Source organism: Streptomyces sp. WMMB 322 (genome assembly GCF_900090145.1).
GTDB lineage: Bacteria > Actinomycetota > Actinomycetes > Streptomycetales > Streptomycetaceae > Streptomyces.
This window is the reverse complement of sequence record NZ_FMHI01000004.1, coordinates 1-110707: the sequence shown is the minus strand read 5'-3', so window position 1 is coordinate 110707 and position 110707 is coordinate 1. Positions and strand designations below refer to the sequence as shown.

Annotated in this window: 106 protein-coding genes, 1 pseudogene and 1 riboswitch (1 of these 108 cut by a window edge); of the genes and pseudogenes, 58 read left to right on the top strand and 49 right to left on the bottom strand. The window is 71.5% G+C overall.

Annotated features, from left to right (window positions below; genetic code table 11):
• The 3 genes from H180DRAFT_RS08520 to H180DRAFT_RS08510 all read right to left on the bottom strand — a co-directional run.
• On the bottom strand, positions 1–832 hold the 5' portion of the coding sequence (locus H180DRAFT_RS08520; protein WP_079099947.1) for a COX15/CtaA family protein. The gene continues 272 nt to the left of window position 1, outside the view; only the first 832 of its 1104 coding nucleotides appear in the window; the start codon lies at positions 830–832; the stop codon falls past the left edge of the window.
• A gap of 111 nt (positions 833–943) precedes the next feature.
• Positions 944–1711, bottom strand: a complete 768-nt coding sequence (locus H180DRAFT_RS08515; RefSeq protein WP_055485389.1) for an ABC transporter permease — start codon at positions 1709–1711, stop codon at positions 944–946.
• On the bottom strand, positions 1708–2634 hold the full coding sequence (locus tag H180DRAFT_RS08510; RefSeq protein ID WP_055485388.1) for an ABC transporter ATP-binding protein: 927 nt from the start codon (positions 2632–2634) through the stop codon (positions 1708–1710). The genes H180DRAFT_RS08515 and H180DRAFT_RS08510 overlap by 4 nt, the downstream gene beginning before the upstream one ends.
• A 256-nt stretch (positions 2635–2890) precedes the next feature.
• On the opposite strand from H180DRAFT_RS08510, the gene H180DRAFT_RS08505 reads away from it, so the two are divergent.
• The 11 genes from H180DRAFT_RS08505 (at position 2891) to dapD (ending at position 12120) form a co-directional block, all read left to right on the top strand.
• On the top strand, positions 2891–3814 hold the full coding sequence (locus H180DRAFT_RS08505) for a helix-turn-helix transcriptional regulator (protein WP_254665949.1): 924 nt from the start codon (positions 2891–2893) through the stop codon (positions 3812–3814).
• A complete protein-coding gene (gene sufB, locus H180DRAFT_RS08500; protein ID WP_055485386.1) occupies positions 3811–5232 on the top strand; it encodes a Fe-S cluster assembly protein SufB in 1422 nt (473 codons plus the stop codon). Before H180DRAFT_RS08505 ends, sufB begins: the two co-directional genes overlap by 4 nt.
• 164 nt (positions 5233–5396) lie before the next feature.
• Entirely contained in the window at positions 5397–6575 is a 1179-nt protein-coding gene (gene sufD, locus H180DRAFT_RS08495) for a Fe-S cluster assembly protein SufD (RefSeq protein WP_055485385.1), read from the top strand.
• Positions 6572–6913, top strand: a complete 342-nt coding sequence (locus tag H180DRAFT_RS08490; protein WP_055485384.1) for a non-heme iron oxygenase ferredoxin subunit — start codon at positions 6572–6574, stop codon at positions 6911–6913. Before sufD ends, H180DRAFT_RS08490 begins: the two co-directional genes overlap by 4 nt.
• A 7-nt stretch (positions 6914–6920) precedes the next feature.
• Positions 6921–7685: a Fe-S cluster assembly ATPase SufC gene (gene sufC / locus H180DRAFT_RS08485; RefSeq protein WP_055485383.1), complete on the top strand. Its 765-nt coding sequence runs from the start codon at positions 6921–6923 to the stop codon at positions 7683–7685.
• Positions 7682–8944 carry a cysteine desulfurase gene (locus H180DRAFT_RS08480; RefSeq protein WP_055485382.1) on the top strand — a complete coding sequence of 421 codons (1263 nt, stop codon included), beginning with the start codon at positions 7682–7684 and terminating at the stop codon, positions 8942–8944. Before sufC ends, H180DRAFT_RS08480 begins: the two co-directional genes overlap by 4 nt.
• A gap of 35 nt (positions 8945–8979) precedes the next feature.
• A complete protein-coding gene (gene sufU, locus H180DRAFT_RS08475; RefSeq protein WP_055485381.1) occupies positions 8980–9447 on the top strand; it encodes a Fe-S cluster assembly sulfur transfer protein SufU in 468 nt (155 codons plus the stop codon).
• The gene (locus tag H180DRAFT_RS08470) at positions 9444–9773 is read left to right on the top strand and encodes a metal-sulfur cluster assembly factor (RefSeq protein ID WP_055485380.1); all 330 of its coding nucleotides are present in this window, start codon (positions 9444–9446) and stop codon (positions 9771–9773) included. Before sufU ends, H180DRAFT_RS08470 begins: the two co-directional genes overlap by 4 nt.
• A gap of 344 nt (positions 9774–10117) precedes the next feature.
• A complete protein-coding gene (locus tag H180DRAFT_RS08465) occupies positions 10118–10438 on the top strand; it encodes a DMT family transporter (RefSeq protein ID WP_055485609.1) in 321 nt (106 codons plus the stop codon).
• A complete protein-coding gene (locus H180DRAFT_RS08460; protein ID WP_175437740.1) occupies positions 10438–11037 on the top strand; it encodes a TetR/AcrR family transcriptional regulator in 600 nt (199 codons plus the stop codon). The genes H180DRAFT_RS08465 and H180DRAFT_RS08460 overlap by 1 nt, the downstream gene beginning before the upstream one ends.
• 75 nt (positions 11038–11112) lie before the next feature.
• Positions 11113–12120, top strand: coding sequence for a 2,3,4,5-tetrahydropyridine-2,6-dicarboxylate N-succinyltransferase (gene dapD / locus H180DRAFT_RS08455; RefSeq protein WP_055485607.1), 1008 nt, complete (start codon positions 11113–11115; stop codon positions 12118–12120).
• Positions 12121–12296: 176 nt separating this feature from the next.
• On the opposite strand, the gene H180DRAFT_RS08450 is transcribed toward dapD, so the two are convergent.
• Positions 12297–13499, bottom strand: coding sequence for a PP2C family protein-serine/threonine phosphatase (locus tag H180DRAFT_RS08450; RefSeq protein ID WP_254665934.1), 1203 nt, complete (start codon positions 13497–13499; stop codon positions 12297–12299).
• A 358-nt stretch (positions 13500–13857) separates the two neighbouring features.
• Here H180DRAFT_RS08450 and H180DRAFT_RS08445 point away from each other — a divergent pair, with 358 nt between their 5' ends.
• Positions 13858–14718, top strand: coding sequence for a GNAT family N-acetyltransferase (locus tag H180DRAFT_RS08445; protein WP_055485379.1), 861 nt, complete (start codon positions 13858–13860; stop codon positions 14716–14718).
• Between the two features lie 56 nt (positions 14719–14774).
• On the opposite strand, the gene H180DRAFT_RS08440 is transcribed toward H180DRAFT_RS08445, so the two are convergent.
• Positions 14775–16004, bottom strand: a complete 1230-nt coding sequence (locus H180DRAFT_RS08440; protein ID WP_055485378.1) for a CehA/McbA family metallohydrolase — start codon at positions 16002–16004, stop codon at positions 14775–14777.
• Positions 16005–16182: 178 nt separating this feature from the next.
• Here H180DRAFT_RS08440 and H180DRAFT_RS08435 point away from each other — a divergent pair, with 178 nt between their 5' ends.
• Entirely contained in the window at positions 16183–17163 is a 981-nt protein-coding gene (locus H180DRAFT_RS08435) for an EI24 domain-containing protein (protein WP_055485377.1), read from the top strand.
• On the opposite strand, the gene H180DRAFT_RS08430 is transcribed toward H180DRAFT_RS08435, so the two are convergent.
• Together H180DRAFT_RS08430 and H180DRAFT_RS08425 are read right to left on the bottom strand one after the other, a co-directional pair.
• On the bottom strand, positions 17093–17731 hold the full coding sequence (locus H180DRAFT_RS08430) for a Uma2 family endonuclease (protein WP_055485376.1): 639 nt from the start codon (positions 17729–17731) through the stop codon (positions 17093–17095). The two genes, H180DRAFT_RS08435 and H180DRAFT_RS08430, sit on opposite strands and share 71 nt — an antisense overlap.
• A 136-nt stretch (positions 17732–17867) precedes the next feature.
• On the bottom strand, positions 17868–19706 hold the full coding sequence (locus H180DRAFT_RS08425; RefSeq protein WP_055485375.1) for an endonuclease/exonuclease/phosphatase family protein: 1839 nt from the start codon (positions 19704–19706) through the stop codon (positions 17868–17870).
• 309 nt (positions 19707–20015) lie between these two features.
• Between H180DRAFT_RS08425 and H180DRAFT_RS08420 the strand changes: the two genes are divergently transcribed.
• The gene (locus H180DRAFT_RS08420; protein ID WP_055485605.1) at positions 20016–21575 is read left to right on the top strand and encodes a hypothetical protein; all 1560 of its coding nucleotides are present in this window, start codon (positions 20016–20018) and stop codon (positions 21573–21575) included.
• A gap of 112 nt (positions 21576–21687) precedes the next feature.
• Here the strand turns inward: H180DRAFT_RS08420 and H180DRAFT_RS29755 are convergent, their stop codons facing one another.
• The gene (locus H180DRAFT_RS29755; protein ID WP_159033566.1) at positions 21688–21834 is read right to left on the bottom strand and encodes a hypothetical protein; all 147 of its coding nucleotides are present in this window, start codon (positions 21832–21834) and stop codon (positions 21688–21690) included.
• 149 nt (positions 21835–21983) lie between these two features.
• The gene (locus H180DRAFT_RS08415) at positions 21984–22748 is read right to left on the bottom strand and encodes a crotonase/enoyl-CoA hydratase family protein (RefSeq protein ID WP_055485374.1); all 765 of its coding nucleotides are present in this window, start codon (positions 22746–22748) and stop codon (positions 21984–21986) included.
• Positions 22749–23252: 504 nt separating this feature from the next.
• Between H180DRAFT_RS08415 and H180DRAFT_RS08410 the strand changes: the two genes are divergently transcribed.
• Positions 23253–24554, top strand: a complete 1302-nt coding sequence (locus H180DRAFT_RS08410; protein ID WP_055485373.1) for a YeeE/YedE family protein — start codon at positions 23253–23255, stop codon at positions 24552–24554.
• Positions 24555–24766: 212 nt separating this feature from the next.
• Here H180DRAFT_RS08410 and H180DRAFT_RS08405 read toward each other — a convergent pair whose 3' ends face one another.
• From H180DRAFT_RS08405 to H180DRAFT_RS08395, 3 genes are all read right to left on the bottom strand, one after another.
• Complete coding sequence (locus H180DRAFT_RS08405; protein WP_055485372.1) at positions 24767–26164, bottom strand: NADP-dependent succinic semialdehyde dehydrogenase; 1398 nt, start codon at positions 26162–26164, stop codon at positions 24767–24769.
• 146 nt (positions 26165–26310) lie between these two features.
• A complete protein-coding gene (locus tag H180DRAFT_RS08400) occupies positions 26311–27486 on the bottom strand; it encodes a TerD family protein (RefSeq protein ID WP_055485371.1) in 1176 nt (391 codons plus the stop codon).
• On the bottom strand, positions 27437–28573 hold the full coding sequence (locus H180DRAFT_RS08395; RefSeq protein WP_074466697.1) for a DMT family transporter: 1137 nt from the start codon (positions 28571–28573) through the stop codon (positions 27437–27439). Before H180DRAFT_RS08395 ends, H180DRAFT_RS08400 begins: the two co-directional genes overlap by 50 nt.
• 128 nt (positions 28574–28701) lie before the next feature.
• Here H180DRAFT_RS08395 and H180DRAFT_RS08390 point away from each other — a divergent pair, with 128 nt between their 5' ends.
• Positions 28702–29307, top strand: a complete 606-nt coding sequence (locus tag H180DRAFT_RS08390; protein ID WP_055485370.1) for a TetR/AcrR family transcriptional regulator — start codon at positions 28702–28704, stop codon at positions 29305–29307.
• 343 nt (positions 29308–29650) lie between these two features.
• On the top strand, positions 29651–30535 hold the full coding sequence (locus H180DRAFT_RS08385) for a polysaccharide deacetylase family protein (RefSeq protein WP_055485369.1): 885 nt from the start codon (positions 29651–29653) through the stop codon (positions 30533–30535).
• Positions 30536–30629: 94 nt separating this feature from the next.
• On the opposite strand, the gene H180DRAFT_RS08380 is transcribed toward H180DRAFT_RS08385, so the two are convergent.
• On the bottom strand, positions 30630–31838 hold the full coding sequence (locus H180DRAFT_RS08380; RefSeq protein WP_055485368.1) for an MFS transporter: 1209 nt from the start codon (positions 31836–31838) through the stop codon (positions 30630–30632).
• A gap of 59 nt (positions 31839–31897) precedes the next feature.
• Here H180DRAFT_RS08380 and H180DRAFT_RS08375 point away from each other — a divergent pair, with 59 nt between their 5' ends.
• Complete coding sequence (locus H180DRAFT_RS08375; protein WP_055485367.1) at positions 31898–32896, top strand: ArsR/SmtB family transcription factor; 999 nt, start codon at positions 31898–31900, stop codon at positions 32894–32896.
• Positions 32897–33014: 118 nt separating this feature from the next.
• Here the strand turns inward: H180DRAFT_RS08375 and H180DRAFT_RS08370 are convergent, their stop codons facing one another.
• Together H180DRAFT_RS08370 and H180DRAFT_RS08365 are read right to left on the bottom strand one after the other, a co-directional pair.
• On the bottom strand, positions 33015–33344 hold the full coding sequence (locus H180DRAFT_RS08370) for a GlsB/YeaQ/YmgE family stress response membrane protein (protein WP_055485366.1): 330 nt from the start codon (positions 33342–33344) through the stop codon (positions 33015–33017).
• A 66-nt stretch (positions 33345–33410) separates the two neighbouring features.
• Positions 33411–34220, bottom strand: coding sequence for an NAD-dependent epimerase/dehydratase family protein (locus tag H180DRAFT_RS08365; RefSeq protein ID WP_055485365.1), 810 nt, complete (start codon positions 34218–34220; stop codon positions 33411–33413).
• 289 nt (positions 34221–34509) lie between these two features.
• On the opposite strand from H180DRAFT_RS08365, the gene H180DRAFT_RS08360 reads away from it, so the two are divergent.
• From H180DRAFT_RS08360 to H180DRAFT_RS08350, 3 genes are all read left to right on the top strand, one after another.
• Positions 34510–35571: a 5-dehydro-4-deoxyglucarate dehydratase gene (locus tag H180DRAFT_RS08360; RefSeq protein WP_079099946.1), complete on the top strand. Its 1062-nt coding sequence runs from the start codon at positions 34510–34512 to the stop codon at positions 35569–35571.
• The gene (locus tag H180DRAFT_RS08355; protein WP_055485364.1) at positions 35571–36899 is read left to right on the top strand and encodes a hypothetical protein; all 1329 of its coding nucleotides are present in this window, start codon (positions 35571–35573) and stop codon (positions 36897–36899) included. The genes H180DRAFT_RS08360 and H180DRAFT_RS08355 overlap by 1 nt, the downstream gene beginning before the upstream one ends.
• A gap of 120 nt (positions 36900–37019) precedes the next feature.
• Positions 37020–37613 (top strand): carboxymuconolactone decarboxylase family protein, encoded by a 594-nt coding sequence (locus tag H180DRAFT_RS08350; RefSeq protein WP_055485363.1) that lies wholly within the window; start codon positions 37020–37022, stop codon positions 37611–37613.
• A gap of 120 nt (positions 37614–37733) precedes the next feature.
• Here the strand turns inward: H180DRAFT_RS08350 and H180DRAFT_RS08345 are convergent, their stop codons facing one another.
• Both H180DRAFT_RS08345 and H180DRAFT_RS08340 read right to left on the bottom strand, forming a co-directional pair.
• Entirely contained in the window at positions 37734–38123 is a 390-nt protein-coding gene (locus H180DRAFT_RS08345) for a DUF952 domain-containing protein (protein ID WP_055485362.1), read from the bottom strand.
• Between the two features lie 77 nt (positions 38124–38200).
• On the bottom strand, positions 38201–38971 hold the full coding sequence (locus H180DRAFT_RS08340; RefSeq protein WP_055485361.1) for an IclR family transcriptional regulator: 771 nt from the start codon (positions 38969–38971) through the stop codon (positions 38201–38203).
• Positions 38972–39107: 136 nt separating this feature from the next.
• Here H180DRAFT_RS08340 and H180DRAFT_RS08335 point away from each other — a divergent pair, with 136 nt between their 5' ends.
• Positions 39108–40625 carry an aldehyde dehydrogenase (NADP(+)) gene (locus tag H180DRAFT_RS08335; RefSeq protein ID WP_055485603.1) on the top strand — a complete coding sequence of 506 codons (1518 nt, stop codon included), beginning with the start codon at positions 39108–39110 and terminating at the stop codon, positions 40623–40625.
• 136 nt (positions 40626–40761) lie between these two features.
• On the opposite strand, the gene H180DRAFT_RS08330 is transcribed toward H180DRAFT_RS08335, so the two are convergent.
• The 5 genes from H180DRAFT_RS08330 to ectA form a co-directional block, all read right to left on the bottom strand.
• Complete coding sequence (locus H180DRAFT_RS08330) at positions 40762–41601, bottom strand: DUF1989 domain-containing protein (protein ID WP_055485360.1); 840 nt, start codon at positions 41599–41601, stop codon at positions 40762–40764.
• 134 nt (positions 41602–41735) lie between these two features.
• Entirely contained in the window at positions 41736–42635 is a 900-nt protein-coding gene (gene thpD, locus H180DRAFT_RS08325) for an ectoine hydroxylase (RefSeq protein ID WP_055485359.1), read from the bottom strand.
• Positions 42636–42742: 107 nt separating this feature from the next.
• Positions 42743–43144, bottom strand: coding sequence for an ectoine synthase (locus tag H180DRAFT_RS08320; RefSeq protein ID WP_055485358.1), 402 nt, complete (start codon positions 43142–43144; stop codon positions 42743–42745).
• A gap of 78 nt (positions 43145–43222) precedes the next feature.
• The gene (ectB, locus tag H180DRAFT_RS08315) at positions 43223–44491 is read right to left on the bottom strand and encodes a diaminobutyrate--2-oxoglutarate transaminase (RefSeq protein WP_055485357.1); all 1269 of its coding nucleotides are present in this window, start codon (positions 44489–44491) and stop codon (positions 43223–43225) included.
• Between the two features lie 142 nt (positions 44492–44633).
• Positions 44634–45212 (bottom strand): diaminobutyrate acetyltransferase, encoded by a 579-nt coding sequence (gene ectA, locus H180DRAFT_RS08310; protein WP_254665933.1) that lies wholly within the window; start codon positions 45210–45212, stop codon positions 44634–44636.
• Between the two features lie 445 nt (positions 45213–45657).
• Here ectA and H180DRAFT_RS08305 point away from each other — a divergent pair, with 445 nt between their 5' ends.
• Both H180DRAFT_RS08305 and H180DRAFT_RS08300 read left to right on the top strand, forming a co-directional pair.
• A complete protein-coding gene (locus H180DRAFT_RS08305; protein ID WP_055485355.1) occupies positions 45658–46749 on the top strand; it encodes an amidohydrolase family protein in 1092 nt (363 codons plus the stop codon).
• Between the two features lie 77 nt (positions 46750–46826).
• Positions 46827–48272 carry an amidase gene (locus H180DRAFT_RS08300; protein ID WP_055485354.1) on the top strand — a complete coding sequence of 482 codons (1446 nt, stop codon included), beginning with the start codon at positions 46827–46829 and terminating at the stop codon, positions 48270–48272.
• Between the two features lie 109 nt (positions 48273–48381).
• On the opposite strand, the gene H180DRAFT_RS08295 is transcribed toward H180DRAFT_RS08300, so the two are convergent.
• A complete protein-coding gene (locus H180DRAFT_RS08295; protein WP_055485353.1) occupies positions 48382–49110 on the bottom strand; it encodes a FadR/GntR family transcriptional regulator in 729 nt (242 codons plus the stop codon).
• A 216-nt stretch (positions 49111–49326) separates the two neighbouring features.
• On the opposite strand from H180DRAFT_RS08295, the gene H180DRAFT_RS08290 reads away from it, so the two are divergent.
• The 3 genes from H180DRAFT_RS08290 to H180DRAFT_RS28505 all read left to right on the top strand — a co-directional run bounded on the left by H180DRAFT_RS08290 (position 49327) and on the right by H180DRAFT_RS28505 (position 54041).
• Positions 49327–50742 (top strand): SLC13 family permease, encoded by a 1416-nt coding sequence (locus H180DRAFT_RS08290; protein WP_055485352.1) that lies wholly within the window; start codon positions 49327–49329, stop codon positions 50740–50742.
• Between the two features lie 124 nt (positions 50743–50866).
• Positions 50867–52327: an acyl-CoA synthetase gene (locus tag H180DRAFT_RS08285; RefSeq protein WP_055485351.1), complete on the top strand. Its 1461-nt coding sequence runs from the start codon at positions 50867–50869 to the stop codon at positions 52325–52327.
• Positions 52320–54041: a carboxyl transferase domain-containing protein gene (locus H180DRAFT_RS28505; protein ID WP_079099945.1), complete on the top strand. Its 1722-nt coding sequence runs from the start codon at positions 52320–52322 to the stop codon at positions 54039–54041. The genes H180DRAFT_RS08285 and H180DRAFT_RS28505 overlap by 8 nt, the downstream gene beginning before the upstream one ends.
• Positions 54042–54191: 150 nt before the next feature.
• On the opposite strand, the gene cobC is transcribed toward H180DRAFT_RS28505, so the two are convergent.
• From cobC to H180DRAFT_RS08225, 10 genes and pseudogenes are all read right to left on the bottom strand, one after another.
• Positions 54192–55334, bottom strand: coding sequence for an Rv2231c family histidinol phosphate aminotransferase CobC (gene cobC, locus H180DRAFT_RS08270; RefSeq protein ID WP_055485601.1), 1143 nt, complete (start codon positions 55332–55334; stop codon positions 54192–54194).
• Positions 55318–56304: a sirohydrochlorin chelatase gene (locus H180DRAFT_RS08265; protein ID WP_074466696.1), complete on the bottom strand. Its 987-nt coding sequence runs from the start codon at positions 56302–56304 to the stop codon at positions 55318–55320. The genes cobC and H180DRAFT_RS08265 overlap by 17 nt, the downstream gene beginning before the upstream one ends.
• Positions 56305–56483: 179 nt before the next feature.
• Positions 56484–56885: pseudogene (locus H180DRAFT_RS30340) on the bottom strand (cobalamin biosynthesis protein); the annotation flags it as partial.
• A gap of 41 nt (positions 56886–56926) precedes the next feature.
• Positions 56927–58324, bottom strand: a complete 1398-nt coding sequence (locus tag H180DRAFT_RS08255; RefSeq protein WP_175437739.1) for a cobyrinic acid a,c-diamide synthase CobB — start codon at positions 58322–58324, stop codon at positions 56927–56929.
• 4 nt (positions 58325–58328) lie between these two features.
• Positions 58329–58928: a cob(I)yrinic acid a,c-diamide adenosyltransferase gene (cobO, locus tag H180DRAFT_RS08250; protein ID WP_055485350.1), complete on the bottom strand. Its 600-nt coding sequence runs from the start codon at positions 58926–58928 to the stop codon at positions 58329–58331.
• Positions 58928–61114 carry a putative cobaltochelatase gene (locus H180DRAFT_RS08245; protein ID WP_079099943.1) on the bottom strand — a complete coding sequence of 729 codons (2187 nt, stop codon included), beginning with the start codon at positions 61112–61114 and terminating at the stop codon, positions 58928–58930. The genes cobO and H180DRAFT_RS08245 overlap by 1 nt, the downstream gene beginning before the upstream one ends.
• Before the next feature lie 208 nt (positions 61115–61322).
• Complete coding sequence (locus H180DRAFT_RS08240; RefSeq protein WP_079099975.1) at positions 61323–62966, bottom strand: cobyric acid synthase; 1644 nt, start codon at positions 62964–62966, stop codon at positions 61323–61325.
• Positions 62963–63943 carry a cobalamin biosynthesis protein gene (locus tag H180DRAFT_RS08235; protein WP_055485598.1) on the bottom strand — a complete coding sequence of 327 codons (981 nt, stop codon included), beginning with the start codon at positions 63941–63943 and terminating at the stop codon, positions 62963–62965. Before H180DRAFT_RS08235 ends, H180DRAFT_RS08240 begins: the two co-directional genes overlap by 4 nt.
• Positions 63944–64266: 323 nt before the next feature.
• Positions 64267–64399: riboswitch (cobalamin riboswitch) on the bottom strand.
• A 231-nt stretch (positions 64400–64630) separates the two neighbouring features.
• Positions 64631–64861, bottom strand: a complete 231-nt coding sequence (locus tag H180DRAFT_RS08230; RefSeq protein WP_055485348.1) for a hypothetical protein — start codon at positions 64859–64861, stop codon at positions 64631–64633.
• A gap of 146 nt (positions 64862–65007) precedes the next feature.
• Positions 65008–66339 (bottom strand): inorganic phosphate transporter, encoded by a 1332-nt coding sequence (locus tag H180DRAFT_RS08225; RefSeq protein ID WP_055485347.1) that lies wholly within the window; start codon positions 66337–66339, stop codon positions 65008–65010.
• Between the two features lie 217 nt (positions 66340–66556).
• Here H180DRAFT_RS08225 and H180DRAFT_RS08220 point away from each other — a divergent pair, with 217 nt between their 5' ends.
• From H180DRAFT_RS08220 to H180DRAFT_RS08210, 3 genes are all read left to right on the top strand, one after another.
• Positions 66557–67216, top strand: a complete 660-nt coding sequence (locus H180DRAFT_RS08220) for a class II aldolase/adducin family protein (RefSeq protein ID WP_055485346.1) — start codon at positions 66557–66559, stop codon at positions 67214–67216.
• A 117-nt stretch (positions 67217–67333) separates the two neighbouring features.
• Positions 67334–68590 (top strand): alpha/beta hydrolase, encoded by a 1257-nt coding sequence (locus H180DRAFT_RS08215; RefSeq protein WP_055485345.1) that lies wholly within the window; start codon positions 67334–67336, stop codon positions 68588–68590.
• 352 nt (positions 68591–68942) lie between these two features.
• Positions 68943–70382 (top strand): hypothetical protein, encoded by a 1440-nt coding sequence (locus H180DRAFT_RS08210; protein ID WP_254665932.1) that lies wholly within the window; start codon positions 68943–68945, stop codon positions 70380–70382.
• Positions 70383–70426: 44 nt separating this feature from the next.
• Here the strand turns inward: H180DRAFT_RS08210 and H180DRAFT_RS08205 are convergent, their stop codons facing one another.
• A complete protein-coding gene (locus H180DRAFT_RS08205; RefSeq protein WP_055485344.1) occupies positions 70427–70828 on the bottom strand; it encodes a VOC family protein in 402 nt (133 codons plus the stop codon).
• Positions 70829–71067: 239 nt separating this feature from the next.
• Here H180DRAFT_RS08205 and H180DRAFT_RS08200 point away from each other — a divergent pair, with 239 nt between their 5' ends.
• The 3 genes from H180DRAFT_RS08200 (at position 71068) to H180DRAFT_RS08190 (ending at position 74092) form a co-directional block, all read left to right on the top strand.
• Complete coding sequence (locus H180DRAFT_RS08200) at positions 71068–72666, top strand: ABC-F family ATP-binding cassette domain-containing protein (RefSeq protein ID WP_055485343.1); 1599 nt, start codon at positions 71068–71070, stop codon at positions 72664–72666.
• 350 nt (positions 72667–73016) lie between these two features.
• A complete protein-coding gene (locus H180DRAFT_RS08195; RefSeq protein ID WP_028435537.1) occupies positions 73017–73238 on the top strand; it encodes a helix-turn-helix domain-containing protein in 222 nt (73 codons plus the stop codon).
• Positions 73239–73312: 74 nt separating this feature from the next.
• A complete protein-coding gene (locus tag H180DRAFT_RS08190) occupies positions 73313–74092 on the top strand; it encodes an enoyl-CoA hydratase/isomerase family protein (RefSeq protein WP_055485596.1) in 780 nt (259 codons plus the stop codon).
• Between the two features lie 67 nt (positions 74093–74159).
• Here H180DRAFT_RS08190 and H180DRAFT_RS08185 read toward each other — a convergent pair whose 3' ends face one another.
• Positions 74160–75008: a hypothetical protein gene (locus H180DRAFT_RS08185; RefSeq protein ID WP_055485342.1), complete on the bottom strand. Its 849-nt coding sequence runs from the start codon at positions 75006–75008 to the stop codon at positions 74160–74162.
• Positions 75009–75193: 185 nt separating this feature from the next.
• On the opposite strand from H180DRAFT_RS08185, the gene H180DRAFT_RS08180 reads away from it, so the two are divergent.
• Genes H180DRAFT_RS08180 through amaP form a run of 5 tightly spaced genes read left to right on the top strand, consistent with a single transcriptional unit; the run spans position 75194 to position 77587 of the window.
• Positions 75194–75691, top strand: a complete 498-nt coding sequence (locus H180DRAFT_RS08180) for an Asp23/Gls24 family envelope stress response protein (RefSeq protein WP_055485595.1) — start codon at positions 75194–75196, stop codon at positions 75689–75691.
• Positions 75692–75728: 37 nt separating this feature from the next.
• Positions 75729–75917, top strand: a complete 189-nt coding sequence (locus H180DRAFT_RS08175; protein WP_055485341.1) for a hypothetical protein — start codon at positions 75729–75731, stop codon at positions 75915–75917.
• A 13-nt stretch (positions 75918–75930) separates the two neighbouring features.
• Positions 75931–76302 (top strand): Asp23/Gls24 family envelope stress response protein, encoded by a 372-nt coding sequence (locus tag H180DRAFT_RS08170; protein WP_055485340.1) that lies wholly within the window; start codon positions 75931–75933, stop codon positions 76300–76302.
• A 20-nt stretch (positions 76303–76322) separates the two neighbouring features.
• Positions 76323–76976 (top strand): DUF6286 domain-containing protein, encoded by a 654-nt coding sequence (locus H180DRAFT_RS08165; RefSeq protein ID WP_254665948.1) that lies wholly within the window; start codon positions 76323–76325, stop codon positions 76974–76976.
• Positions 76977–76981: 5 nt separating this feature from the next.
• Complete coding sequence (amaP, locus tag H180DRAFT_RS08160; protein WP_055485338.1) at positions 76982–77587, top strand: alkaline shock response membrane anchor protein AmaP; 606 nt, start codon at positions 76982–76984, stop codon at positions 77585–77587.
• Positions 77588–77700: 113 nt separating this feature from the next.
• Here the strand turns inward: amaP and H180DRAFT_RS08155 are convergent, their stop codons facing one another.
• From H180DRAFT_RS08155 to H180DRAFT_RS08145, 3 genes are read right to left on the bottom strand one after another with little or no spacing between them, the layout of a single operon-like run.
• On the bottom strand, positions 77701–78462 hold the full coding sequence (locus H180DRAFT_RS08155) for an SDR family oxidoreductase (RefSeq protein WP_055485337.1): 762 nt from the start codon (positions 78460–78462) through the stop codon (positions 77701–77703).
• A 44-nt stretch (positions 78463–78506) separates the two neighbouring features.
• Positions 78507–79427: an SURF1 family cytochrome oxidase biogenesis protein gene (locus tag H180DRAFT_RS08150; protein WP_074466693.1), complete on the bottom strand. Its 921-nt coding sequence runs from the start codon at positions 79425–79427 to the stop codon at positions 78507–78509.
• A gap of 25 nt (positions 79428–79452) precedes the next feature.
• Complete coding sequence (locus tag H180DRAFT_RS08145; RefSeq protein ID WP_055485336.1) at positions 79453–80526, bottom strand: DEDDh family exonuclease; 1074 nt, start codon at positions 80524–80526, stop codon at positions 79453–79455.
• A gap of 332 nt (positions 80527–80858) precedes the next feature.
• On the opposite strand from H180DRAFT_RS08145, the gene H180DRAFT_RS08140 reads away from it, so the two are divergent.
• Positions 80859–81809, top strand: coding sequence for a sterol desaturase family protein (locus H180DRAFT_RS08140; RefSeq protein ID WP_055485335.1), 951 nt, complete (start codon positions 80859–80861; stop codon positions 81807–81809).
• A gap of 56 nt (positions 81810–81865) precedes the next feature.
• On the opposite strand, the gene H180DRAFT_RS08135 is transcribed toward H180DRAFT_RS08140, so the two are convergent.
• Positions 81866–83365, bottom strand: coding sequence for a S8 family peptidase (locus tag H180DRAFT_RS08135; RefSeq protein ID WP_055485334.1), 1500 nt, complete (start codon positions 83363–83365; stop codon positions 81866–81868).
• 281 nt (positions 83366–83646) lie between these two features.
• On the opposite strand from H180DRAFT_RS08135, the gene H180DRAFT_RS08130 reads away from it, so the two are divergent.
• From H180DRAFT_RS08130 to moaA, 3 genes are all read left to right on the top strand, one after another.
• Entirely contained in the window at positions 83647–83994 is a 348-nt protein-coding gene (locus tag H180DRAFT_RS08130; protein ID WP_074466692.1) for a DUF485 domain-containing protein, read from the top strand.
• Positions 83991–85649: a solute symporter family protein gene (locus tag H180DRAFT_RS08125; protein WP_055485333.1), complete on the top strand. Its 1659-nt coding sequence runs from the start codon at positions 83991–83993 to the stop codon at positions 85647–85649. Before H180DRAFT_RS08130 ends, H180DRAFT_RS08125 begins: the two co-directional genes overlap by 4 nt.
• Positions 85650–85752: 103 nt before the next feature.
• On the top strand, positions 85753–86742 hold the full coding sequence (gene moaA / locus H180DRAFT_RS08120; protein WP_055485332.1) for a GTP 3',8-cyclase MoaA: 990 nt from the start codon (positions 85753–85755) through the stop codon (positions 86740–86742).
• Here the strand turns inward: moaA and H180DRAFT_RS08115 are convergent.
• Positions 86725–86946, bottom strand: coding sequence for a hypothetical protein (locus tag H180DRAFT_RS08115; RefSeq protein ID WP_055485593.1), 222 nt, complete (start codon positions 86944–86946; stop codon positions 86725–86727). The two genes, moaA and H180DRAFT_RS08115, sit on opposite strands and share 18 nt — an antisense overlap.
• Before the next feature lie 275 nt (positions 86947–87221).
• Positions 87222–87578: a DUF3099 domain-containing protein gene (locus H180DRAFT_RS08110; RefSeq protein ID WP_055485331.1), complete on the bottom strand. Its 357-nt coding sequence runs from the start codon at positions 87576–87578 to the stop codon at positions 87222–87224.
• A gap of 270 nt (positions 87579–87848) precedes the next feature.
• Here H180DRAFT_RS08110 and H180DRAFT_RS08105 point away from each other — a divergent pair, with 270 nt between their 5' ends.
• Complete coding sequence (locus H180DRAFT_RS08105) at positions 87849–88136, top strand: GlsB/YeaQ/YmgE family stress response membrane protein (protein WP_055485330.1); 288 nt, start codon at positions 87849–87851, stop codon at positions 88134–88136.
• A 164-nt stretch (positions 88137–88300) separates the two neighbouring features.
• Here the strand turns inward: H180DRAFT_RS08105 and tyrS are convergent, their stop codons facing one another.
• On the bottom strand, positions 88301–89716 hold the full coding sequence (tyrS, locus tag H180DRAFT_RS08100; RefSeq protein ID WP_055485329.1) for a tyrosine--tRNA ligase: 1416 nt from the start codon (positions 89714–89716) through the stop codon (positions 88301–88303).
• Positions 89717–90009: 293 nt separating this feature from the next.
• Here tyrS and fabG point away from each other — a divergent pair, with 293 nt between their 5' ends.
• A complete protein-coding gene (gene fabG, locus H180DRAFT_RS08095; protein ID WP_055485328.1) occupies positions 90010–90729 on the top strand; it encodes a 3-oxoacyl-[acyl-carrier-protein] reductase in 720 nt (239 codons plus the stop codon).
• A 2-nt stretch (positions 90730–90731) separates the two neighbouring features.
• Positions 90732–91502, top strand: coding sequence for an enoyl-ACP reductase FabI (fabI, locus tag H180DRAFT_RS08090; protein WP_055485327.1), 771 nt, complete (start codon positions 90732–90734; stop codon positions 91500–91502).
• A gap of 40 nt (positions 91503–91542) precedes the next feature.
• Here fabI and H180DRAFT_RS08085 read toward each other — a convergent pair whose 3' ends face one another.
• Positions 91543–92298, bottom strand: a complete 756-nt coding sequence (locus H180DRAFT_RS08085; RefSeq protein WP_079099941.1) for a FadR/GntR family transcriptional regulator — start codon at positions 92296–92298, stop codon at positions 91543–91545.
• Between the two features lie 114 nt (positions 92299–92412).
• Between H180DRAFT_RS08085 and H180DRAFT_RS08080 the strand changes: the two genes are divergently transcribed.
• The 4 genes from H180DRAFT_RS08080 (at position 92413) to H180DRAFT_RS08070 (ending at position 94926) form a co-directional block, all read left to right on the top strand.
• Positions 92413–93774, top strand: a complete 1362-nt coding sequence (locus H180DRAFT_RS08080) for a CynX/NimT family MFS transporter (RefSeq protein WP_175437738.1) — start codon at positions 92413–92415, stop codon at positions 93772–93774.
• A gap of 16 nt (positions 93775–93790) precedes the next feature.
• A complete protein-coding gene (locus H180DRAFT_RS30335; protein ID WP_254665931.1) occupies positions 93791–93907 on the top strand; it encodes an SGM_5486 family transporter-associated protein in 117 nt (38 codons plus the stop codon).
• Positions 93908–94065: 158 nt separating this feature from the next.
• A complete protein-coding gene (locus H180DRAFT_RS08075; protein ID WP_254665930.1) occupies positions 94066–94311 on the top strand; it encodes a hypothetical protein in 246 nt (81 codons plus the stop codon).
• 87 nt (positions 94312–94398) lie between these two features.
• Positions 94399–94926, top strand: coding sequence for a SixA phosphatase family protein (locus tag H180DRAFT_RS08070; protein WP_055485326.1), 528 nt, complete (start codon positions 94399–94401; stop codon positions 94924–94926).
• Between the two features lie 149 nt (positions 94927–95075).
• Here the strand turns inward: H180DRAFT_RS08070 and serB are convergent, their stop codons facing one another.
• Complete coding sequence (serB, locus tag H180DRAFT_RS08065) at positions 95076–96395, bottom strand: phosphoserine phosphatase SerB (RefSeq protein ID WP_079099939.1); 1320 nt, start codon at positions 96393–96395, stop codon at positions 95076–95078.
• Positions 96396–96679: 284 nt separating this feature from the next.
• Here serB and H180DRAFT_RS08060 point away from each other — a divergent pair, with 284 nt between their 5' ends.
• On the top strand, positions 96680–99337 hold the full coding sequence (locus H180DRAFT_RS08060) for an ABC transporter ATP-binding protein/permease (protein ID WP_055485325.1): 2658 nt from the start codon (positions 96680–96682) through the stop codon (positions 99335–99337).
• Positions 99338–99475: 138 nt separating this feature from the next.
• On the opposite strand, the gene H180DRAFT_RS08055 is transcribed toward H180DRAFT_RS08060, so the two are convergent.
• Entirely contained in the window at positions 99476–100159 is a 684-nt protein-coding gene (locus tag H180DRAFT_RS08055; protein ID WP_079099938.1) for an aggregation-promoting factor C-terminal-like domain-containing protein, read from the bottom strand.
• 371 nt (positions 100160–100530) lie between these two features.
• Here H180DRAFT_RS08055 and H180DRAFT_RS08050 point away from each other — a divergent pair, with 371 nt between their 5' ends.
• Positions 100531–101748: a GAF domain-containing sensor histidine kinase gene (locus H180DRAFT_RS08050; protein WP_055485324.1), complete on the top strand. Its 1218-nt coding sequence runs from the start codon at positions 100531–100533 to the stop codon at positions 101746–101748.
• Complete coding sequence (locus H180DRAFT_RS08045) at positions 101741–102385, top strand: response regulator (RefSeq protein WP_055485323.1); 645 nt, start codon at positions 101741–101743, stop codon at positions 102383–102385. Before H180DRAFT_RS08050 ends, H180DRAFT_RS08045 begins: the two co-directional genes overlap by 8 nt.
• A gap of 109 nt (positions 102386–102494) precedes the next feature.
• Here H180DRAFT_RS08045 and H180DRAFT_RS08040 read toward each other — a convergent pair whose 3' ends face one another.
• On the bottom strand, positions 102495–103358 hold the full coding sequence (locus H180DRAFT_RS08040) for a hypothetical protein (protein ID WP_055485322.1): 864 nt from the start codon (positions 103356–103358) through the stop codon (positions 102495–102497).
• Between the two features lie 106 nt (positions 103359–103464).
• Between H180DRAFT_RS08040 and H180DRAFT_RS08035 the strand changes: the two genes are divergently transcribed.
• The 4 genes from H180DRAFT_RS08035 (at position 103465) to H180DRAFT_RS08020 (ending at position 106615) form a co-directional block, all read left to right on the top strand.
• Entirely contained in the window at positions 103465–104256 is a 792-nt protein-coding gene (locus tag H180DRAFT_RS08035; protein WP_055485589.1) for an ABC transporter ATP-binding protein, read from the top strand.
• 21 nt (positions 104257–104277) lie between these two features.
• The gene (locus H180DRAFT_RS08030) at positions 104278–104703 is read left to right on the top strand and encodes an NfeD family protein (RefSeq protein ID WP_055485321.1); all 426 of its coding nucleotides are present in this window, start codon (positions 104278–104280) and stop codon (positions 104701–104703) included.
• A 108-nt stretch (positions 104704–104811) separates the two neighbouring features.
• Positions 104812–105774 carry an SPFH domain-containing protein gene (locus H180DRAFT_RS08025; protein WP_055485320.1) on the top strand — a complete coding sequence of 321 codons (963 nt, stop codon included), beginning with the start codon at positions 104812–104814 and terminating at the stop codon, positions 105772–105774.
• A gap of 73 nt (positions 105775–105847) precedes the next feature.
• Positions 105848–106615, top strand: coding sequence for a sulfite exporter TauE/SafE family protein (locus H180DRAFT_RS08020; protein ID WP_079099974.1), 768 nt, complete (start codon positions 105848–105850; stop codon positions 106613–106615).
• 99 nt (positions 106616–106714) lie between these two features.
• Here the strand turns inward: H180DRAFT_RS08020 and H180DRAFT_RS08015 are convergent, their stop codons facing one another.
• Positions 106715–107254, bottom strand: a complete 540-nt coding sequence (locus H180DRAFT_RS08015; RefSeq protein WP_055485587.1) for an HNH endonuclease — start codon at positions 107252–107254, stop codon at positions 106715–106717.
• Positions 107255–107656: 402 nt separating this feature from the next.
• Positions 107657–108193, bottom strand: a complete 537-nt coding sequence (locus H180DRAFT_RS08010; protein WP_055485319.1) for a YbhB/YbcL family Raf kinase inhibitor-like protein — start codon at positions 108191–108193, stop codon at positions 107657–107659.
• Positions 108194–108305: 112 nt separating this feature from the next.
• Between H180DRAFT_RS08010 and H180DRAFT_RS08005 the strand changes: the two genes are divergently transcribed.
• Positions 108306–108746, top strand: coding sequence for a barstar family protein (locus H180DRAFT_RS08005; RefSeq protein ID WP_055485318.1), 441 nt, complete (start codon positions 108306–108308; stop codon positions 108744–108746).
• Between the two features lie 42 nt (positions 108747–108788).
• Here the strand turns inward: H180DRAFT_RS08005 and H180DRAFT_RS08000 are convergent, their stop codons facing one another.
• Positions 108789–109571 carry a sporulation protein gene (locus H180DRAFT_RS08000; protein ID WP_055485317.1) on the bottom strand — a complete coding sequence of 261 codons (783 nt, stop codon included), beginning with the start codon at positions 109569–109571 and terminating at the stop codon, positions 108789–108791.
• A 170-nt stretch (positions 109572–109741) separates the two neighbouring features.
• Here H180DRAFT_RS08000 and H180DRAFT_RS07995 point away from each other — a divergent pair, with 170 nt between their 5' ends.
• Positions 109742–110437, top strand: coding sequence for a DNA-3-methyladenine glycosylase (locus H180DRAFT_RS07995; protein ID WP_055485316.1), 696 nt, complete (start codon positions 109742–109744; stop codon positions 110435–110437).
• Positions 110438–110707: the final 270 nt, after the last annotated feature.

Here is a 110707-nt window from a genome sequence, read left to right as displayed (position 1 = left end):
AGCCGATGACTCCCTGCGCGAGCAGGACGACAAGAAGCTCACGGGTGCGCCGCCGCGGGCCTGCCGGGGCCTGTGAGACACGCAGCACGAGCCACACCGCCAGCGTCAGCGCGACGACGATCCACGCCAGGGCGGCGTGCGCCTGGGCCGCCGTCTGCGGGTCGACGGGCATGCGAGGAACCTTGCTGCTGTCGCCCGCGTGCGGCCCCGCGCCCGTGACGACGGTGCCCGCCGCCACCAGCAGACCGGCCGCCACGACAAGCGCCCGCACCAGCCTCTTGACCGTCGTGCCCGCCAGCGGACGCGGTGGTGTGTCGCCTTCGCCGGCGCGCAGCCAGGTCAGGGTGGCGACGGTGAGCAGCCCGGTGGCGAGCATGAAGTGGCCCGCGACCGTGTAGGGGTTGAGTCCGGTCAACACGGTGACGCCGCCGATGACCGCGTTGCCCATCACGATCCAGAACTGCGACCAGGCCAGCCGGCTCAGGCGGCGGCGGCGCGGTTTCGCGGAGCGCGCCGCGACGATGGCCCAGCCGACGGCGGCGCTCAGCACGTACGTCAGCAGGCGGTTGCCGAATTCGATCGCCCCGTGCACGCCCATCTCCGAGGTGGCGTACAGGCTGTCGCCGGTGCACTTGGGCCAGGTGTCGCAGCCCAGTCCGGAGCCGGTCAGCCGCACGGCGCCGCCGGTGACGATGATGAGGACGCTCATCACGAGCGCGGAGAGCGCAGCCCGCCGGACGGTGGCCGGTGCGGGCGTCCAGCGCTTGGCGACGTACGCGATCGGGTTGCGTACGAGTTCGGTCAGGTTCGGCACGGGATGCACGGCAGACATCGTACGGGCGAGCTTGTGCGCGCATTCACGAGGGGCCCGGAGTCAGGCTCAGGGCGGGTGAAGCTGAAAGACGTCAGCGGTTCCGCTGGAGGGGCAGTGCCTCCCGCCGGGTCACTCCCACTTGAAGAAGCGTGCCGCGGCGCCCGTACCCGCCATGGCCCACACGGCCAGCACGCCCAGGTTCTCCCAGGGCACGCCGGCACCGTGCTGGAGCACCTCGCGCAGACCGCCGGAGAGCGCGGAGACGGGCAGCAGGCCCAGCACGCCCTGCGCAGCCTCCGGGAACCGGTCGAGCGGCACGATGACGCCGCCGCCCACCAGCAGCAGGATGAAGATCAGGTTCGCCGCAGCGAGGGTGGCCTCCGCCCGCACCGTCCCCGCGAGCAGCAAACCGAGACCGGAGAACGCGGCCGTCCCCAGGACCAGCAGCAGCGCGACCGCGAGCAGGCTCCCGCGCGGCGACCAGCCCAGCCCGAGAGCGATCGCGGTCAGCAGCAGCACCTGCAGCGCCTCGACGACCAGCACCGAGCAGGTCTTGGCGGCCATCAGCCCCCACCGCGGCAGCGGCGAGACGCCGAGCCGTTTGAGCACTCCGTAGCGGCGCTCGAAGCCGGTGGCGATGGCCTGGCCGGTGAAGGCGGTCGAGAGCACGGCCAGCGCCAGGATGCCGGGGGCGAGGAATCCGATGCGCGAGCCCCCGCCCAGTCCGACGACGTCGACGGAGCTGAAGAGCACGAGCAGCAGGGCGGGGATGACGACGGTGAGCAGCAGCTGTTCGCCGTTGCGCAGCAGCATCCGGGTCTCGAGCACGGCCTGGGCGCCGATCATGCGGACCACGGGGGCCGCCCCGGGCGCGGGGGTGAAGGTGCCGGCGCTCACGATCGAAGCTCCTTGCCGGTGAGTTCGAGGAAGACGTCCTCAAGCGTGCGGCGCTCGACCGAGATGCGGTCGGGCATGACGCCGTGCTGTGCGCACCAGGAGGTGACCGTGGCCAGCAGCTGCGGGTCGACGGTGCCGGTGACGCGGTAGCCGCCCGGGACGAGTTCGGCGGCGGCGGTGTTGTCGGGGAGCGCCTTGAGCAGCGAGGCCAGATCCAGGCCGGGGCGTCCCGTGAAGCGCAGGGAGTTCTCGGCGCCGCCGCGGCACAGTTCGTCCGGCGATCCCTGGGCGACGATGCGGCCGCCGTCGATGATGACGACGTCGTCGGCGAGCTCCTCGGCCTCGTCCATGTGGTGTGTCGTGAGGACGACGGTGACGCCGTCGGTGCGCAGCGACCGCACCAGGTCCCACGTGGCGCGGCGTGCCTGAGGGTCGAGTCCGGCGGTCGGCTCGTCGAGGAAGACCAATTCGGGCCGTCCCACGACGGCCATGGCGAGGGAGAGCCGCTGCTGCTGCCCGCCGGAGAGGCGCCGGTAGGGGGTGCGGCCGCAGCCGCCGAGGCCGAGGGCGTCGACGAGGGCGCCGGTGTCCAGGGGGTTCGCGTGCAGCCGGGCCATGTGGGCCAGCATCTCCTCGGCTCGGGCACCCGAGTACACGCCGCCGCTCTGCAGCATGACGCCGATGCGGGGACGCAGCCGGGACGCCTGGGCGACGGGGTCGAGCCCGAGTACCCGCACGGTGCCGGCATCCGGTCTGAGGTAGCCCTCACAGGTCTCGACAGTGGTGGTCTTCCCGGCGCCGTTGGGGCCGAGGAGCGCTGAGACCGTGCCGTACGGGACGGACAGGCCGAGACCGTCGACTGCCGTCTTCCTGCCGTACCGCTTCACCAGACCCGCGACTTCGAGGGCCCCACCGCTTCCCATACGGGCGAGTCTAGGGATTCCCAAGTGCCTTCCGTGGCCGGGGGTTGAGATGTGTGACCGGTCCCGACGGTGTGGTGCGCGGGGCGGCGGCCGTATGCGGGAAGTAAGGCTCCCCTTACGTGACGCAGGACATTGAGCCAGGTCAGGAGGTGGCTTGCCGCGCCCCGAGGAATTACGCAACAATGACGTTGTGAAAAAGACGGCTGAGGGACACGAGACGCGATCGGCGGCCGGAGCGGCCGCCGGCGGTTCGTCCGTGCCCGGTCCGGCCGGGCACTCCACGGCCTCCGGAGGCCACGACGAGCAGCAGGGCACGCGCAACAAGGTGGCCCGGTCGATCCTCGACCACGGGCCGTCCACCGCCGCCGAGCTGGCACTGCGTCTGGGGCTCACCCAGGCGGCCGTACGCCGGCACCTCGACTCGCTCCTCGGTGAAGGGGTCGTCGAGCCGCGCGAGAAGCGGGTCTACGGCTCGCGGGGCAGGGGCCGGCCCGCCAAGGTCTTCGCACTCACCGACTGCGGCCGGGACGCCTTCGAACAGGACTACGACAATCTGGCCGCCGATGCCCTGCGCTGGATAGCGCAGAGCGCCGGCGGCGGCGAGCGCGGCGACGCCGCCGTGGCGGACTTCGCGCGCGCTCGCGCGGCGGCGCAGGCCGAGCAGTACAGGCGCGAGTTGGAGCGGGTTCCGCCCGAGGAGCGCACGCGGGCGCTGGCCGATGCACTGACCAAGGACGGGTACGCTGCCACTGCGCGCAGTGCGCCCGCCTCCGCCGGAGGCACGGCCGCGGGCGAGCAGCTCTGCCAGCACCACTGCCCGGTGGCGCACACCGCCGAGCAGTTCCCGCAGCTGTGCGAGGCGGAGACGGAGGTCTTCTCCCGCCTGCTCGGCACGCATGTCCAGCGGCTGGCGACGATCGCCCACGGGGACGGGGTGTGCACCACCTTCGTCCCGAACAGCCACCCCGCATCCGCCGCGGAGGGGCACCGGGGCGGATCCCCGTCGCAGCCCCGGACCGTCACACGGACCAGCAGCAAGACCGCCGGCAGGCCCGCCGGTGAGAACCCGAGCAGGACGAGCAAGACGAACAAGCACGCAAGCAAGACCGACAACAGCAAGACCAGGGCGAGCAACGCCACCACAGCACCTGCGAACACCGCCGGGAGGAACCCCGCATGACCTCTCCTACGGAGACTGCTCACCCCGAGCTCGAAGGGCTGGGCAAGTACGAGTACGGCTGGGCCGACTCCGACACGGCCGGTGCCGCGGCCAAGCGCGGTCTCTCCGACGAGGTCGTCCGCGACATCTCGGGGAAGAAGAACGAGCCGGAGTGGATGCTCAAGCTCCGCCTGAAGGGCCACCGGCTCTTCGAGAAGAAGCCCATGCCCAACTGGGGTTCGGACCTCTCGGGCATCGACTTCGACAACATCAAGTACTTCGTCAGGTCCACGGAGCAGCAGGCCCAGACCTGGGACGACCTGCCCGAGGACATCAAGAACACCTACGACAAGCTCGGCATCCCCGAGGCGGAGAAGCAGCGCCTCGTCGCCGGTGTCGCGGCGCAGTACGAGTCGGAGGTCGTGTACCACCAGATCCGTGAGGACCTGGAGGAGCAGGGCGTCCTCTTCCTGGACACCGACACGGCGCTGCGCGAGCACCCGGAGATCTTCCAGGAGCACTTCGGCACCGTCATCCCGCCCGGTGACAACAAGTTCGCCGCGCTCAACACCGCGGTGTGGTCGGGCGGTTCGTTCATCTACGTGCCGCCGGGCGTGCACGTCGACATCCCGCTCCAGGCCTACTTCCGCATCAACACCGAGAACATGGGCCAGTTCGAGCGGACGCTGATCATCGTCGACGAGAACGCCTACGTGCACTACGTCGAGGGCTGCACGGCTCCGATCTACAACTCGGACTCGCTGCACTCCGCCGTCGTCGAGATCATCGTCAAGAAGGGCGGCCGCTGCCGCTACACGACGATCCAGAACTGGTCGAACAACGTCTACAACCTGGTCACCAAGCGTGCGGTGGCCTACGAGGGCGCGACCATGGAGTGGGTCGACGGCAACCTCGGCTCGAAGGTGACGATGAAGTACCCGGCCGTCTACCTGATGGGCGAGCACGCCAAGGGCGAGACGCTCTCGGTCGCCTTCGCGGGTGAGGGCCAGCACCAGGACGCGGGCGCGAAGATGGTGCACATGGCGCCGCGCACGTCCTCCAACATCGTCTCCAAGTCGGTGGCCCGCAGCGGTGGACGTACCTCCTACCGCGGTCTGATCGAGGTCGCCGAGGGCGCCGAGGGCTCGAAGTCCAACGTGCTGTGCGACGCGCTGCTGGTGGACACGGTCTCCCGCTCGGACACCTATCCCTACGTCGACGTCCGCGAGGACGATGTGACGATGGGTCACGAGGCCACGGTCTCCAAGGTCAGCGACGACCAGCTCTTCTACCTGATGAGCCGGGGCCTGTCCGAGGACGAGGCGATGGCGATGATCGTCCGCGGGTTCGTCGAGCCCATCGCGAAGGAACTCCCGATGGAGTACGCGCTGGAGCTCAACAGGCTCATCGAGCTGCAGATGGAGGGCGCGGTCGGCTAGCCGCCCGCCGGCGGGCACCGTCCTTCCAGCCCTGCGCTCGGGCTGCGAGCGCGCAACCGTTTCGCACGTCACCGGACGTGGCGGAGCCGGAGAGGCATCCGGCACCGCGCACGTCCGGGGCCGGGCGAGGAGACCGAAGGCAGAAAGAGAGCACGACGACAGCTATGGCTGAGGCTCAGAAGATTCCAGCGGGTTCCACCGCCGAGGGCGGCGTCGCGGTGGCAGCTGAGTCCACCGTCGCCACCCGGATGAGCGCACCGCCCTCCTTCGACGTGGCGGACTTCCCCGTGCCGCACGGCAGGGAGGAGGAGTGGCGCTTCACACCGCTCGAGCGGCTCAGGGGGCTGCACGACGGCACGGCCGAGGCGTCGGGCTCCCTCAAGGCCGAGGTCGACGCGCCGGAAGGCGTGACGATCGAGACGGTCGGACGTGACGACTCGCGGATCGGCCGGGCGGGTACGCCGGTCGACCGGGTCGCCGCACAGGCGTTCACCTCCTTCGAGAAGGCCTCGGTCGTGACCGTGCCCAAGGAGGCCGTGCTGAAGGAACCGGTGCGGGTCTCCCTGCACGGTGAGGGCGGCGTCAGCTACGGGCACACCGTCTTCGAGGTGAAGGAGTTCGCCGAGGCGGTCATCGTCATCGACCACACCGGCGACGCGGTGCGGGCGGCCAACGTCGAGTTCGTCGTCGGCGACGGCGCAAAGCTGACCGTCGTCTCCGTGCAGGACTGGGACGATTCGGCCGTCCACTGCTCCCAGCACAACGCTCTGGTCGGCAGGGACGCCACCTTCAAGTCGGTCGTGGTCACCTTCGGCGGCGACGTCGTGCGGCTCCACCCCCGCGTGAACTACACGGGCCCAGGCGGCGAGGCCGAGTTCTACGGCCTGTTCTTCACCGACAACGGCCAGCACCAGGAGCACCGCCTCTTCGTCGACCACGACAGGCCCAACTGCCGCAGCAACGTGGTCTACAAGGGCGCTCTGCAGGGTGAGGAGGCGCACGCCGTCTGGATCGGCGACGTGCTGATCCGCGCTGCCGCCACCGGCACCGACACCTACGAGCTGAACCGCAACCTCGTCCTGACGGACGGCGCGCGGGTCGACTCGGTGCCCAACCTCGAGATCGAGACCGGTGAGATCGTGGGGGCGGGCCACGCCTCGGCCACCGGCCGCTTCGACGACGAGCAGCTGTTCTACCTCCAGGCCCGGGGCATTCCGGAGCATGAGGCGCGGCGGCTGGTCGTGCGGGGCTTCTTCGCCGAACTCGTCCAGCAGATCGGACTGCCGGACGTGGAGAAGCGCCTCATCGAGAAGATCGAGGCGGAGCTGGAGGCGTCCGTATGAGCGGTGGCGAAGGCTTCGTGAGGGTCGCGTCGCTCGGCGAGCTGGAGGACGACACCCCCAAGCGGGTGGAGCTCGAAGGCGTGCCGGTCGCTCTCGTCCGTACCGAGGGAGAGGTGTTCGCGGTCAACGACATCTGCTCGCACGCGAACGTCTCGCTGTCCGAGGGCGAGGTCGAGGACTGCCAGATCGAGTGCTGGCTGCACGGCTCCAGTTTCGACCTGCGAACGGGCAAGCCCTCCGGCCTGCCCGCGACCCGCCCCATCCCCGTATACCCCGTAAGAATCGAAGGCGACGGCCCCGACGCGGCCGTGCTCGTCTCCGTCACACAGGAGTCCTGAAGTCCCCATGGCAACGCTTGAGATCAACGACCTGCACGTCTCCGTCGAAGCCGAGAACGGCCCGAACGAGATCCTGCGCGGCGTCGACCTGACCGTGAAGCAGGGCGAGACGCACGCGATCATGGGGCCGAACGGTTCCGGCAAGTCCACGCTCGCCTACTCGCTGGCGGGCCACCCCAAGTACACCGTCACCGGCGGCTCGGTGACCCTGGACGGCGAGGACGTCCTGGAGATGGCTCCGGACGAGCGCGCCCGTGCCGGCGTCTTCCTCGCCATGCAGTACCCGGTCGAGGTGCCCGGTGTCTCCGTCTCCAACTTCCTGCGTACGTCGGCGACGGCGCTGCGCGGCGAGGCGCCCAAGCTGCGGCTGTGGGTGAAGGAGGTCAAGGAGGCCATGGAGCGCCTTCAGATCGACCCGTCCTTCGCCGAGCGGAACGTCAACGAGGGCTTCTCCGGCGGTGAGAAGAAGCGGCACGAGATCCTCCAGCTGGAGCTCCTCAAGCCGAAGATCGCGATCCTCGACGAGACCGACTCCGGCCTCGACGTGGATGCGCTGCGGGTGGTCTCCGAGGGCGTCAACCGCGTCCGTGAGAGCGGCGAGGTCGGCACCATGCTGATCACCCACTACACGCGCATCCTGCGTTACATCAAGCCCGACCACGTGCACGTCTTCGCCAAGGGCCGGATCGCCGAGTCCGGCGGCCCCGAACTGGCCGACAAGCTCGAGGAAGAGGGCTACGAGGCATACGTGAAGGGGGGCGCCGCTTCGTGAGCAACGTGACGCTTCCGGGTCTGCTCGACACCGAGGCGATCCGCAAGGACTTCCCCATCCTGGACCGCACGGTCCACGGCGGGCAGAAGCTCGTGTACCTGGACAACGCGGCGACCTCCCAGAAGCCGCGCCAGGTGCTCGACGCGATGAGCGACTACAACGAGCGGCACAACGCCAATGTGCACCGCGGTGTCCACGTCCTCGCCGAGGAGGCCACGGCGCTGTACGAGGGCGCACGCGACAAGGTCGCGGCGTTCATCAACGCGCCCAGCCGTGACGAGGTGGTCTTCACCAAGAACGCCTCCGAGTCGCTCAACCTCGTTGCCAACATGCTTGGCTGGGCGGACGAGCCCTACCGGGTGGAGCACGACACCGAGATCGTCATCACGGAGATGGAGCACCACTCCAACATCGTTCCCTGGCAGCTGCTTTCGCAGCGCACGGGCGCGAAGCTCAAGTGGTTCGGCCTCACCGACGACGGCCGCCTCGACCTGTCGGACGTCGAGGAGGTCATCACCGAGAAGACCAAGGTCGTCTCGTTCACGCTCGTCTCCAACATCATGGGCACGATCAACCCGGTCGAGACGATCGTCCGCCGCGCCCAGGAGGTCGGCGCGCTCGTCGTCGTCGACGCCTCGCAGGCGGCGCCGCACATGGTGCTGGACGTGCAGGCGCTGCAGGCCGACTTCGTCGCCTTCACCGGGCACAAGATGTGCGGTCCGACGGGCATCGGCGTGCTGTGGGGACGGCAGGAGCTGCTGGACGACCTGCCGCCCTTCCTCGGTGGCGGCGAGATGATCGAGACGGTCACGATGCACGCCTCGACCTACGCGCCCGCCCCGCACAAGTTCGAGGCGGGCACGCCTCCGATCGCGCAGGCGGTCGGTCTCGGCGCGGCGGTCGACTACCTGTCGTCCATCGGCATGGAGCGCATCCAGGAGCACGAGCACGCGCTGACCGCGTACGCCGTGGAGAGGCTGAGCCGGATTCCCGGCCTGCGCTTCATCGGTCCCACGACGGCCGAGGACAGGGGCGCGGCGATCTCCTTCACGCTCGGGGACATCCACCCGCACGACGTGGGCCAGGTCCTGGACGAGCAGGGCATCGCCGTCCGTGTCGGCCACCACTGCGCACGGCCCGTCTGTCTGCGGTACGGAATTCCTGCGACCACGCGGGCGTCGTTCTATCTGTACTCCATGCCGGCCGAGGTGGATGCCCTGGCCGAGGGTGTGGAACACGTACGGAACTTCTTCGCCTAGCGCGGCCGCAGAGGACTGGACGGACGGACTGACTCGTGAAGCTGGACTCCATGTACCAGGAAGTGATCCTGGACCACTACAAGAACCCGCACGGCAAGGGCCTGCGGGAGGGCGACGCGGAGGTGCACCACGTCAACCCCACGTGCGGTGACGAGATCACCCTGCGTGTGCGTTACGACGGTGAGACGATCCGCGACGTCAGCTACGAGGGCCAGGGCTGCTCCATCAGCCAGGCCAGTGCCTCGGTGCTCAACGAGCTGCTGGTCGGCAAGGAGCTCGGTGAGGCACGCACCATCCAGGAGACCTTCCTGGAGCTGATGCAGTCCAGGGGACAGCTCGAGCCGGACGACGCCATGGAGGGCGTGCTGGAGGACGCCGTCGCCTTCGCCGGGGTCTCGAAGTACCCGGCGCGTGTGAAGTGTGCTCTGCTGAGCTGGATGGCATGGAAGGACGCCACCGCCCAGGCGCTGGGCGAGGACTCGGTAAAGGAGAAGACCGCATGACCGAGACCACCGCGAAGCCCGCGAGCGAGGAAGAGGTCCGTGAGGCTCTGCTCGACGTCGTCGACCCGGAGCTGGGCATCGACGTCGTCAACCTGGGCCTGATCTACGGGGTCCACGTCGACGAGTCGAACGTGGCCACGATCGACATGACGCTCACCTCGGCGGCCTGCCCGCTCACGGACGTCATCGAGGACCAGGCGAAGTCCGCGACCGAAGGCATCGTGAACGAGCTGAAGATCAACTGGGTCTGGATGCCCCCGTGGGGCCCGGACAAGATCACCGACGACGGACGCGATCAGCTGCGGGCGCTGGGCTTCAACGTCTGAGCGGCGCCGCTGACGCGGCTTCCGCCATGTCTGCAGGCGGACCGGCGTGACTCCGACGGCCATGGCCCCACGATGACGGGGCCGTGGCCGTTTTCTGCGTCAGGTCATCGTCGACGCCCACGGCCCCTGCGGGGTGTGGCCCCGGGGCGCTTCGCCGGGCTCGGCGCCGGCGCGTCGACACCTGGCAGGGCGGCGGGAAGTCCTCCGGGTGGTTCCGGAGGACCCGCAGGCCGGGTTTCTGCGTGCCGCGGTCGCGCAGGTCCCTGGTGGAAATCTGTGACTGAACGCCATGGTGCGCGGAATGTCGTGTACGAGCGTACACATGGTTGTGTACGCTCGTACACATGGTCTATGTGACGCTTGCCGGTGCGATCCTCGCCGAGGTGCTGGGCACCACCGCCATGAAGTACAGCGACGGCTTCAGCAAGCTGTGGCCCTCGCTGATCACCGGCATCGGCTACCTGGTGGCCTTCGCCCTCCTCGCCCAGACGCTGAAGTCGATGGCCGTCGGCACCGCCTATGCCATCTGGGCCGGCGCAGGCACCGCCGCCATCGCCGCGATCGGCATCGTCTTCGTCGGCGAGTCCGTCACGGCCGCGAAGATCATCGGCATCGTGCTGGTCATCGCCGGCGTGGTCGTGCTCAACCTCGGGGGTATCCACTGATGGCGCGGCGGTACGACCCGGAGCGACGCGAGCGCATCATCGACGCGGCTATCCGGATCGTCGAGCTCAAGGGCATCGGTGCCCTCAGCCACCGCACGGTCGCCGCCGAGGCCGGTGTGCCGCTCGGATCGACCACATACCACTTCGCCGGCCTCGACGACCTGCTGGTCGCCTCCCTGGAGCAGGTCTGCGGCGGGCCTCGCGGCGCCATGAAGGACTGGGAGGAGGTTCTGGCCGCGCAGGCGCAGCCCGTGGCGCAGGGCAGCGCGGCGGAGGGGCCGGGGCCGCAGAAGCGCAGGCCCCTCGCCGATGTGCTCACGGATCTCATGGAGGAGTACGCGCACGGCGGCCGCGGGCGTATCCGCCTTGAGTACGAGCTCTACCTCGCGGCGTTGCGGCGTCCTGCTCTCCAGCCAGTGGCCGCGGCCTGGCTGGACGAGATGGTCGAGGTCATCGGCAGGCACACGGCGGACGTCGCCACGGCCCGCGTCCTGGTCGCCCTCATCGACGGCCTGCTGCTGCAACTGCTGCTGACCGACAGGCCGTTCGACCGCCGGGCGGTGCGGTCGACGCTCGCGCGTGTCACCGGCGAGACCTGAGACGCGGGCCGATGCGTCTTCCAGGGGCCGGGACCGGTTGGCACCGCCGGTGCGCGGGCCGATAACGTGCCCGGCATGACGCAAGCAGCCACCACAACCCGTACGACCGGCGCCGTCGGCGTCGGGCTCGCCACGATCTCCCGGGGGAGCGACGGCGAAGAGACCGTCCTCGACACCTGGTTCCCCGCCCCCGAGCTCGTCGACGAACCCGGCGGGCCCGCCGGGAGCGAACGCCTCACCCCCGAGCGCGCCGCCGAGGCCCTGGGCGAGGCGGCGCCGAAGGCGCTGGGTGCCGACCCGGTGCGTGGCGTCGAGATCGTGGCCGTGCGCACGGTGATCGGTTCGCTCGACGACAAGCCGGCCGACACCCACGACGTGTACCTGCGGCTGCATCTGCTCAGCCACCGCCTCGTGCGCCCGCACGGGCTGAACCTGGAAGGCCAGTTCGGGCTGCTCGCCAACGTCGCCTGGACGAACCTCGGCCCCGTCGCCGTCGACAGGCTGGAGCAGGTGCGGCTGGCGGCGCGAGCCTCGGGCAAGCACCTGAGCGTCACCAGCGTCGACAAGTTCCCGCGCATGACGGACTACGTCGTGCCGAAGGGCGTCCGCCTCGCCGACGCCGACCGTGCCCGCCTCGGGGCGCACCTGGCCGAAGGCACCACCGTGATGCACGAGGGGTTCATCAACTTCAACGCCGGCACCCTCGGAACGTCCATGGTGGAGGGCCGCATCAGCGCCGGAGTCGTCGTCGGCGACGGCTCCGACATCGGCGGCGGCGCCTCGATCATGGGCACCCTCTCGGGCGGCGGCAAGCAGACGATCGCCATCGGCGAGCGCTGCCTGCTGGGCGCAGAGGCCGGCATCGGCATCTCACTCGGCGACGACTGCATCGTCGAGGCCGGGCTGTACGTCACGGCCGGTACGCGTGTGTCGCTGCCCGACGGGACGATCGTCAAGGCACTGGAGCTCTCCGGCGCGGACAACCTGCTCTTCCGGCGCAACTCCACGACCGGGAAGGTCGAGGTCATCCAGCGCAGCGGCTCCTGGGGCGGGCTGAACGAGGCGCTGCACAGCCACAACTGAGCCGACCTCCGCGCGCCTTCGGGCGCCTCCGCGCGTCTTCGGGCACCTCGGCGGCCGGCAGCGGGCCCGCTGCCGGCGCCGCCGTCGTCCGTCATGGCCGCCGCTCGCATCCCCGGCCCGCCTTCGGCCGCACAGCGCGGTTCCCGGTCCGGTGCGCGGGCGCACCGCACCCACCGTCACCGCCGTGAAGTGTGCGGGCGCACCCGGGGGCTCCGCTGGACCGCCATCAGGGCCATGTCGTCGGCCGACGCGCCGCCCGTATGCGTCTGTACGTCCACGAGCACCGCGTCGAGGAGCGTCTCCGGATCGGCGAAGGCGCGCCCCGCGAACGCCTTGTCCGGTTCGAAGAACCGGCCGTTGCGGTCCCGCGCCTCGGACAGGCCGTCCGTGTAGAGGAGGAGCTGCGTGCCCCGCGGGAAGGGGACCTCGTCGGTGCAGTCCGCTCCCTTGCCCGGGACCAGCCCGGACATGCCGAGAGGCAGGGCGGCCTCGCTCGGTTCGAGGAAGCGTGTGCTGCCGTCGGCCGACAGCAGCAGCGGCGCCGGGTGACCGCGGTTGACGATGCGCAGCGTCTCGGGCTGTCCGGCGGGGATCTCGACGAGCGCGGCCGTGGTGAAGGCCTCGTCGTAGTGGCGGGTGTGCTGCCGCCGGCCCTCGCGGTGCAGGGCGTGCTCCAGGCGTGCGGCGACCGCCGAGAGGGACGTCTCCTGCTCCGCGGCCTCCCGGAAGGCCCCGATCACGACCACCACCGCCTCGACCGCGTCCATGCCCGCGCCGCGCACGTCCCCGACGATCAGCCGGAGGCCGTACGGGGTCTCCTGCACCGCATACAGGTCACCGCCGATGCGTGCGTCGATCTGCGCGGCCCGGTAGCGCGCCGCCACCTGGAAACCGCAGAGGCGGGAGGGCGGCACCGGCAGCACCGCGAACTGGGCGGCCTCGGCGATGGTCCGTGCGGAGAAGGCAGTGGCGCGGCTGTGTCGCAGGAGGCGGTTGATGACGACCGCCCCGAGTGACACGACGGCCGTCGAAGAGGTTTCGGCGATGTCCATCATTCCGGTGGACATCTCATCGAGTACACGCATGAGGGCGACGGACCCGACCGAGAACAAGCCGATCAAGGCGGTGCCGATGGTCGAGAAGAAGGGAGCGGCAACGAGGGGCGCCGCACAGAAGAGGGCGGAACCGGTCAGCGTGGGAGCCGTGACCAGGTCCAGACCCACGGCGACGAGAACCATCACGACGGGCAGCGGGAGGATCATGCGGCGCACGCGCGCCTGGGCGGTGAAGCGGCCCTCGCGCGTGATCCGCCCGCCCCACCTGTCCGCCTGCCGCTCTCTCCCGCTCTGCAGCGCCCGTTCCCTGGTCTGCTCCCGCACCCTCCCAATGTGGCCGGTCTCCCCGGGGACGGCCAGCCGCGGTGGCCCAGGTGCGTGCCCGGACGGGACCGGCCGCCGGCCGGTGATCCGGCGCCGGAGACCGCCGGTGGCCGCGGGAAGGGTTCGCGTTCGGTTCGGCGCTGGCTTCCTGCCGCACGGCGAGGGTGTCTCGGGTGTTGCCGTCCGGCGGTTGCCGGCGCCGGCGATGCTCCCCTCCATGGGCTGCCCAGCTCCCGCATCTCATGCAGCGCCTCGGGCCGGGGCGGGCCGGGGCGGTTCTCCACGGGCCGGCCACGAGTCGCGGGCCGCCGGCCGTAATCCGGCTGATCGGACGTGGGGGAGCCGGTGAGAATGGGGCATGGTCTGGACGACGACGCGGGACATGGAGGCCTTCGAGGAAGCCGCGGGAGCCTTCCTGTGCTCCCGTCCCGCCGAGCACACGCTTCTGCTGACTCTCGTGGAGCGCCTGCGCCATCAAGGACCGAGCGCCCTGGGTGACCTCCCGGCGGAGTTCGGGTGGTGGACCGGGAGGGACGGCGTTTCCGGCGCGTTCCTGCGCACTCCGCCCCGTGGCCTCATCCTGACCCGGCTGCCCGATGCCGCCCACCGTCCGCTGGCAGAGGCGTACCGCCGGGACAGGTCCTGGCCGGCCGGGGTCTTCGGGCCCGAGGCGGCAGCGCTGGGCTTCGCCGGCACGTGGGCCGGCGTCACCGGAGCCGGCTGGAGCATGCGGCGCCGTGAACGCCTCTACCGCCTGGGCCGGTTGCTGCCACCCGCCGTCCCGCCGAACGGTTCCGGGCGCGCCGCGCGGGAGGCCGACCGGGCGCTGCTCGTCGAGTGGTGGGCAGAGTTCGACCGCGAGCTGGCCCGGCCCCATCAGCACGACCCCGGCCGCGCGGTGGAGGAGCGCCTGTCCTATGGCGGGCTGACGCTCTGGGAGGACGGCGGGCAGCCGGTGGCGTTGGCGGGGCTGAGCCGGACCGCGGCAGGTATGGCGCGGATCGGCCCGGTCTTCACGCCCCGTCGGCTGCGCGGCCGCGGCTATGCCTCCGCGGTCACCGCCACGGTGTCGCGGAGTGCTCTGGCGGCAGGCGTGCGGGACGTGCTGCTTTTCACCGACCTGGCCAACCCCACCAGCAACGGCCTTTACCAGCGCATCGGTTACCGCAAGGTGGCGGACTACGCCGAGGTGGACTTCAGCTCCGGAGCCGGCGCCTGACCGGCTTCCCGCCCCCGCAGCGTGGTTGGCCCCACGGGGCCAACCACGCGCTGCGGTCAGGCCCGGAGCCACCACGGGCTGGTGTATGCGACGCCCCAGTCGTTGCACGGATGGTCCGCGGGGCCCGGGGAGGGGTTGGCCCGGCTCGGGTCGGAGATGCGCAGGACGATCCAGTCGCCGTCGGCCGCGTCCAGGGGCACGGTGAACGTGGTCAGCCGGTTGGACTGCGTCTCGATGACGTCCACGACGGCCGGCGCGTGCGAACCCGGGCGCAGCACCTGGACGTTGAGGGGCTTGCCCTCCCACTCGGGGCCACGGTCGAGGTCCACGGTGAACCGGACGTCGCCCGAGGAGATTCCGAGGGTGCCGCCCATCCGGACGCCGCCCGCCACCGCGTCAAGCCGCAGGCCCGACACGCGCGTTGCGAAGAACCGGCGGGCCTGCATCGCCTCGAAGACGCCCGCGCGGGTGTTCTCGGTGACCCACAGCCCGCTGCGGCCCTTGCCCTCGGGGAAGCCCCAGTCGGTGCCGTGTTCGTCGGTGACGCCCGTCAGGCCGGTGCGCCAGCCGGCGTTGAGGCAGGCGACGAGGGGGGAGCGGCCGGTGCCGGACCAGCCGTCGAAGAGGTAGTCGTCGCCGCGGTTGAACATCTCCAGACCGACCATCTTCTCCAGCGCCCGCGCGGAGAAGCTGAAGTTGTCGAACATGCCTGCCTCGCGCCCCGGGTGGTTGAAGCTGGCGACGGCGTTGCGGTCCTTCAGCCAGCTGTAGAGCGAGCCCGGACCGGAGGCGCCGCCGAGGTCGACCCAGTCGTCGGTGAACCACACGTTCGCGTGGCCCTGCAGCGGGTGGGACCACTCGAAGCCCCGGATGGCCGTGTAGGCGCCGGGGTCGTCGGCGGCGTCGGCGAGGCGTCCCGTCCGGTCCCACTCCTCGGAGCTGAGGCCCTCGATCGACAGCAGCGTGGCGTGGTCGGTGAGGGCGGCCACGTCCAGTCCCGCGTCGCGCATCGAGGCGAAGGCGAGCTCGGGGTCGCCGTCGCCGTCGGACATGGCGGTGTGGTTGTGCAGATCGGCGTGGACCAGCGTGGTGCCCTGGGTGAGACGGGAGCCCCGGGCGGCTCCGGTGCGCTTGACCGGTAAGTCGGACGATCTGGCGGTCCTGGTGGCGGCCGCACTCGCGGTGCCTTCGGCAGAGGCGAGGACGAGGAGGCCGCTCGCACCGGCGAGCAGGGACCGCCGGCTGGGCGTGCGGTCGTGATGATGGAGGTGCTCGTGTGTCGTCATGCGCGGTATTCCAGCGCAGAGTGCTCCGCTCGTCAGGACCCCGCGCACGACGGATACCTGAACTCTTGCCCTCGGCACGCCACGGCAGGGTGCGGTGACGCCGCTCGCACCCGCGCTCCTGCCGGTCCGCGCCCGCCCGCACGCCGGTTCGCCGGCCGTAGGCCATAGGCTTACCGCCATGCGAGATCTCGCCGCGGGGATGCGGTACTTGGGGCGTGGGCAGCGTTGGGTGTTCGGCCACGGCCGGTGGTTCGGCTTCGGGTTGCTGCCCGCGCTGGTGACGCTGGTTCTCTACGGTGCCGCGCTGACGGCGCTGGCGTTCTTCGCCGGCGACGTCGCCGCCTGGGCCACGCCCTTCGCGGACGACTGGAGCGAGCTGTGGCGGGACTCCCTGCGTGTCCTCTTCGCGGTGCTGCTGTGGCTCGGCGGGCTGCTGATCTCGGTGCTCACCTTCACGGCCGTCACGCTCGTCCTCGGCGACCCCTTCTACGAGAAGCTCTCGGAGCAGGTGGAGGAGTCGGAGGGCGGGGCTCCCGCCGCGCCGGACAGCCCTCTGTGGCGGGAGGTGTGGATCTCGGTGTGCGACAGCCTCTACGTGCTGTGGCGCATGCTGGTCTTCACGGTGCCGCTCTTCTTCCTGGGCTTCCTGCCCGTCGCCGGCCAGACCGTCGTCCCGGCGATCGGGTTCGCCGTCTCCGGGTTCTTCCTCACCCTCGAGCTGGTCTCCGTGGCCATGCAGCGGCGGGGGATCCCCGTGCGTGAGCGGCTTCGCATCCTGCGCACCCGCAGGAGCCTGGCGCTCGGCTTCGGCGTACCGCTCGTCCTGGCGTTCCTGGTGCCCCTGGTCGCGGTCGTGCTGATGCCGGGTGCGGTCGCGGGGGCGGCGTTCCTCGTGCGGGACCTCATGGGTGCGGACGAGCGGCGCGACGGGACCGCGGAGGGCGGCGACGGGCACGAAGACGGGCACGAAGACGGGCACGAAGACGGGCACGAAGACGGGCACGTAGACGGGCACGAGAGCGCCGGCCACCGCGCGCTGCGCCCGCCGGCCACCGGACCTGCACCAGGGCCGTCGTCCGCACCCGGACTCAGCGCACCGAAGGCTCCGGACCAGGACCCCCGGCTGGGGCCGTGGACTCGCGGGGGAAGGCCTCAGTAGGCAGCGTCATCCCGAGGAGCGTGGTCGTCAGATCGACCGGGGTCCCGAAGTCGATGGTCAGCTCGCTGCGGTAGCCGGCCGTGCCCTTCGGCTGCGTGTACAGACGGCAGCGCCCGGCGTACGGATCAGCGATGAGGTAGACCGGGACTCCGGCCATCGCGTAGGCCCGGAGCTTGGGGCCGTAGTCGTTCGTAGCCGTGCCCCTGGAGATAACTTCGGCGATGAACTCGATGTCCTGATGGCGCCAGCGGCCTTCCGCGTCGGGGTGTGCCGAGTCGCTCAGCTTGGCGACGTCCGGTGCGAATCCGTTCTTGTGCCCCGGGAAGTCGATGCGGACATCGGACTTCACCTTCACGTCCATGCCGAACCTGTCCTCCAAGGCACGGACGATCCTGCGGATGATCTCCCAGTGGGCGTCCCGCTGCGGCGACGTGTGGACCGTACCCTCCACGATCTCGGCTTTGTAGCCTTCGGGGACGGGCATCCGCTCCAGCAACTCGAACAGTTCGTCCAGGCTGAGTTCGCTGCTGTCGGCCATCTCGGTCCTGTCGGTCAGCTCGACTGTCATCGTGCCGCTCCCTCCCCACCGCACCGGGCGGTGCAGCGGCACGGCACAACGATACGGCTCGCAGGAGCGTCACGCCGGAACGCCGCAAGCCGGTCCGCGCGGCACGCAGCCGCGTGGACCGGCTTGCACGTCCGGCTCACCGCTTGATGCGGATCACCGTGGGGTCGTGGTCGCTGGCCTGGTCGTGGAACTCGGCGTTGATGTGCACGATGTCGTACGTGACGCGACCCGTGCCCGGGCTCGTCAGCACGTGGTCGAGGACCTGCGAGTTGCCGTTGAAGACGTAGCCGTAGCGCTCGGAGGCGGGCAGTTCGTCCATGGGGCTGGTGAGGACGCCGCCCTTGCGCAAGGCGTCGAGGGCGGGGGAGAAGGAGAAGTCGTTGAAGTCGCCGGCGGCGATGACCGCGGCGTTCTCGTCGACCGACTCGACCTCCTCGGCGAAGGAGTTGACCAGCTTCGCCTGTGCGATGCGCTGCTTCTCAGACCCGCGGACGGGCGGCTGGTTGCGTCCCTCCATCGGCTGGTCGCCGCCCTTGGAGCCGAAGTGGTTGGCGACGACGAAGACTTGGCGGCCCTTGAAGGTGAACTCGCCGGCCAGGGGCTTGCGGCTGTCCTTCCACGCCTCCTCCTCCGGGGAGATGCGGCCGGGGTTCGCCGACAGTTTGGGGGAGCCGCCGTCGTCGGTCACCTTCACCGGCGTGGTCGCGTCGCCGCCCTCGCGGTCGGCGAAGTCGACGCGGTCGGGGTCGAAGAGGAACGCGACGCGTATGTTGCCGCCGGGCTGACCGCCGTCGGCGTTGTTCTCCGGGTCGATCCCGCGGGACTCGTAGGCGGGGCCGCCGGCCTTCTCGATGGCGGTGGTCAGCTTCTCGAGGGTCTTGTCGGCGGCGACCGTGCCGTCGTCCTCCGGGCCCGAGTTGTCCTGCACCTCTTCCAGGGCGACGATGTCGGGGGAGGCGAGGTTGTCGACCAGCGCCTCCGCGAGGCGGTCGAACTTCGCGGGCTCGCTCTCGGGGGAGAGGTTCTCCACGTTGTAGGTGGCGACGGACAGTTCGTCCTTGCTTCCCTTGCGGGTCTTCTCCCGCTCGAGCTTGTTGTCCTTCAACTCGCCCATGGTCGTGGCGCGGATGCCGTAACCGCCGAAGTTGTCGTAGTCGACGGGCCCGGCGGTGGTGCCGCTGAGGACGTCGCCCACGTTGGCGTCGGGGAAGGGGTGCTCCTCCCGCGGCAGCAGTGAACTCACCTTCATGCGGGCCCCGTTCTGCTGGTCGTAGCCGCCGTAGAGGGTGCCGCCGCGTGTGGTCGGGTGCTCGTCCGGGTCGGCCGTGACCCACAGTTCGCCGTACTGGCTGGTGGGGCCGGTGACCGGGGCGTTCTTGATGCCGGCACGCATGCCTTCGAGTGACTCGTACAGGTCCAGGGCGTACTTGCGGGGCTGAAGCCGAAGGGACTCGATGTTCCCGTCGTCGCCCTTGCCTTCGGGGACGTAGGCGTCCGGGACGCGGTCCGCGGTCAGCGCGAGCGCCTTGGGCAGCTTCTTCTTCGCCTTGGCGGCGGCCTCCCACGTCGCGTCCGTCAGCTGTGTGACGGACTGGCCGCCCGCATCCTCACCGCCCGGGTAGTACTCGCCGACCTCGCCCGATATCCGTATCGAGTCCCCGGCCTCCACGTCGGGTGTCTTCTCGCCTGTGAAGACGAAGATGCCCTCACTGGTGGCGGGATCGTCGTCCGGCTTCGGGTCCTGCATCCAGAATCCGCGTGCCTTGCCGAAGCCGCGCACCGCCGTGACGACTCCCGGCACGTCCGACACCTGCTTGCCCGCGTAGGGCGAGATCCGGGTGTCGCCCTGGATGTCGTGGAGCCGTGGCTGCTCGGCCGTGCTGCCGGACGCCGTGACGGCGGTGACGACGAGCAGCGCCGATCCGCAGACCGCGGCAACGGTGAGGGCGGAGGTTCTTGCGAGACGGGACGACAACGGGGCCTCCGGAGGGGGGTGGCGGACGGCGAACTGTCCAGTTCCGGGCGTGCATTACGGACCGGTAATCTCTACGCGCGTAAAAGTCTGACGTGCTCATCACACTTGTCAAGCGGATCCAGGTCATTGAGCACGGCGCCACACAACTGCTCGCCGCCCGCCGCCCGGTGAGGCACAGCCCCCGCGCGGCCCGTGGAGACGCCGGGGGGTGACCGGGCGCGCGTTCCGGGCAGGCCGGGACACATCCCGTCTACGCTGGGAGCCGCATCTTTCCGCACCATGCAGCACCCGTAGGAGATGAACGCGCTGATGTCCGGTGAAACGACCGGGGGCGACCGTCCCGCCCTGCCGCCCGTGCGGCTGTCCTCCGAAGCCGAACTCGCGCGGGACGCACTGGCGGCGCCGCTCTTCTCATGGGCCGCACGCCTCGCGGCCTGGGCCGGGGAGGAGGCCGGCGCGGGCAGGGCCGGGGTGCCCGTCGGCGCCGGAGGGGAGCTGCTCGCGGGCCAGTTGAAGGAAGCCGTCGCCCACCTCGGCCTCTCCGGCGACGAGGACGGTGAGATGCACACGGCCCAGGCATGGCAACTCGCCGTCGACACAGGTCTTCTGGAGGTCGAGGAGGACGGCGGGGAGACCTCGCAGGACGCCGACGGCACGGGCGGCGCCCTCACCGAGGAACCCGTCGGCACGGCACGCCCCGGCGGCGAACTGTCCCTCCTGCGGGGCGAGGGCACACCGGAAGAGGTGCTGGAGATCTGGCAGGACGGCCTGGAGACCGTACTGGCCGACGCCGCGACGCCGAGCTTCGAGGACCTCCTCGGCGGCCTCGAGGAGGTCACCGGCGAGGACGGGCAGATCGATCCCGATGCCATCGACCTCGACTCCCTCGACTGGAACCCGGAGAAGGAGGCCGACTTCCTCGACGCCGCGCTGGGCAACCTCTACGTCCTGACCGCCACCGACCAGGCGGTCTCCGCCGGCGCGATGGTGCCGCTGCCGATGCTCGCCGCGTCGTTGATCGTCCCGGACGACATGGAGGAACCGACGGACGCCGTACTCGAAGAGGTCTCCGCGGCGATGATGAAGCTCGACGAGCAGTTCCGGATGCTGGCGCCCGTCGGCCTCGTCGAATACCAGCCCGTCGACGAGGCGTTGACCGAGGAGAGCGACGAGGACGCCGAGCTGCCGGAGAACCTCGACGACGAGGACGTCTCCCGGTACGGCATGGTGCGGCTGACTCCGCTGGGCACCCACGGCGTCCGCGTGCGCATGCGGGAGGCCGGCGTCGAGGCGCCCGCCGTCGGGGACCTCGCCGGCGCGGACGCGGAGACGCTGCTGGACGCACTGCCCCCGTACACCGAGGAGAACGCACAGGCCGAGATCGAGTCCTGGCTCGCCGCCCGCACGCCCTTGGAGTCCGCTCGTGAACTGCTCACGGCCTCCCGCGGCACGGACGAGAACGCGCCCACCCGCCGCCTCTCGTGCCAGCAGGCGCTCTCCCTCATCGGCGCCGAGGCCGAACCGGCCCTGCGCGAGGTGCTGGAGGACCGGCAGCTGGGCGGTCTGGCGCGGGTGTGGCTCGTCGAGCACGGCGCGCAGGACGTTCCGCAGCCGGACGAGGAGATGGTCTTCTGGCTGACCGTCGACACCATCGCCGCGCAGCTGGCGACGGCCGGCGAGGCAGCCGAACTCCAGGGCCTGGTCCAGGGATTGGTCGACCAGCACGCCGGCTTCTTCGACAAGGCGTGGAAGGTCGACCACCCGGCGACAGCCGACGTCCTGGAGGCCATGGGCCGCGTCCACCCCGACAGGCAGGCAGCCAAGGAGGCGCGGAAGGCGGCCTTCAAGGCGCGCAGCCGGCTGGGCTGAGCGGGGGCCGCCGTCCGGCCGGGCCCCCGCATGGCCGGACGGGGAGGCCGCGAGACCTCGACGCCCGCCGTTCGGGGGCGGCTTCCGTGCGCGAGGTCTCCCGGCGCTCCTTTCAGTGCGGGGCGACGGCGAACGCGTAGAACCCGGTGATCTGCTGGGCGCCATAGTCGTCGTCACGGACGAGACAGAGCGCACGCCGCCCCTTGTGCTCTCCCGTGCTCTGCCCGCTCCCGAGCGCGATTCCCTCCGCGTTCTCCACTGGGGCCGCCTCGGGCGAAGCCAGGGGGAGGGCTGCGCACCGGTGACTGAGGAAACCCGAGCGTGGCGGCACCTCCGGCCGGAGGCTGGGGAGGGTGCGCCAGCTAGGCGGACGAGACCGCCCGGGCGCAGCAGCCGGAGACGGTTGTGTCAGATCGACCCGAAGTCGCCGTGGCGGCCGGCGCCCGCCGCGAAGCGGGCCGCCCCCTCCGCGGCTTCCGCCAACGCGAGCCGTCCGTGACGGAGTTCGCGGGCCATGGCCTCGTCCTCGGGCAGGCCCTCCTGCTCGTGCACGGAGGCGAGGTCGCCGCGAAGGCAGGTCTGCGGGAAGCGGGCCAGCTCCGCGGCGAGCTCCTCGGCCGCGGTACGCGAATTCCCGTGCGGGACGAGGCGGTTGGCGAGTCCCATCTCGTACGCCTCGGCCGCCGGTACGGGACGGCCGGTGAGGATCAGGTCGAGGGCGCGGCTCGTGCCGATGAGGCGGGGCAGGCGCACGGTGCCGCCGTCGATCAGCGGGACACCCCAGCGCCGGCAGAAGACGCCGAAGACGGCGTCCTCCTCGGCGACCCGCAGATCGCACCACAGGGCCAGCTCCAGGCCGCCGGCCACCGCGTGGCCGCTGACCGCCGCGATCACCGGCTTCGACAGCCGCAGCCGGGTCGGGCCCATCGGGCCGTCGCCCTCCGGCTCGACACGGTTGGCGCGGTCGGTGCCGATGGCCTTCAGATCCGCCCCGGCGCAGAAGGTGCCGCCCTCGCCCCACAGGACCGCGACCAGCGCGTCCGCATCGGCCTCGAACTCGCGGAAGGCGTCGGCGAGTCGGGCGGCCGTGTCACCGTCGACGGCGTTGCGTGCCTCCGGACGGGAGAGGACGACGGTCGTGACCGGCCCCCGCTTCTCGGTGCGTACAGCCATGCGGGCTCGACCTCCGGTGGGGGCGGGCTGGGTACGGGCGTCGGGAGTCGGGCGTCGGGCGTCGGGCGTCGGGAGTCGGGAGACGGGAGACGGTGCCGACTCTACCGACGGCGCGGCAGGCGCCCTGGGCGGGCGTCCCCGGGAGGCCGTGCCTTCCCCGGCGGGGGCGCGGAGCCCGGTGCCTCACTGGGTATTCCGCATGACGAGACGCGTTTCCGCCATCCGGGACAGCTCGGTTAACGTGCCCGGCATGTCCGGTACCGCGCGCCACTTGGCCCTCGCGCTCTTCGCAGCCACGGCGTGGAGCGTCGACGACGCGCTCTGTCCCAGCTGACGGTTCCGCGTCCGCCGCGCTCCGCTCCCGTGCCGGGCCCGCGCCCCGCGCACCAGTACCCGGGAGAACCCCGGCCGGCCGGATCCGCCCTGCCGCCCGCACCGGGCCGGGGCGCATCCCGCGCGGCCCCTCCACTTCTGCCCGACCGTCCCGTTCTGTGAGGTCGTCACGTGACAGCCGCTCCCCCCTCCGGGGCCCCGCCCCGCACCGGAAGCCCCTCCCGCACGGTGGCCTGGCTTCCGTCCCCGCCGACGCACGTGCCCGCCCCCGAGGCGGCGCCCCTGCCCCCGGTACGGCGTCTCCCGCTGACCGTGGCCGCCGCGCTCGGTGCCGCGCTCACCGCCTACGTGTGGGCGGTGCACGGTGCCAAGCCCGGAATCCTGCTGCTGCTCGGCACAGCCCTCGGTGTGGCGCTGTTCCACTCCCGCTTCGGATTCACCTCTGCCTGGCGGCAGTTGGTGGCAGTCGGCAACGGCACCGGCATGCGCGCCCACGCCCTGCTGCTGGGCACGACGGCCACCCTGTTCGCCCTCGTACTGGGCACCGGCACGGGCCTGTTCGGCACCACGCCCGTGCCCAGCACGGCCCCGATCGGCATCGGCCTGCTGGCGGGAGCCTTCCTCTTCGCCGTCGGCATGCAGATCGGCGGCGCCTGCGCCTCCGGGACGCTCTTCGCCGTCGGCTCCGGGCAGAGCACCATCGTGCTCACCCTGGGCGGGTTCATCGCCGGTTCCACGCTCGCGGCCTGGCAGTTCGGGCTCTGGCGGGACCTGCCGGCCCTCGATCCGGTTCTCTTCTCCGACGGGCTCGGCCGGCCCGGCTCGCTGGCCGTCACGCTCGCCCTCCTCGCGCTGGTCGTCCTCGTCTCCCGGCGGGTCCAGGCGCGCCGCAACCCGCCGCCCGTGGGTCCTCCGCCCTCTGCCCGCGGCGCGCTCGCCCGTGCGGTGCGTGGCTCCTGGCCGCTGGCGGCCGGGGCCTTGGCGCTTGCCGTGCTGGGCGCGGCGGTGCTGCTGGTGTCCGGGGGTGCCTGGGGTGTGACCAGTGCCTTCGCGCTGTGGGGATCGAAGCTTGCCGGCGTGCTGGGCGCGTCACCGGAGACCTGGGCGTACTGGCAGCAGCCGGACAACGCGCCGCAGCTGGCCGGTCCGGTGCTCGCCGACAAGACCAGCCTCACCGATATCGGAATCATGGTCGGTGCGGCCATCGCCGCAGCGGCGGGCGGGACATGGTCGCTGCACCGCGGCATCCCCTGGCGCCGGGCCGTGGGCGCCGTCGCCGGCGGTGTGCTGATGGGGATCGGGGCGAGGATCGCCGGCGGCTGCAACATCGGCGCGTACCTGGCGGGGATCGCTTCCGGCAGCTTGCACGGCTGGCTGTGGGGGGCCGCCGCGCTGCTCGGCACCTTCGCGGGGCTCAGGCTGCGGCCGCTGTTCGAGCTGAGAAATCCCGCGCCTCGCGACGGGGTGTGCTGACCCGCCGGTACCGGGCTTCGCCGGGGCCCTGCCTCGTTACACGGCCGGGCCCGTACGGCAGAGGCCGGGCGAGCGGCCCCGTCCGCCGCCGCGGAGGCGGCGTGCGGCCCGCCCGCCCGGTAGCCCCCGGACCCGGCGGGCCGGCTCCCGGTCCGCTTCTCGCAGACCGGGCCGTCACCGTTGTCGTTCCTCCCGCCTTCGTTCTTCCCGCGTCACTCCTCCGGCCCGAACCAGACCGTGGTCGCGTTGCAGAACTCGCGGATGCCGTGCCCGGCGAGCTCCCGCCCGTAGCCGGAGCGCTTCACGCCTCCGAAGGGCAGGCCCGGGTGCGAGGCCGTCATGCCGTTGAAGAAGACGCCGCCCGCCTGCAGATCGCGTGTGAGGCGCTCCTGCTCGGCGGCGTCACGCGTCCAGGCGTTGGAACTGAGCCCGAACGACGTGTCGTTGGCAAGCTCGACCGCCTCGTCCAGACCGTCCACGCGGTACACGGTCGCGACCGGGCCGAAGGCCTCCTCGCGATGGATCCTCATCTCCTCGGTGATACCGGTGAGCACGGTCGGCTCGTAGAACCAGCCGTCGGGCAGGTGCAGCGGACGTCCGCCGCCGCACAGCGCGCTGGCCCCGCGGTTCGTGGCGTCGTCGACGAGCTCCTCGAGGTCGGAGCGGCCCTGCGCGCTGGAGAGCGGACCGACGTCGGTGTCCTCGGCCATGGGGTCGCCGACCTTCAGCGCCGACATGCGCTCGACGAACCGTGCCGTGAAGGTGTCGTAGACGTCGGTGTGCACGATGAAGCGCTTGGCGGCGATGCACGACTGCCCGGCGTTCTGCACGCGGGCCGTGACGGCGGTGCGTACGGCCTTCTCCAGATCGGCCGAGGGCAGCACCACATACGGGTCGCTGCCGCCGAGCTCCAGCACCGTCTTCTTGATCTCGTCGCCCGCGATCGAGGCGACGGAACGCCCCGCGGGCTCGCTGCCCGTGAGGGTGGCGGCCACGATCCGCTCGTCGCGCAGCAGCCCCGCGACCGCGTCCGAGCCGACGAGGAGGGTCTGGAAGGCGCCCTCGGTGAAGCCGGCGCGGCGGAAGAGCTCCTCGATGTACAGGGCGGTCTGCGGCACGTTCGACGCGTGCTTGAGCAGCCCGGTGTTGCCGGCCATGAGGGCGGGCGCAGCGAAACGCACGACCTGCCAGAGCGGGAAGTTCCAGGGCATGACCGCCAGGATCGTGCCCAGCGGCCGGTAGCGCACGAAGGCCCGGGAGGCACCCGAGTCCTCCACGTCCGCGGGGGCCGGATGCTCGTCGGCGAGCTGCGCCTCGGCGTTCTCCGCGTACCAGCGCATCGCCTTGACGCACTTGGCCGCCTCGGCGCGGGCCGCCGCGAGCGGCTTGCCCATCTCTGTCGTCATCATGCGGGCGACGGCGTCCTGGTCCGCCTCCAGCAGGTCTGCCGCCCGGTGCATCAGCGCGGCCCGCTCCGCGAAGGGTGTGAGGCGGTGTTCGCGGAAGGCGCGGTCCGCCCTGGAGACCCGCTCCTCGATCTCGCCCGCGCCGAGCGGTTCGAACGTCTTCAGGGTCTCGCCCGTGGCCGGATTCACCGTGGCGATGGCCATGTGAGCGCCTCCTTCGGCTGCTTCGATGCCTGTGCACGAGCGCGTACGGAGGGGGGCGCGGGGCACGGCCGGCCGGGGACCCGCGGGAGGTGTGCGCACTCGTGCGTTCCTGTCCTCGCGGTACCCCGGATCGGCTGTGCTAATGGTCAGAGCGCGGCGCCACCCGGCTTGACCATTCCGCGGACCGTGCGGGAGTCGACGTACTCGCCGAGCGCCGTCATGTCCCACTCGCCGGAGAACTGCCGTACGAGCTTGCACATCAGCACCCCGGTGCGCGGCTCGGCGTTGCTGAGGTCGAAGCGGACCAGTTCCTGGCCGGAGGCGGCGTCGAGGAGACGGCAGTACGCCTTGGCCACGTCGGTGAACTTCTGCCCGGAGAAGGAGTTGACCGTGAAGACGAGGCCGGTCACCTGCGGCGGGAGGTCGCCGAGGTGGACGGTGATCGCTTCGTCGTCGCCGCTGCCCTCGCCGGTGAGGTTGTCGCCGGAGTGCTGCACGACCCCGTTGAGGATGGCGAGCTTGCCGAAGTAACAGGCGTCGACCTTCTTGCGGTTGGCGTCGTAGGCGATGACGGAGGCGTCGAGGTCGATGTCCTTCGCGCGGCCGCCCGCACGGAAGACGGGCTCCCAGCCCAGGCCCATGCGGACGCTGCTGAGCACGGGACGGCCGCCCTTGGTGAGCGAGACCGTCTGGTTCTTCTGGAGGCTCACCTTGCCCTTGTCCAGGTTGATCTTGCCCGCACCGGCCGCCGGGGCGGCGGGCGCCGCCGGAGTGGGCGGCGGTGCCGGGACCGCCTGGGGAGTGGGGGCCGGGGCCGGTGTGGCGGCGGGGGCGGCGGGCTCCTCGACGTCGACGCCGAAGTCCGTTGCGATGCCGCCCAGTCCGTTGGCGTAGCCCTGGCCGACGGCGCGCACCTTCCAGGCGTTGCCGCGCCGGTAGACCTCGACCACGACGAGCGCCGTCTCGCTGCCGAGCGAGGGCGGGGTGAACGTGGCGACCACGTCCCGCGTGGAGGCGTCGCGGACGGTGGCGGTCGGCTCCACGCCCGCGAAGGACGTGCCGGGGGCGTCGGGGCTCGCGGTGACCACGACCTTGTGCACATCGGCCGGCACCTTGTCGGTGTCGACGGTGATGGTGTCGGCGGCACCGCCGCTGTGGGTCACGCCGGGGGCGGCCGGCTGGTTGTAGAAGACGAAGTCTTCGTCGGAGCGGACCTTTCCGTTCTCGCCGAGGAGCAGCGCCGATACGTCCAGGCGGGAGGGTGCGGTCACCTCAATCGCCACCTGGGCCGTACTGAGCGGGAGGTTCGAGCCGGGAGTCATTGCCGTCATGCCGGTCGTAACGAGCGGCCGTGCTTTGCGGTTCCTTTGCCGGACGTTCCGCTGCCTCCCGTTCCGCGCTCGCGGGTGGCCGGGATCGCGGCGGGCTCAGCGGGACGCGCGAACGGCCGGGCCTGCGCGGGGCGGAGGAACGCAGCGCCACCACAACTCCGGCCAGCGCCACCGCCATTCCGGCGACCGCGAAACCGCCCGGGGCGTCGCCGAACATCACGTACGCCCACACGAGCGTCGTGGGAGGCGTCAGGTAGATCAGCGCACTCGTGCGGGTGACGCCGCTGTCCCGCAGGCTCAGCCAGTAGAAGCCGTAACCGCCGAACGTGGAGAAGGCCACCACCCAGGCCACGGCCAGCCAGAACGCCGTGGTCGGCGGCGGTACCAGGTGCCCGTCGCCGGCGCAGGCGGCGACCCCCGTGAAGAGAGCCGCGCTCACCGCGCAGTGCACCGGAAGCGCTTCGGCGGCGCCGACCTGGTGGCGGGCCCGGCGTTCCAGGAAGCTGGCGGCCAGAAGGCCCGCCATCCCCGCGAACGGGAGGAGGTAGGCGGGGGCCGGCGCGGCGGACGCCGAGCCGAGGTCGTCCCGCACGACGGCGGCGACACCCGCCAGGCCGAGGACGAGTCCGGCCCACTGGCGGCCGGTGACCGTCTCCCCGAGCAGCCGGCCCGCGAGGGCGCCGGCGGCCAGCGGCTGAAGTGCCGCTATGAGCGCGGACGTTCCGGCGGGAACGCCCAGTCCCACCGACCAGACGATCGCGCCGAGGTAGACGCCCTGGGAGAGCAGGCCGATCAGCGACTGCTCGCCCAGCGCGCGCAGCGGCAGCCGGCCGCCCCCGCCGGGTGTGTCCGGACGGCGGCCGTGGTGCTTGTGCCCTGCCGCTGTCTCCGCGGCGGTCCGTCTGCGCCGCAGCACGGGCGCGGCGGCCGCGAGCAGCGCGGCGGCGACGAGGAAGCGCCACATCAGGAGGGTGTCCGCCGGTGCCTCGCGCGTGCCGAGTTCGGCGCCGATGAATCCCGAACTCCACATGACGACGAGCCCTGTCGCCACGAGGTGCGTTCGCATGGTCGTCGGCATCGTCCGCTCCCTGCTCGCTCGGTGAAACGCGCCCGTCGGAGGCCGAGGAGGTAAACAGATCTGTTTACCTCCTCGGGTATAGAGTGAACTAAACCGATCGGTTTATCGCAAGTGGCGGAGGCGAAGCGATGACGGAGGCGACGGCCGGTGCCGGTCTCACGCCCGGCGCCCGGAAGATCCTTCAGGCGGCGGCACGGCTGTTCTACTCACGCGGCATCACGGCTGTCGGCGTCGACCTGATCGCCAAGGAGGCCGGCGTCACCAAGAAGACGCTCTACGACCGCTTCGGCTCCAAGGAGGCCCTTGTCGGGGCGTACCTGCGGGCGCGCGACGAGCGGTGGCGGGAGTGGCTCGAGGGGCGGGTCGCCGCCAGGGCCGGGGCGAGCGCGTCCGAGCGCCTTCTCGCCACCTTCGACGCCCTGGAGGAGTGGATGCGGCGGGAGAACCCCCGCGGCTGCGGCTTCGTCAACGCCGCCGCCGAACTGCCCGACCCGCAGCACCCCGGCCGGAAGGTGATCAGCGGGCAGAAGCGCTGGCTGCGTACATTCCTGCGGGAACTGGCGGCGGAGGCGGGGGCCCGGGAGCCGGACCGGCTCGCCGAGGAACTCGTCCTGCTGCACGAGGGTGCGACGGTGCTGAACGGGCTCCAGGTCATGCCGGATCCCGTCGCCCGTGCCCGCTCGATGGCCCGTGCGGCTCTGGAACGGGAGGGGTGCCCGGCGCCGCCTCACTAGGCCCTGTCGTTCGGATCTCCGCGGGCCCGCGACGACAGCTACGGCGCCTCTCCCCCTGGCTTCGCCGGGCGGTGCCCCCAGCGTTGTCGGAGTCATCCGAGTACTCCCCTGGCCTTCGGCATGGGGGACCCCAGTACGAGGACGATCCTCCGCCTTGCGATGCGTCCCCTCGCTTTCGCGGGGGAGGCCCCATGCATCTGACGCCGCGGGCTGATCCACGAAGATCCAAACGACAGGACCTAGCAGACGGGCTTGCGCCGCTGGTGGAAGCGGTGTGGGGCATACGGGTGGTGTCACTGTCCGGATATGTGTGACCACTCTCCGGCGTGGCAGTACGTCCCGCATGACTTCCGAACCGCTCACGAGCGCGCGCACCAGACGCATCTTCCTCGGCGGGATGCTCATAGCCGGGGCCTGCGTCGCGAACCGCGCGCATGCCACAGTCACAGGCTCCGGTTCCCCCGGTGCCTCCGCCGCCGGCGCCGACGCGAAGGGCGCCCGGCACACCCTCCGGAACGGGCAGGCCGTGACGCGGCCGCAGTCCTACCGGTTGCGGCCCGAGACCGGGCAGATACGCCCCCAGGTGCGTGGAAGCACCTCCGTCACCTACTCGCTGGGCTCCGAGGAGCGCGAGATAGCCCTCACCTTCGACGACGGCCCCGATCCCGTGTACACGCCGCAGGTGCTGGATGCGCTGCGACGCTGGGGTGTGCAGGCCACGTTCTGCGTCATAGGCCGGGACGCGGCGGCCCACACCTGGCTGCTGAACGCCATCGCCGACGGCGGCCACCTGATAGCCAACCACTCGTGGAGCCACCCCCAGCTGACGCGGATGCGCACCGCCGAGATACGCAGCCAACTCGCCCGCACCTGCGACGTCATCGACGAGGCGGTGGGTTCGGCACCCGTTCTGGCACGTGCGCCGTTCGGCGCCTGGAACCGGCGGGCCCTCGGGATATCGGCCTCGCTCGGCATGAGCCCGCTGGGCTGGTCCGTCGACACGTGCGACTGGGAGGAACCCGGCGCGCGGAAGATCACCTCGACCGTCCTGAAGTCCGTACGGCCGGGCTCGATCCTGCTCGCCCACGACGGCGGCGGAGACCGCTCGCAGACCGTCACCGCCCTGCGCGACTACCTCCCCCGGCTGCTCGACGCGGGCTACATACCCGTACTGCCGTCCGGCACCGATGTGTTCGAGGAGCGTACGGGGAAGGGGTGGGGTGTGTGAGGGACGCGCACGTGATCCGGTGGCAGCGGACCCGGGGCGGCAGGTTCCACGGCTCGCCCGTGGTCCTCTCGGTGCGGGCGTTCCGGGACGGCTGCTACGCCCCCGGTGACGCGAGGACACGCCAGAGACCCGATACGGCGAGCAGGGACGCCGCGCCCGCCGCGCCGACGACCAGGCCGGGTGCCGACACCTCGCCCAACACCCCGCCGCCGGCTGCACACAGCCCCTGCAACGTCATGGTCCCGGTCAGCATCAGCCCGAAGGCCTGGCCCCGGTGGTCCTCCGGCACCGCCTTCAGGAACCGTCGGGCCAGCCCCAGTTGGTACGCGACCCCGAACCCGCTCACCGCAAGCAGCAGCGCCGCGGCGACCGGTCCGGGCGAGAGCGCGAACCCGAGCAGCGGCGCGCCGAGCAGCAGTGCCAGCGGCCCGGCCAGCCGTTCCCTTCCGTCCGGTGTGACCAGCCGGCCTATCGCGAGGTCCCCGGTGAGCATGCCGAGCGCCACGGCGGTGAACAGCAGCCCGGCCGACTCCGGCACACCGGTCTGCGCGGCGTACGGGACGAGCACACCCTCGGCGCCGACCACGAGCGCGGGCGGCAGCCACTGGGCCAGCAGCAGTGAACGGATCGCGGGCCGACGCAGCAGTTCGCGATTGACGCGCCAGGTCTCGCGCACCGCGTGCCCCGCGGCCGTGCCGCGGCGCGGCCGCTCGACCAGCCGCAGGCGCAGCAGTGCGGCGGAGAGCAGGCAGCTCGCCGCGGTGATCCAGAGCGCGCCGTCCGGGCCGAGCGCCGCGATCAGCGTCCCGCCCACGGCGAAGCCGAGTACCTGCGTGCCGCCGGCGGCCATGGAGAACACGGCCCGGCCCAGCACGTACCGGTCGCCGTCGAGCAGGGCGGGCAGCAGCGCGCTGCGCGCTGCGGAGGCGACCGCGCCGGGGACGCCGGCGACGAACACCAGCACTAGCATCGCGGTGGGGGAGAGCAGCCCGGTGGCGAGCACAGCGGCGACAGCGGCGCGGACCATGTCGTAGCCGGCCATCACCGCCCGCGGCGGCCACCGGTCGGCATACGCCAGCAGCAGCGTGCCGCCGAGGGCGTAGGGCAGGAAGCCGGCGGTGTAGGCCAGCGCGGCCAGCAGGGGTGAGCCGGTGCCGGCGTAGACGCTCACCGAAAGCGCGAGCATCTTCACCGTCTCGCCGCCGAGGAAGAGCGTGTAGCCGGTGAACAGCACGCGGAACTGGCCCACGGCGAAGACCTCGCGGTAGGTGGCCCGCTCCGGCGCCGCCTGGGGTGTCATCATGCGGGCCACCCTCGGGCGGGTGCAGGCGGAGACGCTAAGCTTTCGCGTGGAGGCGAAAGGTGCTTGCCGTCGAAGTCGGGCCGCTGGACGTGGCACACACCCGCTATGCGATCTCGCCGTTGGGTGAAGCGATGAATGCGCTTCGGGTCGTCGCGGGCAAGCAGCCGGCCGGGCCGCTGCGGCCCTGGGCGGAGAGCATCGCGCCGCGGTACGAGCGGCTGCTCCGCGAGACGCCCGCGGTCGAGGCGCTGACGACGTTGTTCCGCCGCGGCGGCTACAACGCCGACTTCATCCATCCTCCGCCCTCGGGCCCGGACGCCGACTTCGAAGTCGAACTCGCCGCAGTGCGGGCGACCCCGCTGCGTCAGGTTCGCGCGGAGATCGCCCGCAACCTGGTCGGGCTGCGTACGCCGCCGCGCCACGTCCAGGAGATCCTCGCCGCCCCGGACGTGCTCACCCGCCTCGCGGACGCGATCGAGGCGGCCTGGCACGCGCTGGTCGAGCCGGACTGGCCGCGGCTGCGTACGGTGCTGGAGCGCGATCTGGTGCACCGCGCGGGGCACCTGGCCATGTACGGCTGGGCCGTGGCGCTGTCCGACCTGGATCCGCGGGTGAGATGGCGCTCCGAGGGGTCCGACGGCGTGATCGAGGTGCGCACAGGCCGCCGGAACGAGTGGGAGCGGCACCGGCTGGGCGGCAAGGGACTGCTGCTCATGCCGACCGTCTTCGGCACCCTCATCAGCTACGTCGAGCCGCCCTGGCCGTACGCCCTGGTGTATCCGGCGCGCGGCGTCGCGGACCTGCTCGGGCCGCCGCCCCCGCAGTGCGGTGGGGCGGCGCTGGCGCGGCTCGTCGGTCCGCACCGTGCGCAGGTGCTACTGGCGCTCGCGGTGCCGGCGACGACCACGCACTTGGTCCGCCGGCTGGGTCTCAGTCTGGGTGCAGTCGGCGGCCATCTGGCCGTACTGCGCGAATCCGGCCTGGTCACGCGGACGCGGACCGGCCGGTCCGTGCGTTATGAGCGCACCCCACTGGGCACGGCCCTGGCCGGCGACTGAGCGGGCCGGCACGGCCAGGAGCCGGGCGCCCGGTTCGCCGGCCGTGCAAGGACGACGCGCACATGATCGAGCCGCAGCGGACCTGGCGCGGCAGGTTCCACGGCTCGCCCCGCGGTCCTCAGCGCCGGCGTTCCCGGGAGTGGCCGAAGAAGATCCGGTACCCGATGAGGAGTACGAGCGATCCGGCGATGGCCGAGAGCCACAGCGCCGGATCCACGAAGTCGTGGTCGACGGAGCGGTCGAGGAACGTGGAGGAGAGCCAGCCGCCGATGAACGCTCCGGCGATGCCGATGAGTATGGTGCCGAGCAGGCCGCCCGGGTCGCGTCCGGGGAGGATGACCTTGGCGATGGTGCCGGCGATCAGGCCGAGGATCAGCCAGCTGAGCAGCCCGGAGTCCACGAGGCCCGAGAGTGCGGATTCCGGATCGGTGTCTGCGGCGAAATTCATGTGGGCCCTCCCCGTGAGCAGTCCTGCGTGATCGGTTCGGGTCCATCATGCCCTCCGACTTCCGCCTCAGTGCGGCCAGATGGGCGGCTGCGTGCAGAAGTGCCCTCCGAGACGGGCGTGTTCGGGGCTCTCCGGGTCCGGTTGCCCCTGCTTTGCGATGAGTTCGGCGGCGTACGGCTCGGAGTCGTCCTGCGGCTCGTACCCGAGCGCGCGGGCGCCCGAAAGGTCCCACCACAGGCGGGTGTTGGCGGAGGAGCCGTAGACCACCGTGTGGCCGACGTCCGGTGCCGTCAGGGCGGCGTGGAAGAGGCGGGCCCCGTCGGCGGGGCTCAGCCACAGCGAGAGCATCCGCACGGAGGTCGGTTCGGGGAAGCAGGAACCGATGCGTACGGAGACGGTCTCGACGGCGTGCAGGTCCCAGTAGAGCTGGGCGAGGTCCTCCCCGAAGGACTTGGAGAGGCCGTAGTAGGTGTCGGGCCGGTGCGGGGTGTCCACCGGGATGAGCGGGCCGCCCTCGGCAGGGCGCGGCGTGAAGCCGACGGCGTGGTTGGAGGAGGCGAACACCACGCGGGGGACGCCCTCTTCGCGCGCGGCCTCGTAGAGCCGGTACGTCCCTTCGATGTTGGAGTGCAGGATTTTCTCGAACGGGGCCTCCAGCGAGATTCCCGCGAGGTGGATGACCGCGTCGACGCCGCGCACGGCTTCGCGCAGTGCGGCCGCGTCGGTGAGGTCCGCGGTGACGGCGTCGGGCTCGCCCTCCACGGGACGCAGGTCGAACAGGCGCAGCCGGTATCCGTACCCGGGGAGGAGGCCGCGCATCAGGGTGCCGAGGCCGCCGGCGGCGCCGGTGAGAAGGACGGTGCGAGGGGCGGGCATCGGCGGAATCTCCGTCCGTAGACACGGTTCATATATGGAGACAAGCTATGGAGGCGGTGCCTGGATCGTCAAGGATCGGGCGAACCGGGACGGGGAGGCGCTCCGTCGGTCTTTCCCTGTCGCCGCCGAGCGTTGTGGGCGGTGATCGCCGTGCTTGACCGTGCTGCGAGGCCTGGCCTAACGTTCCAGTTCAGAAATGTAGACGCAGATCAGAAACGTGCACGGTAGCCGAGGTGGTGCGACGCGCTGCCCCGGCTCGCTTCCGTACCGCCCTGAGCAGGAGCGCGCAATGACCACACCGTCCTCGTCCTCGCCGTCCTCCTCCCCGGGGACTTCCGCTCGGGAGGCCCGCTCGCTGTCCGCGCGGCTCGACGGGCTGCTCTTCTTCCCCGTCACCGCGTACGGGAAGGACGGTTCGCTCGACCTCGACGCGTTCCGCACGCACGTGCGCGGCGGCCTGGACGCCGGTGCCGGAGCCGTCTTCGCCTGCTGCGGCACCGGTGAGTTCCACGCGCTGACTCCGCAGGAGTTCCGCGACTGCGTGGCCGTCGCCGTCGAGGAGGCGCGCGGCGAGGTGCCGGTCGTCGCCGGTGCGGGCTACGGCACGGCGCTCGCCTGCCAGTTCGCGTCGCTCGCGGAGGAAGCAGGGGCGGACGGTCTGCTGGCGATGCCGCCCTATCTCGTCGTCCCCTCGCAGGAGGGCCTGCTGAGGCACTACACCGCGCTGGCGTCCGCCACCGCTCTGGACGTCATCGTCTACCAGCGCGACAACGCGGTCTTCGCCCCGTCCACGGTCGCGCGACTCGCGCGTACACCCGGCATCGCCGGGCTCAAGGACGGCCTGGGCGACCTCGATCTGATGCAGCGGATCATCAGCACGGTCCGCAGCGAGGTCCCGGCCGAAGTCGCGGGCCGGTTCCGCTACTTCAACGGACTGCCCACCGCCGAGCAGACCGGCCTCGCCTACCGCAGCCTGGGCGTGACGCTGTACTCGTCCGCGGTCTTCTGCTTCGCCCCCGAAATCGCCCTCGACTTCCACCGCGCCCTCACCGCCGGTGACGACGCCCGCGTCGGCCGTCTGCTCGACGGCTTCTTCCGCCCCCTCGTCGAACTGCGCGACCGCGGACGCGGCTACGCCGTCTCGCTGGTGAAGGCGGGAGTGAGGCTGCGCGGGCTGGACGTGGGCCAGGTGCGGCCGCCGCTGTCGGAACCCGCCGCGGCCCATGTGGAGGAGCTGGCCCGGCTGATCGAGCACGGGCTCGCGCTGGTCTCCTCAGAGGCTTCGCCGGGCAGCTCTCCCGCCGGTTCCGGCGGCGGTGCCGCTGCTCGCCGCAGCGGCGGGCACCGCTGATGCGTGCCGGTGCCTTCGTCTACCCCTGGGACGTCGTGGGCGACCCCGACGCGCCGCGGCGCCTCGCTGCCCTCGGCATCAGCCAGGTCACCCTCGCCTCCGCCTACCACTCCGTGCGCGCCCTCACGCCGCGCCATCCACGCCACCGCATCGTCACGGCACGGCACTCCGCGGTGCTCTACCCGCCCGGCCCGGACCGCTGGCGTGGCCGCCGGCTGCGCCCGTACGAGCAGGACTGGGTGGACAGCGGTGATCCCGGAGGCCCATACGGGGAGGCCGCGCGCGCCCTGAGCGAGGCCGGCCTGGAGGTGCACTCCTGGGTCGTGATGGCCCACAACTCCCGTCTCGGCGAGGAGCACCGGCGGATCACCGTCCGCAACGCCTACGGCGACCACTACTCCTGGGCGCCCTGCATCGCGCGCCCCGAAGTGCGCGAATATCTCGTCGACCTGGCCGCCGAGGCCGCGGTGCGGCCGCACACCGCGGGTACGGAGCTGGAGTCGTGCGGCTGGTACGGGCTGGCGCACCTGCACGCGCACGACAAGACCGGGGGAGTACGGCTGAGCGGCGCCGGCCAGTACCTGATGTCGCTGTGCTTCTGCGAGGTGTGCCGCGACGGGTACGCCTCGCTCGGTGCCGATCCGGAAGAGCTGCGCTCCCTTGTGCGCGGCGCGCTGGAACCCGCCTGGAGCGGCGCCGGAGCCGGGGCGCGGCCCTCAGGGGCGGAGCAGGACCGGGAGCAGGACCGGGAGGGGGAGTGGTCCCGGGTGCGTGAGCTGCTGGGCCCGCAGACGGCGTTGCTGTGCGCCTCGTGGCGTGACGCGGCCGCGCGGCGGCTGCGCCGGGAGGCCGTCGCGGCGGTGCGGGAAGCGGCGGCACGGACGCGTACGGGAGGGGATTTCAGAGTGATGCTGCACGCCGATCCCGCCCCGCACCGCCTCGGCGCCAACGCGGGCACGGCGCCCGCCGACGCGGTGGCGGACGCGGACGGAGTGGTCATTCCCTGCTCGGGCGACGCCGCCGGACGCAGCGGCGCCGTCGGCCCGTTCGCCGCCGCGGCCACGGCAGGCGCCACCGGCGGCGCCGCCAAGGCCACGGGCACCGGCCACGGATCCGGACGGGCCGCCGGGTTCACCGTCGCCGCGAACTTCACCGTGGTCTCCGGCATGGGCGGCTCCCCGCACAGCCTCGCCGCCGACGCGGCCCACGCCCGTGAACTGGGCGCGCACGAGCTGCGGCTCTACCACGCCGGTCTCGCCCCGGACTGCGACCTCGCAGCCGTGAAGGAGGCGCTGCGCACGCTCGGCGAGGCGGGCCCGCCCGGGTGACCCGCCGGCGCGTGTCACATCCGCGCGCCCTGTCCCGTCGTAGTGGTGACGGCCGTGCCGCAGCCCGCGGTCCGGCACCGGCACCGGCACCGCGAACCCAGGGACGAAGGAGCACCACACATGGCACGCATCTCGCTCGACCCGCCGCGCGGCCCCATGCTGCGCATCGCCGAGTGGTACTCGCGCCGCAAGTACGGAGCGGTCATGGACCCGCTCAGGGCCGCCGGGCACAACCCGAGGGTGCTCGGCGCCGTCGCCCTGTACGAGTCCCGCGTGGCGAAGTGGCGTGACCTTGACCCCGGTCTCAAGCACCTCGCCGAGATGGTCTCGGCCTCCCGCATCGGCTGCACCTGGTGCATGGACTTCGGGTACTGGCTGGCGGACGACCTGGGTCTGCCGATGGAGAAGATCCGGTACGTCCCGGCCTGGCGTGAGAACCGGGAGCGGTTCGGCGAACTGGAGCTGCTCGTCATGGAGTTCGCCGAGGCGATGACGGAGACCGAGCCGGCGGTGACCGACGCCATGACCGAGGAGCTGATCGGCAGGCTGGGGGAGAAGGCCTTCGTCGAGCTGGCGGCGATCGTCGCCGTCGAGAACCACCGCTCCCGCATGAACGCGGCGCTCGGACTCGTCGGCCAGGGGTTCTCCGACCGGTGCGCGGTGCAGCCCGTCCAGAAGGGGGCCGCCGGGGGTGCGGGGGCCGCGGCCTCCTGAGAGGGGCCGGCCCCACGGGGCCGGCCGTGGCCCGTACGGCCGCGCCGTCGCACGGTGTGGAGGGGCGCCGGTGCGCCGCGGCCGTACGGGCCCATCAGCCCGGGGAGGCGGACAACGCGCCTATACCGTGGGGGAGTTCCCGTGCCAGGGCTCCTCGGCGACGACCGCCGGGACGGGCAACGGCCCGTAGATGTGCGGGAATTCCTCTGCCGCGCCGCCGCCCCGGGCGCCCTCGCCGTCCTCCCCGCCCGCGTTGGGGAGTGCCGGCTCGGGCGGCTCGAAGCGCACCGGCGCGGTGAGGCGCTCGCTGTCGATGACGAGCACCACCAGGGCCGACGGGTCGGTGTCGCTGTACAGCATCTCGGCCACCTGCGGCAGTTGATGCCTCAGCGAGCAGTGGATGAAGCCGACCTCCTCCAGGGTGCGGCCACGCGTGGACATCTCGTAGGTGCCGGCAGCGCGTGCGGCCTCCCACGAGGAACGCTCCGTGATGTGCAACAGCTCAGCCATGCGCCCACGTTACGTCCCGCCGGCGGCACGCGGCCGTCCGGTACCGCGGCCGGACGCCGGCCGGCGCAGCGGCTGGTTCAAAGACGGCGCGTCGCCAGGGTGAGGCGGTCGCGGGCGTCGAACAGCGCGTCCTTGATCATCTGTTCGTGCGCGGGCGTGAGCCTGGCGACCGGAACCGAGCAGCTGACGGCGTCCCGCGCGGGTGTCCGGTAGGGGATGGCTACGCCGAAGCAGCGCAGGCCCAGCGTGTTCTCCTCCCGGTCGACGGCGTAGCCCTGTTCCCGGACCAGGGCGAGTTCCTCGATCAGCGCCTCGCGGTCGGTGAGGGTGTTGTCGGTGAGCGAGGGAAGCGTCTCCGGCAGCATCTTGCGCACCTGCTCGTCGTCGTACGTCGCGAGCAGCGCCTTGCCCAGGGACGTCGAGTGCGCCGGCAGCCGCCGCCCGACGCGGGTGAACGGACGCAGGTAGTGCTGGGACTGGCGGGTGGCGAGGTAGACGACGTTCGTGCCGTCGAGCCGCGCCATGTGGATGGTCTCCGTGGTGTCGTCGGAGAGCCGGTCGAGCGTCGGACGGGCGGCCGCCACCGCCTCGTCGCCGTCGATGTAGGAGGTGCCGACCAGCAGGGCGCGGACGCCGATCCCGTAGCGTGTGCCGGTGGAGTCGGTCTCCACCCAGCCGAGGTCGACGAGGGTGCGAAGCAGCATGTAGAGGCTGGACTTGGGGTACCCGACGGCTTCCTGGACATCGGCGAGGGAGTGCATCCCGGGCCGTCCCGCGAAGTACTCGAGCAGCTCCACAGTGCGCACGGCGGACTTGACCTGCGATGCACCCGTCTCGCCAGCTGACATCGTCCTTGACCCCTTTGTTGCGGCGCTCATAGGCTCCCCGGCAGGTTCACTGACAGAGATGATGTTCAGCATATCGAACAACGTCTCTGCGGAGACAGGCACGTGGCAGGAGGAGACCGCCGTGGCAGCAGCACCAGTGTGGAGCGTCGACCCCCGGACCGGAAAGCAGCGCGAACAGGTCGGCACGGAGGCCACGGCCGGTGAGGTGGACGCGGCCGTCAGGGCCGCGCACGCTGCCAGGGAGCCGTTCGCCGACCGCACCGTGCGTGCGGCGCTGCTCCGCGCGGCCGCCGGGCAGCTCGACGCGGCGAGTGAGGAGATCATCGCCACCGCGGACGCCGAGACCGCGCTGGGACGCCCCCGGCTGACCGGCGAACTGGCCCGCACCCGGGCACAGTTGCGCGCCTTTGCCGACGAGGTCGAGGACGGCGCCTACCTCGGCGTCACCATCAACCACAAGGACGCCGACGCGACGCCCCCCTGCCCCGATCTGCGCCGCTACAAGATCCCGCTGGGTGTCGTGGCGGTCTATGCGGCGTCCAACTTCCCGCTGGCGTTCTCCGTGCCCGGAGGCGACACCGCGAGCGCTCTCGCGGCGGGCTGCCCCGTCGTCGTCAAGGCGCACCCGGACCACCCGGCGACGTCCGAGCTGACCGGCGCCGCGCTGCGCCGCGCCGCGGCGGAGGTGGGGCTGCCCGGGGACGTGCTGAGCGTCGTGCACGGCTTCGAGGCCGGCGTCGAACTCGTCAAGCACCCGCTGGTCTCGGCGGTCGGCTTCACCGGTTCCGTACGGGGCGGGCGCGCCCTCTTCGACGCCGCATCCTCCCGTCCCACCCCCATTCCCTTCCACGGCGAGCTCGGCTCCCTCAACCCCGTCGTCATCACCGGCGCCGCCGCCGACGAACGCCCGGAGGAGATCGGTGAGGGGCTCGCCGGGTCGATGACGATGGGCACCGGCCAGTTCTGCACCAAGCCCGGCTTCGTGCTCGCACCCGCGGGCGAGGCCGGCGACCGCATGCTGGAGGCGCTGCGGGCCGCGGTGAGCAAGGCCGCGCAGGGCCCTCTGCTGGACGGCAGGATGCGGGAGGCGTTCCTCGAGGGGATCAAGGCCCGCACCGAACTGGACGGCGTGGAGGCCCCCGTGCTCGCCGGGGCGGGCGACGACGAGCAGTCGGTCGGCGCCGGGTTCCTCACCGTCCCGGCGGAGAAGCTCGGACAGCCGCAGTACGAGGTGCTGCTGGAGGAGTGCTTCGGGCCCGTCACCGTCGTCGCGCGTTACCGGGACGACGACGAGGTCGCCTCGGTCCTCTCCAGGCTGCCCGGCAACCTCACCGCCACGCTGCACCTCAGCGCCGCCGAGGCGGCGGGCGACGGCGGCCAGGGCGCGCGACTGCTCGCCACGCTGACGCCGCTGGCGGGCCGCGTCCTCGTCAACGGCTGGCCCACCGGTGTTGCCGTCGCTCCCGCGCAGCACCACGGCGGCCCGTACCCGGCCACGACGTCCACGTCGACGTCCGTCGGGGCCACCGCCATCGAACGCTGGCTGCGCCCCGTCGCCTACCAGGACGCGCCGGAGGCGCTGCTGCCGCCCGAACTGCGTGACGCGAACCCGCTGGGCCTGCCCCGCCGGGTGGACGGCCGCCGGGAGAACTGAACGGCACGGGGAGACAGGCGCCGCCGCCAACGGGAGCCGCACGCCTTCGAGTCCGCCCGGACGTCCTTCAACTGCACCGTGCACAGGAGGAGTCCGGCGCCCGGAACCGGGACGTGAGCGGCCGCGGCACGGATGTTCAGGGGCGCCATTCGGGCCGGGTCATGCCGTGCATGCCGCGGTACGCGGCCGGTTCCGGCGGCGTCCAGCCGGTCAGCAGGGCGGGGTCGGCGCGGTGGACCTCCACGCCGACCGGATGGCAGAACTCCACGGGGTCCACGTCGGAGCCCGGACCCCACATGGGCACGGACAGATCGCCGCCCGGACACGTCGACAGCGCGCACAGCAGGTCGATCTCGGCGAAGAACTCGAAGTGGTCGCCCGGGCGGGCCGGGCAGTCCTTCATGAAGTACTGGTCGTCGTCGTTGAGTCCGGTGCACTGGAAGACGTTCAGCACGTCGTGCACGTCGAACTCGGTGAGCCCGTAGGGGAGTACGGCCCGCACCAGGTTCGAGTGGCAGTGGAAGTCGAAGTCCTCGCCGCTCAGCATGCGGTTGACGTACGGATCGCAGCGCGTGCCCAGCAGGTCGTGCACCCTGCCGCCGTCGGCGTCGCGCCCGTAGGAGGCCAGCGTGTCCGCGGTGACGGTCAGCAGCGGACGCAGGAACGGCAGTGTGGACCACAGCCGGTCGTACACGCTCACGTGTGCGCGCTGCAACTGCCGTGTGCGGGAGGCCCAGAGCCGCTCGCGCGGATCGTGGCGGTTCCACACGTTGAGGTCCGCGACCTGCGGACCGTCGATCGTCACCAGGCGGCACAGGTGCCCCGCCGGAACCTCCCACGCGCGCCCGGAGCGGATGGGGACGGTGAAGCGCTCGACGGGTTCACGGGATCCTGCGGCGACCCTGTCGTAGAAGGCGCGGTCGACGTCGAGCGGACCGCCCTCGTCTGCCTGGTAGGCGGCGGTGGTGCCGGCCATGCGCTCGGCTCTCTCCCTCGGTCGGGCTCCCGGACGGTGCAGGATCGCACCGGAATGCGCCCGGCCGGAAAAGGGGGGAGGCCGTCATGCGGCCTCCCCCCTCATCCACCGGGCTCAGCGCGGCAGTTGCCGCGTCACCTCACCGGCGTGAAGTCGCGCGCTCCGATGAACTCGGGACGGCGGACCGGGGCCGCGAACGGTTCCACGGCCTCGTTCTCCACGCTGTTGAAGACGATGAACACGTTGCTCCGCGGGTACGGAGTGATGTTGTCACCGCTTCCGTGCATGCAGTTGCAGTCGAACCAGGTGGCCGAACCGGCTTCGCCCGTGAAGAGCTTGATGCCGTGCGCGTCGGCGAACTTGGCCAGGGACTCGTCGGACGGTGTGCCCGCGTCCTGCATCTGCAGCGACTGCTTGTAGTTGTCCTTCGGCGTCTCGCCCGCGCAGCCGAGGAAGGTCTTGTGTGACCCCGGCATGATCATCAGGCCGCCGTTGGTGTCGTAGTTCCGGGTCAGTGCGATCGAGACCGACACGGTCCGCATCGCCGGAAGACCGTCTTCCGCGTGCCAGGTCTCGAAGTCGGAGTGCCAGTAGAAGCCAGTGGCACCGAAGCCGGGCTTGACGTTGATCCGGGACTGGTGGACGTAGACGTCCGAGCCCAGGATCTGTCGCGCCCGGCCCACGACCCGCGGGTCCCGCACCAGGTCGGCGAAGACCTCGCTGATCTTGTGCACCTCGAACACGGTCCGGATCTCATCCGACTTCGGCTCGATGATCGAGCGCTCGTCGGCACGGATCTCCGCATCCGTGGTGAGCCGTTCCAGTTCCCTGCTGTACATGTCGACCTCATCGGGAGTGATGAGCTGGTCGATCGCAAGGAACCCGTCCCGCTCGTATTCCGCCAGAACCGCGGGCTCGATGGGCCCCGGCGTACCCGGTTCGGACCACACGACGGGGTCCATCCTTGGGGTGGCCACCTCGGTGGCTCCGCGAGTCGGGTACAGGTCGGCGGTGCGCTCGGGTGCGGTGGTCATTGTGTTGCCTTCCTCTCCTCTCGTACGGCCCTGTTCGGTGGGCGAGCGGCCATAGCCGCGGACGGCAGAAGCCGCCGTACTGGCCTGTAACGGCCGAGCTCTGCGGCTCAGTCGTCAGGCTCGGTGAGAAGCGGGTAGACGCCGTTCTCGTCGTGATCCTCCCGGCCCGTCACGGGCGGATTGAAGACACAGATGCACCGGAAGTCGGTAATGGGACGCATTGTGTGCTTCTCGTGCCCATCGAGCAGATACATGGTGCCGGGGGTGATCAGATGCTTCTCACCGGTCTCATCGTTGGTGAGTTCGGACTCGCCCTCTACGCACAGTACGGCTTCGACGTGGTTTGCGTACCACATCGAAGTCTCGGTACCCGCGTACAGCACGGTCTCGTGCAGGGAGAAGCCCACACGCTCCTTCGCCAGCACGATCCGCTTGCTTTCCCAGGTGCCGGATGCGGACTTGATGTGACGGTCGGTGTCCTCGATGTCCTTGAACGAACGAACAATCACGTTGTGGCGTACCTTTCTCTATTCATTACGGGGCCGGCCCGCCCCGGACGCAACCGGGGCGGGCCGTGAGCGAAGCGGTTACGCGGTCTCGCGCACCGCCCGGGCCAGCACACGCAGGCCCTCGTCGAGTTCCTCGGCAGTGATCGTGAGAGCCGGAAGCAGCTTCACGACCTCGCTCTGCGGTCCCGAGGTCTCGATGAGGAGACCGAGCTCGAAGCAGCGCTTGGCGACGGCGTTCGCACGGTCCTTGTCGTGGAACTCCAGTCCCCATACCAGCCCGCGCCCACGGAAGTCGGCAACGTCTTCGCTGTGTTCCTCCGAAATCGACCGCAAAACCGCCTCGACCTGCTCACCTCGGGAGAGAGTCTGCTTCTCCGTCTGGTCATCGGTCCAGTACGTCTCGAACGCGGCCGTGGCCGTGACGAACGCGGGGTTGTTGCCGCGGAAGGTGCCGTTGTGCTCGCCCGGCTCCCAGATGTCCAGCTCAGGCTTGAAGAGGGTGAGGGCCAGCGGCATTCCGTAACCGCCGATGGACTTGGACAGCGTGATGATGTCCGGCTCGATCCCCGCCTCCTCGAAGGAGAAGAAGGCGCCGGTGCGGCCGCAGCCCATCTGGATGTCGTCGACGATGAGCAGCATGTCGTGCCGCTTGCACAGGTCGGAGAGGTCACGCAGCCACTCGGCGCGCGCGACGTTGATTCCGCCCTCGCCCTGCACGGTCTCGACGATCACGGCCGCCGGCTTGTTGAGGCCGGAGCCCTGGTCCTCCAGCAGCCGCTCGAACCAGACGAAGTCCTCGGTGCTGCCGCCCAGATAGTCGTCGAAGGGCATCGGCGTGCCGTGCACGAGCGGGATGCCCGCGCCGGCGCGCTTGAAGGCGTTGCCGGTGACGGCGAGCGAGCCCAGCGACATGCCGTGGAAGGCGTTGGTGAAGGAGACGATGGACTCGCGCTCCTTGACCTTGCGGGCCAGCTTCAGCGCGGCCTCGACGGCGTTGGTGCCCGTCGGGCCGGGGAACATCACCTTGTGGTTCAGGCCGCGGGGCTGAAGGATCTTCTCCTGGAAGGCCTCCAGGAAGGCACGCTTGGCGCTGGTGCTCATGTCGAGGCCGTGGACGACCCCGTCACGCTCCAGGTAGTCCAGCAGGGCGCGTTTGAGCACGGGGTTGTTGTGGCCGTAGTTGAGCGTTCCGGCTCCGGCGAAGAAGTCCAGATACGTATGGCCGTCCTCGTCGTACATGTGTGAGCCCTGGGCCCGGTCGAAGATCGTGGGCCAGCCACGGCAGTAGCTGCGTACTTCCGACTCGACGGTCTCGAAGACACTGAGGTCGGGCTGCGTGATGGTCACGGCGTGCTCCTGGGAGTGAGTTGCGTGCGGTCGAAGTGGTCGGATGCGGGTCGGATCGCGGGACTGCAGGGATCGCGGGACTGCAGGGATCGCGGGCGGTTCTCAGTTGTGGGGCGCGAAGCGCCGGCGGAACGCGGCAGTCTCAGTGCACGGTCAGCGGGTCCGGGTCCTTCAGGGACGCCAACGGGCCGATCCGGTAGAGGATTTCGGGCTCGTGACCGCTCTCCGGGAACACTCCGGCATCGAAGAGCACCTCCTTCTCCGTCGCCGCGCCGTGGCGCTCCGCGAAGGAGGTGAAGAGGCGGTTGGAGGGAGTGTTGTCCGGGGTGACGGTGGTCTCGATCCCGTCGGTCCCCAGTTCCCGGGCCGTGCGCAGGGCCAGCCCGTCGAGCATCGCCGCCGCCAGTCCGCGGCCGCGCGCCGACTCGTCGACGGCGACCTGCCAGACGACCAGCGTCCGCGGGTGTGAGGGGCGTACGTAGCCGGTGATGAATCCGACCGGCTCACCGCCCTCGTCACGTGCGACCACGGAGGTGGCGGCGAAGTCGCGACACCACAGGAGATAGCTGTAGGAGGAGTTGAGGTCGAGCGTCCGCGAGTCGCGGGCGATGCGCCAGAGCGCCGCTCCGTCATCGAGTTGCGGAGCGTCGAGTGTCAGCCCCTCCGGCATTTCCCGGAAATCACTGCGGGCACGTGCACGGTCTGCTTGTGCGGCGGTCATGGGTATTAAATTTACCCAGCAGAATCCGAAAACGCACGGCGGGGTGGGGTTACGTGACGCGGGATGGTGTGTTATCGCGCGCAGGCGCACACGTGTGTCCCGGATCTTGTTCCGTCCCGGTATTTCCGCATTTTTCCGGGCCGACCGGGCCACTTGTGGAGTCCATCACATTGCGGTAACGACCTTGAGGCGGACCCGAATTTCGCCATGATGACCTGTGAAAAAATGCAGCGTTTAAAGAAGTGGAAATCGGGAAGAAGAATACGGGCGGCTACGCTGATAATAGTTGCGAAAATGTATTCTCCCGCAACGGTTCCGATGCCGCATCTTTTCCTTCCGCTTCCTCCCGGACGCGCGAGCAGTCATCGCCGTGTGCATGCGTGCCACCGTACTGCCCCTGCCGGGCGGGTGCAGGAAGCCCCGTGAGTCCTCATAGGGTGCGGGCATGAGCGACCGCGGCAATCTCCACATCAAGGGGCGCGTGCTGGCAGGGCCCGAGGACATCCGGGACGAACTGTGGGTGGTGGACGGACGCGTCACCTACGAGCGCCCCCCGGGCACCGGCCGGGACACCCTCGGCGCCGAGGGCTGGGTTCTCCCCGGACTCGTCGACGCGCACTGCCACGTCGGTCTCGACCAGCAGGGCCCGGTGGACGAGGCCACCAGCGAGAAGCAGGCGCTGACCGAACGGGAAGCCGGCGCCCTGCTGCTCCGCGACGCGGGCTCGCCCTCCGACACCCGGTGGATCGACGACCGCGAGGACCTGCCCCGCATCATCCGCGCCGGCCGGCACATCGCCCGCACGAAGCGCTACATCCGCAACTACGCCCACGAGATCGAGCCCGGCGACCTGGCGGCGTACGTGCGTCTCGAGGCCAAACGCGGCGACGGCTGGGTCAAGCTCGTGGGCGACTGGATCGACCGGGGCGAGGGCGACCTCGCTCCCTGCTGGCCCCGCTGGGCGCTGGAGGAGGCCATCGCGGCGGCGCACGAGGAGGGCGCACGCGTCACCGCGCACTGCTTCGCCGAGAATTCGCTCCGTGACCTGGTCGAGGCCGGGATCGACTGCATCGAGCACGCGACCGGACTCACCGAGGAGACGATTCCGCTCTTCGCCGAGCGCGGGGTCGCGATCGTCCCCACGCTCGTCAACACCGCCACGTTCCCGCGGCTCGCGCGGGTCGGCACCAAGTACCCGCGCTGGTCCGAGCACATGATGCGGCTCCACGAGAGCCGCTACGAGACCGTGCGCGCCGCCTTCGACGCGGGCATCCCCGTCTACGCAGGCACCGACGCCGGTGGTTCCCTGGCGCACGGGCTCGTCCCCGCGGAGGTCGCGGAGCTGGTCACGGCAGGGATACCGCCCGCCGAGGCGCTGTCGGCGGCGACCTGGGGTGCGCGTCGCTGGCTCGGGCGGCCGGGGCTGGAGGAGGGCGCTCCGGCGGACCTCCTGGTCTTCGCCGAGGACCCGCGTGCGGACATACGGGTGCTGAACGATCCGCGGCACGTGGTGCTGCGGGGCGGGGTCGTCCGTTAGATGTGCCGCGCCGCGGAGCCGGCCGGCCGCGGGACCGCGCCCGGCGCGCACATCGGCCGGGTCGGGCGGGAGCGGCGATGAGGGGAGCGGGAGGCACTGTGCGGGAGATCGTCTCGTGGGACGCCACCGGGCTGTCCCGGGCCATAGCGGAGCGCCGGGTCTCGTGCGTCGAGGTCATGGAGGCGTACCTGGAGCACATCAGCACGGTCAATCCGCACGTCAACGCCATCGTCGGCATGCAGGCCCCGGAGATCTCCCTGCGGCAGGCACGGGAACGCGACGAACAGCTGCGAAACGGCCGGTACTTGGGCTGGATGCACGGTTTCCCGCACGCCGTGAAGGATCTGACCGAGGCCCGCGGGCTGCCCTGGAGCGAGGGTTCACCGGTGCACAAGGACCGCGTGGCGCAGCAGGACGCGCTGTTCGTCAAGCGGCTCAAGGGCGCGGGGGCGGTGGTCATCGGCAAGACGAACACCCCCGAGTTCGGCCTGGGTTCGCACACGTACAACAGCGTGTGGGGGGCCACGGGCAACGCCTACGATCCCTCCCGCACGGCCGGCGGGAGCAGCGGAGGCGCGGCCTCGGCGCTCGCGCTGCGGATGCTGCCGGTGGCGGACGGAAGCGACTACATGGGGTCGCTGCGCAATCCCGCGGCCTTCAACAACGTCTTTGGCATGCGCCCGAGTTGGGGCCTGGTGCCCACGCCGGGCTTCTCCGCGCAGCTGGGCACCGCGGGGCCCATGGCCCGTACCGTCACGGATCTGGCGTGGCTGCTGTCCGTCATGGCGGGGCCCGACGGCAGTGCACCCCTGGGCGGTGCCGAAGAGGGCGGACGGTTCCGGGAGAGCCTGGAGGGCGGCGACTTCCGCGGCGTGCGCGTGGCCTGGGTCGGCGACTGGGGAGGCCGGCTGGCGACGGAGCCGGGCGTGCTGGAGGTGTGCCGTTCGTCCTTCGCCGCCTTCGAGGCCCTGGGGTGCGAAGTGACCGAGGCACAACCGGACTTCGGGCCCGAGGAGATCTGGCGGACGTTCCTGACCTTGCGCGGGCTCGCGAACCTGGAGCGGCACGGCCTGTACTCGGACCCGGAAACGCGCGGGCGCATGAAGCCGGAGGCGGTCTGGGAGATCGAGCGCGGGCTGGAGCTCGGTGCGCTCGACGTCGCCGCCGCGGCGCAGTCGCGGGACCGCTGGTTCGCGGCGCTGACGGAGTTCCTCGCGGAGTACGACTACGTCCTCGCCCCGGCCGCGCAGGTCTTCCCGTTCGACAAGGGGGCCCGCTGGCCCGAGCGCGTCGGCGGGCGGGAGATGGACACCTATCACCGGTGGATGGAGACGGTGGTGCCGTGGACGCTGGCCGGGGTGCCGGCGATCGCCGTGCCCGCCGGCTTCGGCGAGAGCGGCCTGCCCATGGGCGTCCAGCTCATCGGGAGGCACCGCGGCGACTTCGGGCTGCTGCGGCTGGCGCACGCCTACGAACGGGAGACTCGCTGGGTTGAGCGGGTGCGGCCGGCACTGCTGGGCTGAGCGGCCGGGAGCTTGCGAAGGACCCGGGGACGTTCGACGGGGGCGCTCGGCGCCGCCGGCCGGCGGCGCCGAGCCGGGAGGGGCGTGACGGGCGCGTCCCGGAGGGACGTCAGCGGTCCGGTTCGCCCTTGCCGCCCTCGTCCGGATTCCACTCCAGCAGGCGGACCTTGGCCACCGTACGCACATGACGGCGCATCGCCGCGGCCGCGCCCTTCGGGTCGCCCCGCTCGATGGCGGCGAGGATGCGCGCGTGCTGTTCGAGGGAGCGGGTGGGGCGCCCGGGCTGGCGCAGCGACTCGTTGCGGCTCTCGGCGACCGGCTCGGAGATCGAGCCCATGAACTCCGCGAGCAGAGTGCTGTGTCCGGCGGCGGTGACGGCCGCGTGGAAGCGGCGGTCGCCGTCCACGCCGTGGCCCCCCTCCGAGATGTCCGACTCCATGGCACGCAGAGCGGTGCGCATCGCCTCGATGTCCTCGTCGGTGCGGCGCTCCGCCGCCAGTTCGGCGAGCTTCGTCTCCAGCGCCTCGCGTGCCTCGAGCACGTCGGGCAGGCGCCGCCGGCGTTCCACGAGCCGCTCGACGGGCTCCGCGTCGAGGGTGTCGCGCACCAGATAAGTGCCGCCGCCGTGACGGGTCTCGACGAGCCCCTGCACCTCCAGGACGACCACCGCCTGCTTGACGGAGGAGCGGCTCACCCCCAGCCGCTGGGCGAGTTCGCGCTCGGGCGGAAGGCGGTCGCCGGTGCTGAGTTCGTGATCGACGGCGTAGGCACGCAACCGGTCCAGGACCTGCTCGTACAGGCGTGGACGGGTCATCGGTCGCAGCGCGTCGTCGGTCATGCGGCCCCCTCTGCCCCCTGGATTTCCTGGCCAGGAGCGTAACACCGCAGATGAGTGGCCTGATGGGCCGGTGGCAAAGTGGCTGGACCAATTTCGCCCGAAGCATTGACACCCGGCAGACCGCCGGGGATTTTGGTTCAGCCACTTGGCCATTGCGCCACTTTGGCCGTCTCAGATCCGCTGTCCGCCCTCCGGCGCCCAAGGACGGGAGCCCTCATGTCCGCCGAACTCATATCGATCCTGGTGCTGGCGGTGATCTTCGTCGTCGCCACGACCCGCTCCGTCAACATGGGAGCCCTCGCCTTCGCGGCCGCCTTCGGCGTCGGCACGCTGGCAGCGGGCTTCGACTCGGAGAAGGTCTTCGCCGGGTTCCCCGGCGACCTCTTCGTCGTCCTCGTCGGCGTCACCTACTTCTTCGCCATCGCCCGCGCCAACGGCACGACCGACTGGCTCGTGCACGCCGGGATCAAGGCCGTGCGCGGCCGCATCGTCCTCATCCCGTGGGTGATGTTCGCAGTCACGGGCGTGCTGACCGCCATCGGAGCGGTCAGCCCCGCGGCGGTCGCCATCGTCGCGCCCATCGCGATGGGCTTCGCGGCGAAGTACCGCATCCATCCGCTGCTCATGGGCGCACTCGTCGTGCACGGAGCCCAGGCGGGCGGCTTCTCGCCCATCAGCATCTACGGATCGACGGTCAACGGCATCGTCGCCAGGGAGGGCCTGCCCGGCAACGAGCTCGCCCTCTTCGCCGCCAGCCTCGTCGTCAACCTCGTCATCGCGGCCGTCATCTTCATCGCCTGCGGCGGCATGGGACTGCGCGGAACCAGGGCGGAGGACGCGGGGCCGGACGGGAGCAGGGGCCCCGCCGCCGGCGGCGCACCCGGCACCGGCGGCGCCTCCGGAGGCTCCGGTGCCCCTGCCGCCGCAGGGGCGCAGGCCGGCGCCGTCGGCACCGCAGTGGCGACGCAGACCCGCGAGAGGACGGGCCCGGACCGCTCCGGCGGAGCCGGCGGCGTGCCTGACGGAGCCGAGCGCCTCACCCCCGCGCGGGCCGCCACGCTCACCGGTCTCGTCCTGCTCGTGGTCGCCGTGCTCGGCTTCGACCTCGACGCGGGCCTGACCGCCATCGCGCTGGCCGTCGTGCTCGCCGTCATCTGGCCCGCCGACAGCAAGAAGGCGATCAGCGGCATCGCATGGCCGACCGTCCTTCTGGTGTGCGGCATGCTCACCTACGTCAACGTCCTGGACGAGATGGGCACGATCGAATGGGCCGGCGAAGGCGTCGCCGCCATCTCGCTCCCGCTGGTCGCCGCGCTGCTGTTCTGCTACATCGGAGGCTTCGTCTCTGCCTTCGCATCGTCCACCGGCATCATCGGCGCACTCATCCCGCTCGTCGTGCCGTTCCTGGAGAAGGGCGAGATCGGAGTCGTCGGCATGGTCGCCGCGCTGTCGGTGTCCGCCACCGTCGTCGACGTCAGCCCGTTCTCCACCAACGGAGCGCTGGTACTGGCGAGCGCCGAAGAGGTCGACAGGGACCGCTTCTTCCGACAGCTGATGATCTACGGCGGCGTGGTGACCGCCGCCGTGCCGGCACTGATCTGGCTGACCATGGTCGTGCCCGGGTTCGGGTGAGGCGTACCCGGGCACCGGGACCGTCAGGAGGCGGCGGCACCCGGTCCGCGCCCACAGCCGCAGCGGCCGCTCGGCCGCACAGCCCAGAGACCGCACCGCGAGCAGGACCCTGTGAGGAGCCCCCGTGTCCACCCTCTTCCCGGCGCTGACCCGCCCGTCCGACAAGACCGCTCTGCGGTTCGGCGAGCAGACCCTCACCTACTCCGGACTCGCGCGCATGGCGGGGGCGCTCGCCGCGGAGCTCACCCCCGGACGGAGGGTCGCCGTCTGGGCCACCCCCACGATGGAGACGAGCGTCGCGGTGGTCGCCGCGCTCCTCGCCGGAGCGCCCGTCGTCCCGCTCAATCCGAAGATCGGCGAACGCGAACTGGCCCACATCCTCGGCGACAGCGAGCCGGGCCTGGTACTTGCGGAGGGTGGTGCGGAGCTTCCCGCCGCGCTGGGCACGCTGCCGCGCACCACCGTCGAGACCGCCGTCGAGGCCGGTGCCGGTGCAGTGCCCCGGCCCGGCACCGCCGCGCTCCCGGCCGAGCCCGGCGAGGAGTCACCGGCGTTGATCGTCTACACCTCCGGCACCACCGGGCCGCCCAAGGGCGCCGTCCTGCCCCGCCGCGCCCTCACCGCCACCCTGGACGCGCTCCGGGACGCGTGGCAGTGGACGGAGGAGGACGTTCTCGTGCACGGCCTTCCGCTCTTCCACGTGCACGGGCTCATCCTCGGCATCCTCGGCCCGCTGCGCCGCGCCGCCACCGTCCACCACCTCGGGCGCTTCTCCACCGACGGCGTGCGGCAGGCCCTTCAGGGCGGTGCCACGATGCTCTTCGGCGTGCCGACGATGTACCACCGCATCGCCGAAGAGGTGGGCGACGACGCGCAGTTGGCCCGGGCGCTGGCCGGTGCCCGGCTGCTGGTGTCAGGGTCCGCCGCACTGCCGGTGCACGACCACGAGCGGATCGCCGCCGCCACCGGCCGGCGCATCGTCGAGCGGTACGGCATGACGGAGACGCTGATGAACACCAGCGTGCGGGCCGACGGGGAGAGCCGGGCGGGCACGGTGGGCGTCCCGCTCGACGGGGTGGAGCTGCGGCTGGTCGACGAGGACGGCCGGGCCGTCGAGGCCATGGACGGGGAGACGGTTGGCGAGATCCAGGTCCGCGGACGCAACCTCTTCACCGAATACCTCAACCGGCCCGACGCCACGGCCGAGGCCTTCGACGGCGGTTGGTTCCGTACGGGCGACATGGCGACACGCGACCCCGACGGGTACGTACGGATCGTCGGCCGCAAGGCCACCGACATCATCAAGAGCGGCGGCTACAAGATCGGGGCGGGCGAGATCGAGAACGCGCTGCTGGAGCACCCCGATGTGAAGGAGGCCGCCGTGACGGGCGAGAGCGACGACGACCTCGGCGAACGCATCGTCGCGTGGATCGTGCCCGGAGCCCGGCGCCCGGGCGAGCAGGAGCTGGCCGACCACGTGGCCGAGCAGCTCTCTCCGCACAAGCGGCCGCGAGTCGTGCGCTTCCGCGAGGCGCTGCCGCGCAACGACATGGGCAAGCTGATGAAGCGGGCGCTCCATGACTGACACGCCCCGCGAAGGCCGTGAACCCGGCGGCGGTCCCGGCCGTGAGACCGGCGCGGAGTCCGGTGGCCGGCTCGGCTCGTCGGCGCGCGCCGCCATCAGGGCCGTCGCGAGCGGCTTCTCGGAGTTCGAGTCACCTGTCCCCGGCGCGGCCGGGCCGGGCGGCCGCGAGGAGCCGGACGGGCCGCTCGACTGGCGCGGTTACGGTGCCGCACGCGAGCGTGCGCGTGAACGCACCGGCGAGAGCGAGTCGGTGGTGTGCGGCACCGCCCGGATCGGCGGCGGCGCGGCAGACGAGAACCGTGACGGCGGCGAAGGCGGCAAAGGCGGCGAAGGCGGTGAAGGCGGCGAAGGCGACGGTGAGGACAGCGCCGCCGGGGCGGAAGCGGTTCTGATCTCCTTCGAGTTCGGGTATCTCGGAGGCTCGCTCGGCGCGCACACCGGTGACAGCATCGCCGCCGCCTACGCGCATGCCCGCGCGCACCGTCTGCCGCTGGTGTCGCTGATTGCCACCGGTGGCAGCCGCATGCAGGAGGGCATGGTCGCTCTCAGCCAACTCCAGCGTGTGGCACGGGAGTCGGTCCTCGCGCGCCGCGCCGGGGTGCCGCAGCTCGCCGTGCTCCGCGACCCCGCCACCGGTGGCGGCTGGGCGACGCTCGGCGCCGGCGCGGACGTCGTGCTCGCCCTGCCGGGGGCACAGGTCGCCTTCGCCGGTTCCCGGGTGCGGCCCGGGGGCGCCGACCCGGCCGCCTACACGGCGGAGGGCCAGCACGCCGCGGGACACGTCGACCAGATCGTGGAGGAGACGCGGCTCGCCGTTGCGCTGGAGCGCTGGCTCACCCTGCTGACCGGCGGCGGTGGCGGCCCGGCACCCCCGCCCCGCGCGCTGCCGTCCCGCACCCCGTCCTCGCGGACGCCGACGCACGCGGCGACCCCAGGCCCGCAGAGCCCCGGGACCGCGGGGGCACCGCAGACCTCCCGGACCCAGGAGGAGGTCTCTCAGCCCCCGCAGCCCCCGCAGGCCCTGCCCGCCGGAGCCTCTTCCGCCGGCCCCGGCCGGCGGGACGCCCAGGCCGTCCCCCTGAGCGGGCAGGAGGCGGTGGCGCGTGCTCGTACCGTTCGACGGCCGCGCGCCGCCGCCTACTTGGACGACTACTTCGACTGGAGAGAGGAGGTGCGCGGAGACCGGTGCGGCGGCGTCGACGCGGGAATGCTGTGCGGCTTCGGGCGCCGCGGCGGCCGGACGATCGCCTACGCGGCACAGACGGGCACCGCCACCCGCCCCGCCGGTTTCCGCACCGCGGCCCGGCTCATCCGTACCGCCGACCGGCTGGGAATCCCCGTCCTGACCCTCATCGACACCCCCGGCGCCGCCAACGACGCCGAGGCCGAGAGCGCCGGCGCCGGACCGGCGATCGCCGAAGTCTTCGCCGCCGTCGCGGAGGCAGCGGTGCCCGTGACCTCGCTGCTGATCGGGGAGGGCGGCTCGGGCGGCGCGCTGGCGCTCGCCGCACCGGGCAGGCTCTGGGTCACGCCCGACAGCTACTTCTCCGTGATCGCACCCGAACTCGCGGCCGCGATCCTCAAACGCCCGGAGCAGGAGGCGGCCGCGACCGCGGACGAGCTCATGCTGCGCCCTCAGGACGTCGTGCGGCTGGGTGTGGCACGGGCGGTCGTCGGGCCACGGGACGGAGCCTCGCAGAGCGACGCCGCCTGAACCCGGGCGGTTTCCACATCCGGACGTTCCCGCCGGGGACGCCGACGGGCGCGCCTCCATGGCGAACTGCCCCGGGGCTCCCGGCCGTCGGCCGGGTTCGCCCTGCCGTCCGCGCGGGACTTCGGGGCGCTCCTCGCCGGTGCGTCTTCCTCAGCCGCCCCCGCCGGGTGCGGGCCTGCCCGGCACCTGTGCGTCCCCGCCCAGCAGTTCACGGAGCGCTGCTGCCAGCCGGTCCGTGCACTCCTCGTCCCGTACGGCGATGCGGAGCCACTGCGGCCCCAGCCCGGGGAAGGTGTCGCCGCGCCGCACCGCGAGACCCAGCGACCGCAGATCCTCGCGGAGAGCCGCGGCCCGCGGATGCCGCACCAGGATGAACGGGGCCTCCGGCGGGCCCTGCACCTCCAGGCCCGCGGGCGCGAACTCGCCCAGCCGCGCGAGCAGATGGCCACGGTGACGGGCGACCTGCCGCGCCGCCTCCTCGGCCTCGGCGAGCGCGTGCGGTTCGCAGCACGCCTCCGCCGCGGTCAGGGCCGGAGCCGACACGGGCCACAGCGGCTGGTGCCGCGCCAGCCGGTCGACCGTCGCGGGGTCGGAGAGGACGTACCCGATGCGCAGGCCGGCCAGGCCCCAGGTCTTGGTGAGGCTGCGGAGCACCACGACGCGGCCCGGGAGCGGCGTGCACCCCGGGCGGGAAGCCAACAGCGGTGCCAGGGACTCCCGTTCGCCGGGCACCGCGTCGATGAACGCCTCGTCGACGACCAGCGTCCGCCCCTCCCGCGCCAGTCGCACGAGCGTCTCCGCCGGATGCAGCACCGAGGTCGGGTTGGTCGGATTGCCGACGACGACGAGGTCCGCGCCCGCAGGCACGGCCGCGGCATCGAGCCGGAACGCGTCGCCGGCGCCCAGCAGCACGCGCTCCACGTCGTGCCCGGCGTCCCGCAGGGCCGCCTCCGGCTCGGTGAACTGCGGGTGTATGACGACCGGCTGACGCGCGGTGAGGGCGCGGGCCAGCAGTACGAACGCCTCGGCCGCTCCGGCGGTGAGCAGCACCTGCTCGTCGGCGAGACCGTGCCGGGCCGCCACTGCCCGGCGGGCGGCGCGGCCGTCGGGGTAGGCGGCCAGCGAGTCGAGCGAGGCTGCGATGCGGGCCTTGAGCCAGGGTGGGGGAGTGCCCGTGCGGACGTTGACCGCGAGGTCGGTCAACTCCCGCCCGGCGTCCCGCACTTCGGCGTCGCCGTGGTGCCGCAGCAGCCCCGCCTCCCGTGCCGTCCCGCTCTCAGTGGGAGGGCGCATCGCCGTCGGCATCGTGCTCGTCACCGTCCGGCTTGCCGTGGCCGCGGTCCTGCGCCTGTTCCAGCCCGTTCCGCCGGTCGCCGTCGTGCGGAGCGGAGTGCGGCTGCCCGGTCGGCTGCTCGCTTCCGTCCCCGGCACCGGGCTGCGTGACGGGGTGGACGGAGGCCTCGCAGCACGCCCTCGGCCCGTCCCCGGCCGCCTCCCGGTAGCGCTGCAGAACGACGTCCGCCAGTTCGCCGGTCGCGCCGATGACGCCGGCGTTCACGACGTCCACGTCGGGGTTCGCGGCGGACCAGCCCTGCGCCTGCATGCGGGCGCGCTCCGGGAGGCCCTCCTCGAAGATGAAGTACGGCAGCAGCACGACCCTCTTCGCGCCCAGCTTGCGGCACCGGTCCAGGCCCGAGGCCACGTCGGGCGCGGCGAGCGAGACGAACGCGACCTCCACGCCCGCGTATCCGCGCCCCTCCCACAGCAGCCGCGCCGCCCTGTGCAGCTCGGCGTTGGCGTCGGGCTCGGTCGATCCGCGCCCGACGAGCAGCACTGTCGTGCCGGCGCGGTCGCCGGGGGAGCGGGCTGCGCGGCCCCCGCTTCCGGTGCCCCCGTCCAGTGCCTCCTCGATGCGGCGCTCCAGCACCGGCAGGAGTGCCGGGTCCGGGCCCGGGGCCCGCCCGCAGGTGCAGGAGATCCCGGGGTGCCGTTCCTCCTCGCGGGCCAGCGCGGCGAGGATGTCGTCCTTCGCCCGGCTGTCGGGGGTGAGCATCAGGGGCACCGCCGCGAAGTTCCTCACGCCTCGCTCGACGAGCCCGGCGACGGAGTCGGCCGCCGGCGGGGAGAGTTCGCCGAGGCCGACGGCCACGGCTATGTCCGGATTGCGCTCGGCGAGGTCGCCGGCGAACGACCGCAGGTCCTCGGCGTCTTCGCCGGCATGGACGCCGTGACCGACGAGGAGCAGGGCGGGAGGGTGCGTCACGGGTTCTCCTTGCTGTGCTGGCTGTCCCTGACGGGGACGGTAGCGCGCGGCGCGCCGCTCTCGTCGGCGGCGTCCGGTGAACTCCCCGTGCGGGACGAGGACGTGGGCGCGGCGGCGGCCCTCGCCGGACCGCGACTCCCGGAGACGCCGTCGGCGGCCGCAGGGTTGCCCGCCCGCCCGCGGCGTGCCACGGCAGCGGTGGCCCTGGCCGGAGAACCGTTCGGTGGCGCGGACTTGGCCTTGGGCACGATCAGCAGGCCGCCCTCGCCGGCGGCGGCCAGGGCGGCGGCCTCCGCGACGGAGGGCGTCCCGACGGCGGCCCGCGGCACGTCGGAGGGATTCGGCACCTCGACGGCGGCGAGGACATCGGCGGTGTAGGCGCGCAGTGGCAGTCGCAGCCGGTCCGCGGCCGCGAGCAGCCCCGGTTCACCCGCTTTCGCCTCGGCCGTCGCCAACTCCGTTACGCAGCACAGGGAAAGCCCCGCCCCGTCGAGCACCCGCCCGATCAGGCCGAGCACTTCGCCGCCGCTCACACCCCGGCCGGCACCCACTCCGACCACGAGCGACGGCGCACGAGGCACGCCGTCGTCCGTGGCGTCGTCCGTGCCGGTTCCCGTGCCGGTCAGCCCCGGCACGGGATGCACTTCTCCACGAACCGGCGGGCCATCACGGGCGCGGCGGCCCAGTGCACATGCAGGTACGACGCGTGGACGTTGCCGGAGGGGCCGCCCACGAAGCCCTCCTTGCGCCGCTCCGGGCGCACCAGACCCCACGCGGGTGGGGAACCGGCGCGGGGTTCGAGCGTGGTGCGGTGGAACTCGTGCCCTCGCACCCGCAGTCCGGCCGGCGCCAGAACGTTGTCGTCGACGGCGACGGCCTCGCGGTAGCCGAGCGTGAGCCGCCCGGTCATGCGGGCCGCGCCGTCCAGCACCCCGCACATCTCTTCCCCGTCCAGTTCGGCGGCCAGGTACAGCATTCCCGCGCACTCGGCCGCCACGGGGCCCCCGGCGGCGACGAATTCGCGCACCGCGAGGCGCAGCGGCTTGTTCGCCGACAGCTGCGGCCCGTACACCTCGGGGAAGCCTCCCCCGACGACGAGCCCGCGCGTGCCCTCGGGCAGGCTCTCGTCGCGCAGCGGATCGAAGACGACGGTCTCCGCACCGGCGGCGCGGAGCAGTTCGGCATGTTCCGCGTAGGAGAAGGTGAACGCGGCGCCTCCGGCGACGGCTACGAGGGGCCGCTCGCCGCGGTTCACCGAAGGAGCGCGCCCGCCCACCTCGGCCGCCGCCTCCCACGGCGTGACGGGCAGCGGGGGAGCGCTGCGCGCCAGCGCCAGCAGCGCCTCCATGTCGCAGCCCTCACGCACACGGGCGGCCAGCGCAGCCACGGACTCCACCGCCTCGGCCCGCCGTTCGGCGGCCGGCACCAACCCGAGGTGCCTGGAGGGCGTGTCCGCGCCGGCGTCCCGGCGAAGCGCGCCCAGCACCGGCACACCGGAGCCCTCCAGCGCGTCGCGCAGCAGGGCCTCGTGCAGGCTGGAGGCGACCTTGTTCAGCACGACGCCCGCCACCCGCAACTCCGGGTCCCACGACGCGAATCCGTGCACCAGCGCGGCGACGGAACGCGACTGCGACGAGGCGTCCACCACGAGCACCACCGGCGCCTTGAGCAGCTTCGCCACCTGTGCGGTCGAGGCCAGATCACCCCCGCCGGCGGCACCGTCGAACAGGCCCATCACACCTTCCACGACGGCCAGTTGGGTTCCGGCGGCCGCGTGCGCGAAGAGAGGTGCGATCCGCTCGGGGCCGCACAGGTACGCGTCGAGATTGCGCCCCGGGCGGCCGGTGGCCAGCGCGTGGTACCCCGGATCGATGTAATCCGGCCCGGCCTTGTGCGCGGAGACGGTCAGACCCGCCTCCGTGAAGGCGGCCATCATCCCCGTCGCCACCGTCGTCTTGCCGCTCCCGGAGGACGGTGCCGCGACGACGAGACGCGGTGGGTTCACGCAGCGCTCGCTCATGCGCTCACCACTCGATGCCCCGCTGGCCCTTCTGGCCGGTGTCCATGGGGTGCTTCACCTTGGACATCTCCGTGACCAGATCGGCCGCGTCGATCAGTTCCGGGGGCACGTTGCGGCCCGTGATCACCACGTGCTGGGTGCCCGGACGCTCGCCCAGCACCGAGACCACCTCGTCCGTGCCGATCCAGCCCCAGTGCAGCGGATAGGCGAACTCGTCGAGCACGTACAGGCGGTAGGTCCCGGCGGCCAGGTCGCGCTTGACCTGCTCCCAACCCTCGCGCGCCGCCTCCTCGTTGCTCATCTCGCCGTCGCGCTGGATCCAGGACCAGCCCTCGCCCATCTTGTGCCAGTCGACCGTGCCGCCCTCACCGCTCGCACCGAGCACCCGCAGGGCACGCTCCTCGCCGACCTTCCACTTGGCCGACTTCACGAACTGGAACACCCCGACCGGCCATCCCTGGTTCCACGCGCGCAGCGCCAGACCGAACGCGGCCGTCGACTTGCCCTTTCCCGGACCGGTGTGCACGGCCAGCAGCGGCCGGTTGCGGCGCTGGCGTGTGGTGAGTCCGTCGTCGGGTACGGAGCTGGGCTGTCCCTTCGGCACTATGCGGCCCTCCGAGTCTGTGGCTGTGTGTGCGGGGAATCCGAGGCGGCGGATGCGGCAGCGGGTGCCGTGGTGCCGGCGCGCGGGTCCGTCGCGTGCCGTACGAGGTCGGTGACCGCGTCCGCGCGCAGCTCCTCCAACGTCACGGCGCTGCCGCCCAGGTCGGCGGCGAGCGCGCCGGCGAGCCCGAGCCGCACCGGCCCGGCTTCGCAGTCGAGGACCACCGACGCCGTGCCGTCGGCCGCCAGCAGCCGCGCCGCGCGCCGCGCGCGTTCCACGGGCTCGGCACCGCCGGTGGCCCGCCCGTCGGTGACGGCGACCACGAGCGGACGGCGGGACGGATCGCGCAGGCGCTCCACGCGCAGCACCTCACGGGCCTTCAGCAGCCCCTCCGCCAGGGGCGTGCGGCCTCCGGTCGGCAGCGACTCCAGCCGCGCGGCGGCCGCTTCGACGGACGAGGTCGGCGGCAGGGCGACCTCCGCCCCGGCTCGGCGGAAGGTGACCATGCCGACCTTGTCCCGCCGTTGGTAGGCGTCCAGCAGCAGTGACAGCACGGCGCCCTTGACCGCGCTCATCCGCTGCCGTGCGGCCATCGAGCCGGAGGCGTCCACGAGGAAGAGGACGAGGTTTCCCTCGCGGCCCTCCCGCACGGCCTCGCGCAGATCGTCCCGGCGCAGCAGCAGTCCCCGGCCGTCACGTCCGCGTGCGCGCTGGTGCGGGGCCGCGGCCTGCACGGTGGCCGCGAGATGCAGCCGTCCCAGCGTGCCCTGCGGCTTCCGGGCGCCCGTGGTGCGGCCGTGCGCGGTGCGGGCCCGGGAGCGGTTGCCGGCCGCGCCCTCGCCCAGGCCGGGGACGTAGAGGGTGCGGGCGCGGAACGGCTCGGAGGCGGGCGCGGCGGGCTGCTGCGGGGCCGCGCCGCCGGAGGCGCCCGGGGCCTTGCCCGGGTCGTCCTCGTCGTCGTTCGCGTTCGGGCCTTCCTCGGCGGAGGCGGCCGGCGGCGACGGCTGTTCCTGCGGTGCGTCCTGCTGCTCGTCCTGCGGCGGCGGCTGCTCACCGGGCGGGGACGTCTCCTGGTCCGGGCTGCCGCCGGGCTGCTGCGGGGGCGGGGTGCCGCCGCCGTCGGGCCCGTCCGGGTCGTCGGGGCCGGGGTCGGGGTCGTCGCCGTCGTCGGGCCCGGAGTGCTGCTGGAGGGTCTCGTCCAGCTTGTCCTCGTCCAGCCCCGGCGCGTCGAACGGGTTGCGCCTGCGCCGGTGGGGAAGCGCCAGCAGCGCCGCCTGCCGTACGTCCTCCTGCGTGACGCCGGTGCGGCCGGCCCAGGCGGCCAGTGCCGTGGCGGTGCGGGCCATCACCAGGTCCGCCCGCATGCCGTCCACCTCGAACGCTGCGCACGTCGCCGCGATCTGCCGCAGCACCGCGTCGCCGAGCCGCACCCGGGGGAGCAACTCGCGTGCCGCGGCGATGCTTTCGCGCAGTGCGTCCTCCTCCGCCGCCCACTTCGCCGCGAACGCCGCGGGATCGGCGTCGTAGGCGAGACGGCGGCGCACGACGTCCACGCGTTCGTCCGTCTCCCGGGAGGCGGTCACCTCCACCGTCAGTCCGAACCGGTCCAGCAACTGCGGGCGCAGTTCGCCCTCTTCGGGATTCATCGTCCCGACGAGCAGGAACCGCGATGCGTGACGTACCGACACGCCCTCGCGCTCCACGTACGAGGAGCCCATGGCCGCCGCGTCCAGCAGCAGGTCGACGAGGTGGTCGTGCAGCAGGTTGACCTCGTCGACGTAGAGCACGCCGCGGTGCGCGTCCGCCAGCAGACCCGGTTCGAACGCCTTCACGCCCTCCGAGAGGGCCCGTTCGATGTCGAGCGCCCCCACGAGACGGTCCTCGGACGCGCCGACGGGCAGTTCGACGAGGTTCGCCGCACGCGGCTGTCCATCCCCTCCGAACTCGTGCGGCCCGTCGGGACATCCGGGGTCCGGCGCCGCCGGGTCGCAGGAGAAGCGGCAGCCGGGAACGACTCGCTGCTGCGGCAGCAGCGAGGCCAGGGCCCGGACGGCGGTGCTCTTCGCGGTTCCCTTCTCGCCGCGGATGAGGACGCCGCCGATGGCGGGGTTCACCGAGTTCAGCAGCAGTCCGAGCTGCATGTCCCGCATTCCGACGAGCGCGGTGAACGGATAGGGGATGCTCATGCCCTCTTCTCTCCTCGGGGCCGGTCTTCGTGCGTGCGGTGCCCGCGGTGCGGGGAACCGTGTGCGCGAGCGTGAAGGTGCGTGCCGCCGGGGCGCCCGTGTGCGGCTCGGCAGCCGGCAACCGCCGTGCGCACCGTGGCCGTTCGTGCTTGTCCGGGCCGCCCGGCGGCGCTGCCCGGCCCGTTCGGGCGGCCGTTCAGGTCGGCTCTCATGCGGCCCCTCCCGCGTGCGGTGCCGCCCGGGGCGCGCCCGGTGCTATGAACGGCAGGCCCGGAGGCGGGCCGTCCTCGATCAGCCGGAGCAGCGCGTCAGTGTCGGCGTGCTCCTCGATGAGGTCGCCCAGGTTGTCCAGCTGCTCCTCGCGCAGCGCCGCGAAGTCGGTGTCCGGCGCCGGTACGAACCCGGAACGTCCCGCGTCGGAGGCCACCCGGCGCAGGAAGGCCCGCCGGAAGCCGTCGCTCTCCAGCGACCCGTGCCAGTGCGTGCCCCACACGGCTCCGGACCGGCAGCCGTCCTGGGCCCCGCCGTCCACGCCGGTGAACACGGCGTCGCCGCCGAGCACTTCGGCGACTCCGTGGTGGATCTCGTAGCCCTCGGCGTGCTCGCCCAGGGCCCGGCCGGAGGGACGCGCGAGCGTCTTCTCACGCGCGAAGCGCACGCGCACCGGCAGCAGCCCCAGCCCCTCCACGGTGCCGGCCCGCGACTCGATGTCGTCCTCGATCAGCTCGCCCAGCATCTGGAAGCCGCCGCAGATGCCGAGGACGGGCAGGCCTTCGGCCGCGCGGCTGCGCACCGCGTCCGCGAGTCCGCGCTCGCGCAGCCACGCCAGGGCCCGCACCGTGCCGCGGGTGCCCGGGAGTACGACCAGGTCGGCGTCGGTGAGTTCCTCGGGGCGGTCGGTGAACCGCACGACGACGCCGGGTTCGGCGGCAAGGGCGTCGACGTCGGTGAAGTTCGACATCAACGGGACCGGCACGACCGCGATGCGCAGCACGTCGCTGCCGTGGGCCGGGGCCGGCGCGGACTCGCGGACGGTGCCGCGCAGGGACACCCTCAGCCCGTCCTCCTCGTCGATGCCCAGCCCGTGCCGGAAGGGCAGCACGCCCAGCACGGGCCGCCCCGTCAGCCCCTGGAGCATCTCCAGGCCGGGCTCCAGCAGCCGCACGTCGCCGCGGAACTTGTTGACGACGTAGCCCGCAAGCAGCTCCTGGTCCCCGCCCGCCAGCAGCGCCGTCGTGCCGAAGAAGGAGGCGAAGACGCCGCCGCGGTCGATGTCCCCGACGACCACGACGGGCAGGCCGGCGGCCCTGGCCAGGCCCATGTTGACGATGTCGGTGCGGCGGAGGTTGATCTCGGCGGGGCTGCCGGCGCCCTCGCAGATCACCGCGTCGTGCGTGCGCCGCAGCTCGGCGAGGCAGTCCGCGACTGTCTCCAGCAGCCGCTCCTGCCTGCCGGAGTGGTAGCCGCCCGCGCTCATCTCGCCGACAGCCCTGCCGAGCAGCACAACCTGGCTGCTGCTGTCGCTGCCGGGCTTGAGCAGCACGGGATTCATCAGAGCCGTCGGCTCGGTGCGGGCGGCGGCAGCCTGCATGGCCTGCGCACGGCCGATCTCGGCGCCGTCGAGCGTCACGTACGAATTGAGCGACATGTTCTGCGCCTTGAACGGCGCGACCTTCAGGCCCTTGCGCGCCAGCCAGCGGCAGATGCCCGCCGTCACCACGCTCTTGCCCGCGTCGGAGGTCGTACCCGCCACGAGCAGTCCGCCGCCGCTCCCGTGCGCGTCCCGGCCTCCGACGTGGCCGCCGGTCCTGCCGCCCGGCACGTGCCCGCCGTACTCACCGGCCGCCGTCATCGACTCCGCCTCTCCGCCCGGCGTTTCCCGTCCGCCCGGCACTTCCTGCCGAGCGCACCGGCCGCCGAGGTCACCAGCAGCGCCAGCAGGCCGACCCGTCGCGAGAGACGGACCGCTGACGCGATGTCCTCCGAACGCACGGCGCGTCCGGGGGAGTTGAGAACCGGACGGTGCTCGGTGCGTCCCCCGTAGGCGAGGGTGCCGCCCAGACGCACGCCCAGCGCACCCGCGAACGAGGCTTCGACAGGGCCCGCGTTGGGGCTGGGATGCCTGTGCGCGTCGGCCCGCCAGGCACGCAGCGCCCCACGCGGCGACGGGCCGGCGAGCGCGGCCAGCGCGGCCGTCAGCCGTGCGCCCGGCCATCCGGCGGCGTCGTCCAGGCGGGCTGCCGCCCAGCCGAAGCGCAGGTGACGCGGCGAGCGGTGACCGAACATCGCGTCGAGGGTGTTGACCGCGCGGAAGGCGGCCATGCCGGGCGCCCCGGCGACCGCCCCCCACACCATGGCCCCCACGACGGCGTCCGAGGTGTTCTCCGCCACCGACTCCACGACGGCCCGCGCGATGGCGTCCCGGTCCAGTGCCTGCGGGTCGCGGCCGCACAGATGCGGCAACAGCCGCCTCGCGCCCGCCACATCACCCTCCTCCAGCGCGGTGGCGACGGCGAGGGCCTCCCGGCGCAGCCCGGTACCGCCCAGCACGGTCCAGGTCACCGCGGCGTCGACGAGGGCCGGGCCGCCCGCGCCGGCGAGGATGCGTGCGGTGCGCGAGAGTGCGGCCACGGCGGAGACGGCGCCGGCGACGCTCAGCGCGGTGTGCAGGGCGCCGGCCGCCCTGTCGTCCCGCCACAGAACCCGCTCGGCAGCGGCGGCGGCCCGGCCGAAGGCGGCGACCGGGTGCGCGCGACGGGGGTCGCCCAGCAGCGCGTCGCCCAGCTGACCGAGGGCCGCGCTGCAGATGTGGGCGTGATGAGCCCGCACCGTCAGCGTGCCGTCGTCGTGCCTCGGAGGAGCATGCCGGAACCGGCTCGGCCGCGTCGCGGACCCTGCCCGCACCGGACGCGGACGTTCACGCCGCCGCGGAGCCGGGCGGGGACGTGCGCGGCAGCGGCAGCCGTGGCGGAGCCGGACGCGGAGCTGGAGGTGGGGCCGGGTGCGGGAACGGAGTTGAACGGGCGCCTGGACGCGGGGCCGGACGCGGGAACGGAGTTGAACGGGCGCCTGGACGCGGGAGAGGCTGGCAAGCCACGCATGACGGAGTCCTCACTCAGGGTCCTCGCCCTGGTTCGACGTTCCGGCGACGAGAGTCTCCTGGCTCCCGGATCGCTGCGTCCCCCGGCCTTCCAGCCCTCGAACGAAGGGGCCGTGGCCGTCGGTTGGGGGTGCGCTCCCCGGTGACAGTGGCGGGACCGCGCCGGATTCGCACCGGCTTCCTCTCCTGCCGCCGTTGGGCACTCGGCAGTCCACCACGTACCAGGAGGGGCGTCAACTCGCCCTTGACCTGCGACGGGAGAGTGTGAGCAGGCACACGGCGCCCGCGCCGCGGCATGGGGGAGCAGCGGCGCGGCGAAAGCGGAGAAGGGGTACGGAGCGGTGCTCCGTACCCCTTCAGGTGCCGTTCGGGTGGTGCTTGACGCTGCTGTCAACAGCCTTCCGGCGCCCAGTGGTTCAGGACGCGGCGGTGAGGATGTAGATGCCGTACGCGACGGCCGCCGCGCACAGTGCGAAGCACGCGTACGCTCCGGTGCGCCCCAGCACGGACGCACCACCGCGCTGCGAGCCGTCCGCCTTGCCGGCGGACGTACCCACGATGCCGAGTGTGAACACGCCCACCAGGCCGACGGTGGCCACGAGGCTCACGCCGAATACCTCGCCGAGCGCTGCCCAGTCGATGTCCATAGCGTTTCCTGTCTGCTCTCATGCCGGGCCGTTCGATCCGCGGTCCGGGCGTCTGGTCCGGTTGTGACTGCTTGTTCGCCGTGACTGCTCGCCGGGGGCGGCGCCGGTGCGTTCCCGAGTCCGCGGAACGCAGCGGCGCACAGCCCCTAGCCGAGCGTGGAGGCCGCTTTCCTGGGTTCCGTCTCGGCCTGCGGAGCCGGACCCGCCGTGGCGGCGCCCTCGGGGGTCCTCTCCGGGGCCCCGTTGCTGCCGGCCGTGGCGTGGGCAGGGGCGTTGGCCGTGGTGTGGGCCGGGGCGGCCGCGGGCGGCGGCGCGACGGCATCCAGCGCGGCCGTGACCGCACCGGCCGGCTGAGATCCGGAAGTCCCGGGCAGGGACACGTCGTTGACGTTCGTGTGGTCGACGGGCTGACGGCGCGAGAGCAGCCAGATGCCGCCGCTGATGGCGAGCGCGAGCACCGCGACCGTGGTGATGCCCCAGTCGCCCTGCCGTGCCAGTACCGCCGCACCGCCCGCGACGAGCGCGGCCGCCGGCAGCGTCAGCCCCCAGCCCGCCACCATGCGGGCCGCCGTCGACCAGCGCACGACGCCGCCCTTGCGGCCGACTCCCGAGCCCATGATGGCTCCGGAGCACACGTGCGTGGTGGAGAGGGAGAAGCCGATGTGGGAGGAGGCGAGGATGGTGACCGCGGCGGAGGTCTGCGCGGCGAATCCCTGCGGGGGCTTGATGTCGGTGATGCCGTTGCCCATGGTGCGGATGATCCGCCAGCCGCCCAGGTAGGTACCGAGGGCGATGGCCAGGCCGGCCGAGACGATCACCCAGGTCGGCGGGTCCGACTGCGGGGCGATCACGCCGCCGGTGATCAGGGCGAGGGTGATGACACCCATGGTCTTCTGCGCGTCGTTGGTGCCGTGTGCCAGGGAGACCAGCCCGGCGGAGGTGATCTGCCCCGCGCGGTAGCCCTTGGCGGTCTGCTGCTCGTCGGCGTTGCGTGCCGCCCGGTAGGTCAGCCGTGTGGCGAAGAGAGCGGCGAGGCCGGCGACGAGCGGAGCGGCGACGGCCGGAATGAGGACCTTCATCACCACGGTGCCGCCGTTGACGGCGCCGAAACCGACGGAGGCCACGGTGGCACCGAGGAGGCCGCCCATCAGCGCGTGGGAGGAACTCGAGGGAAGCCCCGCGAGCCAGGTCAGCAGATTCCAGATGATCGCTCCGACCAGCCCCGCGAAGATCACTTCGGGCCGGATGCCGGAGCCTTCATCGATGATTCCCGATGAGATGGTCTTGGCGACCTCGACGGACAGGAACGCCCCTACGAGGTTGAGGACCGCCGACATCGCCACCGCTGTCTTGGGCTTGAGTGCCCCGGTGGAGATGGTGGTGGCCATGGCGTTGGCCGTGTCGTGGAACCCGTTCGTGAAGTCGAACACCAGGGCCGTGACGATCACGATCCCGATGAGAAGCGTGATGTGTTCCATTCACCCAGGCACAATCAGCTCGATGGTTGATGTCCAGGTGAACGTAGGAAGCATGGGTGAACGGAAGGTGAACTGCGGCGGGCTTCCGGGTGTCACCCCACGGGGTCTGTTGTGAGCGGCGTCACCCACCCCTCCCGCCGGTGCCCCGGCCCTGCGCCTCCGCCTCCGGGCGGCCCGGCGGCGCCCGCGGAGAACAGCAGCAGAGGAGGAACAGGCCGTGGATCCGGCTGAATTGCTCGGCGCCTGGCGGGAGCTGGTGGACACCGCTCGACGTGCGACGGCCGAGGGGCTCGTCGTGGGCACCTCCGGCAATCTCTCCGTGCGCGTGGGGGAGACGGTACTGGTGACCCCGAGCGGTCTCGCCTGTGACCGCCTCGGTGACGCCGAGTTGTGCGCCGTGGACCTCGAAGGGCGGCGCACGGCCGGCAACCTGTCGCCGACCAGCGAACTCCCCATGCATCTTGCCGTCTACCGGCACACCGAAGCACGCGCGGTGGTGCACACCCACGCGGTGCACGCCACCGCCGTCTCCACGCTTGTGCGCGAAGTCCCCGCCGTTCACTACATCACGGCCGAACTGGGAGGCCCCGTACGCGTCGCGCCCTACGCCACGTTCGGCAGCGACGAACTCGCCGCGCACGTACGCGCCGCCCTCGACGGCCGCCGCGCCTGTCTGCTGCAGAACCACGGCACCGTCGCCTACGGCGGGAACCTCGCCCAGGCCTACGACCGCACCGCACAGCTGGAGTGGATGTGCCGGGTCTGGCTGGCGGCGTCCTCGCTGCCCGGGCGCACGCCCTCACTCATCCCCGACGGCGAACTCGCCCGTGTGGAAGAGAAGTTCAGGGGACACGGGCAGCGGCCCGGCGGGCGGTGAACGGCGCGCCGCGGCGCCCGCCGGCATGCGGACGCACGGGCCGCGGCCGGGAGTCGGTCCGTCCGCCCCGTACGGCGGTACTGGCCCCGTGGCCGCTCCGTGAACGACACTGGCTCAATGCGTCTGCGCAACGCGGCCCTCGCCGCCACCTCATTGACGGCCGCCGCCGCCGCGGCACTGGCCGCCGGACGGTACGCCGCCGACGCGGCCCTGCGGCCCGCGCGCACCGGAAGAGCGGCCGCGGGCCTGCAGCTTCCCGCGGGATTCGGCGGACCTCCGCTCACGGTCCACGACGTCGGCGACGGCCACGTCTCCCTCACCCGTTCCCTGACCGCTCAGCTCCCGGGCGTCTACGGGCTGGTCGGGCGGAACTGCCATGCCGTCGTCGGCCCCGTACTGGACGGCGAGCCCTCCAAGGCGCCCGCCGACACGGTGGTGCGCCGCCTGCAGTGGGTGGGCCGCGGCGAACTCAGGCCCGGCACGAAGGTGTGGCTCACCCCGCAGCTGTACCCGGACGAGTCCTTCGCGGGCGCCGACGGCATGCAGATCATCGACGGTGCCGTCTCCCGCACCGCGGTCGAGGTGCCCGGTGAACTCGGCCCGCTGCCCGCCTGGTTCATGCCCGGCGATCGCGACACCTGGGTCGTCACCCTGCACGGGCTCGGCGCGACCCCCGCCCAGGCGCTGCCGCTGCTTCCCTTCTACGCAGGGCTCAGGATTCCCGTGCTGGGCCTCTCCTACCGCGGCGACGCCGGGGCCCCGCCCCCGCCCGACGGCGTACGTCATCTCGGCGGCACCGAATGGCGTGATGCCGGGGCCGCGGTCGCCCATGCGGTACGCAACGGCGCTGCCCGCGTCGTTCTGCACGGCTGGTCCGCCGGTGCCTCCATGGCGCTGCGCGCGGCCGGTGAGCTGAGCCGGCGCCGTCCCGGACCGGCCGCCGGAGAAGGGGACGGGAGCGGCCCCGCGCCCGACGGCGGCGTGGCCCCCGAAGCCGTCGGCAGGATCGCGGGCCTCGTGCTCGACTCGCCCGTACTGGACTGGTGGGCGGCCGTGCGGGCGCTGGCGGTCTCCCGGCACACCCCGCGCGCGCTGCTGCCGCTCGCACAACGCGCCGCTCAGGGGCGTGCGCACGTCGAGCCGGAGAGGATGCGGCGGATCGCGGACCCGGCCGCACTGGACGTCCCGGCCCTGCTGCTGCACGGACCCGAAGACACCGTCGCCTCCTGGCAGCGCTCGAAGGAACTCGCCGACAGCCGAAGCGAGTTGGTCAGCCTGCAGACGGTGCCCAGCGCCCCGCACGCGGCGATGTGGAACGCCGACCCCGAGGAGTACGAGAAGCGGCTGCGGCAGTTCCTGACGCCGTTGATGTAGCCGGGCACAGGCCGCAGGCCCGGCGGCCGCGACGGAACGCGCCACACGCGCGCGGCGGCGGAGCCCGGGAAGCCGGCCCCGGCCGGCGGCACCAGGGTGAGGCGACGCGGGCGGACAACCACAGCGGCGCAACGACAGCGGGTGACCGCTGCCGGGGCACCGCAGCGGGGAAACTGCCGTGAGGGCGGGGACGCGTGGCCGCGGGCCGCCCGGGACCGGGGAGGTGAGGGCGTCCGCTTTCACCCGTCAAATGAGCATCGCTGCACGGAAATCCGCCCCGCCCAAGCAAGCGGATTCGGTCATTCCGGGGCCCCGTTTGGGATTTGTGCCGGGAACCATGAAGACTGCTCCTGTGACGCCGTCCCGTACCCCGCGAGACAACCCGCTCCGCCTCGTCCCCACGCGGCCGATCGCCGCCGCCAGGCGCACCGTGACGGCCCGCCGCCGGCGCCCGTCCCCGCCGCCGCCCGAAGGGCTGCCGCCGCGCGAGCAGCTGGCCCGGCAGGCCAGGGCCGCACTCGCGGACGCCGTCGTGCTCGCCCGGTGGGCCGAACGGAACGAGGCTCTCCCCGGCAGCGGCCCGGAGCGCGAACGGGCCGCCGCCGCACTCCGGATGCCCGTCGAGGACGTACGCACCCACTGGGACCGGGCACGCCTGGCAGGGCTCATCGAGCTGCACGGCGGCACCGCCCGCCCCGGTTGGCGGCTGCGCGCCTGGGAGCGTGACGACAGCGCGGTGCTGCGCGGCTGGATGGCGCTCTTCGACGCGTGGTCCCTGGCCTATCCGGCGCCGACTCCCGCGGACCCCGCACTCGTCGCCGAAGTCGTGGAGGCCGCACCCCAGTTGCTGTCCGTGATGCATCTGACGGCCGGGCCCGTCGCCTTCCCCGCGCTGCACGATCTGCTGGCCCAGCGCGTGGCCGAGCTGCGTGCCGAGCGTGACGCCCTCGACGAGCCGGCCTCCCAGGAGGGCGGCGCCGCGGACCACTCGGAGCAGATGCTCCTGCCGGCCCTGCTCGACTGGGCGCTCGACGGGTTCGCGGCAGTGGGAGCACTGACCCGCTGCGCCGACGCCGAGGCGTCCTCCCAACCACAGGGCAGCGAAGGGGAGACGGGCGTCCGGCAGGGATCGGCGGTCCTCACCCCGCTCGGCAACTGGGCCGTGTGGACCAAGCTCGAGCAGATCTGTGTCGCCGCGCAGAGCCCCGCAGGGAACATCGAGCAGTCCGCCCAGGACATGCTGCGCGGCTGCGCGCGGCTCACGCCCGGACCGGCCCGCGACGAGTACCGCGCCTGGATCGCCGCCCGCTCCAACGGCGCCGCGGTCACCGAACTCCTCGCGGCGGCCCGCGGCGACGACGCCCTCATCCGCGGGCTGGCCTTCGAGGCCCTGCGCGTCATCGGCGCTCCCGCGGAGGAGGCCGTGCGGGAAGGAGCACAGGAACCGACCCTGCGCCCCTACGCACTGCTCTGGCTCGCCGAGCTGGACGGGGCCGATCCCGAGGACCTCGCCGGAGGCGCCCCCGGCGTGCTCAGCCGTCAGGAGGCGACGTGGCTGTGGGTCGACACGGCCGCAGCGGTCACCGACCACGGCGAACAGCGGCTGCTCGTCGACCACTTGGAGACGGCGGTCCAGGGAACTGTGCCGAAGCTGCTGGAGGAGGTGCGTGCGGTCGGGCATCCGCGCACGGTGCAGGTGCTGGTCGCCCTCGCGGCGGCGCACCCCGACCCGGCCCTCGCCAAGGCGGTGCGCCGCGCTGCCTTCCAGGTGCACACCGGCGGCGGCGTCTGACGGCTCACGACACGGGGCCGTGCCGCCGCCGGCCCGTCAGCCGTTCAACCGCCCAGTGCGGGCGTGTAGGTGCCGAAGCTCCACACGTTGCCCTCGAGGTCCCGCGCCATGTAATCCCGCGCGCCGTAGTCCTGGTCGGTGGGCTCCATGAGGATCTCGGCGCCCGCCTCGCGCGCCCGCGCGCAGTGTGCGTCCACGTCCTGGACCACCACGTAGATCCCCACCGTGCCCGCTCCGCGCATCGCCTCGGAGAAGAGACCCTCCCTGCCCTTGCTACCGAGCATCACGGCGCCGTTGCCGTGGGCCAGTTCGGCGTGCATCACTGTGCCGTCGTCCGCCTCGTACATCGCCAGGCGTCTGAAGCCGAACGCCTTCTCCAGCTGCGCGACGGCGGCCTTGGCGTCCTTGTACAGCAGCGTGGGGTAAAGCGTGGGTGCGTCGGACATGGCATTCGCCTCTCTCCCGGCCTGCGGAGGACGGAACTCCTCCGGCTGAGCCGAAGTGTGGCACCCGTCACTGACAACGGCGCGGCGAAGCCGGCGGGGGATCGGGCCCGGGGATCTGCGGGGGAAAGCAGTTGCAGGCGCCGCTAGACTGGCGGCATGGCTACTCACCCGATGCATTAGCGCCGTACGTACGCCCCAGTCCTCGTCCGTACGTACGCCTGACCCGCCTGGAGTAGTCCGTGATCACCGCCACCGGCCTCGAGCTGCGCGCCGGCGCCCGCATCCTGATCGAGTCCGCGACCTTCCGCATCGCCAGGGGCGACCGCATCGGCCTCGTCGGCCGCAACGGCGCCGGCAAGACGACGCTCACCAAGTGCCTCGCGGGCGAGGGTTCGCCCGCCGCGGGCACCATCAGCCGCGGCGGCGAGGTGGGCTATCTGCCGCAGGACCCGCGCACGGGCGACCTCGACGTCGTCGCCCGCGACCGCATCCTCTCCGCCCGCGGCCTCGACGTGGTGATGCGCAGGATGCGGGAGAACGAGGACCGCATCGCACACGGCCAGGGAGCCACCCGCGAGCGGGCCCTGAAGAAGTACGAGCGGCTGGAGACCGAGTTCCTCACCAAGGGCGGATACGCCGCGGAGGCCGAGGCCGCGACCATTGCCGCCAGCCTCGGCCTGCCCGACCGCGTGATGGGCCAGCCTCTGCACACCCTCTCCGGCGGTCAGCGCCGACGCGTCGAGCTGGCCCGCATCCTCTTCTCGGACGCCGACACCCTCCTCCTCGACGAGCCGACCAACCACCTCGACGCCGACTCCGTCGTGTGGCTGCGGGACTTCCTCAAGACCTACCGCGGCGGCCTGGTGGTCATCTCCCACGACCTCGCGCTCATCGAGACCGTCGTCAACAAGGTCTTCTACCTGGACGCGAACCGCGCGGCGATCGACATCTACAACATGGGCTGGAAGCAGTACGTCGTCCAGCGCCAGGACGACGAGAAGCGCCGCAAGCGCGAGCGCGCCAACGCCGAGAAGAAGGCCGCCGCCCTCTCCATGCAGGCGGCGAAGATGGGCGCCAAGGCCACCAAGGCCGTCGCCGCCAAGAACATGGCCCGCCGTGCCGAGAAGCTGCTGTCCGGCCTGGAGGAGGAGCGGCAGTCCGACAAGGTCGCCAAGCTGCGCTTCCCCGATCCGGCACCCTGCGGCAGGACACCGCTGATGGCGGAGGACCTCTCCAAGTCCTACGGCTCGCTGGAGATCTTCACCGGCGTCGACCTCGCCGTCGACAAGGGCTCGCGCGTCGTCATCCTCGGCCTCAACGGCGCGGGCAAGACGACGCTGCTGCGTCTCCTCGCCGGGATCGAGGACCCGGACACGGGCAAGGTCGTCCCCGGGCACGGTCTGAAGCTGGGCTACTACGCGCAGGAGCACGAGACGCTCGACCCCGCGCGGACGGTCCTGGAGAACATGCGCACCGCCGCCCCGGACATGGACCTCGTCGAGATCCGCAAGACGCTGGGCTCGTTCCTCTTCTCCGGCGACGACGTGGACAAGCCCGCCGCGGTGCTCTCCGGCGGAGAGAAGACGCGTCTGGCGCTGGCGACGCTCGTCGTCTCGTCCGCCAACGTGCTCCTTCTGGACGAGCCGACCAACAACCTGGACCCGGCCAGCCGCGAGGAGATCCTGGGCGCGCTGCACACCTTCACGGGTGCCGTCGTCCTGGTCACCCACGACGAGGGGGCCGTCGAGGCGCTGGAGCCGGAGCGGATCATCATGCTCCCGGACGGTGTCGAGGACCTGTGGAACGACGAGTACGCCGATCTTGTCGCCCTGGCCTGACGTCCGGCCGTCTTGATCAATCTCCGCTGGATCATTCGGCCGACGCTTGATCCTTCATATGAGTGAGGGCGGCTCGTATCCCGGCGTGGCCGCCGGGCGGGCTCGGGGACCTGTGGCAGCCGTTTCCGGACTCCGCTCCGTGACGAAGATCTCCCTCGCTGACCAGGAGGTTCGCCGGAGTCCCGCCGGGGACCGCGCAGATCCAGCCACCGGAATTCCGAGTTCCACCGGAAACGGGCGGTAGTCCTGCGCTCACGGCGGTTCCACGGACCTTGCCGAATGGGTGGCCAGAAGCAGGGGGAGGGGTGATCATGAGAGTCACAAAGCGCACTTCCCATGAGGAGGCACGGGTGGCCGAGACTCTGAAGAAGGGCAGCCGGGTGACCGGCACCGCGCGCGAAAAGCTCGCGGCAGACCTCAAGAAGAAGTACGACGGCGGCGCGAGCATCCGGGCGCTGGCCGAAGAGACGGGTCGTTCCTACGGCTTCGTGCATCGAATGCTCAGTGAGTCCGGCGTGGCCCTGCGGGGTCGTGGCGGAGCGACACGAGGCAAGAAGTCCGCCTCGGCCTGACAGGGCTTCCGGGCATCTCTCCCGGTGGTTACTCTTCGGTTACTTGACCAATGAGTAACCACCGGAGGATGTCGATGACCCTGCTGGACAAGGACGGCGTGCGTCTCGCCGTGGACGGCGCCGTGGCCACGGTCACGCTCTCCAACCCGGCCAAGCGCAACGCCCAGTCGCCCGCCCTGTGGCGGGCGCTGACGGAAGCCGGCCGGGCACTGCCCGGTGACGTCCGGGTGGTGGTGCTGCGTGCCGAAGGCAAGTCGTTCTCCGCCGGCCTGGACAAGCAGGCGTTCACCCCCGAAGGAATCGACGGCGAGCTGTCGTTCCTGGAACTCGCGGGCGCTTCCGACGACAAGGTCGACGAGGCCATCGCGACCTTCCAGGAGGCGTTCGCCTGGTGGCGCCGTCCCGACCTGATCAGCGTCGCCGCCGTGCAGGGTCACGCCATCGGGGCGGGGTTCCAGCTCGCGCTGGCCGCGGACATCCGCGTGTGCGCCGACGACGTCCAGTTCGCCATGAAGGAGACCAGCCTCGGACTGGTCCCCGACCTTACGGGCACGCACCCGCTCGTCGGCCTCCTCGGGTACTCGCGCGCGCTGGAGATCTGCGTGACGGGCCGCTTCGTGCACGCGGCCGAGGCGGAGCGCACCGGGCTGGCCAATCTCGTCGTGCCCGCCCCGGAACTCGACAGTGCCGTCGCCGATCTGTCGGCCGCCCTGCTGGGAGGCCCGCGGGACGCCGTCGTCGAGACCAAGGCCCTGCTGCAGGGCGCCGGCCGGCGCACCTATGAGGAGCAGTGCGCCGCCGAACGCGCGGCTCAGACGCGACGGCTCCGTGACCTCGCGGGCCTGGGCGAGTGAAACCCCGCGTCCGGCCCGGCCGGTGACTCCGGCACCGCGGTGCGCCGGTGGGCACCGGGCCGTGGGGTCACCCGTGCCGCTCCGGGTCGACGGCGCCGATCAGCACGGCCACTGTCACCGGCAGGGACGGTTCCTCGGCGTCCCACGCGGCCGCCTTGCCGGCGGCGTGCCGCACGTCCCGTGCCACGTCGAGGGCGCGTGAGGCCTCGGCGACCGCGATCTGGATCTGCAGATGTCTCCCCGTGGGGCGTCCTGCGGCGTCGGTCGTGTCCGTGACGCTCACCGCGCCGGCGGCGCGGCCGCCGGACGCCGGCCCCAGAACGGGGTCGAGACGTGTCACTCCCGGCACGGAGATGACCGCCTGCGCGGTGGCGGCGCCGTCCGGGTCGTCCGCGGGGGCGGGCGGATGCGTCTCGGGGGCCGACGCCCGCTCCGCCGGACGGGCCGGATGCCCGGCGGCGCCGCTCACCCCTGCCCGGTAGCCGTCGCCGGGGGACCGGCCGTCGTGCCCGTTCGTGCTCTCCAGCAGGTCCGTGACCCGCAGATCCACGGTGCGTACGCGCAGCCCCAGCGTCCGGTCCGCGGCCGTCAGCAGCGTCGCCCGTAGCAGCTGCGCCGTCGTCGTCAGCGGCACGTGCGCAGGCGACGCGAAGGCGGCGTCGATGCGCAGCGGACCGGGCGGCAGCGCGGACGGAGGCGGCGGGACCGCCGGCAGTCCGGCCGTCCCCGGCCCGGCGGAGGAGATCCGCAGGTCACCGATCCGTACATGCGGCAGCGCCGCCGAGGCCGTCGCACGGAGCGACGCCACCGCTGCGCTCTCCGCCAGCCACGCTCCGTCCTGCGCGTCCCCCAGGGGCAGCAGCCGCCCGAGCCCGAGCTGGCGCCGTACCGCCCGGGAAAGCCCTTCGGATTCCATCTCAGCTGCCCTCCGTCTTTCTCCGGACCCACTGCGTGACCGGACGGCCTGCCCGAGGGGACCGCCCGGCACGGCCCTCGACCTGCCAAGTGCGGACGTACGAGGCGAATCTCTCGAAGCGCACCTAATGTGGCACAAGAGACGCAATTCAGGATTGCTCTCCTTCACGGAAAGGGGTGAAGGTCATGGCCGACACCAAGACCGGCAACCGGTTCGAGGCTTCCGGACAGGGATCGCGCACGGCCTCACGCGACGGAGCGGGGGAGACCCGTGGCGCCCGTGTCGAGGCGGCCAACCGGGGGCGCACCACCATCTCCGACGATGTCGTCCAGAAGATCGCGGGCATGGCCGCACGTGACGTGCCCGGCGTCCACGCCCTGGGCGGCGGGATGGCCCGCACCTTCGGGGCCATGCGGGACCGCGTACCGGGGACCAGCAGGTCCGCCGCACGGGGCGTCAGCGCCGAGGTCGGTGACATCCAGACGGCGCTCGACCTGGAGCTCGTGGTCGAGTACGGCTACCCCATCGCTGATCTCTCCCGTTCCGTGCGCGAGAACGTCATCTCGGCGGTCGAGCGGATGACGGGCCTGGAGGTCGTGGAGGTCAACATCGCCGTGGACGACGTCAAGTTGCCCGACGAACCGGACGAAGAAGAGGAGCAGGGCCGTACGCGGCTTCAGTAGCGGCGGCGCACATCCGTACTGAGCAAAGGGGCGCACGATGAGCATGGCCGTGATCGGCTTGATCGCAGGGATGGGCCTGGGCTTCGCCGGATTCTTCGGCGGGTTCAGCGCTTTCCTCCTGGTGGCGGCGCTGGGCGGATTCGGCTTCGTCGTGGGCCGCTTCTTCGAGAGTGACCTGCGGGCGGAGGAGTTCTTCCGCCTGCGCGGCGAGAGCCGGCGCAGGTGACGGGAACGGGACGGTGACCACTGAAACCGAGGCACCGGACGGAGCGGAACGGGGTGCGACGACCGTCGTCGAGCGGGTCGTGGCCAAGATCGCCGTTCAGGCGGCACGGGAGGCCCTGCGCGCCACGTCCGCTCCCTGGGTCCCGCCGGGTCCCCGTCACTGGCCCCGCGCCTCCGCCAGGGTGCGGGACGGGACCGCCCGGGTCCGTGTCCTCGTCGAGCTGGGCTACCCTTCCGACATCGGCGCGCAGTGTGCTGCGGTGCGCCGGCAAGTCGTTTCGCGGGTAAAGGAATTGGCCGGCATGGACGTGCCGGACGTGGCCGTGGGCGTGGAACGGCTGCACTCCCAGCAGCTGGACGGCGAGAGGTCCGGGAGGGCCCGGTGAGCGACGAGCGCACCCAGCGGTTGCCGACGCTGGAGAAGGAGCCGCAGGCGGGCCCGGGAGCGGGCGGGGGAGATCTGGAACAGTCGGTCTCCGCGGCCGGCTACGACCCCGGAAGCGGCCCCGGGCAGGCGGGGCGGGCGAAGCGGTTCTGGTCGGTGCGGCGGCTGCCCGCGGGCGTCGTCTCCCTGCTGGCGCTCGCAGCCGCGGGCCTGATGCTCTACGACGTGGTGTCCGTACGGGTGGGCGGTTCCGCGATGGGCTGGCGCCGCACCCTCGCGCGCGAGATGGCGGTCACTCCTGTCGACGACCCCAAGGTCCTCGCGTCCGCCTGCGTGGTCACACTGCTCGGCGTGTGGCTGATCGCGCTCGCCGTCACGCCGGGACGACGCGGTCTGCTCCCGATGCGCCGTGAAGTCGCCGACGTGCGTGGGGGGTTGGAGCGGACGGCCGCGGCGCTGGTGCTGCGGGACCGCGCCATGAAGGTCTCCGGCGTGCAGTCGGTGCGGGTCGCGGTGGGACGGCGCAAGGTACGGGCGCGTGCCCAGGCGCACTTCAGGGACCTGGACGAGGTGCGCGTCGACCTCGACTCGGTCCTCGGGGACGGCATCAGGCGGCTCGGCCTCGCACGTCAGCCGGCACTTTCGGTACACGTACAGCGGGCGAAGAAGCGGTGAGCGGAATGGACGGAGTCCTGCGGAGCGTCAACCGGGTGCTGCTGGGCCTGGCCGGACTGCTGCTGCTCGCCCTCGGACTCGCCGTACTCGTCGGCGGGTTCGACCTGCCTCGGCACTGGCATTTCGGCCTGCCCTCCGGATGGCCGTGGTCACGGCCCGACGACGTGCTGCTCTCCGGCGCCGACCGCACCCAGTGGCGCGGGGAGAGCTGGTGGTGGCCGGCGGTCCTCGGCGGTCTCTCGCTGCTGGTGCTCCTGCTGGTGTGGTGGCTGCTCGGGCAGCTGCGCAAGCGCAGGCTCGGCGAGGTCCTGGTCGAAAGCGGCGAGGGCGAGGCAGCGTTGCTGCGCGGAAGGGCCCTGTCCAACGTGCTGGAGGCCGAGGCCGCCGCGCTCCCGGGCGTCGACAAGGCGGCGGTGCGGCTGAGCGGACGGCGCACCGCCCCGCGCGCCTCGGTCGAGCTGCTGCTGGCGGCTCACGCCGAGCCGGGGCCCGTGCTGGGGCGCGTCACCGGAGAGGCGCTCGAACACGCGCGTACGTCGGCGTCGCTGGACAGCCTGCCTGCGGAGGTCCGGCTGCGCACCGTCAAGCACCGCGCCGAGAAGGTGCTCTGAGCCCTCCGCTTGCCCGTGGGAGTCCGGGGCGCGGACCTCATCAAGGGCGGCCGCCGTCCCGGGTCGCAGCCGTGAGGTCGTGGCCGGAGCCACGACCTCACGGGCGGTAAGCCTCAGAAGCCCCGGCGGGCACCGCCGTCGACCGGCAGCATGACGCCCGTGAGGTACGAGGCCGCCGGTGAGAGCACGAAGGCCGCCGTACGCCCGAACTCCTCCGGAGTCCCGTAGCGGCGCAGCGGAATCGCCGCCTCGTTGCGTTCGCGTGCGGCGTCGCCGTCGCCGCTGAGCGAGTCGAGGTAGTGGAGCCGCTCGGTGGCGATCCGGCCCGGAAGCAGACCGAGCACCCGGATCCCCAGCGGTCCCGCCTCGTTCGCCAGCGTCTTGGCGAAGCCGGCCAGCCCGGGGCGCAGCCCGTTGGAGAGGGTGAGCGCCGGAATCGGCTCGTGCACGGATCCGGAGAGAACGAAGGCGATGACGCCGCCCTCGCCCAGTTCGCCGGCCGCCGTGCGTGCCAGGCGTACCGCCCCGAGGAAGACCGTCTCGAACGCCGACCGCCACTGTTCGTCGGAGAGCGAGTCCGCCGGCATGCCCGCCGGCGGGCCGCCGACGCTGATCAGTACGCCGTCGAAGCGCCCGAAACTGCTCTTCGCCGTCTCGATGAGGCGCCCGGCGGTTTCCGGATCGGCGTTGTCGGCACCGATCCCGACGGCCGATCCCGCGCCGAGTTGCGCGGCGGCCTCGGTGGCGGCCTCATCGCTGCGGCCGGAGACGACCACCTTGGCTCCGTCGGCGACGAGCGCTTCCGCTGTCGCGAACCCGAGTCCGCGGGTGGCACCTGTGATGACGTAGACGCGGTCCTTCAGCCCGAGATCCATGGCTCACAGTGTGCGCCACCGCTCACCGGTGCGTGCAGGCAGGGTCAGTCGGCGGAAGAAGGGATTCCGGCCTGGGCGGTGGAGGGTGGCGTCCTGTCCTGCTCACCGTCGCCTTCGCCGTCGGGGCCCGAGGAGTCGCGGGGGGTGGCGGAGACCCGGGTATCCCCGGCCTCCGCCGGATCGGCCCCGTCGGAGGGGGCGGTTCCGGGGGCCGCCGCACGGTCCCTGCTTTCGCGGCGTACCAGGATCACCCAGCCGACCGGAACGCCCGCGGCGAAGAGCCACCACTGGACGGCGTAGGCCATGTGGGCGCCGATGCTGCTGTGGTCGGGCTCGGGAATGCGCTGCGGCTGGCCGGCCGCCGGCTTCGGGGACGTCGACGTCAGCTGGAGGTAGCCCCGCAGCACGGGCCTGTCGAGTGTTCCGGCCAGGCGGCCGCTGTTGATCAGCATCACCTGACGGGGCGGCAGGCCCTGTTTGTCCTTGATGCCGCTGGCCTCGCTCGTCTCGTCCGCCATGGCGCGGCCGGTGACCGTGATCTTGCCGCGTGGCGGTGCCGGCACGTCGGGGAAGCGCGTGAGGTCGCCGCCCGCCTCGATCCAGCCGCGGTTGACCAGGACGGCGCTGCCGTCCTCGCGGACCAGCGGCGTGACGACGAAGTACCCGATGGACTTCCCGTCCGCGCCCGTACGCTGCCGCACCACGACCTCGTGGCGGGTGTCGTAGCGCCCCGTCGCCTTCGCCGTGCGGAACTGCTCGTCCTCCGCGGGACCGTGCGCGGGGCTGCTGAGCCGGTCGAAGGGCACGGGCTCGGCCCTGAGGCTGGAGGAGATCAGCTCGTTGTGCGCCACCCTCGACTCGTGCCTGTGCAGCTGCCAGAAGCCCAGCTTGATCATCGCGGGGATGAGGGCGAGGCCGAGGAGGGTGAGGATCACCCACTGCCTGGACAACAGGAAGCGGTACACGCCTGACGAATGTACTCCCCGGAGCTCACGGACCCGGTGCTGGGGCCACGTCCCGCAGGAGATGGCCGAAGGCGGCCTCGTCGACGACGGGAGTGCCGTACGCCTGCGCCTTGACGATCTTCGAGGTGAGGGAATCGGGATCATTGGTGACCAGCAGGCTGGTGAGCCGCGAGACGTGGGAGGAGATGTGCAGCCCGGCCTCGGTCGCCCGGTCCTCGAGCAGCTCACGGTCGACCGAGGTGTCGCCCGAGATGGCGATCCGCATCCCCTGCACGAGTCTCCCGCCCGGCTCGTACCGGCCCGGATTGGGGTAGGGGCAGGCGGGCCGCTTCCGTGAGCGGCGCCAGCCGTGCCCGTACGGACGTGGCCCCCGGCCTCGGTGGCCGTCGAAGAAGGTGCCGCCGTCGGCGCCCTGCCCTTCCGGCCACTCCGAGAGGGGCCGGCAGGCGTGCAGCGGCAGCCGCACCTCCTGCTGGACGGCGAGATGGAGGCTCGGCCGGAACGCCTCGGCCAGCACCCGCGCGTCGTCGAGGGCGTGGTGTGCGCGCTGCTGGGAGACGCCGTAGTGCGCCGCGAGCGATTCCAGCTTGTGGTTGGGCAGCGGAAGCGAGAGCTGCTTGGCGAGGGCGATCGTGCACAGCCGCTGGCGGACGGGCGGCGTGCGCTGCGCACGCGCGTACTCCCGGGCGATCATCGACCAGTCGAAGACCGCGTTGTGCGCGACCAGCACGCGGCCGTCGAGACGGGTGGCCAGGTCGTCGGCGATCTCCGTGAACAGCGGGGCGTCGGCGAGGACTTCGGTGGTCAGGCCGTGGATCCAGGTGGGGCCCGGATCGCGCTGCGGGTTGACGGTCGAGTACCAGTGGTCCTCGACCTCGCCGCGCGCATCCAGCCGGTAGACGGCCGCGGAGACGATGCGGTCGTCACGGGCGAGGCCGGTGGTCTCGACGTCCACCACCGCGTAGCCCTGCGGATATCCGTCGGGCCAGGCGGCGGCCCCTGCTGCGGAGCCGACGGCCGGTGACTGGGCGGGGACCCGGCCGGCTGCCGCCGTCCCGTCCGCGGGCTCGCTCGGGGATGCCGTCTGGTCTTCGAGCATGGTCACAGAGAATACGGGGCGGCACTGACAGTTCCCGCGGGGCCTGCCGGTGCGCCCGGTGCGGAACCGGGCCGGCGGGAGCGGCCCGACGGTGTGTCAACGTCCCGGTCCGGGCGGGGGATTGAGGCCCGCGGCCGCCTCCCGCGGAGAGTGCGTGCGCACAGGCGCGGGGGAGCGCATCGGGAGGGGCGGCCCCGCACAGGAGAGCGGAGAGTGAGGGCGGAGAGCAGGGCGGAGGGGTGCCCGTTCGCGGTCCGGGTGACGGCCACTCATTTTATACTTGTCGGTAACAACCCCTGGCGGGGGGAGCCGTCCGGGTCTACCTTGCTGACATGCCGTCTCAGTTGCCTGACGTCGTACTCTGGTCGATACCTGCCTTCATTCTGCTCACGGTGATCGAAATCGTGAGCTACCGCCTTCATCCGGACGACGACGCCGCCGGATACGAGGCAAAGGACGCCGCCACGAGCATCGGCATGGGGCTGGGCAGTCTCGCCTTCGACGCCCTGTGGAAGATCCCCATCGTGGCCCTCTACGTGGGCATCTACGAACTGACGCCGCTGCGCGTACCCGTGGAGTGGTGGACGCTGCCGCTGATGCTCCTCGCGCAGGACTTCTTCTACTACTGGTCCCACCGCGGGCACCACGTCATCCGCATCCTGTGGGCCTGCCACGTGGTGCACCACTCCAGCAGGAAGTTCAACCTGAGCACCGCGCTGCGCCAGCCGTGGACCACGTGGACCGTCTGGCCCTTCTACGTGCCGATGATCGCGCTGGGCGTGCACCCCGCCGCGCTCGCCTTCTGCTCCTCGGTCAACCTCGTCTACCAGTTCTGGATCCACACGGAGCGGATCGGCAAGCTGCCCCGTCCGGTCGAGTTCGTCTTCAACACGCCTTCGCACCACCGTGTCCACCACGCCTCCCAGGGCGGCTACCTGGACCGGAACTTCGGCGGAATCCTGATCGTCTGGGACCGGCTCTTCGGCTCCTTCACGCCGGAGACCGAGCGGTGCGTCTTCGGGCTCACCAAGAACATCTCGACCTACAACCCGCTGCGCGTGGCCACGCACGAGTACGTCTCCATCGGCCGCGACCTGCGTGCGGCGAGCACTTGGGGCGAGCGTGCCGGAAGGGTCTTCCGCGGGCCCGGCTGGGCGCCGCAGGCGCACGTCGGGGACGGCGAGGACGGGAACGGCGGGGCGGGCGGCACGCAAGAGGCCGGACCGCCCGAGCAGCCCGGCCTCTCGCCGGCGGATTCGCCGGCGCCGCGCGTCACCTCCTGACCCGGCGGGTCAAGAGGCGGCGCGGGCACCGGCGTTGAGTTCGCCGGGGGTGGTTCCTACTTCTTGACGGCCGCGAGCGCGTCCACGATGCCGTGGCCGTAGAAGCTGTTGTTGCCCTTGAGGCCGGTGCACTCGGCCTCGTACGTGCCCTTGCCGTCGGGGTCGAAGGACTCGGGGCAGGCCACGCTCCTCGCCTGCGCCTTCAGCATCCAGGCGACGTCCTTCGCGCTGGCCTCGGGGTGCTTGCTCTTGATGAGCGCCGCGACACCCGCGACCTGCGGCCCGGCCATCGAAGTGCCCTGCAGGTAGGCGTAGTCGCCGTCGGGCATCGTCGAGAGCACGCCGCCGTCCTTCGCCGGCTCCTCAGGAGTCTGGTAGCGCCGGTCGCCGCCGGGAGCCGAGAGATCGATCTGGTTGAGGCCGTAGTTGGAGAAGTACGACTTCCCGTCCTCGGCTCCGGTGGAGGAGACCGAGATCGCCCCGGGCAGCATGGTCGGGATGTCGGGGCAGTCCGCCGGGTTGACGGTCCGCTCGACAGGCTCCGTGTCGTTGGGGCTGGTGTCGTCCTTGATCTCGGTCGCGGCCAGGTCGTGCGAGGAGTTGCCCGCGGACGAGACGTGCGCGACGCCCTTGCCCGTCGCGTACTTCATTGCCCTGCTCACGGCGTCGGTGATCGCCTTCTGGTCCGGGTCGTCGGAGCAGTTGTAGAGCCAAGGGTCCACGTAGTAGCTGTTGTTGGTGACCTCGATGCCGTGGTCGGCGGCGAAGACCATCGCGCAGACCACCGCTTCGCTGTAGAACAGCGAGGTGTCCGGCTCGGAGACCTTCAGCGAGGCGACCTGCACGCCCGGCGCGGCGCCGGCAACGCCGACTCCGTTGCGCGGGGCGGCGACGATGCCCGCCACGTGCGTGCCGTGGTAGTCGCCCGACGGGTCGAAGGGACGCCAGGCGCCCTTCTTGGTGTCCGCCTTGCCGCCCACGCAGCTCGCGGACTGCTTGGCCGAGAAGTTGGCCGCGAGGTCGGGGTGCGTGTCGTCCACACCGGTGTCGATCACACCGACGGTGACGTCCCTGCTGCCCTGGCTGATCTTGCTGGCCTTGTCGGCCCTGATGGCCCGCTTGTCCCACTGGAGGGACTCAAGGGGTTCCTTGCCGTCGGCCAGGGCCTCGGCCCTGGCGTCGGCCCCCATCGCCGACTTCGGCACGTCGAGGTACTTCGGCTTCCCCACATCCGTGGTTGCGGCGCTGCGGAGAGGTGCAGTGCGGGTCGCGCCTGCCGTCTCCACGCCCTTCACCGAGCGCATCTTCTCCGCAAAGCCGGCGTCCGACGAGTGCGCGACGATCACGCCGATCTTTGCGTAAGCGGTGACGACCTTGCCGTCAGCCTTGGCTATCTCCTTCTTGACACGCTTCACCGTGCCGGTGTCCGCCTCGGTGTTGACGACGTAGCTCAGCTTCTCGCCGTCCGTCTTCGAGGATGCGGGTGTGTCCTGACCGCTGGCCACGGCAGCGCCTGCCAGACCGATGGAGGCAGTCAGAACCAGTCCCAGCGGCATGGCGAGTCTTCGCCACCGCCTGGAATGTTGCGAATCCATGGGATCTCCATGTTGTCCGAAGTTGACCACAGAGATGGGAACTTAGCGCCGATCGGTACTGCCCAGCAATGGGATCCCGAAGATGACCCGGGTCCTCTTCGATAACTCTTCCGTGTCTCAACGACCTCCCCCTGTTGCCAGCCCCTTGTGAAGATCTACGATGCGCCGCACCGCACTCCCGGTGTCCACACCCCGACCTGCTCATTTTTCTCACCCTGTTACCCACATCGACTGGAGTTCCCGTGGACTCAGCACAAGAGAACGAGAGGTCCGCGCCACCGGATGGCACGGACTACGTGCAGGTGCAGCAGAGCGCGGAGTTCGGAGAGCTGCGCAGCACTTTCCGGTCATTCGCGTTCCCCCTCACCGTCGGCTTCATCGCCTGGTACCTGCTGTACGTGCTGCTGTCGAACTACGCCGGCGGGTTCATGGCGACCAAGGTCGTCGGCACGATCAACGTTGCCTTCGTCCTGGGGCTCGCCCAGTTCCTGACCACCTTCCTCGTCGCCTGGTGGTACTCCCGTCACGCCGCGGCCAAGTTCGACCCGAAGGGCGCGGCCATCAAGAACCGTCTGGACGGTGAAGCATGAGCCTCACCCACTCGCTGGCCGTCTCCTCGGGGTCCTCGGGGCAGCTGCAGCTCGCGGCCGAGGGCGCCAGCCAGCACCGCACTCTGATCGTCACACTCTTCACGGTCTTTGTCCTGCTCACGCTCGGCATCACGGTGTGGGCCGGCCGCAGGACGAAGGACGCCACGGACTTCTACGCGGGCGGCCGGGAGTTCACCGGTTTCCAGAACGGGCTGGCGATCTCCGGCGACTACATGTCCGCCGCCTCGTTCCTCGGCATCGCCGGCGCCATCGCGCTGTCGGGCTACGACGGCTTCCTCTACTCCATCGGCTTCCTCGTGGCATGGCTGGTGGCGCTGGTACTCGTAGCGGAGCCGCTGCGCAACTCCGGCCGCTACACGATGGGCGACGTCCTCGCCTTCCGGATGCGGCAGCGCCCCGTCCGTACCGCGGCGGGCGTCTCCACGATCATCGTCTCGATCTTCTACCTGCTGGCACAGATGGTCGGCGCGGGTGCGCTCGTCGCCCTGCTGCTGGGCATCACGGGTGAGGCGGGGAAGAACCTGATCGTGGTGCTCGTCGGCGTCGTCATGGTGCTGTACGTGACGATCGGCGGCATGAAGGGCACCACCTGGGTGCAGATGATCAAGGCCGTCCTGCTCATCGGCGGCACGCTCATCATCACCGTGCTGGTCTTCCACAAGTTCAACTACAACCTCTCCAGCCTGCTCGGTGCCGCCGCCGAGAACAGCGGCAAGGGAGCGGCGTTCCTGGAGCCGGGCCTGAAGTACGGCGTCAGCGCCACGTCGAAGATCGACTTCATCTCGCTCGGCCTCGCGCTCGTGCTGGGCACCGCGGGCCTGCCGCACATCCTGATCCGCTTCTACACCGTTCCGACGGCCAACGCGGCCCGCAAGTCCGTGAACTGGGCGATCGGGATCATCGGCGTCTTCTACCTGATGACCATCGCGCTGGGCTTCGGCGCGGCGGCCCTGCTCTCCCAGAAGACGATCACCGAATCCGACCCGGCGGGCAACACCGCGGCTCCGCTGCTGGCTCAGGAGATCGGCGGCGGCGCGGACTCGACCGGAGGGGCGATCCTTCTCGCGATGATCTCGGCGGTCGCCTTCGCCACGATCCTGGCCGTGGTCGCGGGCCTCACGCTCGCCTCGTCCTCGTCGTTCGCGCACGACCTGTACGCGAACGTGATCCGCAAGGGCAAGGCGACCGACAAGGAGGAGGTCAGCGCAGCGCGCGTCTCCTCGGTGATCATCGGTGCCGTCGCGATCGTCCTCGGCATCTTCGCCGGCGGACTGAACGTCGCCGGACTCGTCGCGCTCGCCTTCGCGGTCGCCGCGTCGGCCAACCTGCCGACGATCCTCTACAGCCTCTTCTGGAAGCGCTTCACCACCAGGGGTGCGCTGTGGTCGATCTACGGCGGACTGACCTCGTCCGTGGTGCTGGTGCTCTTCTCGCCCGTCGTCACCGGTGCACCGACCTCGATGTTCCCGAGTGCGGACATCGCCGTCTTCCCGCTGTCCAACCCGGGGTTGATCTCGATTCCGCTCGGCTTCCTGATGGGCTGGCTCGGCTCGATCACCTCCAAGGAGGACAGCGCGGTGGAGAAGCACGCGGAGCTGGAGGTGCGTTCCCTCACGGGTCACGGCGCGCACTGAGCGCAACCCGTACGGGGCGCCACCGACTTCAACGATCTGTTGAATGTCGGTGGCGTCCCGTACGCTGCGAAGAATCGGCACAACCGTGGGAGGGCTGCCAGCAATGCTGCTCGACACATACGGCCGGGTCGCCACCGACTTGCGCGTTTCGCTCACCGACCGCTGCAATCTGCGCTGCACCTACTGCATGCCCGAGGAAGGGCTGCAGTGGCTTGCCAAGCCGGAGCTGCTCACGGACGACGAGATCGTCCGCCTCGTGCGTATCGCCGTGGACGAACTCGGCGTCGAGGAGGTCCGGTTCACCGGCGGCGAACCGCTCCTGCGGCCAGGGCTCACCGGCATCGTCGAGCGCTGCGCCGCGCTGACGCGCCGCCCGAAGCTCTCCCTCACCACGAACGGGATCGGCCTCGAACGTACGGCCGGCGCGCTGCGTGACGCCGGCCTGGACCGGGTCAACGTCTCGCTGGACACGCTCGATCCGGAGGTCTTCCAGAGGATGACCCGCCGCAAGCGGCACGCGGACGTGCTGCGCGGTCTCGCCGCGGCGCACGAGGCGGGCCTGACTCCGGTGAAGGTCAACTCCGTTCTGATGCCGGGGCTCAACGACGGCGAGGCGCCCGACCTGCTCGCCTGGGCCGTGGAGCACGGCTACGAACTCCGCTTCATCGAGCAGATGCCGCTCGACGCACAGCACGGCTGGCAGCGGGACGGCATGATCACTGCCGGGGACATCCTGGAGTCGCTGAGCAGCCGCTTCACTCTCACCCCCGAGGACGAGGAAGAGCGCGGATCCGCTCCCGCGGAGCGCTGGATCGTCGACGGCGGCCCGCACCGCGTCGGCGTCATCGCCTCGGTCACCCGGCCTTTCTGCCGCGCCTGCGACCGCACTCGCCTGACGGCCGACGGTCAGGTGCGCACCTGCCTGTTCGCCACGGAGGAGTCCGATCTGCGCGGTGCGCTGCGCTCGGGCGCGGACGACGGTGAGGTCGCCTCGCGCTGGCGGCAGGCGATGTGGGGCAAGAAGGCGGGGGCCGGCATCGACGACCCGTCATTCGTGCAGCCCGACCGTCCCATGTCAGCCATCGGCGGCTGAGCGCCCGGAGGCGCCGCCTCCTTCCCACTCCGTGAGGCGGACGACGTCCTTCAGGAAGCCCCTCATTCCCAGGAAGGACGAGAGGTGTTCGCGGTGTTCGTCGCACGCCAGCCACGTCTTGCGGCGCTCCGGGGTGTGCAGCTTGGGGTTGTTCCAGGCCAGCACCCACACGGCGGGGGCGCGGCAGCCCTTGGCCGAGCAGATCGGGCTCTCGGGGGCCTCGCCGTCATGGGAGGGGCCGGACGGCTGGAACGGGAAGGAAGGCTTTGAGGACACAGCCTCCATCCAACACCCCGGGCCGGAAGACAAGCGACGCCGGGCAGCCACGGGGGGAGCCGCCCGGCGTCGGTCTGTCGCTCCGACGGGGGATGCGGAGCGCTTCTGAAGTATGGCACGGGGACCCCTGCGAGGTGCAGCGGAACAGCATGATTGATCTGAGCTTTTCTTGAGCTTTTACGCAAGCATGGCCGGCCGCCGGTTCAACTGCGGCCGCCGGAGGGCCCCTCGGCCGGTTCGCCGCGGGATTCCGGTACGGCGTCCGAAGCCGCGAGCGCGGGCCGCGTGTGCGTGTGCACGTGTGCGGACGGCATCGAAGAAGGGTTCTCCCGGCCCGCGTTGGCGATCACCACCGCCACGTACGGCAGCAACGCCCCGATCACCAGTGTCACAACGGCCAACGGCCGCTGGACGTTCCACAGGACGACGGTCAGCAGCACCGACGCCGTCCGGATCAGCATCGAGATGACGTAGCGCCGCTGCCTGCCCCGCACATCGTCGGCGAGCGACTGACGGGCTCCGGTGATCTGGAAGACCTCGGCTCCGCGCTGCTTCCGCATCACTCTCACCACCTCACCCGTGCCGGTCGCCCGGCCTGGTACCGGGCACACACTCTCTCTCACGGTACGCCTGGGATCGGACGGCTTCGAGACCGGGCGTACCGGCCGTGTGGACCGGTCGTACTCCGGTACAGCCCGTACGGACCACTCCGCAGTGCGGCGTAGTGCGTGCGGCGCCAAGCTGACGGCGCACGGTCCGGCACGGCCCGGCGCCGTACGGTCCGGCGCGGGCACGAGGCGGGGCAGGATCAGGCACTCTGCGGAGGCACGATGAACTGGTTGTGGGCGATCATCGTCGGGCTGGTGCTGGGGGTGCTGGCACGGGCGATCATCCCGGGCCGTCAGCGCATGCCCCTCTGGCTGACCGTGCTCTTCGGGATGCTGGGAGCCGTCCTCGGCAACGCGATCGCCACGTGGGCCGGTGTGGGCGTGACCAGCGGCTTCGACTGGATCCGGCACGGCCTCCAACTCGGATGCGCCGTGCTGGTCGTGGCGCTCGGCTCACCGCTGTGGCAGCAGATCAGGGGGAGAGGCAGGGGGCAGCGGGCACGCATGTGAGGCGCGGCCCCGCGCAGCCTGCCCGCACCCGGCCCGGAGTGTCCGGACGGGGTGCGAGCGGACAGCATGCGGGACGGGCGGGCTGTGAGGGCGAAAGGAGCTGCGGGGCGAAGGAGCTGCAGGGCGGGCGGGCCCAGAGGTCCCGCCCGCCCTCAGGGACCTCCTCAGAGGCCTTCGATCTGCGCGATCCTCCGGCCCGCCTTGAGGTAGACCGTCCCGCTCAGGCCCGCCTCGGCCAGCTTCTCGGGCACCACCTCGGCCAGCGGCCGAAGCGCGTCCGCCTCGGGCAGCACGATCGCGTGCTGCTCGCCGCCCGCCTCCGCCTCGACGACGAGCCGCAGCCCCTTCTGCTTGGCCATGCGCCGCGCGGCCGAGGCGCTCGGGGTGAACTCCAGCACCCGGGTGAGGATCGCCGCGATGCCCTCGCCGCCGTGCTCGGCGGCGTCAACGCTCGGCAGCGTCTCCACGTCCCCGAAGGACTTCTTCGAGAACTGCGCCGTGAAGTGCGCCCGGGCGGCCTTCGCCGCCTCCGGCCCGTAGAGCGCCATGACGACGTCGCCCGCCAGCACCTTCTTCAGGTCCATCGGGTGCAGCGTCCTGTCCTCGGTACGGGCGGTCACCTGATCGATCTCGGCGTCCGTCCACTCCGTCCAGGCACGCAGGTACGGCACCATCAGCCGGTCCGGAATCGACATGATCTTGCCGTACACGTCGTCCGCGTCGGCGGTCAGGCTGACGTAGTTGTCCTTGGACTTCGACATCTTCGCGCCCGAGCCGTCCGTGCCCTCGATGAGCGGCATGGCCGCGATCATCTGCGGGCTCTGCCCGTGCAGTTCCATCAGGCGCCGGCCCATCTGCATGTTCAACAGCTGGTCCACGCCGCCGAGTTCGATGTCGCAGTCCAGTTCGACGGAGTCCAGGGCCATCGCCACGGGGTAGATCAGTTCCGACATGGTCAGCCCGGAGCCCTGAGCAAGGCGGTTGCGGAAGTCCTCACGCTGGAGCAGCGCCGAGGCGGGCACCTGGGCGAGCAGGGCGATCAGCTGCGCGAATCCGATCCCGCCCAGCCAGTTGCTGTTGTTGCGGAAGCTGACGTTCTCGAAGTCGAAGAACGGCCTGACCTGGTCCTGGTAGCCCGAGAGGTTCTTCGCGATGTCCTCGTCGGTCAGAGCCGGACGCTCCGCCGTACGGCCCGACGGATCGCCGATCTTCGCGGTGAAGTCACCGATGATCAGCGTGACGTCGTGTCCCATCCGCTGAAACCGGCTGAGCACGATCATCTGTACCGCGTGGCCCAGGTGCACATCGGCGGCGGTCGGGTCGATGCCGAGTTTCACGTGCAGGCCCTTGCCCTGGGCCCGCTTCGCCTCGATCGCCTCCGCGAGCTTCTCCACCGACGGAAGCACCTCGACCGCGCGTGCCCCGATCAGCGCGGCCTGCTCCTTCGCCGGGAGATCGCTCAGATCCAGATAGCGGCGCGACCCCGTCTCGGCGAGCAGCTGCTCGACCGTGGTGTCGGAGGAGAGGTCCTGGGCCAGCAGCCGGCTGGCGCGCTGTACGGAGTCGCCGAGGCGTGTCACGTTCTGTCCTGGGGATAGAAGCGGATCAGGGTCGCCGCAGAGTCTATTCGTGCCGGGCGGACTCCCGGCGTCCGCCGTCCGGGCCCGCGCTTCTGCCCGCGCCGGGGGCCTGCGGGCCTCCCAGGTGACCGGCGGGCATCTGTGGAGATCCCACAGGAGGCCGCTCGTCCCCCTGTCGCTGCCCCATTCCCTGAATCGGGCAGCGCGCATATAGCTTTCACAGTGACAGACACGAGCCGCCTTCCTCGTCACGCACGCGGCAGCGCGGAGATCGCAGAAAGGGTGGTCCCACCTTGAGCCGCTCGGTACTGGTCACGGGAGGCAACCGCGGCATCGGCCTCGCCATTGCGCGCGCCTTCGCCGACGCGGGGGACGACGTCGCCGTCACCTACCGTACGGGCGAGCCCCCGAAGGAACTCACGGACCTCGGCTGCCTCGCGGTCAGGTGCGACATCACCGATCCCGAACAGGTGGAGAGGGCCTACAAGGAGATCGAGGAGAAGCAGGGCCCGGTGCAGGTGCTCGTCGCCAACGCCGGTGTCACGCGGGACCAGTTGCTGCTGCGGATGTCCGAAGAGGACTTCAGCGCCGTGCTGGACACCAACCTCACCGGCACCTTCCGCGTGGTCAAACGCGCGACGAAGCGGATGCTGCGGGCACGCACCGGCCGCATCGTGCTGATCTCCTCCGTCGTCGGGCTGCTCGGCTCGGCGGGGCAGGCCAACTACGCCGCCTCCAAGGCCGGTCTGGTCGGGTTCGCCCGGTCGATCGCCCGTGAGCTGGGCTCTCGTAACATCACCTGCAACGTGATCGCGCCGGGCTTCGTCGACACCGACATGACGAAGGCACTCAGCGAAGAGCAGCGCGCGAACATCGTCGAGCAGGTGCCGCTGGGGCGCTACGCCCAGCCGGAGGAGGTCGCCTCCTCCGTCCGTTTCCTCGCCTCCGACGAGGCCGCGTACATCACCGGAGCCGTCATTCCTGTCGACGGCGGATTGGGCATGGGCCACTGAGAATGAGCGGAATCCTCGCAGGCAAGCGCATCCTCGTCACCGGCGTGCTGACCGACGGGTCGATCGCCTTCCACGCGGCGAAAGTCGCGCAGGAGGAGGGAGCGGAGGTCGTTCTCACGGGCTTCGGCCGGATGTCCCTGGTGCAGCGGATCGCCAAGCGCCTCCCGAAGGAGGCTCCGGTCATCGAGCTGGACGTGACGAACCAGGAGCACCTGGACTCCCTCGCGGAGCGGGTGGACGAGCATCTGGGCGAGGGGGCCGGGCTGGACGGGATCGTCCACTCCATCGCTTTCGGCCCGCAGGGCGCGTTCAACTTCCTCGAGGCGAGCTGGGAGGACGTCGGCACGGCCGTCCACGTCTCGGCCTACTCGCTCAAGTCCCTCACGACGGCCTGCCTTCCGCTGATGCCGCGCGGGGGCTCGGTCGTCGGCCTGACCTTCGACGCGCAGATCGCCTGGCCGAAGTACGACTGGATGGGCGTGGCCAAGGCGGCCCTGGAGTCCACCAACCGCTACCTCGCCCGCGACCTGGGCGCCCGGAACGTGCGCTGCAACCTCGTCTCGGCGGGCCCCATCAAGTCGATGGCGGCCAAGTCCATCCCGGGCTTCGAGGAGTTGGCGGACGTGTGGAACCACCGGGCCCCGATCGGCTGGGACCTGACCGACCCGGACCCGGCCGGCCGAGGCGTCGTCGGACTGCTCTCGGACTTCTTCCCGAAGACCACGGGCGAGATCGTCCACGTCGACGGCGGCGTGCACATGATGGGCGCCTGACGGAGGAATCCCGGGGAACCCGCAGGCACGCCGCGGCGGTTCAGGAGCGTCGCGCGTCACTCCCCGGAGTCTCCCGGGACTTCGTGCCCCGCGCGGCCTTCGGGCCCTGCCGGTCGCTCGAATTCCCCGTACCGCAGCGCCATTCCTGCGTGTGGGAGGCGGCCTCCCGGGAGGCCGCCTCCTCGTCGCGCGCCCGGATCGCCTCGATCAGGCGCGCGTGGTCCATGTGCGACTCGGGATGCAGGTCCTCTCCGATGTCGAGCCGCAGGAAGTCGCGCATCACTTCGCCGAGGTCCGCGTAGAGCGCCGTCAGCACGTCGTTGTGCGACGCGTTGAGCACGCCCAGATGCAGCGAGGCGTCGGCTTCGACGAAGCGCTCCGCATCCCCTGACTTCCAGGCGGCCTCGCGCCGCTCCAGCAGCGCGTCCAGCTGCGCCATGTCGTGCTCGGTGCGCCGCAGCGCCGCCAGCCGTGCCCCCGAGGTCTCCAACGCGGCGCGCATCTCCGCGACATGGCGGGGATCGGCGTCGGCGAAGCGGCGGTGCATGACCCCGGCCAGCTCGCTCGTCGCGACGACGTACGTCCCGGAGCCCTGCCTGATGTCCAGCAGTCCGTTGTGGGCGAGCGCGCGCACCGCTTCACGGACGGTGTTGCGCGCCACCCCCAGCTCCTCCACCAGCTCGGGCTCCGTGGGGATCCGGGTGCCCACTGGCCACTCGCCCGAGGTGATCTGCGTGCGCAGCGCCGCGATCACCTGGTCGGCGAGGGCGGAACGCTGCGGTGAGGACAGGGTCATCTGATAACTCCCAGAGGGAATCGGCGCTTCGCCGAGCCGGTTCGTCACGACGGGTTCTCCGGCAGGAGGGGACGCGTTAGAGTCTATTCATCCCATGATTCTATGATGGGAGTCATGGTAATGACGGAAGACGGACTGAACCACTCCGGCCGGAAGGCGAAAGCCGGGGCCTCCCCTGCTCCTTCACGCGGTACGCCCCGCCCCGGACTCCCGGGCACGGCCTCCGCGGGCGCGCCGCGCTGGGCGGTCCGCCTGGTCGCGGTGGGACTCGTCCTCGCAGCGCTCAACCTCCGTCCCGCCATCTCCGCCCTCGGACCGCTGCTGAAGGAAGTACGCAGCGACCTGGGCATGAGCGGCACCGTGGCCGGCCTGCTGACGTCCGTCCCCGCACTTTGCTTCGCCGTCTTCGGCAGCCTCGCCCCCCGCCTCGCCAGGCGCCGCGGCCCCGTCCCGGTGGTACTGGCAGGCATGGTGGCGATCACCGCCGGCCTGGCGCTGCGGCCGCTGGCCGGCGGCACCGCGGCCTTCCTCGCGGCGAGCGCCCTCGCCCTCGCCGGCATCGCGGTGAGCAACGTGCTGATGCCGGTCGTCGTCAAGCGCTGGTTCCCCGGCCGGGTCGGCGCGATGACGGGCCTGTACTCGATGGGCCTGGCGCTCGGCACGTCCTGCGCGGCAGCCGTCACGGTTCCCATGACCTCGGCGCTGGGCGGCAGTTGGCGCGCAGGCCTCGGCGCGTGGGCCCTGCTGGGGGTACTGGCGGCGCTGCCGTGGATCGCGGTTCTCAAGGACCCGGTCAGCCGGCGGGCGGAGCCGGCCGGCAGCGCTGAGGCCAGGGCGGAGGGAGGCGCCCCGGAGGGTGCTTTCCCCGCGCCGGGCTCCCGGAAGGAGAACGTACGCATACGCATCGGGACCTCGCCCACCGCCTGGGCGCTCGGCGTCTTCTTCGGCCTCCAGGCGTCCGCCGCGTACATCATCATGGGGTGGCTGCCGCAGATCTTCCGTGACGCCGGGATCTCCGCCTCGTCCGCGGGCCTGATGCTCGCCGTCACGATGGGCATGGGCGTCCCGCTAGCCTTCGTCGTCCCGCGCCTGGCGGCCCGCATGCGGCACCAGGGCCCGCTCGTGGTGGCTCTCGGCCTGTGCGGCCTCACCGGATACGCCGGGCTGTGGCTCGCCCCGGCAGGGGGTGCCTGGCTGTGGGCGCTGCTGCTGGGGATCGCCAACTGCGCCTTCCCCGTTGCCCTTACGATGATCAGCCTCCGTTCGCGCTCCAGCGCGGGCGTGGTCAAGCTCTCCGCCTTCGCGCAGAGCACCGGCTACCTGCTCTCCATACCGGGCCCGCTGCTCGTCGGGGCCCTCCGCGACGCCGCCGGCGGCTGGCACGCGCCGCTGCTGCTGATGACCGGACTGCTGCTCGCGCAGACGGTGACGGGCGTACTGGCGGGACGGGACCGCGTGATCGAGGACGGGCGGTAGGTGGGACACTGACCGCATGCCTGTCCTTGAACCCCGTCCGGAGAACGGCCAGAAGAAGCTGCTCCTGATCCTCGCCCTGATCTTCGGAATCATGCTCCTCATCGGGATCGTCGCGACCCTCGTGGCCCCCTGATCCGGGAGGCCGCCCCGGGGATGGTGGTGCTGACCCCACCACCCCTAGGGGGGCCGAGTCAGGGAGAACTGGGTGGATCACCGGATGGGTTGCCCGCTCCCGCTTCCGTAGCGTCGTCTCACACCGCCGGCGATCCACGGAACCAGGAGGGCGAGCCCATGACCACGGCCCGAGCCCGCAGCCACCGCTCCGCGTCACAGGCACCGTCCGTGCGGCAGCACTCACCGCCCCCGGCGCGACGCACCCGGCTTCCGTGGTGGGCGCCTGTACTGCCGGTGCTCGCCTTCGCGTTGCTGCTGGCGCTGCTGCTGGGCGGCGGCGAGGCCGACGCGGCTCAGCAGCAGCCGGGAGGCGAGCTCATCGCCGCCGTCCTGGAGCGCGTTGCACAGGTGCTGCTGGGCTGACGAACGGGAGACGTCAGCCCTCCGCATCCTTCTGAGCTCCGTCAACACCCTCCGCCCCGCACCCCGTTTCGTGCGAAGCTGGGGAACATGAGCGTCGATGTGCCCCGCAGTATCGTCCTTGTCCGGCATGCAAAGGCCGACTGGCCGGACGTGGCAGACCATGAGCGTCCCCTCGCGGACCGCGGCCGCAAGGACGCCCCGGCCGTCGGGGAGTGGCTCGCCACGCACGGCATCGCCCCCGGACTGACCCTCTGCTCGACCGCCGTCCGCACGCGCGAGACCTGGAAACTGGCCGCCCACCACCTGCCACAACGCCCGAAGACCGTCTACGAGGAGCGTCTGTACGAGGCCTCGCCCGGCGAGATCATCGCCGTGCTCAACGACATGTCCGAGGAGGTCCACGACCTGCTCGTCGTCGGGCACAACCCGGGGATCCAGGGCGTGGCCGAGGCCCTCACCGGAGACGCCAAGGGCGACACCCTGGAGCGCATGACCCGTAACGGCTTCCCCACCTCGACGGTCGCCGTGCTCCGCTTCGACGGCTCCTGGAAGGGCCTCGAGCCCGGTGTCGCCACGCTCACCGACTACTGGGAGCCGCACGAGCCGCCGGAGTAGCCCCGTACCGAGGCGTCTGGTGGTGCCCCCGGCCGTGCGGCGCCCGGGGGCACCGTGCGTTCGTCCGTGCGCTTCGCCGCCTGCGGCAGGCGGCGGCCGCGAATTCGCGCTTCGAGATCAGGAGTTGAGCCGACCGGCACCCGGCGGTCTCAGGCCGTGCCGTGGCCGCGCCCCTCGTCCCCGCCCTCCCGCACCGTGGCGCCGTCCTGGGCTGTCTCGTCCTCTCCGGTGCAGTCCGCGGCCTCGACCTCTTCCCGGGTCACCCCGAGCAGATACAGGACGGTGTCCAGGAACGGGACGTTCACGGCGGTGTGTGCGGCCTCGCGCACCACGGGCTTGGCGTTGAAGGCGACCCCGAGCCCGGCGGCGTTGAGCATGCCGAGGTCGTTGGCGCCGTCACCGATCGCGACGGTCTGCGCGAGCGGTACTCCCGCCTCGGAGGCGAAGCGGCGCAGCAGCCGCGCCTTGCCCTCCCGGTCCACGATGTCGCCGGTGACGCGGCCCGTGAGCTTGCCGTCCGCGACCTCCAGGGTGTTGGCGGCGGCGAAGTCGAGACCCAGTTCCTCCTGGAGCGCGTCCGTGACCTGCGTGAACCCGCCGGAGACGATGCCCACTTGGTAGCCGAGACGCTTGAGGGTGCGCACGAGGGTGCGCGCGCCGGGCGTGAGCCGCACGTCCTTGCGCACCTTGTCCACGACGGAGGCGTCGAGCCCTTCGAGCAGCGCCACACGCGCGTGCAGGGACTCCTCGAAGTCCAGTTCGCCGCGCATGGCGCGGGCGGTCACCTCCGCGACCTCGTCCTCGCAGCCGGCGTGCGCCGCGAAGAGTTCGATGACCTCGTCCTGGATCAGCGTGGAGTCGACGTCCATGACGACGAGCCGCTGTGCCCTGCGCTGGAGCCCGGAGGCGACGACGGCGATGTCGACGCCGTGCCTGGACGCCTCCAGCGCGAGCGCCGTGCGCAGCATGGGTGTCTCGGCGCCGGACACGTCGAACTCCACTGCCGTGACCGGGTACTTGGCGAGCCGGAAGATGCGGTCGATGTTGCCGCCGGTCGCGGTGATGCTGGCGGCGATGGCGGCGGTCGAGCCGGCGGTGAGCGGCCGGCCGAGCACCGTCACGTGCGAACGGCCCGTGCCGCGCGGCTGGTTGTCGCCCGTGCCGGAGATGATCTCGGCCTCGAGGCCCATCGTCTCGGCCCAGCCGTGCACGGTGGCCCTCAGTTCGCCTTCGCCGGCCGTACCGTGCGCGGCGGGCGGCTCCTGGGACGCTCCGGGGGCGGTGACCAGGGCGCAGAGCGTGATGCGGCCACGTGTCACCAGCTGTTCGATGTCGACGACCTCCACGGCGAAGGCGGCGAGGGTCTCGAACAGTCCGGCGGTGATGCCGGGCCGGTCCCTTCCGAAGATCTTCACCAGGAGGGTGGGGGTATCGGCGTACGAGGGCGGCGTGCCCGGCGATGTGGTCATGGTGTCTCAACCGTATCGCTGCGGGGCGCGGGGGGCCCTGCGGGGGCTTGCGCCCCCGACCGGTCCTGCCGCGGGGCTCCCCGTACTACTCGCCGGCCCCGGCGAGCGGCCCTCGTGCCCGCCCGGTACGGGACCGTCCCGGGCCTGTCACAGCCGACGTGGGGTTGTGACATGGGGCGACTTCCTGTCCAGGGCCCGGGCCTGAAATAGTTCCACACGATGTTCGCCATCCCTAGGCTCCCGGCGCAGGGAGTCACTCGGGGGACAACTTTGTGGGGCATGGAGTGCCGGAACTCGTACTGGAATTGAACGGCAGGACCTGGACACTCGAACCGTCCAGACCGTATCGCGTGGGACGCGATCCGCAGGGGGATGTGGTGGTCGACGACGCCAGGGTCTCCTGGCGGCACGCCACCATCAGGTGGGGCGGTCACAGCTGGGTCATCGAGGACCAGGGCAGCACCAACGGCTCGTACGTACAGGGCCGGCGCATCCAGCAGACGGAGCTCCGGCCCGGCATGAGCGTACGCCTGGGCAACGCCACCGACGGGCCGAAACTCGATCTCTCCGGCAGCGGGGCGGCGCAGGCCCCCGGCGGCGATCTCCAGGGCGCGCGGACGTCTGCGCCGGGTCCGCAGGGGCAGGGGAGCAGGCTTCCCCAGGCCCCGCAGGCGGGGGCCGTGCAGGCACCGCCCCAGCAGCAACCGCCGCATCCTCAGCAGGCGCAGCAACCGCATGCCCAGCAACCGCAGGCCTGGCACCAGCCGCAGCCCCAGCAGAACCCCGGCTGGCAGCAGCCCTATCCGCACCAGCAGCCCGGAGTGCCACCGCAGCAGGGCCACCAGGGCGGTCCCGCGCACCCTCAGCCGCAGCAGGGACGGATACCGCAGCACGACGCGCCGCGCCGGATCACGCAGCCTCCGGGGCCGGGCGGCGACCGCAGCCCCACCACGTTCCATCAACTCTCCCAGGGCAGGGTGATGCGGATCGGCCGTGCTCTGGAGAACGAACTGGTCGTCTCCGACCTCCAGGTCTCCCGTCACCACGCCGAGTTCCGCGCCTCGCCGGAGGGCCGCTTCGAGATCCACGACCTGGGCTCGCACAACGGCACGTATGTCAACGGCCAGCCGCTGCCCAAGTCGGGTTCGACGGTGATCACTCCGCAGGACACCGTCGGCGTCGGCCACTCCACGTTCAGGCTGGTCGGCGACCGGCTCGAGGAGTTCGTGGACACCGGCGAGGTCACCTTCTCAGCCCGCCACCTCACGGTGAAGGTCGACAACGGCAAGGTGATCCTGGACAACGTCACCTTCGGCGTCCCGGAAAAGTCGCTCATCGGCGTCATCGGGCCGTCCGGCTCCGGCAAGTCGACGCTGCTGCGTGCGCTGACCGGCTACCGCCCCGCCGACGTCGGCGAGGTCCTCTACGACAACCGGAACCTCTACCAGCACTTCGCCGAACTGCGGCAGCGCATCGGCCTGGTCCCGCAGGACGACATCCTGCACAAGGAGCTGAGGGTCCGCACGGCGCTGCGCTACGCGGCCCGGCTGCGCTTCCCCGGCGACGTCGCCGAGGCCGAGCGCAACGCCCGCGTCGAGGAGGTGCTCGCCGAGCTCAAACTGGACGTCCACGCGGACAAGAAGGTCACCTCCCTCTCCGGCGGCCAGCGCAAGCGCGTCTCGGTCGCCCTGGAACTGCTGACCAAGCCGTCGCTGATCTTCCTGGACGAACCCACCTCCGGGCTCGACCCGGGCATGGACCGCGACGTGATGCAGCTGCTGCGCGGACTCGCCGACGACGGCCGCACGGTGCTCGTGGTCACTCACTCCGTGGCCGAACTGGGCCTGTGCGACAAGCTGCTGGTGATGGCCCCCGGCGGCGGCGTCGCCTACTTCGGGCCCCCCGAGGAGGCGCTGAACTTCTTCGGGTACGGCACCTGGGCCGATGTCTTCTCGGCGTTCGAGAACTACCGCGACTACGACTGGATGGGCCGCTGGCACGGATCGCAGCACTACCAGATGTACGCCGCGGACCTCGACTCCGTCAGCCCGCAGCAGGCCCCGCACGTGCAGCCGCCGCCGGCCCGGACGCAGAAGCCGCAGAGCTGGGGGTCGCAGTTCTGGACGCTTGTGCGCCGCTACGTCTCGGTCGTCGCCTCCGACAAGGGCTTCCTCGCGCTCACGGTGATCCTTCCCGTCGTCCTGGGCGGTGTCAGCACTCTGATCCCCAGCGACTTCGGGCTGGGTTACGGACCGCTGAAGAGCGGCAGAACCAACCGCGACGCCGGCACGATCATGCTCATCATCGCCGTCGGAATGTGTTTCTCCGGCGCCGCCAACTCCGTGCGTGAGCTGATCAAGGAGCGGGTCATCTATGAGCGCGAACGGGCCACCGGCCTGTCGCGGTCCGCGTATCTGATGAGCAAGGTCCTCGTGCTCGGGCTCGTCACCGCCGTCCAGGGCGTGATCATCTCAGCCATCGGGTTCGCGCCGCGCGAACTGCCCGCGGAAGGCGTCATCGGGGAGAGCCTCCCTGCCGTCGAGATGACGCTCGCCGTGATCGTTCTCGGCTTCACCTCGATGATGTTCGGCCTGATCATCTCGGCGCTGGTGAAGACGGCCGAGAAGACCATGCCCCTGCTGGTCATGTTCGCCATCGTCCAAGTGGTCTTCACCGGAGTGCTCTTCCAGCTCTTCGACACCCCGGGCGTGGGCCAGCTGTCCTGGCTGATGCCGTCCCGCTGGGCCGTGGCCGCGATGGGCGCGACGGCCGACATGAACACGCTGCTGCCGTGGGAGAAGGGCAACCCCGATCCGCTGTGGGAGCACACAGCCGGTACCTACGTGCTGGACATGACCGTCCTGCTGGGACTCGGCATCGCCCTCGTCTTCGTCGTGGCGAAGCTGCTGCGCCGTCACGAGCCGGAGGTCATGCGCAAGTAGCGGCCGAGCGTCCCGCGCATGCGGACCGGAACGGACGACGCACCACGGAGGCGGCGGCATCAGGAGATGATGCCGCCGCCTCCGGCGTCTGCGCCCGTCACGAGCCGGGGCGGTCCCCCGGGCCCGTGCGGCCGCTGCTCAGTACCAGTTGTTGGACTGCCAGAAGGACCACGCGCCGCAGGGGCTGCCGTAGCGGTCCTTCATGTAGCCCAGGCCCCACTTGATCTGTGTGGCGGCGTTGTTGCGCCAGTCGGGACCGGCGGAGGCCATCTTGGAGCCGGGCAGCGCCTGTACGAGCCCGTACGCTCCGCTCGGGTTCTGCGCGTGCACGTCCCAGCCGCTCTCCCGCTCGACGATCTGCGAGAAGCACTGGAACTGTGACTCGTCGCCGATGAGCTGCCGGGCGATCTGCTTCGGGGATCCCGAGGGGGAGGTGGTCTTGCTGCGCTCCGCGGAGCGGCTCGCCGCCAGTTCGCGCTCACGCTCGCGGTCGGCCTTCACGGCCGCCTCGTGCCGTGCCTTCGCCCGGGCTTCGGCCTTCTTGCGGGCCTCGGCCTTGGCGTCGGCGCGTGCGCGGTCGTCGGCGGCGGAGGTCTGCGCGTCGATGCTCGCCTTCTGCTCGGCCGGGCTGTCCGCGGCGGCCTGAAGTGCGACCGGCTTGGCCGCCATCTCCGATCCGGCGGTGACGCTCCCGCTGCTCTTCTGACCCGGCACGACGGTGAAGGCGAATGCGGTGACACCGACGGCTGCGGCTCCGGTCGCCGCAGAGATCTTGTGCAGACGGGAAAGCCTGCCGTGGCGTTCGGAATTGGGAACGCTCATGGGGAGGAAACCTCTTCCAGTTCGCGGACCGCAGCGACGGTGGCCGCTGCGGCGGCAGTCATTCTCAGCTGCCGTCAGTCACCGGGCAAAAATCACCATTACTAACCTTGGTAGTGGATTTGGAACGGAGTCGATGCCTTGACGAGCCTGCGCTGCACGTCCGATCAGTGGACAGCTTCTACTAAGTAAGGTCGTACGTGATCTGGGTCCTATGCGACGACTCACACCGCACACCCGGTACTTGTACGCAGTGTGTAGGTGCGATAAACGCAGGGTCACACAGCTGGACCCCGGTCCTAGGTCTCCGGACCCCCGCCCGAGTCCCGCCCCGGCCCGATCCGCAGAGGCTTCCGCGCCGGTACCGTGGCGGCATGCTCCGCAGCTCAGGGCTCGCCGCGGTGAGCGCCGCGATCCTCTCCATGAACAGGCAACTCGAGGTGCGCGACGTCCTGCAGACGATCGTCTCCTCGGCTCGTGAGCTGCTGGACGCGGAGTACGCGGCCCTGGGCGTGCCCGACGACCACGGCGGCTTCGCGCAGTTCGTCGTGGACGGCGTCACGGACGAACAGTGGAAGTCCATCGGACCGCTGCCCCGGCAGCACGGCATCCTCGCCGCGATGCTCCAGGAGGCCACGCCCCAGCGGCTCACCGACGTACGCAACGACCCGCGCTTCGGGGGCTGGCCCCGCGCACACCCGGAACTCGCCGACTTCCTCGGGATGCCCGTCGCCGACGGCGAGGAGGTGCTGGGCGCGCTCTTCCTCGCCAACAAGAGGTGCACGCCCTCCTCAGGCAGCGCCCCCGATGAGCGGGAGCCCGGCCCCGGCGGGGAGGAACCGGCGACGGATGGGGGAGCGGAGCCGGTACGCGGCTGCGCCTTCACCGAGGAGGACGAGCGACTCCTGCGCCTCCTCGCCCAGCACGCCGCCATCGCGCTCACCAACGCCAGCCTCTACGAGCGCAGCCGCGAACTGACCATCGCGGGCGAGCGTGCCCGCATCGGCCACGACCTGCACGACGCCGTGGCCCAGAAGCTCTTCTCCCTCCGTCTCACGGCGCAGGCCGCCACGGCGCTCGTCGACCGCGATCCGGCCCGGGCCAAGAGCGAACTTCACGAGATCGACCGGCTCGCCGCCGACGCCTCCGAGGAACTGCGCGCGGCCGTCGTGGAACTGCGTCCCGCGGCCCTCGACGACGACGGGCTCGTGGCCACGCTCCGCACGCAGACGCAGGTGCTCGACCGCGCGCACACCGCCGAGGTCGCGTTCGGCACCGAGGGGACCGTGCGGGCCCTGCCCGCGGCCCAGGAAGAAGCCCTGCTGCGCGTCGCCCAGGAGGCCCTGCACAACGCGCTGCGCCACGCGTCCGCCTCGCATGTCGCAGTCACCCTCACCTACGGCGCGGCCGGGGCGCGGCTGCGCGTCGCCGACGACGGCCGCGGCTTCGACCCGCAGGCCGTGCGGAAGGCGGGACGCCACCTCGGCCTGGTGTCCATGCGCGACAGGGCGAGCGGCGTCCGCGGAACCCTGACCGTCGAGTCGGAGCCCGGCAAGGGAGCGGTCGTGGAGCTGGAGGTGCCCGGTGGCTGATCCGATCCGGGTCCTGATCGTCGACGACCACCAGGTCGTGCGGCGCGGACTTCGCACCTTCCTGGAGGTGCAGGACGACATCGAGGTCGTCGGCGAGGCGGGCGACGGCGACGAAGGGGTCGCGCGCGCCGAGGAGTTGGGCCCCGACGTCGTCCTCATGGACGTGAAGATGCCCGGCACCGACGGCATCGGGGCACTGAAGGAACTGCGCAGGCTGCACAACCCCGCGCGGGTCCTCGTCGTCACCAGCTTCACGGAACAGCGCACCGTCGTCCCCGCGCTGCGCGCAGGAGCGGCCGGCTACGTCTACAAGGACGTCGACCCCGACGCCCTCGCCGGGGCCATCCGCTCCGTACACGCCGGCCACGTGCTTCTGCAGCCCGAGGTCGCGGGAGCGCTGCTCTCGGACGAGCCGGGCGGCGGCTCCGGAGCCGGGCGGGGGTCCGTCCTCACCGAACGGGAGCGCGAGGTGCTGGAGCTGATCGCCGACGGGCGATCGAACCGGGAGATCGCCCGTGCCCTGGTGCTCTCGGAGAAGACGGTCAAGACGCATGTGTCGAACATCCTGATGAAGCTCGACCTCGCCGACCGTACGCAGGCCGCCCTGTGGGCGGTGCGCCACGGGCTGACGGGCTGACGGGCCGGGCCCGGCGGCTGACGAGGCGGCGGGCCGAACCGCCGGCACCCTGTGGTGGCGCAGCGGTCGCCCCGGCCCCGTCACCCCGGGGCTTCTCCGGCCGGCGGCGTCACGACTCCCACGAACGCTTCCGTTCGAGCTCCTCCGCGTAGGCGTTGTACGCCGCAACCTGCGCACGCCTCGCGGTCCGCTCCACCGGCCGCAGAGCCTCCGCGCGGGCCGCGATCTGCGAGGCGCTGACCGCGCCGCCGTGTTCACGGCCGTCGCCGCCGCTGCCGCCGTGCCCGGCTCCGCTCTCCTCCCCGCAGGCGATGGCCACGAGCGCCCGCACCCGTTGTGCCAGCTCCAGCACCCGCACCGCACGCGGCGGATACCCCGGTGCCAGAAGCTGCCTCCCGGCTTCCATGCGCGCCCGGTAGCTCTCCAGCGCGGCGTTCGCCACCGGACCCGAACCGGCCACGTCCAGCTGCGTGAGCACCTCGGTCGCCTCGCGCATCGCCTCGGCCAGTTCGCGCTCGGCCTCGCTCAGGGAGGGCACGTCGGCGGGCGGCGCATCCCGTACGGACAGGCAGTGCCACGTCACCTCCGCGTGCACGTCACCCTCCGGCCCCGCCTCGTAAAGTTCGGGCACCAGCCCGACGCCCGCGTCCGGCGCGATCACTGCCTCACCCGCCTCCAGCGCCCGGGAGTTGAACTCCGGCGGCCCGCTCAGCCCCAGCGGATGCCCCGGCACGGGCAGTGCGACCCGCAGCCCCCGTGCCCCCATGGACCGAAGGCGCCCGAGGGCGAGAGTCAGTCCCACGGACTCCGGCTCGGAATCCGCGTACGGAGCCGGTGAAGCGGGAAGCCCCTTCACGCGGTGCACCACGTCGTCGCCGACGATCCGCTGGGCGGCCTCATCCGGCGAGATGAGTGCGGCAAGCAGAGCGTTTCCCCAAGCGGCCAGGCGTCCCGAACGAGGTTCATCGAGCATGACCCCAGCCTAGGGAACGGACCCTCGAACGCGTGGCGTAAGTTTGGCTGGGGACTCTGCTCACAAGGCACGGGTAACGGCGACTGCATTGGGAGACAACGCGCTCATGAGCGAAGTACTGGAGCTGGTGGACGTATCAGTGGTCCGCGACGGCCACGCTCTGCTGGACGATGTCTCCTGGTCGGTCAAGGAAGGCGAACGGTGGGTCATCCTCGGCCCCAACGGCGCGGGCAAGACCACCCTGCTCAACCTCGCCTCCAGCTACCTCTTCCCCAGCAAGGGCACGGCCACGGTCCTCGGTGACAGGCTCGGCGCGGTCGACGTCTTCGAGCTCCGCCCCCGCATCGGCATGGCCGGCATCGCCATGGCGGACAAGCTGCCCGGCTCCCAGTCCGTGCTGCGGACGGTTCTCACGGCCGCGTACGGGATGACCGCGCACTGGCAGGAGGAGTACGAGGACGTGGACGAGGAACGCGCACGCGCCTTTCTCGACCGGCTCGGCATGACCGAGTACCTCGACCGCAGGTTCGGCACCCTCTCCGAGGGCGAACGCAAGCGGACCCTCATCGCCCGGGCCATGATGACCGACCCGGAGCTGCTCCTCCTGGACGAGCCGGCGGCAGGGCTCGACCTCGGCGGCCGCGAGGACCTCGTGCGGAGACTGGGCAGGCTCGCGCGCGATCCGTACGCGCCGTCGATGGTGATGGTCACCCATCACGTCGAGGAGATCGCCCCGGGCTTCACCCACGTCCTGATGATCCGTCAGGGACAGGTGCTGGCCGCCGGACCGCTCGAGACGGAGCTCAACTCCCGTAATCTGTCGCGCTGTTTCGGGCTGCCTCTCGTCGTCGAGAAGCGGGGGGACCGCTGGACCGCTCAGGGTCTGCCCCTGAGCTGACCGCGCGCCTACCATGGTCGTGTGGATGCATGGATCTGGTGGCTGATAGCCGCCGTTGGGCTGGGAATCCCTCTCGTCATCACCGCAATGCCCGAATTCGGCATGCTCGCGGTGGGCGCCGTCGCCGGAGCAGTCACGGCCGGACTGGGCGGCGGGATGGTGGCGCAGGTCCTCGTTTTCGCCGTCGTCTCGACCGCTCTGATCCTCGTCGTGCAGCCGGTGGCCCGCCGCTCCCGCAGGCAGAACCCGAAACTCAGCAGCGGCATCGACGCGTTGAGGGGGCGTCAGGCGACGGTGCTGGAGCGGGTCGACGGGCAGGGCGGCAGGATCAAACTCGCCGGCGAGGTCTGGTCGGCACGCGCGCTGGACTCCGGCGAGGTCTACGAGCCGGGCTCACTGGTCGACGTGGTGGAGATCGACGGGGCCACGGCGGTCGTGATGGGATGAGCGGAAGCAGCTAACCTCAACAACCGTGAGTACACGGCGACTTGCGGTGGGACAATCGCTGTCGGTCCTGGTGACCTCACATTCAGAGACATACACGCAGGGGGGCGGATGGACGCCATCATCATTGTCCTGATCATCCTGGTGGTGCTGGTCTTCATCGCACTCATCAAGACGATCCAGGTCATTCCGCAGGCGAGCGCCGCCATCGTCGAGCGCTTCGGCCGCTACACCCGCACTCTCAACGCGGGCCTGAACATCGTGGTCCCCTTCATCGACACGGTCCGCAACAGGGTCGACCTGCGCGAACAGGTCGTGCCGTTCCCCCCGCAGCCCGTCATCACCCAGGACAACCTGGTCGTCAACATCGACACGGTCATCTATTACCAGGTCACCGACGCCCGTGCGGCCACGTACGAGGTGGCCAGCTACATCCAGGCGATCGAGCAGCTCACGGTCACCACGCTGCGCAACATCATCGGCGGGATGGACCTGGAGCGGACCCTCACCTCCCGCGAGGAGATCAACGCCGCACTGCGCGGAGTGCTCGACGAGGCCACCGGCAAGTGGGGCATCCGCGTCAACCGCGTCGAGCTGAAGGCCATCGAGCCCCCGACCTCCATCCAGGACTCGATGGAGAAGCAGATGCGCGCCGACCGCGACAAGCGCGCGGCGATCCTCCAGGCCGAAGGCGTGCGGCAGTCGGCGATCCTGACCGCCGAGGGCGAGAAGCAGTCCTCGATCCTGCGGGCCGAGGGTGAAGCCCGCTCCGCCGCGCTGCGCGCCGAAGGCGAGGCGCAGGCCATCCGCACCGTCTTCGAGTCCATCCATGCCGGTGACCCGGACCAGAAGCTGCTCTCGTACCAGTACCTGCAGATGCTCCCGAAGATCGCCGAGGGCGACGCGAACAAGCTCTGGATCGTCCCCAGCGAGATCGGCGACGCCCTCAAGGGACTCGGTGGTGCGCTGGACGGATTCAAGCCCGGTGGCGGCAACGGCGGCGCAGCCGCCGGCGGCGGAGGTTCGGCCGCGAGCATGGTGAAGCCGCCCAGGGAGAGCCCGAAGCTGGACTGAGCCCCGGAGGAAGACGTCGGGAGCCCCTCCGGCATGATCAGTGTGTACGGCACTGATCTCGAAGGGGCTTCGCGTGACGATCTGGGAGGCGGTTGCTGTCTGCGCCGCGGGCCTCGGGGCGGGTGCCCTCAACACCGTCGTGGGCTCGGGCACCCTGATCACTTTCCCGGTGCTGCTCGCCGTCGGCCTCCCGCCCGTCACCGCCAACGTCTCGAACGCACTGGGGCTCGTCCCCGGGTCGGTCAGCGGCGCCATCGGCTACAGACGCGAACTGCGCGGACAGGGGCGGCGCGTGCTCGTGCTCGGTGGTGTGGCATTCGCCGGCGCGATGACGGGAGCCGCCCTGCTGATCGCCCTGCCCTCCAGCGCCTTCGACACGGCCGTCCCCGCGCTCATCGGTGCCGCAGTGCTCCTCGTGGTCCTCCAGCCGTGGCTGTCCCGCCTCGCCGAGCGCCACCGCGAGAAGCGAGGCACGACGGCGCGCCCGAACGGGGGAGTCCCGCTGTCGACGGGAATGCTGTTCGCCAGCGCATACGGCGGCTACTTCGGCGCCGCCCAGGGCATCGTCTATCTCGCCCTGATGGGGCTCTTCCTCGACGAGGGCCTGCAGCGGATCAACGCCGTGAAGAACGTCCTCGGCGCCCTCGTCAACGGCACGGCCGCCGCCTTCTTCCTCTTCGTCGCCGACTTCGACTGGACGGCCGTTCTGCTCATCGCCGCGGGCAGCGCGGTCGGCGGCCAGTTCGGCGCCCTTGCGGGACGCAGACTGCCGCCGATCGCGTTTCGCGGGATCGTCGTCGTCATCGGGACGGCGGCGATCATTCAGCAATTCCTGCGCTGAGAACCGGAGTTCGTCCTCCGGCCGGCACCACGCCGCGGCCGCCTGCGCCTGCGCTCCCGGCCGTCTCAGACGTGGCCGCCGCCCACCGCCCGCCGCAGTTCAGGCCGTGGCGGGCAGAGCGGGCGCGGAGACGTGCGCACCGGGCACCGCGAGCCAGTCCGGCAGCCCCTCACCGTCCCCGAGGCCGAGGGCGAGCAGCAGCGCGTCGGCCGGAGTCGGCTCGAAGGGCTTCACCGCGAGAGCCATCCCGGCCTGGGCGGGCGTGCGGTCCGCCTTCCGGTTGTTGTCCGCCGCGCAGGCGGCGACGGTGTTCAGCCAGGTGTCGCCGCCGCCCTGGGAGCGGGGCACCACGTGGTCGACCGTGGTCGCGCGGCGCCCGCAGTACGCACACCGGTGCCTGTCCCGTACGAGCACCCCGCGCCGGGACCACGACGCCCGTTGTCGGAACGGCACCCGCACGTATCTGCGGAGTCTGATCACCTGCGGAACGGGAAGGTCGATGTTCGCCGCCCGCACCCGGAGGCCGGGGTGGGCGTGCTCCACGACGGCCTTGTCCTGCATGACCAGTACGACCGCACGGCGCAGAGACACCGTGGACAGCGGCTCGAAGCCGGCATTCAGGATGAGCGTCGCGCGCATCCCCTCCACCTCCCGTTTCCCTCCCGCCCCTGCGGCGGTGCCCCCACTCTGCCGCCGTGACAATTCCCGGACAACGCAATTTCCGCCCGCCGTACGGGAGTCGACGACGAGCCGGCGATATGGCGAAAGGGAAACGAAGAATGCGACCGGGCAGAATCCCGGGGCGCGGAGAATGCGGCGGGAACGCCATCGGTGAACGGCCTGACAGGCCGGCGAACGGCAGCCCAAGGGCAGTCGGCGCGGTCGCCGACCCCCGGCCGAGCTCCGGCGGACGACCGGCGCAGACACAAGCGCCCCGCCGTCCCCGCACTGCGGTGCCGACTGCCCGCCACCACAGTGCAACCCGGGAACGGCGGGGCGCAAAGGATTTTCAGTCCTGCGTCCCGGCCCTTTCCTCTGCGGTCAGCCTCCGACCTCCTCGTGGAGACCGATCAATTGGGCCCGCCCGATCGCCTTGAAGCGCAGATTGAATCCGACGAAGGCGGGAGAGGCGTCACCGTCCGGGCCGAGCTTCTCGTCCTGGACGGCGTAGACCGTGAAGACATAGCGGTGCGGGCCGTCCCCGGGCGGCGGGGCGGCCCCGCCGAAGTCCCGGGTGCCGAAGTCGTTCCGTACGTGCACCGCCCCCTCGGGCATCCCCTTCATGTCACCGCTGCCGGCCCCGGCAGGCAGCTCCGTCACGGAGACGGGGATGTCGAAGACGGACCAGTGCCAGAAGCCGCTGCCCGTGGGGGCGTCCGGGTCGAAGCACGTCACGGCGAAGCTCCGGGTGTCCGGAGGGAAGCCCTCCCAGCGCAGATGGGGCGAGGTGTTCCCCTCCGAATAGAGCTGGTCCGGCCGCAGCCGCCCGCCCTCCGAGACGTCCTCGCTGACCACCTCGAAAGAGGCGACGGGCGGATGGAAGTCGTGCGGGAGCGGCGGTTGCTTCTGCTCGGTCACGTCGGTACCTCCTGATGGCACGAAATCGGTGCACCGGCCAGCCTAACCAGCCCCTGTCGTGGTCTTTGTCACCATGGACCCCACGACGAGACCTCGAAGCGGTGGTGCGACGATGACCAGTCCCGTGGAACTGCCCGAACTGCCCGAACTGCCCGACGGCGGGCTGCCGGGACTGTTCGACGGCACCGTGCCTCCCGGTGTCTACCGTTGCGATTCCGTCGGCCCGCACGTCCTGATGCAGGCCGACGCCTCGAACTGGACCGGAGCGGTGATCGACCTCAGCGACGTCACCGACAAGGCCGAGTTCATGAACCGGTGTGCCACCGGCCTCGAACTTCCCGGCTGGTTCGGGCACAACTGGGACGCGCTCGCCGACTCCCTCACCGACCTCTCCTGGTGGGGAGAGACCGAGGGATACGTACTGATGACCGCGGGATGGCCCGGCTTCGAACAGGCCGATCCCAAGGCAGCCGCCACCGCCGTGAACGTCTTCACGGCGGCGGTCGGCTACTGGTCGGTGCGGGACGCACCGCTCTCGGTGCTCCTCGGCTGACTCCCGCCCGTCCGCCGGCGGGCTTCGGGAGCTGCCACGGACTCACAGCCAGTTGCGGCGCCCTCCGACCTCCGTGAGCCACTGGTTGATGAATGCCGTCCAGTCCGTCTGGTGGAAGTCGGTGAGGTCCACCTGGAACGCCCGGAACGAGTCGCTGCCGCCGGTGAAGATGCCCGGTGTCTTGTCCATCTCCATGACCACGTCCATCTGGCGACCGTCCGCCACGAACGACAGCTCGACCTGCGACAGCCCCCGGTACTGCTGCGGCGCCAGGAACTCGATCTCCTGGTAGAAGGGCAGCTGCTGCCGCGTACCCCGGATCCGCCCCTTCTCCATGTCGGCCGACTTGAAGCGGAAGCCCAGCGTCCCGAAGGAGTCGAGGATCGCCTGCTGCGCGGGGAGCGCGTGGACGTTCACGGGGTCGAGGTCCGTGGAGTCGACTGCCTGAGCGATGGCGAGTTCCGTGGAAACCCCGATGTGCATCCCCGTCAGCTGCTGCCCCATGAACATCGTGATCGGTGTCTCCCAGGGCACGCCGAGCTGGAAGGGGACGGTGTGCCGTGCGCCTTCCTTCAGATCGAGAGCACCCCCGAGCTGCTGCCTGCCGAACTCGATGTTCTGCTTCAGCTCACCGTCGTTCGTCTCCACCTCGACCTTCGCCATGAGACCGACGGACAGGCTCTGGATCTGCTGGTCGACGGACCCCGCCTCGATGTGCACCTCGCCCTGTACGACACCACCGGGCACCACGTTCGGCTCGTGCAGCACGGTGTCCACCGACGCACTCCCGACCCCCAGGCTCGCGAACAGCTTCTTGAAACCCATCTCTTCCAGTCCCTCCCAGGCGCTTCCTGCGCGTCTCTTCTGCTCACTCGTGGCGTACTCGGCACTCGGCTACCAGTACGCCCGGCGACGGCCGGCGGTTCCGGCATCAGGGCAGGATGATCGAGGACCGGCTGGAAGCACAGCCCTCCTGCTCGTTACCCTCTGTCGGCATGATCACCGGCGGAGACCGTACGCGAAGGCAGGACGGCAGCAGCACCCCGCTGCCCCGTTCGTTCTTCGACCGTCCCGTGCTCGAGGTCGCACCCGAGCTCCTGGGCCGGCACCTCGTCCGCACCGCGCCGGACGGACGGATCGTTCTGCGTATCACGGAAGTGGAGGCCTACGCGGGGGAGGCGGATCCCGGCTCGCACGCCTACAGAGGCCGGACCCGGCGCAACGCCTCGATGTTCGGGCCCCCTGGGCATGCCTACGTCTACTTCATCTACGGCATGTGGTTCAGCCTCAACCTCGTCTGCGGAGCCGAGGGCCACGCGAGCGGTGTGCTGATCCGTGCCGGCGAGATCCTTACGGGCGGGGAGCATGCGTGGAAGCGACGTCCGAAGGCACGCAAGGACACGGAACTCGCCAAGGGACCGGCGCGTCTGGCAACGGCCCTGGACGTGGACCGAACGCTGAACGGCACGGACGTCTGCGCCCCGGAAGAGCGCGCCCCGCTGCGCGTTCTGGCTGGTGAGGCGGCCGGCGCGGAAGAGATACGGAGTGGCCCGCGAACAGGCGTGGGGGGTGCCGGGGCGGTACATCCGTGGCGCTACTGGATCGACAGGGACCCCACGGTGAGCCCCTACCGGCCACATCAACCCCGGCGCCGTCAGAGGTCACTTGACTCCGGAGGCCGGAAGACCTAACGTTGACCGAGTCGCTGAAAACGATCGGCGGTAGCCACGGCCTCGAAGCCGAGGAAACCCATCGGAAGCGACCAACACTACCTACGATTTCCCCAACGGGGTTCGCTTTTGGTGCGCCAAAAATGAACCGCAAGCTCCGATTAGGGGCGGGCGAGGAAATCCGCTAAAGTAGTGACACCGAGAGGGAAGCGCCCGGAGCGGCCTGTGAGGGTTGTGATGGAAGCGTCCGTTCTTTGAGAACTCAACAGCGTGCCAAAAGTCAACGCCAGA

Bases quoted from the DNA above. Each gene is read 5' to 3' on its own strand.
- H180DRAFT_RS08415 (WP_055485374.1), bottom strand. From the start codon at position 22,748: ATGGCTGTACGCACCGAGAAGCGGGGGCCGGTCACGACCGTCGTCCTC.
- H180DRAFT_RS08070 (WP_055485326.1), top strand. From the start codon at position 94,399: ATGAGCGTCGATGTGCCCCGCAGTATCGTCCTTGTCCGGCATGCAAAG.
- H180DRAFT_RS08080 (WP_175437738.1), top strand. From the start codon at position 92,413: ATGGTAATGACGGAAGACGGACTGAACCACTCCGGCCGGAAGGCGAAA.
- H180DRAFT_RS08470 (WP_055485380.1), top strand. From the start codon at position 9,444: ATGACCGAGACCACCGCGAAGCCCGCGAGCGAGGAAGAGGTCCGTGAG.
- H180DRAFT_RS08075 (WP_254665930.1), top strand. From the start codon at position 94,066: ATGACCACGGCCCGAGCCCGCAGCCACCGCTCCGCGTCACAGGCACCG.
- H180DRAFT_RS08225 (WP_055485347.1), bottom strand. From the start codon at position 66,339: ATGGAACACATCACGCTTCTCATCGGGATCGTGATCGTCACGGCCCTG.
- H180DRAFT_RS08175 (WP_055485341.1), top strand. From the start codon at position 75,729: ATGAGCATGGCCGTGATCGGCTTGATCGCAGGGATGGGCCTGGGCTTC.
- H180DRAFT_RS08155 (WP_055485337.1), bottom strand. From the start codon at position 78,462: ATGGATCTCGGGCTGAAGGACCGCGTCTACGTCATCACAGGTGCCACC.
- H180DRAFT_RS08305 (WP_055485355.1), top strand. From the start codon at position 45,658: ATGAGCGACCGCGGCAATCTCCACATCAAGGGGCGCGTGCTGGCAGGG.
- H180DRAFT_RS08105 (WP_055485330.1), top strand. From the start codon at position 87,849: ATGAACTGGTTGTGGGCGATCATCGTCGGGCTGGTGCTGGGGGTGCTG.
- H180DRAFT_RS08240 (WP_079099975.1), bottom strand. From the start codon at position 62,966: ATGACGGCGGCCGGTGAGTACGGCGGGCACGTGCCGGGCGGCAGGACC.
- H180DRAFT_RS08180 (WP_055485595.1), top strand. From the start codon at position 75,194: ATGGCCGACACCAAGACCGGCAACCGGTTCGAGGCTTCCGGACAGGGA.
- H180DRAFT_RS08490 (WP_055485384.1), top strand. From the start codon at position 6,572: ATGAGCGGTGGCGAAGGCTTCGTGAGGGTCGCGTCGCTCGGCGAGCTG.
- H180DRAFT_RS08380 (WP_055485368.1), bottom strand. From the start codon at position 31,838: ATGATGACACCCCAGGCGGCGCCGGAGCGGGCCACCTACCGCGAGGTC.
- H180DRAFT_RS08390 (WP_055485370.1), top strand. From the start codon at position 28,702: ATGACGGAGGCGACGGCCGGTGCCGGTCTCACGCCCGGCGCCCGGAAG.
- H180DRAFT_RS08135 (WP_055485334.1), bottom strand. From the start codon at position 83,365: ATGCCGCTGGGACTGGTTCTGACTGCCTCCATCGGTCTGGCAGGCGCT.
- H180DRAFT_RS08025 (WP_055485320.1), top strand. From the start codon at position 104,812: ATGGACGCCATCATCATTGTCCTGATCATCCTGGTGGTGCTGGTCTTC.
- H180DRAFT_RS08385 (WP_055485369.1), top strand. From the start codon at position 29,651: ATGACTTCCGAACCGCTCACGAGCGCGCGCACCAGACGCATCTTCCTC.
- H180DRAFT_RS08465 (WP_055485609.1), top strand. From the start codon at position 10,118: ATGGTCTATGTGACGCTTGCCGGTGCGATCCTCGCCGAGGTGCTGGGC.
- H180DRAFT_RS28505 (WP_079099945.1), top strand. From the start codon at position 52,320: ATGACTGACACGCCCCGCGAAGGCCGTGAACCCGGCGGCGGTCCCGGC.
- H180DRAFT_RS08445 (WP_055485379.1), top strand. From the start codon at position 13,858: ATGGTCTGGACGACGACGCGGGACATGGAGGCCTTCGAGGAAGCCGCG.
- H180DRAFT_RS08110 (WP_055485331.1), bottom strand. From the start codon at position 87,578: ATGCGGAAGCAGCGCGGAGCCGAGGTCTTCCAGATCACCGGAGCCCGT.
- H180DRAFT_RS08190 (WP_055485596.1), top strand. From the start codon at position 73,313: ATGACCCTGCTGGACAAGGACGGCGTGCGTCTCGCCGTGGACGGCGCC.
- H180DRAFT_RS08395 (WP_074466697.1), bottom strand. From the start codon at position 28,573: ATGCCGACGACCATGCGAACGCACCTCGTGGCGACAGGGCTCGTCGTC.
- H180DRAFT_RS08145 (WP_055485336.1), bottom strand. From the start codon at position 80,526: ATGCTCGAAGACCAGACGGCATCCCCGAGCGAGCCCGCGGACGGGACG.
- H180DRAFT_RS08050 (WP_055485324.1), top strand. From the start codon at position 100,531: ATGCTCCGCAGCTCAGGGCTCGCCGCGGTGAGCGCCGCGATCCTCTCC.
- H180DRAFT_RS08000 (WP_055485317.1), bottom strand. From the start codon at position 109,571: ATGGGTTTCAAGAAGCTGTTCGCGAGCCTGGGGGTCGGGAGTGCGTCG.
- sufC (WP_055485383.1), top strand. From the start codon at position 6,921: ATGGCAACGCTTGAGATCAACGACCTGCACGTCTCCGTCGAAGCCGAG.
- H180DRAFT_RS08345 (WP_055485362.1), bottom strand. From the start codon at position 38,123: ATGGCTGAGCTGTTGCACATCACGGAGCGTTCCTCGTGGGAGGCCGCA.
- H180DRAFT_RS08055 (WP_079099938.1), bottom strand. From the start codon at position 100,159: ATGAGCGTTCCCAATTCCGAACGCCACGGCAGGCTTTCCCGTCTGCAC.
- H180DRAFT_RS08185 (WP_055485342.1), bottom strand. From the start codon at position 75,008: ATGGAATCCGAAGGGCTTTCCCGGGCGGTACGGCGCCAGCTCGGGCTC.
- H180DRAFT_RS08215 (WP_055485345.1), top strand. From the start codon at position 67,334: ATGCGTCTGCGCAACGCGGCCCTCGCCGCCACCTCATTGACGGCCGCC.
- H180DRAFT_RS08435 (WP_055485377.1), top strand. From the start codon at position 16,183: ATGCGAGATCTCGCCGCGGGGATGCGGTACTTGGGGCGTGGGCAGCGT.
- fabI (WP_055485327.1), top strand. From the start codon at position 90,732: ATGAGCGGAATCCTCGCAGGCAAGCGCATCCTCGTCACCGGCGTGCTG.
- H180DRAFT_RS08360 (WP_079099946.1), top strand. From the start codon at position 34,510: ATGACCACACCGTCCTCGTCCTCGCCGTCCTCCTCCCCGGGGACTTCC.
- H180DRAFT_RS08255 (WP_175437739.1), bottom strand. From the start codon at position 58,324: ATGAGCGAGCGCTGCGTGAACCCACCGCGTCTCGTCGTCGCGGCACCG.
- H180DRAFT_RS08085 (WP_079099941.1), bottom strand. From the start codon at position 92,298: ATGACCCTGTCCTCACCGCAGCGTTCCGCCCTCGCCGACCAGGTGATC.
- amaP (WP_055485338.1), top strand. From the start codon at position 76,982: ATGGACGGAGTCCTGCGGAGCGTCAACCGGGTGCTGCTGGGCCTGGCC.
- cobC (WP_055485601.1), bottom strand. From the start codon at position 55,334: ATGCGCCCTCCCACTGAGAGCGGGACGGCACGGGAGGCGGGGCTGCTG.
- H180DRAFT_RS08015 (WP_055485587.1), bottom strand. From the start codon at position 107,254: ATGCGCGCGACGCTCATCCTGAATGCCGGCTTCGAGCCGCTGTCCACG.
- H180DRAFT_RS30335 (WP_254665931.1), top strand. From the start codon at position 93,791: ATGCCTGTCCTTGAACCCCGTCCGGAGAACGGCCAGAAGAAGCTGCTC.
- sufB (WP_055485386.1), top strand. From the start codon at position 3,811: ATGACCTCTCCTACGGAGACTGCTCACCCCGAGCTCGAAGGGCTGGGC.
- H180DRAFT_RS08005 (WP_055485318.1), top strand. From the start codon at position 108,306: ATGACCAGTCCCGTGGAACTGCCCGAACTGCCCGAACTGCCCGACGGC.
- H180DRAFT_RS08420 (WP_055485605.1), top strand. From the start codon at position 20,016: ATGTCCGGTGAAACGACCGGGGGCGACCGTCCCGCCCTGCCGCCCGTG.
- H180DRAFT_RS08400 (WP_055485371.1), bottom strand. From the start codon at position 27,486: ATGACTCCCGGCTCGAACCTCCCGCTCAGTACGGCCCAGGTGGCGATT.
- H180DRAFT_RS08140 (WP_055485335.1), top strand. From the start codon at position 80,859: ATGCCGTCTCAGTTGCCTGACGTCGTACTCTGGTCGATACCTGCCTTC.
- H180DRAFT_RS08295 (WP_055485353.1), bottom strand. From the start codon at position 49,110: ATGACCGACGACGCGCTGCGACCGATGACCCGTCCACGCCTGTACGAG.
- H180DRAFT_RS08230 (WP_055485348.1), bottom strand. From the start codon at position 64,861: ATGGACATCGACTGGGCAGCGCTCGGCGAGGTATTCGGCGTGAGCCTC.
- H180DRAFT_RS08340 (WP_055485361.1), bottom strand. From the start codon at position 38,971: ATGTCAGCTGGCGAGACGGGTGCATCGCAGGTCAAGTCCGCCGTGCGC.
- serB (WP_079099939.1), bottom strand. From the start codon at position 96,395: ATGACCACATCGCCGGGCACGCCGCCCTCGTACGCCGATACCCCCACC.
- H180DRAFT_RS08290 (WP_055485352.1), top strand. From the start codon at position 49,327: ATGTCCGCCGAACTCATATCGATCCTGGTGCTGGCGGTGATCTTCGTC.
- thpD (WP_055485359.1), bottom strand. From the start codon at position 42,635: ATGACCACCGCACCCGAGCGCACCGCCGACCTGTACCCGACTCGCGGA.
- H180DRAFT_RS08430 (WP_055485376.1), bottom strand. From the start codon at position 17,731: ATGACAGTCGAGCTGACCGACAGGACCGAGATGGCCGACAGCAGCGAA.
- H180DRAFT_RS08300 (WP_055485354.1), top strand. From the start codon at position 46,827: ATGAGGGGAGCGGGAGGCACTGTGCGGGAGATCGTCTCGTGGGACGCC.
- dapD (WP_055485607.1), top strand. From the start codon at position 11,113: ATGACGCAAGCAGCCACCACAACCCGTACGACCGGCGCCGTCGGCGTC.
- H180DRAFT_RS08125 (WP_055485333.1), top strand. From the start codon at position 83,991: ATGAGCCTCACCCACTCGCTGGCCGTCTCCTCGGGGTCCTCGGGGCAG.
- H180DRAFT_RS08355 (WP_055485364.1), top strand. From the start codon at position 35,571: ATGCGTGCCGGTGCCTTCGTCTACCCCTGGGACGTCGTGGGCGACCCC.
- H180DRAFT_RS07995 (WP_055485316.1), top strand. From the start codon at position 109,742: ATGATCACCGGCGGAGACCGTACGCGAAGGCAGGACGGCAGCAGCACC.
- H180DRAFT_RS08370 (WP_055485366.1), bottom strand. From the start codon at position 33,344: ATGAATTTCGCCGCAGACACCGATCCGGAATCCGCACTCTCGGGCCTC.
- H180DRAFT_RS08405 (WP_055485372.1), bottom strand. From the start codon at position 26,164: ATGGCCATCGCCACGGTGAATCCGGCCACGGGCGAGACCCTGAAGACG.
- H180DRAFT_RS08440 (WP_055485378.1), bottom strand. From the start codon at position 16,004: ATGACGACACACGAGCACCTCCATCATCACGACCGCACGCCCAGCCGG.
- H180DRAFT_RS08510 (WP_055485388.1), bottom strand. From the start codon at position 2,634: ATGGGAAGCGGTGGGGCCCTCGAAGTCGCGGGTCTGGTGAAGCGGTAC.
- H180DRAFT_RS08330 (WP_055485360.1), bottom strand. From the start codon at position 41,601: ATGGCCGGCACCACCGCCGCCTACCAGGCAGACGAGGGCGGTCCGCTC.
- H180DRAFT_RS08205 (WP_055485344.1), bottom strand. From the start codon at position 70,828: ATGTCCGACGCACCCACGCTTTACCCCACGCTGCTGTACAAGGACGCC.
- H180DRAFT_RS08365 (WP_055485365.1), bottom strand. From the start codon at position 34,220: ATGCCCGCCCCTCGCACCGTCCTTCTCACCGGCGCCGCCGGCGGCCTC.
- sufD (WP_055485385.1), top strand. From the start codon at position 5,397: ATGGCTGAGGCTCAGAAGATTCCAGCGGGTTCCACCGCCGAGGGCGGC.
- H180DRAFT_RS08460 (WP_175437740.1), top strand. From the start codon at position 10,438: ATGGCGCGGCGGTACGACCCGGAGCGACGCGAGCGCATCATCGACGCG.
- H180DRAFT_RS08035 (WP_055485589.1), top strand. From the start codon at position 103,465: ATGAGCGAAGTACTGGAGCTGGTGGACGTATCAGTGGTCCGCGACGGC.
- H180DRAFT_RS08245 (WP_079099943.1), bottom strand. From the start codon at position 61,114: ATGAGCATCCCCTATCCGTTCACCGCGCTCGTCGGAATGCGGGACATG.
- ectA (WP_254665933.1), bottom strand. From the start codon at position 45,212: ATGACCGCCGCACAAGCAGACCGTGCACGTGCCCGCAGTGATTTCCGG.
- H180DRAFT_RS08040 (WP_055485322.1), bottom strand. From the start codon at position 103,358: ATGCTCGATGAACCTCGTTCGGGACGCCTGGCCGCTTGGGGAAACGCT.
- H180DRAFT_RS08350 (WP_055485363.1), top strand. From the start codon at position 37,020: ATGGCACGCATCTCGCTCGACCCGCCGCGCGGCCCCATGCTGCGCATC.
- moaA (WP_055485332.1), top strand. From the start codon at position 85,753: ATGCTGCTCGACACATACGGCCGGGTCGCCACCGACTTGCGCGTTTCG.